Here is a 115343-nt window from a genome sequence, read left to right on the forward strand (position 1 = left end):
TCACTCGAATATAAACAGGCTCATCGTATTGCTGATGCAATCGGTGAGCCTTTTTTGTTTTGCACGTTAACGTCTTGGAAATTTGCGCATAATTCATCGCCCCGCCAGGCATGATATAGGAAAAAGCAGAATAGAAGGGATAATCGTGAACGCATCTCGATTGAAAAAACAACTATGGCGGCGGTGGAGACGCTGGAAAAAGGCCCCGTGGGTAGTGGGCGCCGTCCTCGCCGCAGGGGTGATCGCCTGGTCGGCTGTAGTGCTGCCCGGCCGGATGACCCGTCTTTTGTCGGCGGTCCCGTCCGCGGCGGACCCGGCGTTCCGGACGGCGATGGAGTCCGGATTCGCGGACAATGCGCTGCCCGTCTTCCACAGCGCAGCGGAACAAAAGATGCAGGCCGCAGGGCCATCCGGCGACGAGGATCCGCGCAATGGGACGACAGGGATCATCAGCCTGCATGATTTGCGGCATGTCGTTCAATCCGCCGGGGTACCCCGTGTCGTGCATCTAAAGACTACGTATTTGTGCGGCGAGGAAATTGTGACGTTCAGCGGAAAAAAGACGCCCGGCGAGTTGGGCGAACTGATCGACCGCCATCCGGAAGCAGCGGCGTGGATTGGCCGCGGCGGCGATGTTTGGCTCAGCGAACGGGTGGATGACCTGTCGCCGGATTGCAAACGCGACGCCTACATCGGCGTGAACGGACAAGGCCAACTGAGTCTGTTTAAGGGCCCGCCGGAGCAGGAGGAGGTTATCCGGACTTTTTTCCAGATGGACATGGGGTCGATGAAATCGTCGCTGCCTGAAGAGGTATGGAAGGAGCTGCAGCGTGGTATTCGCGTTAAGGACGCTGATGAATACAACAGCGTTTTATCCACGTTCAGCGATTATGCCGTCGGACGGGGAGAGCATATGTAGCCGGGCAGTTAAGAAGCATGTGTGGGTGAGCAGTTTAGAGCACATGTGGGCGAGCGGTTTAGAGACAAAGGTGGATCAGCCGTTTAGAGACATAAGTAGGCGGTTGTTTGGAATAACGAAAAGTCCGCAGGATTCGGCGTTTGCCGTACCTGCGGGCTTTTTGGCGTCTAGCGGTTTCTTGTAAACTTTATCGTCCCTTGAGGTATAAATTTTGCTATAATGGTAGGAAGGAATACATATGTTCGCTTGACGCATAAGTAACCTAATCAGACAGATCGGGACATCCCTGAATCAGATAGAGGAGAGATAGGCTTTGCGCATCTTAGGAATCGACCCGGGACTCGCCATCGTCGGCTTCGGATTCGTGGACAAGGAAGGCCACAGGCTGACGCCCGTACAATACGGCTGCATTCAAACGGAGGCCCATACGCCGGATGAAGAGCGGCTTCTGCATGTTTATGAGGGGATGCTCCAGCTGATCGACAAATATAAGCCGGACGCCGTGGCGATGGAGAAGCTGTATTTTGCACGCAACGTTACGACGGCGCTGCCGGTTGCCCAAGCCAGAGGTGTGATGGTGCTGGCGGCGGTTCAGCGGAATTTGCCCATAGCGGAATATACGCCGATGCAGGTCAAACAAGCCATTGTCGGTTACGGCAAAGCAGAGAAGAAACAAGTGCAGGAGATGGTGCGGATGTTCTTGAAGCTGGCTGCGGTGCCGAAGCCCGACGACGTGGCGGACGCGCTGGCGGTCGCCATCTGCCATGCCCATTCCTACACGCTTAATTCCAAACTGAACGGAGCACTGCGAAAATGATTGATTTTTTGAGAGGACCCGTGGTGGTTCTGGAATCGGAATATATCGTCCTGGACGTGCAGGGCGTCGGTTACCGGGTGTTTTGCCCGAATCCCTATGCTTTTGCCAAAACAGAAGGACCGGTTACGGTCTTTACGCACCATCACGTCAGAGAAGATGCGATCCTGCTGTTTGGATTTGCGACACGGGAGGAACAAAAGCTGTTCCGCAAGCTGATTGAAGTGTCGGGCATCGGTCCGCGGGTGGCCCTTGGCATCTTGGCGGGAGGCACGCCGGATCATGTCATTTCCGCGATTTATCAGGAGAACCTGACGTTCCTGACGAAGCTCCCGGGCATCGGCAAAAAGACGGCGCAGCGGATGATTTTGGATTTGAAAGACAAGCTTGACGGCCTCAGCAGCGTGCCGATTCAGACAGGGCTGTTCGCCATCCCCGAAGCGGCAGACGAAGGGGAACTGCCTTGGCGCGAAGCCCGCGACGGCCTAAAGGCGCTGGGTTATACCGAAACCGAGCTGGACCGGGTTTGGCTTAGTCTCAAGCAGGAAGGCGAAGACTTTGGTTCGGTCGACGTGCTGATGAAGAAAGCGCTGAAGCGGCTGTACGCAGGTTAAGAAACGGGGGCGAATGCAATGGACGACCGGATCATATCCGCAAATTTAATGATGGATGATCAGGCGGTGGAGCTGAGTCTGCGTCCCCGCTATTTAAATGAATATATCGGACAAAATCAAGTCAAAGAAAACCTGAAGGTGTATATCGAAGCGGCCAAAATGCGCAACGAAGCGCTGGACCATGTGCTGCTTTACGGACCGCCGGGTCTGGGCAAAACAACGCTAGCGAACATTATCGCCAATGAGCTGGGCGTTAATCTTCGGACGACGTCCGGTCCCGCCATCGAACGCCCGGGCGATCTCGCCGCGCTGCTGACCAATCTGCAGCAGGGGGATGTCCTGTTCATCGACGAGATCCACAGGCTGCACCGGACCGTGGAAGAGGTGCTGTATCCGGCGATGGAGGATTTTGCGCTGGATATCATGATTGGCAAGGGGCCAAGTGCAAGGTCAGTCCGGCTGGATTTGCCGCCTTTTACGCTTGTTGGAGCGACAACGCGGGCCGGTCTGCTGTCCGCCCCGCTGCGCGACCGCTTTGGCGTAGTCAGCAGGCTGGAATTTTATTCGGTTGACGAGCTGAGTTTTATCGTCTCGCGCGGAGCCGATATCCTGGGCATCGACATTGTCGGCGGCGCTGCGGACGAGATTGCATTGCGGTCGCGCGGTACTCCAAGGATCGCGAACCGCCTGCTGAAGCGGGTGCGCGATTTTGCCCAGGTCCGGGGAGACGGGATCATCACACCCGAAATAACGGCCCAGGCGGTGGAACTGCTTCAAGTCGATCCGCGCGGGCTGGATCAAATCGATCATAAGATGCTGCGGTCCATGATCACCAGCTTCCGGGGAGGTCCCGTTGGACTGGATACGATTGCCGCAACCATTGGGGAAGAAAGTCAGACGATTGAAGACGTGTATGAGCCTTATCTGCTGCAAATCGGATTTTTGCAGCGTACGCCAAGAGGCCGGGTCGTCACGCCGGCGGCCTACCACCATTTGGGACTTCCGGTTCCTCCGGATCCGTCCTGATTCACAAATGACAACGGGAGGCGGATGGAATGATACATCGATGGCGGCAATGGGGCAAAGGAGCCCGGGTAATGGGAACGGTGCTGCTGGCTGCGGCAATTGGGGCAGCCGGCGTTTGGGCCAACCCGCCGCAGGCGCACGCGGAAGGCGATCAGACAATCCGGGTGGCGCTTTTTGCCGATATTGGCAGCAAATATAAATTAACCGTGCCTACGGTTACCCTGCAGTCCAAGCAGGCTTGGTCGATTGGCGCTGCCGCGGGATCTTCGCGAGCGCTTGAAGTTACAGGCGGCAGCACGGTGCGTGTAAGTCTTGACGGATACCGGGTCAAAGTGATGGAGACTTCCTCCTGGGATACGGCTGCTGCTGCCGCAAAAAAGCTGCAGTCGACCAGCGATAAACCGCTGCTGTTCCTGACGTCCAAAAAAGGAACGGCGGTATACCAGCTTTATACCGGCATGTATGCCAGCGAAAGCGCGGCAAGCAGCGCAGCGGCGCGCGTCGCCAAAGCCGGCATTTCGCTGCCGGAAGGGCAGTCGCCCGGAGTAAAAGGAAACCGCCACTTGTCGGCGGGACGGTACGCTACGCGGGCGGAAGCCGATCTGGCGCGGACTTCGGTCAGCGGAGCGGGATTCGATGCGGCGACGGTGCTGATGAACGACGGCCAGTTTGAGGTATGGATCGGCGAAGCGGCGAACGACGCGGATTTATCCGCGCTGCAAAGCGAAGTTCAGACTGCGCTGCCAGAGCTGATGCTTTCGCCAGTCGGCTCTAATGTGAATGCGCTGATTCTGCGCGTCGATGCCGGACTGGACTGGAACGCGGAACGGCAGGCGGCCCATTATGCGCTTGCGGGCAGCAAACCGGTGTTTATCGCTTCAGGCAATAATGAAGGCATTCAGGTGGAAGAGCGTTCCAAACGGATATACCGCGGAAATATCGAATTAAGTGCACTGAATGGCTCTTTATCCGTTATTAATGTGGTTCCATTAGAGCAGTATTTGTATTCCGTTGTCGGAGCGGAGGTATCCCCTTCCTGGCCTAAGGAATCGCTGAAAGCGCAGGCGGTTGCCGCGCGCAGCTACGCCTTGTCCCAAGGGAACCGGTTTGATGTGGCCCATGTGGTCGATACGACGCTCAGCCAGGTGTACAACGGCGTAAGCTCGGAAGCCAAAAGCATCGTCGAAGCGGTGGATGCCACGGCCGGCGAAGTCCTGATGAGCGGAGGCAAAATCGTCGAAGCGGTATTCTCGTCGAACAGCGGCGGCGCTACGGCGGACCCGTCCGAGGTATGGAACAGCGGCGGAGAGATGTTTGCCAGCGTAGCCAGCCCGGGCGACGTTTCCGCGACTGCATCGGCCAAAAGCTGGTACCAGATTATGCTGGAGAACGGCGCATCCGGTTATGTTCGCGAGGACAATGTGAAGCTGACGGATGATAAAAGCGCGGCTGGGTTATCCCAGCTTACTGCCACGGTAAAAGACGTCAATGTGCGGCCGATTCCGGCTATCCAGCAGGACGTGAACCCTGTCGGCAAACTGAATCCCGGGGAGCGGGCGGTGGTGCTCGGCAAAACGGAAGAATCGGGCAGCTATAGCTGGGTGAGAGGACCTTACACCTCTGCGGAGCTGGTCAAGTTTCTATCGGGCAAAGCCACCGGCGTGCCTTCGTCAATCACGTCGCTGGAGGTATCGGCACGGGGGCCGTCGGGCCGGGTGACCGAGGTCAAAGCCAATGGTACGGTGCTGAAGGTGAAGTATCCCGACTTGTTCCGTTCGGCTTTTGGCGGACTGCCCAGTACGCTGTTTGATATTGTTCCGGCCGGCGGTTATACTGTACTAGGCTCGGGCGGGACGGCCGCCTCGATGAGCGGTTCTTCCAAGCCCGCCATCCTTTCCGCGTCGGGGACCAGCGAAGGCCCGGCGAGCGGTATGCTCATCATGAACGGCAATGGACAAGCCAGAGCCGCCAGCTCCGGTTCGGGTTATCTGTTTGTCGGCAAAGGCTATGGACACGGCCTCGGCATGTCGCAGTGGGGAGCCAAAGGGATGGCCGATGAAGGGTATGATTATAAACAGATTTTGCAACACTACTACCGGAACGTAACGATAACCAAGCCATAAACGCTTGAAGTAAGGACTGAAACGAATGAATGTCAACATGTATGATTTTGAACTGCCCGACGAGCTGATTGCCCAGACGCCGCTTGCTTCGCGGAGCGCATCCCGGCTGCTTGCGCTGAACAAGACGACAGGCGAAATCTCGCATGGGCAGTTTACCGATATTATGGACCATCTTCAGCCTGGAGATACGCTTGTGCTGAACGACACCCGGGTCATTCCGGCCCGGCTGTTTGGCGTCAAAGCGGATACCGGCGCCAAGGCGGAAGTGCTGCTGCTAAAGAATCTGGGCGACGACCGCTGGGAGGCGCTCGTAAAACCCGGCAAAAAACTCAAAGCCGGATCCGTAATTATTTTTGGCGATGAACTCCGCGCGGAGGTTGAAGAGGAAGGCGAGATGGGCGGCCGGACGCTGCGTTTCCGGTACGAGGGGATTTTTCAGGAGATACTGGACCGCCTCGGCACGATGCCGCTCCCGCCTTACATCAAGGAACACTTGGACGACAAGGAACGGTACCAGACGGTGTACGCCCGGCATGAAGGTTCGGCGGCAGCGCCGACGGCGGGGCTGCATTTTACACAGGAGCTGCTGGATGGCCTGCAGGCAAAAGGCGTTCAAATCGCCTATATCACCCTGCATGTTGGACTAGGGACGTTCCGTCCGGTCTCCGTTGATAACGTTGAAGAGCACGTAATGCATTCGGAATATTACATTCTAAATGAAGAGACCGCGGAGCTGCTGAACCGGACCAAAGCTGCCGGAGGACGGATTGTTGCCGTCGGCACCACTTCCTGCCGTACGCTGGAAACGGCCGGCGGCCGCTCGGAAGACGGAAAGCTGTCGGCGTGCAGCGGCTGGACGGATATTTTTATTTATCCTGGATATGAATTCAAGGTTGTAGACTCGCTGATTACGAACTTCCATCTCCCCAAATCAACGCTTGTGATGCTGGTCAGCGCGCTGGCCGGGAGAGAAAACATTCTGGCCGCTTATCATGAAGCGATTGAACGGCGGTACCGCTTCTTCAGCTTCGGAGACGCCATGTATATTTATTAAGATCGGGAAAGGAACGAACAATGGCTGCTATCACCTATGAACATATAAAGACCTGCAAACAATCCGGAGCGAGACTGGGGAAGGTGCATACCCCGCATGGTACGATCGAGACGCCGACTTTTATGCCTGTCGGCACGCTGGCTACCGTCAAAACGATGAGCCCGGAAGAACTGAAAGAAATGGATGCGCAGATCATCCTCAGCAATACGTACCATCTGTTTCTCCGTCCGGGACACGACATCGTCCGCGAAGCGGGCGGTCTGCATAAATTCATGAACTGGGACCGGCCGATCCTGACCGACAGCGGCGGTTTCCAGGTGTTTTCGCTCAGCGAGATGCGTAAAATTTCGGAAGAAGGCGTGCATTTCCGCTCGCATCTGAACGGGGATAAGCTGTTCCTGTCGCCTGAGGTGGCAATGGAGATCCAGAATGCGCTCGGTTCCGATATTATGATGGCTTTTGATGAATGTCCGCCTTACCCTGCCGAATACGATTATGTAAAAAAATCGACCGAACGCACTTCCCGCTGGGCGGAGCGCTGCCTGAAAGCACACGGCCGTCCGCAGGACCAAGGGCTGTTTGGCATTGTTCAAGGCGGAATGTATGAGGATCTCCGCAAGCAAAGCGCGCGAGATTTGACTTCCATGGATTTCCCGGGGTATGCTATTGGTGGACTGAGTGTCGGGGAATCCAAGCAGGTCATGTACGAGGTGCTGGATTACACGGTTCCGCTGCTGCCGCAGAACAAACCCCGTTATTTGATGGGAGTAGGTTCGCCTGACGCGCTGCTGGAAGGGGCGATCCGCGGAGTGGATATGTTCGACTGCGTGCTTCCCACTCGTATAGCCCGGAACGGCACCACGATGACCAGCCAAGGCCGGCTTGTGGTACGCAACGCCCAGTATGCCCGGGATTTCGGGCCGCTGGATCCGGAATGCGACTGCTACACGTGCCGGAACTATTCGCGCGCTTATTTGAGACACTTAATCAAGAGTGACGAAACGTTCGGGCTGCGGCTTACGACCTATCATAACTTGCATTTCCTGTTGAATTTAATGCGGAATGTACGCCAGGCGATCCGGGAAGACCGGCTGCTTGATTTCCGTGATGAATTTTTCACACAATACGGCTTGCACGACAATGACAAAGGCTTCTAAACGTTCATTGCTCTGACAGCAATATAAGGTAAGCGATACCAAGTAAAGGGGGGAGAACATGTTTCAATATTTAGCGAATCCTGCTCAGCCGACAGGGGGACTTCTGCAGCTTATTATTCCATTCGTGCTGATGTTCGTCATTTTCTATTTCCTGCTGATTCGTCCGCAGCAAAAGAAAACGAAAGCCCGCAACGCAATGCTCCGCGCATTGTCCAAGGGAGACAAAGTCGTAACGATCGGCGGACTGCACGGTACAATCGTGGAGATTACTGACGATATCGTTGTACTCCGCGTTAATGATGTGACGAAGCTGACGTTTGACCGTGGTTCAATCAGCCATGGCGTAACCGGCGACAGTAAATAACCGTCCGGCAATGACAGAACATACCCGGTTCAACCGGCGAACGCGGTGCCTCTTGTGAGATGGCACGGCGGTATCCATAGAACAAAGACAAGGAGCGCCTCCCATCACGGGAAGGCGCTCCTTGTCTTGTATCGGCTTATGCCGGAATCCAGCCGGCCGACCGGCTGATTATCGTTAGGTGCTGTTGTTACACGGAACAGCTTGGTTGGCCGCTTATCTTATCTCCAGTTTGAAACCCGGCTGGTCAAGGGAAGCTTTTCTTCGTTACGCAGCGTAAGCGCACTGAGTTTGACGCCGAGCGTCGAAGCCAGTACGGCAAGCAGAACGCCGCCCGTCATATCCGTAAGCCAATGAATGCCCAGATAAAAAATGCCGAATACAATCAAGCACGCCGACACGGCTGTGATCGCCATCCAGCGCCGGTTGCCCGAACGGAAGGCAAGCAGGGCAGTGGTGACCGAAATGGAAGTATGCAGGCTGGGAAAACAGTTGTTCAACCCGGAGAGCGCACGGTATTCCTGCTCAAACCTGGGGAATGCATCTAGCATGACAAAACGGACATCGGCGGGAGCGTAAGCCCAGACTTCGTTAACCGGGAAATACAGATAAAACGGAATGGCCACAAGATAGTTAATTAGGATCGCATAGCAGGTGGCGTACAGCATGAGCCGGTTTCGTCCAATCGCATACACGCCAAGCGAAGCGGCCAAGACAGATTGAAGCATAAAGATATAAAAGAATACAATAACCGGCGTCAGCCAAGGCGTAACAAAAAGCTCTTGAAGGTGATGCACGAATTTGCCTTCCACCCCGAACACGAACGGCGTATAGTCGGCCGAAAGGTTCATTTTGCGTTCAATCGCAAGCTCGTATTTATTGAACGCGAGCACCCCGAGCATGCCTGCGAACAAAAGTAGAAATTTATAAGACTTAAACAATTCCTTCCCGAGGACAGGTACTGCTGCCAAGGGGTTACGTCCTGACCCGAACCAGATCAGCACGACTACGGTAATTACCGTAAATAAAGAGATCATCTCCATGGATTGGTAAAGCACAAAACTGAAGCCTCCTTAATTCTCTGCCTGACGTCAAAGCGACATACACAGTTTATCACATTCGGCCGCCGAAGGATTCAGTTTTTTTGCCCGCCAGGGGGACGCTCTAACGTTTCCCGAGATTCACACCAAACATACCGCCCAGACAGCCGAGCAGAGCTGCCCCCGCCACCCATAACAGATCGGCTGCTTTTAGAGCGGTGTCCAGTGCAAGAAACCCGACTGTCAGCACCGCGGCCCCATACAGCAGGCCAGTCATGCCGCCCTGATACCAGCCTTTCCGTTCCGAACGTTTACCCGCCGTACCGCCGCCAAGCAGCGCGGCCAATCCGTGTACAATGTAGGTGTACAGGGACAGATCGCCTTCTTCCAGTCCGCTCCCCCACAGCAGCACCGACAGGACAAAAGCGCCCAGAAACATCAGCACAAACGAACGGAGCAGACCGGATAGCACGGGACTTGCAATTCTCCAAGCGAACAGCCTTCGGATCAAATACATCGTCAAAACCCCCCTGGCGCATGATTTGGACAAGTCTTGCATCTTCTCTCATTTTATGGGCGAGAGCCGGCGGTTAGTACCGCAAGTAAAGGAGATCCTTTGATTTACCAGTAATTAATACACTGGGTTTCGCATGTTCCTTTCCCAGCCAGGCCAGAATAGGGTTACCGCTTCAAGCACAAAACCAATTCTGCGGCTAAAGACCGTTTAAGGGGAGATAACCATGTTCCGGCATATATCTGCGCATGTGTCGCTAACGCTGTTGATGTATCTCTTCACATTCCTTAGTCTGCGTGTGATGGGGAAACGGGAAATTGCCCAGCTGTCGGTGCTTGATCTTGTCATCTCCATTATGATTGCAGAGACAGGGGTTTTCGTCATTGAAGATATTGAGCGTCCAATTACCGACGGCCTTGTTCCGATGGTTACGCTTGTGTTAATTCAGGTGCTGCTTGCCTGGATTAGTCTCAAAAGCCGGCGTTTTCGGCTCTGGCTCGACGGCAAACCAAGCATTATCGTCTCCGAAGGTAAGTTGCACCGGGGCGAGATGCGGAAACAGCGCTACAATCTGGACGACCTGTTGGTTCAACTGCGTGAGCAGAATATCCACACCCCGGCGGATGTGGAATTTGCCATTCTGGAGCCGACAGGCAAGCTTACCGTAATTGATAAGAGCGTAGAGCGGCCGACGAACAAGCCAAGGACATTTTCCGCCGGCAAGCCGGGAAATATTAAGCTCCCTCTAACCAAAATTCGTTATGAAGGCCTTCCGATCCCGCTCATCATGGATGGGGTAGTGCAGGACAAAAATCTCGAAATGATCGGTAAAACCCGATTTTGGCTGAGGACGCAAATCCGGCAGAAAGGCGTTGCCGATTTCCGTGATGTGTTCCTGTGCACGGTGGACTACAAGGGCAAAATGTACATTGATCCGATGCGGAACAAAAAATAGAGCGTTCAGCGGCGGCGGCGGAACAGCGGCAGCCGCTCGAAGTCGCGCAGAGAAAATAATCCGCCAAGAAGGCCGATGCCGGTATACAGTGCGGTGCCCGCGCCGGAGGCCAGCACGAACTGCAGCCACTGCGTACCCGCGAACGGCAGCGAGGCGTACATATATTTGACGCCGGCGGCCATGATGATCATTGCAGTCAGCGTCTTCAAAAGATCCGAAGGCCGCAGCCGCAGCTTTAGCGTTCTTACTGTACTCCAGCCGTGGAGGATGGTGACGAGCACGCCGTTCACGATGATCGCTATGATTGCGCCGTAAATTCCGTATTCCGGCTGGGACGCAAGCAGGAGGATCAACGCGATTTTGACGACTGCTCCAACAAGCGTATTGACCAGCGCCCGGCCCGCCTTGTCCATCGCCTGCAATGCGGCCTGAAGCGGCGCTTGTACATAGAGGAACAAAGCAAAAGGAGCCATCAGCCGGAGCATCGGCGCTGTTGACGCGTTTCCGTACATCAGTGTACACAGCGGGTCTGCCAGAATGTACATCAACACGACAAAGGGCGCGCCGGTAACCAAGGCCAGGCGAAGCGCCTGGTGCATGCGTTTATGCACCGACTCCATATCCTGACGGGCCGCCGCCTCCGAAAGGGACGGAACAAGCGATACGGCCAGCGAGGAGGTTAATGCGCCGGGCAGCAGCAGCAGCGGGATCACCATACCCTGCAACGACCCATATTGGGCCGTGGCCGCCGCGGTCGCAATGCCGGCCAGCGCCAGGCTGCGTGCGGTAATGACCGATTCCAGCAGATACGAGAAGGAGCCGATCAATCTCCCCGTGGTAACGGGAACGGAGATACCGATCAAACGTCTGATCAAAGAACGGGGTGCGGCCGATTGAGGCTGCTCCTCCTTGTCCGATACGGGAAGGCCCGGTGAAGCAGGATCTCCGGATTGGGCTTGGGAGCCGCCCGCCGGCACCTGAGGTTTGTTTGCAGCCGACCGGAAACGCGAGTACTGCCACAGCAGAATGGCCATGCCCGCCAGTTCCCCCACAGCGACGCCCAGCATGGCGCCGGCTGCGCCGAATGCCAGCCCTTTTGGAATCAGCAGCCAAGAGAACCACAGCATGAAGACAATCCGGACGAGCGTTTCTATCACCGAGGATACCGCGGAAGGAATCATGTTTTGTTTGCCCTGAAAATATCCCCGGTAGACCGAGGAGACGGCAATAATGCTCAGCATGGGGATCATCGCGATAAACGTATAATATACCCTGCTGTCCGTCAGCAGCCGCGTTGAAACCCAGGACGATCCGGCGAGTCCGATCGCGCTGAACACAATGCCGAGCCCTACGCTTATCGTCATCCCTGTCTTCAAGATCCGGGCGGAGTCTTCCTCGCGGCCCGCCGATTCCGCTTCGGCTACCAGCTTGGCGATGGCCAGCGGAAGGCCGCCGGAAATGAGAGTTACCAGGACTAGAAAAAAGGGATAGCCAAGCTGATACAGTCCCACGCCTTCGGCGCCGATGATCCGGGGAAGGGCGATCCGGGGGATAAACCCAAGCATCCGGTTTACGATCCCGGCGGCGAGCAGGATCAGTGTTCCCTGGATAAAGGTCTGTTTGTTTAAAGGTCGTTTCAATGTCATTCCTTCTTCCGGTATGAAGTAAGACAACCGTCGGGACCTGTCTCCTTAATCGATATGCGGAACCTGTCCTCCCGCATGACTCCGATTTTGGGATAAGATAAATTTTCGGGCAGGGAGGCAGGAAAGCAGGGAAGGGCAGCGAATACATACGTTGAAAGACAGCAAGACTGCCGGGAGGTGCCGATTGATGGATGCTGAGGAGTGGAGCCAGGCCGACCTGGACAGGGAGATTGAGGCGATGTGCCGCAGCAAGGCGGAGGAATTCCGTCTGATGGGCTACGAATACGTGACAGGCAAAGAAATTTGGAATTGTGTCAGCCGCAATTACGCGAAAGAAGGCACGCCGCCGCTGCATAAGCTGGTGAGCGACATTTATTCGCTAAAAGCGACAAGCTATATGAACTATCTGACCATCTCCGCTTACAAAGGATCCTTTTGATTCCGCGTAAGCGGTTTTTTTGTGCTGTGGGCTTTTCCTGATGCACCGGGGGCTGAGGAGGAAAGCGGAGGAATGAACAACATGCCGCAACATGCCGCAACATGCCGCAACATGCCGCTAAATGTTCCGCGCAAAGGCTTGCTGGATGTGCTGCTGCATGTGCTGGGTTGTCATCGTTTTGACACTAGCAGTCTTTGCATTTTTTTGCACAAAGGCGTAAAGTAAAGGGGCCAGGCAGTCATCCGTTTTTGCGGAAAACTCAATAAAGACGCGTCTTTCAGCAGGGAAGGCTCATGAAATAAACTGCAAAATAGACAACGGCAGGATCGTAGGCCGATTTGATTGAGAAAGTTCCCTTACTTAGAACCTGGAAGAGCTTCGTCCGGGGCCGGGGAAACGTTTTGAAACCGCCTTATTTGCAGGCGGGGACGGCTTTTTCGGTAAATATTGAAGAATTGACGGTCTTTTGGCGCATGGCTATAATAGGAATATTGAGTAACGAAAGGGGAACTAGCAAGACCATGAAAAGACTTGTCAGCTTCATAGCGATCGTGCTTGTCCTGACCGGGGTAATGGCTGTGACCACTCCCGGATTATTGGATAGAGTGCGGCTGGGTCTGGACTTGAAGGGCGGGTTTGAGATTTTGTATCAGGCTCAACCGTCCGAGCTTGGCCAGGAAGTGACCCGTGCTTCCCTGCTGCAGACCGCCGCCAGCCTTGAGCGACGCGCCAATGTGCTTGGAACCAGCGAGCCCGAGGTCACAACAGAAGGCACGGACCGCATCCGTCTGAAAATCGCCGGCGTGACCGACGAGAAGGAAGTGCGCTCCAAGATGAAGGAGCCGGCGGTACTGACATTCCGCAGTGCGGCCGAAGGCGACCCGGCGGGAACGTACAGCAAAATTGAGATGGTAGGCAGCGATTTCGTCGAGAACGGCGCGCAGCTGGGCCGCGACAATCTGAATCAGCCTGAGATCAGCATCAAGGTAAAGGATAAGGAAAAGTTCGCGGAAATCACGCAGCGCCTTTTGGGCAAGGAACTGGCGATCTATCTCGATGAAACGCCGCTTTCCACTCCGGTAGTCCGGGCGGTTCTGACCGATGGTTCGGCTTCCATTTCCGGTAACTACACACTGGAGGAAGCCCGGGAATTGACGGACACGATCAATTTGGGGGCGCTCCCCCTGAAGCTGACAGAGAAATATTCACAGAGCGTCGGTGCGACGCTTGGACAGCAGTCGCTGGAGCAGACGATCCAAGCTGGCCTTATCGCTTCGGCTCTGATTCTGCTGTTTATGGTTGGAATGTACAAGCTTCCGGGTCTGCTGGCCAGCTTTGCGCTGATTCTGCACACCTGGCTGCTGATTCTGGTATTTGTACTGGCGGACTTCACGCTTACCCTTCCCGGTATCGCCGCCTTTATACTGGGGATCGGGATGGCGGTTGACGCCAATATCATCACTCAGGAACGGATTAAAGAAGAAATCAAGAGCGGCAAGAGCATTATGTCCTCCGTCAAGGCGGGCAGCAAGTCGTCTTTCCGCACGGTAATGGATGCCAACATTACTACGATTATCGTTGCGGCCGTCATGTTCGCATACGGTACAGGCGCGGTTAAAGGCTTCGCGATTATCCTGATCGTGGAAATCGTGCTCAGTATCCTTACGAACCTGTATTTCTCCCGTTATCTCCTGAACCTGCTGGTTAAAGCGGGAACCCTCAGCAAGCCGAAGCAATTCGGGGTAAAGGAGAGTGACATCCATGCGCTTTAAAAAAGAGCTGGATTACGTACATCTCAGTAAATACTTTTATACGTTTTCCATTATAATAACGATTCTTGGCGTGCTGTTTCTGGCTATCTTTGGTCTGAACTACAGCGTTGATTTTAAAGCAGGTTCCAATGTGGACGTTTCTTTGACCAAAAACCTGTCCAAAGAGCAGGTGGCCACCGCTTTGAAAGAGGCGGGCATCAAGCAGGAGCCAAGCATTACGACAGGCGACAAACGGGTAAATATCCGCTTTGAGGAAGTTCTGACCGAACAGCACGATACAGAAGTCAAGAATGCTCTGACAAAGCTCGATAACAAAGCATCCTTCGAGATCAACACCGTCGACACCGAGATGGCCAAAGAACTGGCACGGAACGCTATTTACGCCGTGCTGCTCTCCTGTCTGGGGATTATCATTTATGTGGGGATCCGATTCGAGTGGCGGTTCGGACTTGCGGCGATTATTGCGCTTTTGCACGATGCGTTTATTGTCGTTTCCGTTTTCTCCATCCTGAGACTGGAAGTCGATTTGACGTTCATTATTGCGGTGTTGACCATCATCGGTTACTCGATTAATGACACGATCGTTATTTTTGACCGGATTCGCGAAAATTTGCGTTTCGGCAAACAAAAGTCCTATCAAGACCTGAAGGATTTGGTCAACCGTAGTGTCTCCCAGACCGTAATGCGCTCGTTGTACACGGCGCTGACGGTATTTATCGCCGCATTTTTCCTGTTCATAATGGGCGGCGAATCCATCCGGATGTTCTCGCTGGCCATGGTTATCGGCCTTCTGTCCGGCGCTTATTCCTCCATCTTCATCGCAAGCCCGCTGTGGCTGCTGCTGAAGAAGAACCAGAAGACAAAGGTCAAGAGCAAGCCGGCCAAGGCTTAAATATGACTGCTGCGATCAAGCCGTGTCCATGTGACGCGGCTTGATTAAATCTTGGATGTTCCGTATTATGCCGCTGTTGTCAACATGAATGAACTGTCGCTTTAAGGGGGGCACAGGAATGAACAGACCGCTGCCGTCAAGAGAAAAAACGTCCTGGATAGGGATATCCGGCGAATGCGTTCTGGCAATCGTTAAAGGAAGCGTCGGCTTTGTAACAGGCAGCAAGGCGCTGATTGGCGATGCGATCTATACCGGGGCGGACGCAGCCGCCAAAGCCGCCGAATATCTGCCGGGAAGATTCCGTGCAGCGGCCGGCCGTTCCAAAACCGGGCAGGCATCCCTTCCGGAAGCGGAGCGAAAAGAACCGATTCCCGCCATTTTATTATCTGTTTTAATTTTTATCAGCGGATTACAGATTATTTTTTCGGCGGTCCGCGATTTGACCGACCGGCAGCTTGAGGCCCCGGGGCAGCATGCGCTTACTGCGGTGCTGCTGGCATATGTGGCGGGCGAGATTTTGTTCCAGTTTCAATTCCGCGCGCTCAAGAATCGGGGAGACGGCAGTCATGCAGTATATGCCAATCATCACCGCTACAGCCTTTATACTACGTTAACCGTTATGATCGGCATTGCCTTATCCATGACCGGAGGGTACCTGGACCTGCATCCGCTGCTTTATTCCGACCCGATTGCCGGACTGCTGGCAGGGTGTCTGGTGCTGCGGCGGGGGTACGTGCTGGTAACCGGCGTTCTTGAGGATATCTCCGCTCAGGAACTGCCGCATAAAGATACGGCTGCCTTTCTGGAGACGGTGCAAAGAGTTCATGGCGTCATACGCGTCAATGAACTTAAAGCAAGGGAACGGGGCAGATATTTGAAGCTGCGCGTCAAAATCAGCGTTAATCCCCGCATTACCGTGCTGGAGGCTCAGGAAATTGCGGAATGCGCCCGCAAGCTGCTGCTTACCCGTTTTGTTCATGTCAATGAGGTGCAGATGGAAGTTGTGCCTTACGATTCGGGTTACCCGTATAAGAGCAATAATGAAATGATTGAAGCAAACGATATTCCGACATTGCTTCAGTAGCCTGCTGAAACACGCGAAAGAAAGGTGAGCTGTATTGCTCCATTCGAAATACAAGTGGAACTCTCCGGAAGCCGATCCCGCTTTAAGCCGGGAACTGGCCCGGAGCCTTTCTGTTTCTCCTGTTCTGGCTTCCTTACTGGTCAACCGGGGAATCCGGACGGCTGAAGAAGCTCATGCCTTCATAAACGGATCGGCGGAGCACAGCCATGATCCGTTTCTGCTCCGGGGGATGTCCGAAGCGGTTGCCAGAATCCGCAGCGCGCTGGATAACGGCGAGCATATTCTTATCTACGGCGACTATGACGCCGACGGTGTGTCCAGCACGTCCTTAATGATGCTTTTGCTGCGCCATTGCAAGGCATCCTTTGATATCTATATTCCCCATCGCCAGAATGAAGGATACGGACTGCACAACCATGCGATTGACTGGGCGCTGCAGCAAGGGGTAACCCTTATTGTAACGGTGGATACAGGCATCAGTGCGGTAGAACAAATCGCCTATGCCAACGAGCTTGGAATCGATGTAGTCGTTACGGACCACCATGAGCCGCCGCCGGTTCTTCCGGATGCTTATGCGCTTGTGAATCCGAAGCTGCCTGGCTGCCCCTATCCGTTCAAAGGACTAGCGGGCGTTGGCGTTGCTTTTAAGTTGGCCGAAGCATTGCTCTCAGGCGATGTGCCTGAGGCTTGGACGCAAATTGCGGCGATCGGCACCATCGCCGATTTGATGCCGCTGACCGGTGAGAACCGGGAAATCGTCCGCAGAGGGCTGTCCAGTATGCGGCAGTCCGCGTTCCCCGGGGTGCGGGCGCTGCTGGAGGTCAGCGGGGTGAATGTACAGACCGTAAATTCAATTAATATCGCCTTTGGGCTGGCGCCGCGTATTAATGCAAGCGGAAGGCTGGATCATGCAGGACGGGCTGTCGCCCTGCTGACGACAGAGTCAGCGGACGAGGCGGCGGCACTGGCGGATGAGCTGGATATGCTGAACAAGGAGCGGCAGCTCGTGGTGGAGCGGATTGTCTCGGAAGCCTCCGCCCGGCTGGAGCTGGTGAGCGATGAAGAGCTTCCGCCGGTGCTTGTGCTTGCTGGCGAAGGCTGGAATGTCGGAGTGGTGGGGATTGTCGCCTCCAAGCTGCTTGAGCGGTATTACAGGCCTGTCGTCATTCTTGATATCCATCCCGAAACGGGCATGTGTAAAGGGTCCGCTCGTTCTATCCCCGGGTTCGATATCTATGCGGCATTATCCTCCTGCTCGCATCTGATGGACCATTTTGGCGGCCATCTAGCCGCGGCGGGCATGAGCCTTCACCGCGATTCCCTGGATGCCTTCTCCGAAGCTCTCTCGGCGTTTGCGGGAGCTGTGCTGAAGCCGGAGCATTTTGAGCCGGTGACTGAGGCGGACGGGGAATATGCGCTCGAACAATTGACGCTGGAAGCGGCGGATGAGTTGGAGAAGCTGTCCCCCTACGGCATGGCCAATCCCAGTCCCCGGTTTATCGTCCGCGGCGCCCTGGTGCGCGAAGTGCGGACGATGGGGCGGGATAACCGCCATCTAAAGCTTGTGCTGCAGCAGGGACGATCTGCGATTGAGACCGTGGCTTTCGGTAAAGGGGAGCTTGCGGGGCTGCTGCCTGCGGGAACACGAGTGGATATTTTGGCAGAGCTGTCGGTTAATGAGTGGAATGGCCAGCGCAAACCGCAGCTGATGCTGCAGGACTTGGCTGTACCCGAAACGCAGCTATTCGATCTGCGGAACGCTCCGGATGCGGTCCGGCAGGCGGAACGGATAGCCGGGCTGCTGCGGGCATGCACCGGACCGGTTCCAATGCGGGCCGCTGCGGTGTGCAAACCGGAGCGGCGGCCGGGAACAACCGAATTGAAAGGAATGACCCTTTGGGTATATGATAAGGAGGCCGGAATTGTTCCTGCTGAAGCTTCTTCCGCGGAGGAAACACAGGAACGTATTCATCTGTTGTGCCTGCTGGATATGCCAGAGACGCCGGAACAGCTGGATGCCGTACTATCCGTCTTCTCGAATGCGGAAAATGTGGCGTTGCTGCATTCGGCGCGGGACAGCCGGGAACGGCTTCAAACTCCGACACGCGAGCATTTTAAGCATCTCTACAAACAGCTGGCCGCTGCCGCGGCCGAACCGGTGCCTGAACGGGACACGGTGCTGCGGTTCAGCAGAGTGCTTGGAGTCAGCCCAAGGATGGTTGGCATGATGCTCGATGTGTTTGAAGAGCTGGAATTCATCGGCCGGGAGCGGGGGCAGGTACGGTTTTTGCCGCAGCCTGCGGCTAAAAGTCTAACCGCTTCGCGCAACTTCGTCCGTTTGGGCGAACTCGCCGAAATGGAGCAGCTCTTTATCGAAGCCAGTCCCGCACAGTTGTGGGAGTGGCTGCAGTCCCGGAGCCTGGGCGCTTCCTGATTCATCAAGTACAAAAGCGGCAACAGTGGGCGGAGGCGCAAAGCTCCGCGAATTTTAGGAGGAGATACATTTGGATTTGAAAGACAGCATTCGGGTTGTACCCGATTTTCCGCAGCCGGGCATCAGCTTCAAGGACATTACCACGCTGCTCAAGGACGGAGTTTTGTACCGTCAGGCAATCGATGAGATGAAACAAAAGGTAGCCCATCTTAAGATCGATCTGATTGCCGGTCCGGAAGCGCGCGGTTTTGTAGTTGGCGCTCCTCTTGCGTATGCGCTCGGCGTGGGTTTTGTCCCGATTCGCAAGAGCGGAAAGCTGCCTTATGAAACGATCGAAGTAGGTTATGACCTGGAGTACGGCAAGGACAAGCTGGCAATGCATACCGACGCGATTTCGCCGGGGCAAAACGTGCTGATCGCCGACGATCTGCTTGCGACAGGCGGCACGATCTCCACAGCGGTTAACCTGGTCCGCCAGCTTGGCGGCCATGTTGTGGGCGCAGCCTTCCTGATTGAGCTGGAAGCGCTGAACGGCCGGAGCAAGCTTCCCGATGTGGATGTCATGTCCCTGATTACTTACCAGGACTAAGCCTTGCAATTAGGCCGGGTTTGCAGTACATGCTATTTTCCGGGAAATAATCAAGCGGATCACCGCAGACGGAAAGTTCGCTTTTATTGAACGAGCAGACAGCTTGCCGGGCTGGATTACAAAAGATCGCCATATAGCACAAAAGACAGTTTCCCTGCTTTCGCGGCGGAAACTGTCTTTTTATACCTGCAAACGGATGTGGTTTAATCGGGGGTCTTCTCCGTCATTTCCGGCTGGTCGTTGGACAAGCCCAGGACTTCAATCAGCTTGAAGAACAGGGAGAGCACAATTCCGACAATGGTAGCGAGTGCCATACCTTTCAATTCCACGCCGGCAATGGTCAACTTCGCTCCGCTGATGCCGACTACAAGTACAAGCGTCGCCATAATCATGTTGGTCGCTTTCGAGAAATCAACCTTCTGTTCGACAAAAATACGGAGACCGGAAGCGGCAATAACGCCGAAGAGCAGCAGGGAGACACCGCCCATAACCGGCTGTGGAATATTGGCGATTACCGAAGAAAAGGTGCCCGAGAACGACAGCAGAATGGCGATAACCGCCGCGCCGCCGATCACATAAATCGAATACACTTTTGTAAGCGCCATGACGCCGATGTTTTCGCCATAAGTCGTGTTGGGCGTTGAGCCGAAGAAACCGGATAAAACGGTTGAAATGCCGTTACCCATCAGCGAACGGTCCAAGCCGGGATCTTTGGATAAATCTTTGCCGACAATGTTGCTCGTGACGAGCAGGTGGCCGATATGCTCCACAATAACGACAAGCGAGACGGGAATAATAGTGAATATCACGGTAGTATCCCAGGAAGGAGTGGTAAGCGTAGGGGCGGAAAAGAAACTCGCACCCGAAATCGCGCCGGTGTTCACTTCGCCCATCAGATAAGCGAGCACATACCCGGTTACGATACCGATCAAAATGTGGATGATTTTGGGGAATCCGCGGAACAATACCGCACCGATTACTGTAACGCCGAGCGTCACCATCGACAGGGTAATTGCACTGCCGTTTGGCGTCCAGTCCGCTGCGCCTTCCGGAGCGATCAGGCCGGCCATCCGTGCAGCGACGGGAACGAGCTCAAGTCCGATCGTGGCGACGATCGCGCCCATAACCGCCGGAGGGAATACGACGTCGATCCAGCCGGTGCCGGCAAAACGGACCACAAGCGCAACAAGCGCAAAGATTACGCCGGTTACGATAAACGCGCCGAGCGCCAGCGAATAACCGTTATCCGGATGCTCCTTCAGTACTGACAGTACCGGTGAAATAAAAGCAAAGCTGGAGCCAAGATAAGCGGGGATTTTGCCGCGGCAGATCAAAATGTAAAGCAGTGTGCCGATTCCGTTCATCAGCAGGATCATGCCGGGGTCGACACCAAACAGGTTGGGCACCAGCACGGTGCTGCCGAACATGGCGAACAAATGCTGCAGGCTGAGCAGGAAGCCCGGGCCCCAAGGCAGCTTTTCATGGACTTGAATTTCCCGTTGCAATGGATTCACTTCTTTCTGTATCAGTTTTTTGCCGTTTTTCACGCCTTTACTAGATTAAATAGTATGCTGCAATTTTTCAACAACATTTTCATTTTCTCCGGGCAAAATTTGTCCGTTCTTTGGCGAATGAAAAGACCGCGCCGCGTCAAGTGTTGACGTAAGGTTCGGCAAGCGTCATAATAGGAAGCAACTTCGATTCCGGAGCCGTTTTTTTGTCATTCCAAGGCATATCCAGTAAGTGGAAATCTAACGTAAAGGAACCTGCACCATTTGGCATGCATGCGGGTTCATTTTATTATAGAAAGGAAACGGAACTAAGCGAGTATGGGCATAGAGCGATTACTTGAAAAGGCGGGAGCCTACATACAAGACAAGGATCTTCTACGCATCCGGGAAGCCTATGAGTTTGCGGACCACGCGCACCATGGTCAAATCCGGAAGTCGGGAGAGCCTTATATATTGCATCCGCTTGCGGTCGCGGAAATTGTCGTTAATATGCAGATGGATGTCATCTCCATTATTGCGGCTCTTCTGCATGATGTCGTCGAGGATACGACGGTATCGCTGGAGCAGATCCGCGCAAGCTTCGGCGATACATGCGCCATGCTCGTGGACGGTCTGACCAAGCTGGAACGGATTCGTTTCCGCTCCAAGGAAGAGCAGCAGAACGAGAACTACCGCAAGATGTTTATCGCCATGGCGCAGGACATTCGCGTCATTGTGATCAAGCTGGCGGACCGTCTGCACAATATGCGCACGCTGAAATATCAGTCAGAGGAGAGCCAGCGGCGAATTTCTTATGAGACACTGGAGATCTTTTGTCCGATTGCGGACCGTCTCGGGATCTCGGCGATCAAATGGGAAATGGAGGACATTGCTCTCCGTTATTTGAATCCGCAGCAGTATTACCGGATCGCCAATCTGATGCATAAGAAGCGGGCGGAACGCGAGCAGTTTATCGACAGCGTAATTAGCCGTATCCGCGCGAAACTCGACGAAATGGGCATTTCGGGCGATTTGTCCGGACGTCCCAAGCATATATACAGCGTCTACAACAAAATGACGACAAAAAACAAACAGTTCAACGAGATATACGATCTGCTTGCCATCCGTATTATTGTGGAGAATATCAAGGACTGTTATGCCACGCTCGGCATTATCCATACGTTGTGGAAGCCGATGCCGGGACGGTTCAAGGACTATATCGCCATGCCCAAAGCGAATATGTATCAATCGCTGCACACGACCGTGGTAGGGCCGGGCGGCGAACCGACCGAAGTACAAATCCGGACGTGGGAAATGCACCGGACCGCGGAATTCGGGATCGCGGCGCATTGGGCGTATAAGGAAGGCAGCGGGGCCCCCGTCAATCCGGAGAACCGGATGCCTTTTTTTCGCGAGATTCTGGAGCTGCAGCATGAGGCCAAAGACGCATCCGAATTCGTGGAATCGCTCAAAATGGACTTTTTCTCCGACCTTGTCTTTGTATTCACCCCCAAAGGCGAGGTTATTGAACTGCCTGCGGGATCGGTGCCGCTGGATTTTGCGTTCCGGATTCACACCGAGGTCGGCAACCGGACGATTGGCGCGAAGGTCAACGGGCGGATCGTTCCGCTGGACCACAAGCTGAAGACGGGCGATATTGTGGAGATTCTTACCTCCAAGCACTCCTATGGACCAAGCCGGGATTGGCTGAAGATTGCGCAGTCCTCCCATGCCCGGAGCAAAATCAAGCAGTGGTTCAAGAAAGAAAAACGCGAAGAAAACGTGGAAAAAGGCCGCGAATCGATCGAACGGGAGCTGAAGCGGCTGGGCCTTGAGCCTTCCGATTGGACGAGCGACGAGAAGCTGCTGGAAGCGGCGAAGCGGTTCGCTTTTAACGATATCGACGATATGCTGTCTGCAGTCGGCTTTGGCGGCGTTACCGCCGCGCAGGTCACCTCCAAGCTGACCGAGAAGCTCCGCAGGGAGCAGGAGGAAGCCGCGAACCACCTGGAGCTGACACCGGCGCTTAAGGAGATCAAAGCGTCGCCTGCCGGCGAGAAGCGGACCCAGCCGACGAACGGCGTCCGGGTCAAAGGTATCGACAACCTGCTGGTACGTTTTGCGCGCTGCTGCAATCCCGTGCCCGGCGACGACATTGTGGGCTACGTGACCCGCGGCCGCGGCGTCTCTGTGCACCGGACGGACTGCCCGAACATCAAGGCGGATCTGGACGGGGAAGAAGCGGCGCGCGTGATCGAAGTCGAGTGGGAAGGCAGTATGGAAGCCAACTACAGCGTGGACATCGAGATTACCGGGCACGACCGGAACGGGCTTTTGAACGAAGTGCTGCAGGCGGTTTCCGAAAGCAAAACAAATATTTCGGCCGTCACCGGACGGTCTGACAAAAACAAGATGGCGATGATCCATATGACCATTCTTATCCGGAACACGGATCACCTGCAGTCGGTGGTTGACCGGGTCAAACGGGTGAAGGATGTGTACACCGTCCATCGGATTATGCAGTAAAACCAAGGTGGGGTAAGGCGATGAGAGCAGTGGTGCAGCGCTGTAAGGAAGCGCGTGTAACCGTCGAAGGACGGGTGACCGGCCAGATTGGCGAAGGACTGATGCTGCTGGTCGGCGTAACGCATGAGGACAGCGAACAGGACGCCCGGTATTTGGCCGACAAGATTGCCGGGCTCCGTATTTTTGAAGATGAACAGGGCAAGATGAATTTCAGCGTATCCGACACCGGCGGAGCGGTGCTGTCCGTATCGCAGTTTACCTTGTATGGCGATACCCGGAAGGGCAGAAGACCCAACTTTATGGCGGCAGCTGCGCCTGCGGAGGCCGAACGGCTGTACGATTACTTTAACGCAGAGCTTCGTAGCAAAGAGCTCCAGGTGGAGACGGGCGTGTTCGGTGCGATGATGGACGTGTCGCTGGTCAATTGGGGTCCGGTTACGCTGCTTGTGGACAGCAAGGGATGACACGGGCGCGGATTAGCCGCGATGTTCTATATAGACTGACTAGACTGAACCATTGTCAGACAGGAAAAGGGAGATGACACGGAGGGAATTTGAGCTGTAGGTGCGAACGCGATTGCCTTTATTTTCGGAGTTCTCCCGCTATCTAAGACTCCTATTCAAGAACTCCGAAAATAACAGCAACCGGAAGCCCCAAATTAGCAGCAGTAGCAGCCTCCGCTCTATCAGTATGTCATTCGTTCAGTCTACATAACAGCAAAAAGAAGATGTTTGAGGCCACGGGGCGACCCGGGCCTCTTTTTGTGCGGCGGTTCTCTGCCGCGGCTCTCTGATCGACTCTCTGCACCGGCTCGAATAGGTCCGGCCAGCGGCGGGCAGAATGGGAAGAGGATGGAGCAAAGCAGGAGACAATCGGGAAGGCGCCTCTTGGGAAGACGCCGCTCATGCAGACAGGAGCCAGTGATGAGACAACCTTTTCAGCTTCAGCTCTGGCGGCAGCTTCCGGCGGCCGTGACGGCCGACCGGAATGAGGCGCTGGCGCTGGCAAGAACGAACGGAGAAACGCGGGAGCTGCAAGGAAAGCCGTTAGGACGCCTGCGGCTGTCCCGTCTTTAAGGCGGGGGGGCCGCCTGCCGCGGCTGCCGCAAGTACGGAGTCGTGTAACAACGCACGACATGGCCGCAGGACACCCGGAAGGACTGGCAGCCGCGCGAAAATTAACCGTTTTCGCGCGGCTGTTTTCGGGTAAGTAACAAACAAGAACAGCACAGGGAAAGGAGAATTCCAGCATGGGTAAAGTCGCATTTTTACTAGCAGACAGCTTCGAAGATTCCGAAATGAAGGTGCCTTACGATGAAGTGATCAAGGCGGGGCACCAAGCTGACATCATCGGACTTGAAGCAGGCCAGACAGTGAAAGGCAAAAGTGGAAAAGCGGAGTACACCACCGATAAAGCCATTGCAGATGTCCAGGCAGGCGACTACGATGCGGTGGTCATTTCCGGCGGATCCTCTCCGGAGAATCTGCGTCTGGATTCCGGGATCCTTAAATTCGTGACAGAGGCGGACGCCGCCGGCAAACCGATTGCAGCCATTTGCCACGGGCCGCAAATTCTAATCAGTGCGGGGCTGCTGAAAGGGCGGACCATTACTTCCTATCCTCCGCTGAAAGACGACATGATTAACGCGGGGGCGAATTTCAAGGATGAGGAAGTAGTAGTGGATAAGAACTACATCACTTCGCGGACGCCGAAAGACGAGCCCGCTTTTGTGCGTGAACTGCTGAAGGCGCTCTAAGGACAGCAATAATGCTTCACCCCATAAATTATAATTTATAGGAGGGATCGAAGATGAGACGGATTCAAGCATATTTCAGGACCGAAGACGAAGCGGTAGGGGCACAAACAGCGCTGTTAGGCTACAGTACGGAGGGCGGAGAAGTGTCGGCGCTCACCGACCCGCTGGGTAGAGAGCGGCAAATTCTGATTCCGATTGTCCCTTTTAATACGGGCAATTCGGGCAGCGGAATCGGCGTATCGCCGGCAACGGCCGGAGCAGTGGGCGGCGGCGCGGTTGTGCCGGGTGTGCTGGCCGGAGATACCGTTGATGACGATAACCGTCCGGCGGACCGCGAGGATGAACCGCTGACAAACGATGCGGTTGCGGATGGGGACCTGGATGATCTTCATTACACGATGGAGCTGAAGGTTAGCGAAGCCGACTACGATGCCGTCGTTCACGCCCTTCGTCAAAAACATGCGTACGTCGAAGTGTTCGATTAATCGAACGTTGCGGCAAAAAGCCGGAATCCGTCTCCTCCAAGAGGCGGATTTTGTCTTGATGTGAAGTTAAGCGCTTTCTTTTATGTAATATAACTGTAATACTAGGTTCATGTTCCTTTAATATAGGCTGATTATAATAACAGCATGACCCCCTTTTTTATAATATAACACCTTGGGCCCCCCGGATTTTTCCGGAGGGTCATTTTTTTTGTCTGAATTTCTTGACTACAGGCGGACGGTTCAGTACAATCTAACAATATACGACTGGAATATAGAACATTTGATGACGGGAACAAGTAATTCGTCCCCACAACCCCAGAGAGGAATCCCACGGCTGGAAGGATTCCGTTGATGAACGAATGAATGACATCCCCGAGAACGTCCGGCGAACGCCGGCGGCCTTATGCCGCCGCGACACCAGTAGCCGAACGCGTAGGCGGGCGTTAACCGCTTGGAGCGAATCCGGAAGATGGCTCTTCCGATTCGGAATGTGGGTGGTACCACGGGTGTTTATCGTTCAGATAATCCCTCGTCCCTGTTGTGTTTAATCACAGGGCGAGGGATTTTTTTGATGGAAGCGACAGTTCAGGAGGGATTGGCAGTGGCGAAAGAACGGTTTGAGAAACCGACGGGTACCCAGGACGTGCTTCCGGGTACCGTGGAACGCTGGCAGTATGTGGAGCAGAAAGCAAGAGAGCTGTGCCGGCGGTTTAATTATGGAGAAATCCGGACGCCGATCTTTGAACAAACGGAATTGTTTGAACGCGGGGTCGGCGAAACAACGGATATTGTCGAAGGCGAAATGTATACCTTCAAAGACAAAGGCGACCGGGATCTGGCCCTTCGTCCGGAAGGAACGGCCGGTGTAGTCCGGGCATACGTGCAAAATAAGCTGTACGGCGAACCCGATGTCAGCAAGCTGTATTATATCGGTCCGATGTTCCGGTATGAACGGCCGCAAGCCGGACGGTACCGGCAGTTTCATCAGTTTGGCGTGGAAGCGTTTGGCGCGGTGGATCCCGCCATCGACGCCGAAGTCATCTCGCTGGGCTACCAGTTCTGCCGTGAGCTTGGACTTAGCGGAGTCCGGGTGGAAATCAACTCGGTCGGCAATGTTCCCAGCCGGGCGGCCTACCGCGAGAAGCTGCTAGGATTCCTTCGTCCGATGAAGGACAGCCTGTGTGCGGACTGCCAGCGCCGGATGGAGCGCAATCCGCTGCGGGTGCTGGATTGTAAGGTGGACCAGGATAAATTCACGGATGCCCCGTCCATTCTCGACAGTCTGGACGAGGAATGCAGCACCCATTTTGCCAAGGTAAAAGCGCATCTCGATGCGATGGGTGTCGAATACGAGGTGAATACGCGGCTCGTTCGCGGACTCGACTATTACACGCACACTGCGTTTGAATATAAAGCGGCGGGGATCGGTTCCATCGATACCGTCGGCGGCGGCGGCCGTTACAACGGCCTGGTCGGTGAAATCGGAGGACCGGACCAGCCGGGCATCGGTTTGGGCATCGGCCTGGAGCGGATTCTGCTGATCCTGGAGAAGCAGGAGGTTGACGTTCCTGCGGCGCCGCCGCTGGATGTCTATCTTGTAGCACTGGGCGAAGCGGCGGATGCTGAAGTGACCAAACAGCTGTACAAGCTGCGCAGCCAAGGGCTGTCGGCGGAACGGGATTACCTTGGGCGCAAAATGAAAGCCCAGATGAAATCGGCGGACCGGATGAAAGCCCGTTATACCGCGATTCTCGGCGACGAGGAGCTTGCGTCCGGCGAAATCGCCTTGAAGTCGATGGCCGACGGGACACAGCGTACCGTCAAGCTGGAGGATCTGGCCCGGGAAATCGGAGCTCAGCAATAACAACAGCGGGTCAAGAGCAGCGTCTTTTGCTGCAGCCGGAAATGCGGCGTTATACTGCCGGCTGCCAGCCGGGCAGCTGCGGCAACAAAATTTTTAACGATCACATATCGAGAAGGGTAGGATAAATTATGCAAAGAAGTCATCACTGCGGACAACTGACGATGGAGCACATCGGTCAGACCGTCACACTTAACGGCTGGGTACAAACCCGCCGCGACCTGGGAGGCGTACTCTTCATCGATCTGCGCGACCGGAGCGGCATCGTTCAAATCGTCTTTAATCCCGCCTATTCAGGCGATGCACTGCAAATCGCGGACAGAGTACGCAGCGAATACGTCCTGGCTGTCAAAGGGGAAGTGGTCCGGCGCGATCCCGAGACTGTAAACCCGAACCTGCCAACAGGTGAGCTGGAAGTGCGGATTACCGAAATTGAAGTGCTGAACGCTGCCAAAACGCCTCCATTTTTCATTGAAGACGGGGTGGAAGTGGATGAGACCTTGCGGCTGAAATACCGCTACCTGGACCTGCGCCGTCCGGAAATGCAAAAAACGCTCCTGCTGCGCTCTAAAGCATCCAAAGTGTTCCGTGACTTCCTTGATTCGGAAGGTTTTGTGGAGATCGAAACGCCGATTTTGACCAGAAGCTCGCCGGAAGGCGCTCGCGATTACCTGGTGCCAAGCCGGGTGCATGAAGGTGAATTTTTTGCCCTGCCGCAATCGCCGCAGCTTTATAAACAGCTGCTGATGGTGGGCGGCGTGGAGCGTTACTACCAAATCGCCCGCTGTTTCCGCGACGAAGACCTCCGGGCCGACCGTCAGCCGGAATTCACCCAGGTCGACATCGAGACCTCCTTCCTGTCCCAGGACGACCTGCTGGGCATGATGGAAAAGCTGATGCAGCGCCTGTTCAAAGAGACGATTGGTGTTGACATCCCGTTGCCGTTCCAGCGGATCACCTATGCCGACGCGATGGGCAAATACGGCTCGGACAAACCGGACCTGCGGTTTGGACTGGAACTGGTAGAGATGAACGATATCGTCGCTACCAGCGGTGTGAAGGTATTTGCATCGGTGATTGAAAAAGGCGGCGAAGTCAAGTGCCTTAACGCCAAAGGCTGCGGCACCTGGACACGTAAAGAAATCGACGATCTTGGACCGTACGCTGCCCGTTACGGCGCTAAGGGTCTGGCTTGGATTCAAGTCAAAGACGGCGAGTTCCGCGGGCCCATCGTGAAGTTCTTCACTGAAGAAGAAATTGCGGCAGTCAAAGAGCGGACCGGAGCGGAAGAAGGCGACCTGCTGCTGTTCTCAGCCGACAACAAAAAGACGGTTGCCGATGTGCTTGGTGCGCTTCGTTTGAAAATCGGACGCCAGCTCGGACTGATCGACGATAATGTATTTAAATTCGCCTGGGTTACCGACTTCCCGCTGCTGGGATATGACGAGGAGCAAAAACGGTATGTGGCGGAGCACCATCCATTCACCCGTCCAAACGACGAAGATCTGCATCTGCTCGATACCGACCCTGGTGCAGTCCGGGCGCAGGCCTACGACATCGTGCTGAATGGCTACGAGGTGGGCGGAGGCTCCATGCGGATCTACAAACGGGACATCCAAGAAAAAATGTTCGACGCGCTTAATCTCTCCAAAGAGGAAGTACAGGACAAATTCGGCTACCTGCTGGACGCGTTCGAATACGGCACGCCGCCGCACGGCGGGATTGCCTTCGGTCTTGACCGTCTGGTGATGCTGATGGCGGGACGCACCAACCTGCGGGAGACGATTGCGTTCCCGAAAACGGCCAGCGCAACCGATCCGATGATGAGCGCTCCATCCAGCGTGGACGTTTCGCAGCTGGAGCAGCTGCACATCAAGCTGGCGCTGAAGCCGGCGGAAGCCAAAAAATAAAACCCTGGCCGTCCCCTTGGACGGCTTTACAGCCCGGCGAGCTTCTGCCTGTGGCGGTGCCTGCCCGACACGGGCGGGTGCCGCTTCTTCACGACAGCGTAAGCCGGGCGCTTTGTTCCTATCCATTACCCCAAGGAGGCATTCGACATGCTGAATCAATTCTCCCGGACGGAGCTGGCCATCGGACCCGAAGGTTTGGAGATCATGAAGAACAGCACCGTTGCGGTGCTGGGCATCGGCGGCGTCGGCTCAATCGCGGTGGAAGCGCTGGCGAGAACCGGCGTGGGCCGGATTATTTTGATCGATAAGGACGCAGTGGACATCACGAACATCAACCGGCAGATCCATGCCTTGACTACAACCATCGGGCAGAAAAAAGCCGATCTGATGGTCGAGCGGGTTAAGCTGATTAATCCGGAATGCGAAGCAATTGCTCTCAACATGTTCTATACCGAGGAAACATACGAGGAGCTGTTTAAATACAAACTGGATTATGTCATTGACGCTTCGGATACGATTTGGTACAAAATCCATTTGATCAAGCAGTGTCTGACCCGGGGAATTCCGATGATCTCCAGCATGGGCGCGGCCAACAAAATGGACCCGACGAAATTTCAGGTCGCCGATATCTCCAAAACCACGATGGATCCGATCGCACGCGTCATCCGGCAGAAGCTTCGCAAAGAAGGCATCAAAAAAGGCGTAAAAGTTGTCTTCTCCACCGAGCAGCCGATGAAACCGCGTCAGGACGTTACGGACAAAATTGTACCGGAGAACGCTCCCGAAATCCGGAAAGCCAAGCAGCCGCCAGCAAGCAATGCGTTTGTGCCGCCCGTGGCCGGCCTCATTATGGTGAGTGTGGCTGTCCGCGAGCTGCTTGAGGCCGGAGGCGTTCACGTATGAATACCGCGCTCCGGAAGAAGCTGCGCCTGCCCGAAAACGGACGGACGCTGCTCCTGCAGGCTCCGGAAGGCTATTCCCAAATGCTGGGCCTGACGCCGGAGGATGGCGTATTTGACGTGGCGCATGCCGGGATGTACGATTTCGTGCTGCTGTTTGCCAAAAACAAGGCGGCGCTGGCTGCCGGAGCGGCTGAGGCGCTTCGTGCCGTCAGACCGGACGGCCTGCTCTGGGTATGCTACCCCAAAGGGTCGTCCAAGCTCAACACCGATTTGAGCCGGGACAAAGGCTGGGAGCCGCTGAAGGAAGCGGGACTGGACGGGATTGCGCTGGTGTCGGTGGATGAGACGTGGTCGGCGATGCGTTTTCGTCCTTGGAGCGCGATCAAGACCGGCCGTAAGCCTGGCGAGGCGGTAGGTACCGCCGCACGCCGTGCGCAGACAGAAGTGCTGGAGGTCCCCGAAGAGCTGCGCCAGGCGCTGGAGCTTGACGGGGAAGCCAAAACACGGTTTGAAGCGCTGGCGCCATCGCACCGCAAGGCGTACCTCCAGTGGATCGGACAGGCGAAGCGTGAGGAGACGCGGAGTGCCCGGATTGCCGGCACGGTGGAGAAGGTGAAGCTCGGCCGCAAAAATCCGTCCGATAAAGGCGGAGAGAGTTAAACCCTTGGCCGATGAAAAAATAGAGTCAATAAGCAGAAGGCGCGGCTGCCGGGATTCGGCGGCTGCGCTTTTATGCCGTTGGCGGCGAAGGCGGCGTGCTACCCGGAATAGGAATGTGTAGGCACGTTCCGGAATTGATCCGGCGCGGCTCCGAAGTGGGAGGTACGTTCCCCGGCACGAATCCGGCGTGCTCCGGTAAAAAGCAGGTGCGTTCCCTGGCATGAATCCGGCGTGCTCCGGTAAAAAGCAGGTGCGTTCCCTGGCGTGAATCCGTCGTGCTCCGGTAAAAAGCAGGTGCGTTCCCTGGCATGAATCCGGCACGTCCCGGAATGAGCAGGCATGCTCCCTGTTAAGAATCCGTCACGCCGGCAGCGTGCAGGCACGCTCCCCGACATGAATCCGGATGAATCCGGGGAGACTGATTAACGATTCCTGCTACCGGGTAATAGCCGCTGCGATATTTAACAACTGTGGAGGTATTTTTGCATATGAATTCGAATTTATGGCGCCGCAGCCTCGGTATGGAGACGGGCGACGACTGGAAGCGGGAAACCACGGCGGGGATTATCTCCTATTTCGCCTCGGTTTACATCGTGATGGTCAACGCGGCCATTCTGCATGACGCGGGCATGCCGCTGCGGGCGGGCATGGTCGCCACGCTGCTGACGGCAGTGACCGGCTGCCTGCTGATGGCCTTCGGCGGGCGGACGCCGATTATTGTCGTGCCGGGCATGGGAATCAACGCTTTTTTTGCGTATACCCTGGTCCATTCCATGAAGCTCGACTGGAGGGAAGCGTTGGCGGTTGTAGTGGTGACAGGCATCCTGTTTGCGATTGTTGCGTTCACCTCCTTATACCGCATTTTGAGCGAAGCCATTCCGCATAATTTACAGCATGCCATCACGGTCGGCATCGGTTTGTTTCTCACCTTTATCGGCCTGCAAAAAAGCGGGATCGTCATCGCCCACAGCACAACGCTGGTGGCAATCGGCCACTTCAGCGATCCAAGCGTCATCACCTCCTGCGTTACCCTGCTGCTGGCGCTTGTGCTGTATGTCCGCGGGACGCCCGGCGGCCTCCTGATCAGCATTCTTGCGGGTACGGGGATCGCCTACCTGCTTGGAGCAGGCCATAAGCAAGGCGGGGCAGAAGCCGGACATATTTTTGAAGGATATGGCGATGTTTTTGCGGGGATGAGCTGGGACGGTCTGGTTACGCTTGTCTTCTGGATCGCCGTTTTCCTGCTGCTGCTGATTGTTGTGTTTGAAAATATCGGGCTGATCGCTTCCCAAACGCTGCTGGCCAACCGGCCCGAGCGCTTCAAAAGCAGTCTGCGCGCCCTGTCGCTCGCCAACATCGCGGCAGGCCTGTTCGGAAGCAGCCCGGTGGTCGCGGGCGCGGAGTCCAACGCGGGGATCGCTTCCGGCGGCCGGTCGGGGATGACCTCGCTCGTCACAGGAGTGCTGTTTGCGGCGACGTTCCTGTTCATCCCGCTCCTGTCGTATATCCCCGACAGCGCCATTGCGCCGGTGCTGATCGTAATTGGCGCTTTGATGGTTCAGAGCGTAAGGGAAATGGATTTTGGTGATTTAACAGAGGTGTTCCCGTCTTTCCTCGTCATGGTGATGATCCCGTTCACCTACAGCATCGTTGACGGAATGGCATTTGGCTTCATCGCTTATCCGGTGGTTAAGCTTGCCGCAGGAAGGGGGCGGGATGTGCCGCCGGTGCTGTATGCCATCGCCGGCCTGTTCCTGGCCAATTTTGTGCTGCATGCGATGCTGTAGCGCAGCGCTGCCGAGGCTTAAAAATTGCAGATTTTGCGCAGATTTGCTGGGGATTTACTGCGGATTAACTGCGGATTTACTGCAGATTTACTGCACTTTACTGCGATTTGCTGCCAATTTACTGCGTATTAACCGCGGACTTGTTCCTGAGCTTTCAGGGCAGGTCCGCTTTCTATATCCTATTGTGTAAACGCTATAGCATTTGATTGACCGTTGTGCTACAATTAAGCTCCTTTTTGTTTTTTACACCATCACTTTTAGGAGGTAACTGAAATTGAATACGTTTCAAAGTGCCTATCAAGAGGAAGAAGACAGGCTAAACCGGACGTTAGCTGAAATTGACGCGCAGCTGGACCGGCTGAAAAGTGTTCCCGTTTACACCGGGAATGAATACACCGAACAGGTGCTGGAGGCTTCGAGGGAGCAGCAGCGGAGCAATCTGGCGAAGGTGAGCCAGGAGCCTTATTTTGGCCGGCTGGATTTCAAGGCGAACGACGAGGCGGAGCGGAAAGCCCTTTATATCGGTAAAGTCGGTACGGATGCAGAGCAGGCGGGCGATCAGCCGCTGGTTATCGACTGGCGGGCTCCGGTGGCCAGCCTGTTTTATTCGTTTACCGGAGGGACTGAACTCGCTTCCTACGAAGCGCCGGAGGGTCTGATCGAAGGGCTGGTGTATCTGAAACGCAACGTGGTCATCCGTAAACGCATTTTAGACCGTGTGGCGGATACGTATGACCGGGACGGCGATGGTCCAGCTGTGTCGGATGAGTTCCTCGTGTACCGGCTGGGCGAAAATAAAGACAACAAGCTGCGGGACATCGTGTCGACGATTCAGGAGGAGCAGGACCGGATTATCCGGGCGGCCAAAAACACGGCGCTGATCATACAAGGCGTCGCGGGCAGCGGAAAAACGACGGTGGCGCTGCATCGGCTTGCTTTTCTGCTGTATAGGTATCAGGAGCAGGTTAAGGCGGAAAAAATGATTATTTTTGCCCCCAACCGGATGTTTCTTGATTACATATCCGATGTGCTGCCGGAGCTTGGTGTGGGCGACATCCGCCAGAGCACATTTGCGGACTGGGCGGCCGATGTGCTGGGTCTCAGCTTGCCGGAACAGGACGCGGGCGAGGTGTACAGCCGCTGGTTTGAAGCGCCGGGCGGAATGCCGGAAATTACGGAGGAGACGCCTGGACGGTATAAAGGATCTGTACGTTTTATGCGGATGGTCGAACAGACGGTCGAGCGGCTTGCGGACCGCGCGCTGCCGGAGGGAGACTTCTCGCCTTGGGACGGGGCCGTGCTGCCCCGGCGGACGATTGTGCGCTGGCATGATGAAGAATACAAGCCTTATCCGCCCGCGAAGCGGAAAGAACGGGTTATGGCGCGGATTCACCGCTGGATTGAGATGGAGCTGAAAAAAAGCCCGTCTGCCGCCGCGCTGAAAGAACGCAAGAAACGGGCGGCACAACGCGAAAAAGCCTACGCAGGCAAATGGCCGAAGTATGAGCCGCTGGCGGTGTACAAGCAGCTGTTTGCGGCCTCCCCGGCGGCGGAAGGCGATCAGGAGATTCCGAAGGCAGTCGCCTCCGAAACACGGGCTGCGCTGAAAAAAGGAATCGTCCGGGAAGAAGACCTCCCGGCGCTGCTGTACATTCATTATCTGCTGAACGGAAGCGACGACATCGGACGGTTCGACCATGTCGTTATCGACGAAGCACAGGACTTTTCGCCCTTTCAGGTCGCGGTGCTGGACCTGTATGTGAAGGGTCATTCCTTCACGATCCTGGGCGATTTGTCCCAGGGCATTCATGCCTACCGGGGGGTTCACGCCTGGGAGGAAATGAGCGCGCTTTTTCCAGCGGAGGAGACCGCCTACCATGCGCTCACGCGCAGCTACCGCTCCACGATGGAGATTATCGAGTTCGCGAACGACATCCTGCGCAGCGGCGTGCAGGCTTCGCTGCTGGCCGTTCCGGTATTCCGCAGCGGCAACCCGGTGCGTCTGCTGGCCTATGACGATTCGGCCCAGGCGGCGGTTGACGGCGGCTCTGCGGGGATGCTGGCCGCTGACGCTTCTCAGCGCCTGACGGCCCTTGGCCGGGCGCTGGACCGGCTGGCCGGCAGGGAATACCGGACGGTCGCCATTTTGACCCGGACGCTGCGGGAAGCCGAGGAAGTGCATGCCGCGTTGTCCAGAGCAGACCGGCATTTGAATCTGATCGACGGAAGCATGACCGCTTATCAAGGCGGGCTGTCGGTGCTGCCCGTCTATCTGTCCAAAGGGCTGGAATTTGATGCGGTTATCCTGGCTGATGCGGATGACAGCCACTATGGCGGCAGCGTTTGGGACGCCAAACTGCTGTACGTCGGCTGTACCCGGGCGCTGCATGAGCTGTGGCTGATGCGCGGAACCGGTCTGCCGGCAGGGCTTGCGGCGGCTTCGGCCCGCTGCGCAGGCGGCTGGCCGGAGGAAGAATAGCGGAGGCGGTTTATGGCTCTCCTCTGCTGCGTTCGCCTAAGCTGAGTCGCCTAAGCTGGTTCGCCTAAGCTGGTCGTCTTAGCTGAGTTGCCTAAGCTGGTTCGCCTTAGCTGGTCGCCTAAGCTGAGTCGCCTAAGCTGGTTCGTCTAAGCTGATTAGCCTAAGCCTTGCGGGCACCATTGGTGAAAATCGCAGCTTAAATCTCATAAGCATAAAAACCAGCCGGCCGTTCAAGAACATCAATCTTGAACGGCCGGCTGTCGTTTGAAATGGAGCTGCCTTACACGGTCTGAGTGGTGACGTGTCGGAAGGCGGTTATTTTTCGGAACAAGGTATGTAAAGATTAGTTAATTTACTCTAAATAAAACTATTAAGTAAATGTTTAGAATTCATAGACCCGGGTAAATATAGAACGTGCACGATTTCAAAAAAAATATCTGAGGAGTGATTATCATGGCAAACAACAACAACCAAGACAACAAAATGAGCCGCGAAGAGGCAGGCCGTCTGGGCGGCGAAGCTACTGCTAGAAATCATGACAAGGAATTTTATCAAGAAATTGGGCAAAAAGGCGGCGAAGCCACTTCCAACAACCATGACAAAGAGTTCTATCAGGAGATTGGTAAAAAGGGCGGCGAAGCCACTTCCGAAAACCACGACAAGGATTTCTATAAAGAAATCGGCTCCAAAGGCGGCCAAGCCCGCAACGACTCCTAATTCGCGAACGGCTTGAACCGGCAGCGTCCGGACAAAAGTTAGCGACAGGACATCAAGAGGACTTATAACATCAAAGATTAGCTCATAAAGAAGCCGGTACCCTGTATTATTAAACAGGGTGCCGGTTTTTTTAACGCATGCGGGCAAAAGGGCGCCTTCCTTCTAAGCAACACCAGTGAGCTGAACCGATACGAACGCGGCAGAACTCGTCATGAACTTGGGACGTACTCGGCGCGAACTCAGCAAGGTCTCGGTACAACTCGGCATGGACTCGGCACGAACTCAGCAAGGTCTCGGGACGTACTCGGCGCGAACTCAGCAAGGTCATGGTACGGACTCAGCATGGAGTCGGCGCGAACTCAGCACGAACTCAGCACGAACTCAGCATGCCTCCCCACGGTAACAAACGGTTATAACTGTTCTGGGCCCTTGTGGAAAGGCCCGGGATATGGCTTAATATAGATGTCGGGCCGACGATTAACCCGGTGAAAGGAGGCTGATGGCAATGATTTCAGTATACGGGGTGGTCTCCGCTTAGCGGAGGCCTGCGGAGGGGGCCGAAAGGCCTCCTCTTTTACTATGTGAAGCATTGTCCGGCCGGACGGCGTAAGTGGACGGTGCGTAATGAATTGTTTATAATGAGCTTACGATCGATTTACCAATATTCGGAACAAAGAAAGGAGGCAGGTGTCATGCTGATTTTGAACCTGAGTTCTACGGAGGAACTTGTAGGAACACGCCTGTTGAAGGAGGAACATTTACGTGAGTTACGTAAACGGAAAGGATGTGCTTCCCCCTGGGCTGCTGGAAGAGCTGCAGGCCTACATCCAGGGTGAACTGTTATATATCCCCAAAAAAAGCGAGCAGCGGGTAAAATGGGGAGAAATCAGCGGCAGCCGGCGGGAGATTGCCAGCCGCAACCAGGAAATTTTCAACAGCTACCGCAGCGGTTGTTCTGTTGCCGAGTTGAAGCAGCGGTACCATTTGTCGGAGGAAAGCATCCGCAAGATCATCTCGAAGATGCGGTTGGCCGTCAATGGTTGAACCTGTATATACGGAAGAGGAGCATGGCGCCGTCCACGGACGAGGTCATGCTCTTTTTAATTGAGGGGCTGAAGGTGCTTAAGATTGGAGCATGTATGTTCATATCAGGGCAGCTTGAATCTGCGCATCACATGGCCTCGGGTACGGAGACTGACTTGGGTCTGAGGAGCACATGGCCTCGGGCACGGAGACGGACGGGCATGAGTCTGAGGAGCACATGGCTTCAGGCACGGAGACGGACGGGCATGGAGAGGGCGGGGCTCATAGCCTCGCCGGTTTTGTCTATACCGTAGTGGGGATTCCGCCGCCGCTGAATACACCGGATGACCGGGCGATTTTTACCACGGTAGATTATGCCGGTGTGGTTCACGGCTCGGATCCCGAAGAGCAGGAGTTGACCGCCATCCTTGTGCAGTCCTCCCAACAACTTACCCATGAGCGGACTTGAATTCCGCTATTCTCGATATTAGCGCCATAACAGGAGGATGCAGGACTCAGATTCCGCTATTAGAGCAGCAGCACCTAATTAAAGCGCTGTTTATGGCCATTAGCGGAACTACAGTCCGTAAACTTATGAATAAACGCAAAACTAAGCGAATAGCGGAATTACAGTCCAGCTTGGCTGAACTTCCCGAATAACGGAATTAGAGTCCAGCTTGGCTGAACTGCCCAAATAACGGAGTTACAGTCCAGCTTGGCTGAACTGCCCGAATAACGGAGTTAGAGTCCAGCTTGGCGGCTGCCCGAATAGCGGAATTACAGTCCAGCTTGGCGGCTGCCCGAATAGCGGAATTACAGTCCAGCTTGGCGAGCTGCCCGAATAGCGGAGTTACAATCCACTTTGGGGGAGCTGCCTATATTCTACTATCTGACACATGCAGACTAACTAATCCCGGCTGCCCCGATCCGAATCCGCACCAACCTGCAGCTCCTGAACGAAGACGGCGGCAAAGTGAATTTGGTACGGCCGAAGGTGTTGTTTAATCCGGAGACGCAGCAGTTTGTCCGCTGGGTTCATTATGAAAACGGGAAAGACTATACCGCAAGCTGCATGCGCCATTGCGACCTCCGATTCTCCCGACAACGGGTTTGTGTATCACGGGAGCTTTAATCCTTACGGATATATATCGCGTGACTGTACGCTTTTTCAGGACGATACGGGACTGCCTATTTTTATCCTTATGAATATATGCCGCGTGACTGCACACTTTTTCAGGATGATGACGGGACTGCCTGTTTCATCTCAGCCGCCAGAGACAATGCCATTTTGCAGGTGTACCGGCTGCAAGCGGATTACTTGAATGAACTGTTGATTGAAAAAGGGGATGATGCCGTCTACGTACGAGGCCATGCTCTTTTTCCGCTTCCAGGTATGGTATGATAGGAAAGGATGTTCCCTATTCATTAACGTTCAAGCAAGGAAGTGGAATGATGGATTTATTCTCAATCGGGCAGCCGGACGGGGCGGGTAGGCTGCTGGCCGACCGGATGCGTCCGGTCAATCTGGATGAATATATTGGTCAAGAAGGGGTAGTGGGTCCCGGCAAGCTGCTGCGCCGGGCGATCGAGGCGGACCAGGTGTCGTCGATTATTTTGTACGGACCGCCGGGCTGCGGCAAGACAACGCTTGCCCACATCATCTCCCGGCATACGCAAGGGGAGTTTGTGCGGCTGAACGCGGTCGAAGCTTCCGTTAAGGATGTCCGCGCTGTGATCGAACAGGCTCAGAGCAGCAAATCGCTGTACGGAACAAAAACGATTTTGTTCCTGGACGAGGTGCACCGCTTTAACAGCTCCCGCCAGGATGCGCTGCTGCCGGCGGTGGAGAGCGGCACAATTATTTTTATCGGCGCGACCACCGAAAACCCGTATCACTATGTCAACGGCGCCTTGATGAGTCGGTCCACGCTGTTTCAACTGGAGCCGCTCACCAAAGAGCACAGCCTGACCGCAATGCGGCGGGCGCTGGCCGATACCGAGCGGGGGCTCGGCTTCATGGACCTCAAGGTCGACGAGGAGGCGCTGCAGCATATCGCTGCCATGGCCAACGGCGATATCCGCCGGGCGCTGAATGCGCTGGAGCTGGCGGCAATGACGACCTCGCCGGATCCGGACGGAAGCGTCCATCTGACCCTAGAGGTGGCGGAGGAGTCGATTCGCCGGCCGACCGTCAAAGCGGACGAGTCGACCCAATACGATGTGCTGTCCGCTTTTCACAAAAGCATCCGCGGCTCAAGCGACGCCGCGCTGTTTTGGTTTCTCTACGCGGTCGAGAAACTGGGCATGGACCCGATGACGTTTATCCGGCGTCTGATCGCGGCCAGCAGCGAGGATATCGGCCTGGCGAATCCGCAGGCCATGGTGCAGGCTGTGAGTGCGCTGGAGGCTTACCGCAACAACGGCTGGCCCGAGGCCAAGCTGAATATCGCCCAGGCGATTTTGTTTGCCGTGGAAAGTCCAAAATCAAACGCTGTCTATATGGCGATCTCCCGGGCGATGGATGCAATGGAAGATATGAAGTCGGCAGAGGTGCCCCTGCATCTGCGCGACGCTCACTACAAAGGCTCCGAGGCTCTTGGACACGTAGGGTACCAATATCCGCATAACTTCCCCGGCCACTATGTGAAGCAGGAATATTTGCCAAAACCGCTGTCCGGCCGTACCTTTTATGAGGCGACGGAGCAGGGGAACGAAGCCAAAATCCGCCACAATCAGCAGCTCCGCAGAGAATGGTAGCAGGAAGGGACAATCGTATGCGCAATCTGATCTGTATTGCCATTGGAGCGTTTTTTGGCGCGATTGCCCGGTATGGTGTGACGCTGGCGGTCCCGGCACCGGACAGCGGGTTTCCGTTGTCCATTATGACGCTGAATCTGGCAGGCTGCCTGTTCCTGGGCTGGTTTTTTACGTTTGCAGGGCGCAGGACCGGATTTCCCGCGCATATCCGCCTGTTGATCGGCACCGGGTTTACCGGCACCTTTACGACGTTCTCCACTTTTTCGCTCGATACGGTGCGGATGCTGGAGGCGGGGCATATCGCTTCGGCTGCGCTATATATAGCATCCAGTCTGGCCGGCGGGCTGCTGCTGACCTGGATCGGGGTATACGCAGGGCGCAGCGGCAGGGTGCGTGGAGGCCGGGCGTCATGATCTGGTGGATTGGTGCGGGGGGAATTGTCGGCGCGCTCTGCCGGTATGGGGCAGGACTCTGGATCGGCCGGCGGGCAGGGACCCGTTTCCCGTGGGGGACGCTGCTGATCAATATTGCGGGGTCGCTGGCATTGGGGCTGTTCGCGGGCTTCCAGCAGGCGATGCCGGCTTCGGTGTATCTGTTCGCGACCACCGGCTTCTGCGGCGGCTTTACCACCTTCTCTACCTTTGGCTATGAGACTATACAGCTGGCGGACAGCCGAAGATGGAGCGCAGCGGCCCTATATGTGCTGGCTTCGGCGGGACTGGGCGTGTCGGCGGCGTGGGTAGGATTAACGCTGGCGGGTCTTCTCTGAAAATCACAAAAGGACCTTTATCCGTGTATGCGGATGAAGGTCCTTTTTACGTGTTATATAGTTATGGAGCGCTTCGACTTGGCGATTGTCAGTGCTTCGACAGCCAATGCGATCAGTCTCTGTTCGCTGCCGCTAACCGTTAGAGTACACAGCCGCCCAAGGATGGCCTATGAATCACAGCGGAAGCGCGGATACCTTGTGCGCTTGTTCAATCGTCGCTCCGCCGAGGCACTCTTCGCCCAGGTAAAAGACAACAGCTTGTCCGGGCGTAATGGCTTTTTGCGGCGTATCGAAGTCGACCTGCAGCAGGCCGTCTTCACGGACGCTTACGCTGACGCCTTGGTCGGGCTGGCGGTAGCGGAACTTCGCCGTGCAGCGCAGCGGCTGATCTCCGCCGGGGAAGCTGCCGCCGATCCAGCCGGCGTTAGAGGCGGTCAAGCTGGACGAATACAAGCTTGGGTGACGGTCGCCCTGCACCACGTAAAGCACGTTGCGCTCAAGGTCCTTGTCCGCAACAAACCATGGCTCGCCGGTTCCGGAGCCGCCGATTCCGAGGCCTTGGCGCTGGCCAAGCGTGTAATACATCAGTCCTTCATGCCGGCCCTTTTTCTCGCCGGTAGCGATGTCGATCATATCGCCCGATTGGGCGGGCAGATACTGGCTCAAAAATTCCCGGAAATTCCGCTCGCCGATGAAGCAGACGCCGGTGCTGTCTTTTTTCTTGGCAGTGTACAGTCCCGCTTCCTCCGCGATTCTGCGCACCTCCGGTTTCGGCAGATGACCGATCGGGAACATCGCTTTGGACAGCTGGTATTGATTCAGCGCGTTCAGGAAATACGTCTGATCCTTGTTTGCGTCCACGCCACGCAGCAGCTTGTATCGGCCGTTTTCTTCAACGACCCGCGCATAATGGCCCGTAGCGACATAGTCGGCGCCAAGTTGCAGCGCTTTGTTCAGGAATTCGCCGAATTTGATCTCCCGGTTGCACATGACGTCGGGATTAGGCGTGCGGCCTGCTTTGTATTCATCAAGGAAATAAGTAAATACCTTGTCGTAGTATTCTTTCTCAAAATTAACGGTATAGTAAGGGATGCCGATCTGTTCGCAGACGCGGCGCACATCCTCCGCATCGGTCTCGGCGGTGCAGACGCCAAATTCATCGGTATCGTCCCAGTTCTTCATAAAAATGCCGATAACGTCGTAACCCTGCTGCTTCAGCAGCAGCGCCGTTACGGAAGAATCGACGCCGCCCGACATGCCAACGACGACGCGTGTATTTTCAACGGATTTAGTCAATGCGATCACCATTTTCCATTAGTAATAATCAAACTTAATTGTACACAAGCTTTATTATAGCATACTTACTCAAGAGCGATACGCCGGAGGCGGATGTGGAGCGATGAGCTTGCGTGAACACGATACGCGGCAGTTTATCTGATCAGCCTACAAAGCGATTTTGTAAATTGCTCCATGTTAAGATGTCCTCCCCGGGCGAACATTTTCCGTTAAAAGTTACGTTTTGTTTCCAAAAGGGGTACGCAATATGGTAACATAAAATATAAGATCAATCATCGGAATACGATGAAATGGCAATTAGTCCAATTCGACTAACAATCTATTATACAACAAACTGCTGTAATGATGAAAGAGGTGCCCTTTTGAAAATTTCGACTAAAGGACGTTATGGATTAACCATCATGATGGAGCTGGCTGCCAAATTTGGCGAAGGCCCGACATCGCTGAAAAGTATCGCCGAGAAAAACCAGCTGTCGGAGCATTATCTGGAGCAGCTGATTGCGCCGCTGCGGAACGCGGGGCTGGTAAAGAGTATAAGAGGTGCTTATGGGGGCTATATTTTGTCCCGTGAGGCGTCCGGTATTACCGCCGGAGACATTATCCGGGTACTGGAAGGACCGATCTCTCCTGTAGATTTTACTGAAGAAGACGACCCGGCCAAACGCGATTTATGGCTGCGCATCCGCGACAGCATCGCCGAAGTGCTGGATTCAACCACACTTGCCGACCTCGTGAATTATAAGGAACAAGGCGCTGTGGACAATTATATGTTCTATATTTAGCAGGAATCAGCAATTCCTTGATTTCAAAGGGATTTTTGAAGGTTCTGTTAGGGGTTACCCACACATTACCCACATTATTGGTTGATAGCCCATTCAAATTCATAATTTCCAAACTCTGGGGATATGGTATGATTATCAAAATCGAAAGTATTGGTAGGAGCCCTGTTGGCCGTAATGGTCTGCAGGGCTTCTATTATTTTTCTCATTCAGCTGCTGTGAATGCTAGGTTGCCAAGAAAGAGGCGGGATTAGCCTGACTTATGTCTAGTTGCGTTTTGGCTAAACCTGCGATGATTCTGCTATAACAATTGGCTGGTATATTGAATATTGTGCAAGAAAATGAAAGAATAAAGAAGGAAATACACAAAATAACAGAATGGGTGTGAGAGTTCAAGTGTTCCTGGAAAAAGTGTTTGGAGCAAAAGTAAGTCAGCTTTTGGTGATAAGCAGCCTGTTAGCGGGAACGATTTTAAACGGAAGCGCAGTGGCCAGTCCAAGTGAAATTTCTAACGATTCAGCAGTTGCGGAAGCAGGTTCATTTCATCAGCCGAACGATTCGGCTTTCGCGGCTAAGGCGCAGGACAATCAAGCGCCTCGCGTCACAAAAACGGTATATGGGTCGGCTGCCGAAGCCGTATACGCAGACCGGGTATTCGATCTCAATTTTCTCGACGGGAAAGCGACCGACAGTTCGCCAGCAAAACTGCATGGGGAAGTTGTGGGTGACGTGAAGTTTGAATATGACAGTGCGGTCAAGAAGCAAGTAGCTGTATTTAATGGAGAGAGCAATAATTTCATCAAAATTCCGTTCTCTCAAGAGCAAAGGGATAAGGTGGCAAAAAAGTTTACGCTGGAAACGGTCTTCAAAATGAACAAGATTGCTGATATGGGTGTGCTTATGAACACGCAGGACGGAGGCATCGGTTTCGAATCGACCAATTCCGGATTAATGGAAATCTGGGCGCATATCGGCGGCAGCTACAAGTGGGTAGGCGTGCAGCTTGAGAAGGACAAGTACTACCATCTGGCAGCGACCTACGACGGCAGCGCCGTCAGTTTGTATTTGAATGGTGAACTGGCAGGATCGGCTGCCGCTTCCGGAGATGTTTATCAGCCGGACATGAATTTTGCCGTCGGGGGGGACCCGGGATCAGAGGATTCGGCCAACGCTGTGCTGGATGGTAAAGTTTCGATTGCCCGCCTGTACAGCGATGCTTTATCGGCAGAACATATCAAAAAGCTGTATGAAGAGCAGGCGGAGCGTGCCAAATTGAGTGAGATGGATCAGTTGATTGCCAAAAATAAAAAGCTTCAGGCTCTGCTTAGCTCCAAGCCGACAGACGAACTGAAGCAGCTCGTTTCCGATATCGCTGCGGCGAATGGCAAAATGAATATCACGGGGGCTGAAATTGCCGCTTTGCTGGTACGGGCAAACCTGCTTCTTGCCGATGAACACAACAACAAACTGACTTTTTCCGTATGGAGCGATGTGCACATCAACGACGAAGCGTCCATACAGGATGACAAGTTTGCGAAGGCTCTGACGACGGTTAACAACATGGCACCGAATCTGAAGGCATACATTATGGTCGGGGATTTGACCAACAACGGGTCTCAGGCGGAGTATACCCGCTTTCTGGGTACATTAAATAAGTATGGCAAGACCGGAGTTAAAAAGCTGTACACCTTGGGCAATCATGATTATTGGACCGATTATGACGCCGGTCTGCCGCCTGAGGTTTCGCAGAAGAAATTTACCGATAATCTTGGGGCCGAGATCAATTCTCATGAAGTTATCGACGGCTATCATTTCATTCAGGTAAGTACGGAAAGCAGTCAGGTCAACGGAACTTTCACCAAATCCAAACCGTGGCTGCAGAAAGAATTGAAGCAGGCGGCAGCCGATGCGCCCGGCAAGCCTATCTTTGTCTCCATTCACCAGCCGCCTAAGGACACGGTGTATGGCAGTGACGATTGGGGGAATCCGGAGTTGTATGATGTACTGAAGAGTTATCCTCAGGTCATTACCTTCTCCGGTCACTCGCATTATGCGCTCAATGACGAAAGATCAATTTATCAAAAGGATTTCACCTCCATCAACGACGGCGCGCTGACTTACATTGAATTGGAAGACGGGAAGCTCGGCGGTAGCCTTCCCCCAAGTGCCTACGATTTCAGCCAGGGGTTGTTGGTTGAAGTGGACAAAACGACCAACGACGTTCGGATGAAGCGTCTTGATTTCGATAATGATCGGGTCATCAAGGATGACTGGATCATTAAAAGCCCCGGTGACAAGAGCAAATTCACGTACACCGACGCACGTAAAGAGCAAAGCGCAAATCCTTATTTCGACAATAGTGCGCTGCTCACTGTTTCGGATGTGAAGGAAAAGTCGGTAAAACTTACGTTTGACCAAGGACAAGATGAGGATCTGGTACATTCCTACAAGATTCAAGCGATCAACAAGGCGACGGATAAGGTTGATAAGGAGTTTCTGATGTTCTCGGATTTTTATCTCGATCCCAGAGCCAATCAGATGTCCACGCGTGTATCCGGCTTGAAGGGCGGAACAGAATATATCTTTACCGTAACAGCCATTGATTCGTGGGGCAAGGAGAGTGTTCAGCCGCTGCGGGGCACTGCAACGACAAAGGCTAGCACCGGTGCCGATGAAGGAACGGATATTCCGGGCGTGCTTACATGGGCTGCGGAAACGAAAAACGCACCGGTCATTGACGGTGATCTGAGCGATAGCAGCTGGAAGATCAAGACGCCGATCGAGCATTTACTAAAGGATTCCGCAGTACGGGAAAATAAAGCCAACTATGGTCTGCTGTGGGATAAAGACTATTTGTACGTAGGGGTCGATATTGAGGACAGCAAGCTGGTCGAGCGGAAGCTGTGGCTTGGCGATGAAATCAGCGTCTATATCGACGCGAACAATGACAAGAAGAGCAGCTACGAAGTTCCTTACGATGTACAGATTGGTTATGGGTACACTGAGGACGGCAGCTCCAAGGTATTCGGCTTCGGCGGTGGTTCGGCAGGAAGAAATGCTGACGATATCAAAAAATCCCAGCAGAAAACGGCTAAAGGCTGGGCAGTTGAAATGGCAATCCCGTGGAAATTCCTCGGCATTGATCCTCAAGTGAACAAAAGCCTTGGCTTCGATATCAGCGTAGATGATAATGACGGTACGGATGCATTCGATTCGACCCTGTTCTGGAGCAAAAATGAAACGTCCCAGTCCGGGAGAACGACGGAAGGCTTTGGAACCGCGATGCTGTACAACACAGAGATCCCCAAGGCGGATGTGTTCGATTTCGACTTCCTCGACGGGAAAGCGACCGATAACTCGGCATCGAAGCTTAATGGTGAGGTTGTAGGCGATGTAAAGTTTGAGTACGACGCTGGAGTAAAAAAACATGTTGCCGTGTTTGACGGCCAGAGCAATAACTTCATCAAGATTCCTTTCCCGCAAGAACAAAGAGACAAGGTTACGGAGCAATTCACGCTGGAAACGGTCTTCAAAATGAACAAGATTGCCGATATGGGTGTGCTTATGAACACGCAGGGGGGAGGCATTGGTTTTGAATCGACCGATTCCGGATTAATGGAAATCTGGGCGCGCATCAACGGCAGTTACAAGCGGGTAGGCGTTCAGCTAGAGAAGGACAAATACTATCATCTGGCGGCGACTTACGACGGCAGTATTATCAATTTGTATCTGGACGGAAAACTGGTCAACTCTACTGATGCTTCCGGAGAGGTCCAGCATCCCGACATCCATTTTGCTTTGCCGGGCGATCCGAATCCGGACGGAGCAAATGCTGTGCTGGACGGTAATATTTCCGTCGGACGCTTGTACAGCAAAGCTTTGACGAGCGGACAAATCAAGCAGGTCTATACGGAGTATGCGACGCGAAGCAAGATGGTTCAAATTGATCAGCTGCTGGAAATGCAGAAGAAGCTTGCAGGGCAGAATTCGGAAGAATTGAAAAAATTGTATGAGGAATCCGGCAAGCTGTATGCGAGGTTGAATGTGACTGCTGCCGAGATCGAAGCATTCCTGACCAAGTGCGAAGCGGCACTGAAGGGAGAAACGGTGGTCAATCATACACCTAAGTTCATAAAGACCGCCAATCAGGAAGCAAATGAAGACTGACCTTTTAGGTCAATGCTGACGATGCAGACAGCAAGGTGCTGACTTATCGGGCAGAGAATCCGCCAAAAGGAGCAACATTCGCTGCAGATACGAGAACGTTCAGCTGGATTCCCGGAAAGGATCAGGCCGGCAGCTATAAAGTGAAATTTTGTTGTTAGCGACGGTTCGCTGACGGATCAAACTTCCCAGCACAGTACGAGCAATTACGTAAATTGCACTTATGCGGTTGAACCGCCGTATACCGAACGGTACGTACGGTGGTGTGAGAGGTCGGCTGCTCAGTTATTGAGCAGCCTCCTACTCGATTTTTTTATCTTATTTTAAATTATCTACCGCGTATTGTGCCTCTTCCTTAGTGAACTTTTCCCCGTACTCTGAAATCAACTGTTCGTAGATAGCCTTGTTTGACATATTCATCGATTCCGCATACGTTTCTGCTTTACTTAACGCGTTTTCTTTCCAATCTACTTCAATGTTATCAATTGCATATTGAGCCGATTCTTTAGGGAAATTCTCTCCATATTCAGAAGTCAACTGCTCGTAAATACCTGCCTTTGACATATGCATAATTTCTGCATAGGTTTGCGCTTTTTCTAATGCCGCCTTATGTTCCCGAGGAATACTTGCCTCTTTGGCCGCGGCTTCCTTTTTAGCCAATTCCTCGGCCGCAGCTTTGGCTTCCGCCTCGGCTTTCTTTTTGGCTTTAGCCTCTTCCGTAGCTTTTTTCTCAGCTTCCGCCTTTTCAGCAGCTTCTTTATTTACTTTCAATTCTTCTTCGGTCGGTGTCGCAGCCGGAACTGGTTTTTCGGTTTCTTTGGCGAGAACCGTTTCAGACTGAGCGCTAGGTTGAGGATCTGCAAGAGTTGGTTCTTTATCAGCACCCAAGCTTCCTATCCAGCCAATTACAAGGATCAGAATGACCCAGAACCACCATTTTTTATAAAATGCCTTCTTCATGTTGTTCCCCCTGAAATATGAAATAGTTACAAATTCATACTATCAGACGTAGGTAGAATTTACTATATTAAAATTGTGAAAACTTTCCGTATTTGCAAACTAGAATCAGAGAGTACGACCAAAACACCCTTCAACGAGCGCTTTCGACAACATGATCGGACATCGTCAGTCGAGAATTAGTATAAAGGACCTATTAATAAAGGGGGCGGAAGCCTTAGTGAAGAAGTAAAGAGGTTTTTTGCGAATCGACGCGGGTTCTATCCACCAACGACTACGGTTATCTCGAGCGGACCGAAAAAGAAGTGTTGCTGATTTGAAACGATTTCGCGACCATCTCAAGGTAAAATTGGTGTACCCAATTTCTCCATGGGTGAGTACTTATAGTTTTGGAAATGACCCGTCCTTAGGGAAGGCGTTATCAGAATATTTTTCTATATTCGCTTTCAGTTTCTCATAGAGTGGCTTTACATCGTCAGGTGCACCTTGCTTCAGATAAACAGTATCATTATCGAAAGTGACCCAAGGTAATAGCTTAGATGGCACATAGAATAGCACCACACAGAACCTCCTTATAATACACAGAATTCCGAAAGTTTTTTGGTCAGTATAAAGTTAAACTGAAGGCAGTGAACTTTGGGAATAGATTGTATTTGACAACAGCCGAATCCACCGTAACATAACTCTACTATTGAGTATGCCAAAACAATTTTGAAAAATAATGGTGAGAAAGAACATCTATGCTTCTTGTAAGATGGGAGGCGGGTGTTTCCCGGTAACTATATGGTGCCCGGAAAAGACCCATACAACTTACCCATGAGTGGACTCAGATTCCGCTATTCTCTATATTATCTCCGTAACAGGAGGCAGCAGGACTCAAATTCCGCTATTTGAGCAGCAGCACCTGATTAAAGCGCTGTTCACGGCTTTTAGCGGAATTACAGTCCGTGAACTTACGAATAAACACAAAACTAAGCGAATAGTGGAATTACAGTCCACCTTGGGCGACCTGCCTAAAACCTGTAGATCCTGTAGATCTGGTACATACAGACCAACTATTGTTCTCTAGCCTGTGCTATTCTTACTGGAGAAGGAACGGTTTCGGAACCGCCTGAACTCCTGCTGGGAGCGCATTGCCAGCGAATATAAGCTGCAGCATGATGTGGAGCAGCTCGGCCGGTCGACTCATTTCAGAGAAGACTACAGCCGTTTGTTCCGTGATCTAGAGATTCCTCATGCGGTTAAAGTGTGGGAGTCGTTTTCGCTGTGGTGGTGGGCGGGCTTTGGCGTTCGCGCCTACATGGACCGATATACCGGTCTTTTTATGCCGGATCTTACCGAGCGGATGTACGATGGTTTTTACGAAAACAATCTAGCCGCCGGTGCGAGCCAATCTATGTACATTATGCTGTTGTTCAAGCAGCCTGCCGGGGTGATACCGTCCAATTCCCGCCAGTTATATTTCTCAACCATTACTGATACTGATTTTATGTGTGGCAAAAAGGACATCGCCGGGTACATTCCCCGGTTGTTTGGTTTCTTGGCGGCAGAATTCTGGGCCGACAGAATAATGAGGTTCTTTTTCCCAAGGTTGAAGTTTTATTATATAAAATGTACGATGTGTGAAGCAGTGTTCATTCATTTCCTAAAGAACCGCAAAGTACTTGAAGGCACCCTGGCTGAGGCTCCACTTTGTGGGGTTATTTCTGCTTGCGGATCAATCTAACTATACAAGAAGCGGAGACATGATTATGACAACAATATATCTCGACCATGCCGCCTCCACGCCGGTCCGGCCGGAAGTGGCTGAGGCGATGCTTCGCATCATGACGGAAAGCTACGGCAACGCCTCCAGCGTGCATGCGTACGGCCGGACGGCCAAACGGATTGTGAACAGCGCCCGCGATACGCTTGCGGCTTCCGTTGGCTGCCAGCCGTCCGAATGGGTGTTCACGGCAGGCGGCACGGAAAGCGACAATCTTGCCCTGTTCGGAGCAGCTTACGCTTTGGAGGGCAAGGGGCGTCACATCATTACGACGGCGGTGGAGCATCATGCCGTCCTGCATGCATGCGGGCAGCTGGAAAAGGAAGGGTTCGAGGTCACTTATCTTCCAGTTGACTCCACGGGGCAGGTGAATCCGGCCGACGTCGAGGCAGCATTGCGGGAGGATACCGTATTAATCAGCGTAATGTACGGCAATAATGAGGTAGGCACGTTACAGCCGATTGAGAAAATCGGCCAAATCGCAGTGGAACGGGGCGTACGGTTCCACGTTGATGCGGTGCAGGCTCTCGGGGCCGTGCCAATCCGGCTAAGCGGGCTGCCGGTCGATTATATGAGCTTTTCGGCGCATAAAATCAACGGTCCGCAGGGAATTGGCGGATTATATGTCCGCACCGGAGCGCCGCTTGCGTCCCGGCTCCACGGCGGGCTGCAGGAGCGGGGCCGCCGCGCCGGCACGGAAAATCTGGCAGGAGCCGCTGGTTTTGCCCTGGCGGCCGAACTGGCCGTCCGTGAGCTGGATGAACGCCGGGAAAAAGCGCTGGAGCTGCGGCAGATGCTGCTTGGGGCTCTTGACGAAACTATTGGCCGCGAAGCTTACAGCATAAATGGGAATTCCGAGTTCTTTTTACCCTCGATTGTTAATATCAGCTTTCCCGGCGTACGGACCGATGTGATGCTCATGAATCTTGATATGGAAGGCATCTGCGCGGCAAGCGGCTCGGCCTGCACTTCCGGGTCGCTCGAAATTTCGCATGTGCTGCAGGCGATGCATCTGCCGCCGGATCTTTTGGAGTCAGCGATTCGATTCAGCACAGGGCTGGGTAATACTACGGAAGATATGCAAATGACGGCGCAAAAAATTGAAACCGTTTGGAGCCGGCTGCGTAGCAGAGACTAAGCCGGCAGTGCCGGTGTCTGCACAGCTTGGTTTTTTGCTCCCGCAAGCTTTGCTGCGATTAACCGGCAGCTTTCGGTTACTCTGACGGCGGCATTTATTGCCAGGGAATTCTACCCTGTAATCGGCAGTGTCTTTATATCCAACAAAGCGAGGGGACTCCAGCACCCATGAAACTTCAGGATATGATCGGCTTGTCCGTCTTCGGAGTCGAAGAGGGCAAGGAAGTTGGCAAAATTGTCGATATTATGCTCGATTCAAAGTGGATTATTACGGGTATTGAACTGGAAAGCAAAGGATTTTTCAACACCCTTGTGAAAGTTGTGGCATGGGAAGAGATTGTGGCTTACGGCGAAGACGCGCTGATGATCCGCAGCGAAGAGTCGATCGAGAAGAAAGAAGCGGGCGATATTCCCTTTACCTTTGTCCAGGGCAAAAGCAAACTGAAGGACATGCAGGTGGTCACCACGAACGGAACGATTTTGGGCCGTGTGTCCGATGTTTATTTTGACCAAAGAATGGGAAACACAATAGTAGCGCTGGAGATCAGCGACGGTCTGGTGACGGATTTAATGGAAGGCCGGAAATGGCTCCCCTGCACGGACGACATGTCCATCGGGGAGAACGCCGTGCTGGTTCCTCCGATGAGTGAAGAAAGGCTGCAAAACGCCATTAATATCGCTAACGAATAGGTGGAATGTGAAACATGAAGTGTCCAAACTGCAACTCCAAGGATATCGGTAAAATCGGCTCCCATCAATTTTACTGCTGGGGCTGCTTTATCGAGCTTACGGTGAACGGGGAGAAAATGTCCGTCTACCAGGTCGAGGAAGACGGTACGCTCAGTTCGCTGGACGATTTGTTCTTCGGGGAAGAAGCGGTTCAGGATTTCCCGCATCTCCATGCTTCGTCCTAAGTCCCGTTCCGCAGTGGAACGGGCAAGTACATAAAAGAGACTTCACCCGGCGCAGGAAGCCCCCGCCCTATGCAAGTAAGGCGGGGGCTTCCTGCGTTTTTTTTCGTATAAATAGCATTGGCGGCGGGCGCGTACATTGGATTAACCTGGGCGAAAGGGAAGACGGCGGTTATTTTTTGCAGGCAAAACATATACTGAAGGCATAAGCCAGTCCGATTCTATCGCCGGAGGAAGATATCATGGAGCAGTTGACCCAAAACCGATGGTTCCGCTGGATGATTGGCGTGCTGCTCGCTCTGATCATCCTTTATTTTGTGTGGCTGCTGCGGCCGATGCTTCAGCTTGTGTTTGTATTTCTTAAAGCGGTGCTGGCCCCTTTTCTGGCGGCGATGATTGTATCTTATGTGCTCAATCCTGTGGTGAATTTGCTGGCGGCCCGCAAGGTGCCGCGCGGTGTAGCGGTACTGATCATATACGCTGTGTTTTTGAGCGCGATCGCGGTTATCGTGATTAATCTCATCCCCATGTTCGTCGAGCAGCTGGAGGAACTCGAAGAGCATCTGCCGGAAATGACGCTGCATGCCCAAAGCCTGATGCGCAATATGAACGGGCGGCTGATTCCGCCGGGTGTGGAGGCCGGGATGAACACGTGGTTTTTTCAACTGGAAGGGAAGCTGGCGCGGGGAATCTCCCATTTTCTCGACAATATCGGGACGACGATCGGCATGCTGTTTAATGTGTTCATTGTACCGTTCCTGGTGTTTTATATCCTGAAAGACTTCGACGTGTTCGAGCGGGGTGTTGTTTCCCTGCTTCCCCGGACCCGGCGGAAAGCGATTGTCATGCTGCTAAAAGAAATTGACACCGCGCTCGGCAACTATATCCGCGGCCAGTTTCTCGTGTGCGTCATTATCGGCGTGCTGGCCTACATCGGGTATGCCCTGATCGGCATGCCGTATGCGCTGCTGTTTGCCTGTGTCGTTGCCATTTTTAACATCGTGCCATATATGGGGCCTTTTCTCGGCGCGGCTCCGGCCATTGTGATGGCGGCCACGGTCAGCTTTCGCCTCGTGCTGCTTGTTGCTCTGGTCAATCTGCTGTGCCAGGCCCTGGAGAGCAATGTGATTTCGCCGCAAATCGTCGGACGGCGGCTGCATCTGCATCCGCTGCTGATTATTTTTTCGCTGCTTGTCGGCGGAGAGGTCGCCGGAATGGTTGGTTTAATCCTTGCTGTACCGGTGTTTGCCGCCGGAAAAGTCGTGCTGCAGCATTTTTTGTCGTATTACATGCATAGAAAGACGGTTTGAGGCAGTTTGAATGCATGGCATGATTGACTGCGGCCTCGGCGATTGGTTATAATATGGTGGAATTGAACAAGTGTCAGCGTTGATGAGGAGCAGTAATTTTGTCAGAAGCCATGCAGAGAGCCGGTGTGTTGGTGCGAGCCGGTTGGCGGAAGCGGAATGAACTCGCCTCGGAGCAGCGGGATCAGCCAATCTCGGCGCATTTGCGTAAAATGCTGCAGATTTGGGGAAGACCGGCGCCTCACCCCCGTTAAAGGGTGCAAAGGGAGCGGTCAGGGCAAAGCATGTCCTGCGCTAACTAGGGTGGTACCACGGGAATTGAACCTCTCGTCCCTAGCGGTTATACGCTGGGGATGGGAGGTTTTTTTGATACCCGGGCGCAAGGAGGACTTTCGGCCGTAAGATTGGGGACAGCGTTCGCGTTAGCTTCCCGGGATTTCGACATCAGGCGAAAGGACCTGCCCCGGGCGACAGACCAAGGAGGAGCATACGTATGAGTGACAACAAAGCAGCCGCGGGCTATCAGCCGACGAAGCTGGAGCCGAAATGGCAGCGGTATTGGGAAGAGAACAAGACTTTTAAAACAGGAGAGGAGCCGGGCAGACCGAAGTTCTACGCGCTGGATATGTTCCCGTATCCGTCGGGCGCCGGACTGCATGTCGGCCATCCGGAAGGCTACACGGCAACGGATATTGTCTCCCGTTACAAGCGGATGCGCGGTTATAACGTTCTGCATCCAATGGGCTGGGATGCTTTTGGACTGCCGGCGGAGCAGCATGCGCTCGATACAGGGCAGCACCCGCGTGATATTACGTTCAAGAACATCGACAATTTCCGCCGCCAGGTGAAGTCGCTTGGTTTCTCCTACGACTGGGACCGTGAGATCAGCACAACGGATCCCGAGTATTATAAGTGGACGCAGTGGATTTTTATCCAGCTGTACAAACGCGGTCTGGCTTATGTCGCCGAGGTGCCGGTTAACTGGTGTCCGGCGCTTGGCACAGTGCTGGCGAACGAGGAAGTCATCGACGGCAAAAGCGAGCGCGGCGGCCATCCGGTCATCCGCAAACCGATGCGCCAGTGGGTGCTGAAGATTACGGAATACGCCGAGCGCCTCTTGGAGGACCTGGAAGAACTGGATTGGTCGGAAAGCATCAAGGATATGCAGCGCAACTGGATCGGCAAATCGACCGGCGCGGAAGTTACGTTTGCCGTCGAAGGAACCGATGCGTCGCTGAAGGTGTTTACGACCCGTCCTGACACGCTGTTTGGAGCAAGCTACTGCGTGCTTGCGCCAGAGCATGAGCTGGTGGAGCGGATCACAACCGAGGCGCAGCGGGCTGAGGTGCAGGGGTATCAAGAGAAAGCTGCCCGCAAGAGCGACCTGGAACGCACCGACCTGGCCAAGGAAAAAACCGGCGTATTTACGGGCGCTTATGCTGTGAACCCGGTTAACGGCGCGAAGCTGCCAATCTGGATCGCCGACTATGTGCTTGCCGGTTACGGTACGGGCGCCATCATGGCCGTGCCGGGCCACGATACGCGGGACTGGGAGTTCGCCAAGCAGTTTGGGCTTAATATCATTGAGGTTGTCCAAGGCGGCGATATGACGAAAGAGGCATATGCCGGCGACGGACCGCATGTGAACTCGGACTTCCTGAACGGCAAGTCCAACGAGGAAGCGATCGCGGCGATGATAACCTGGCTGGAGGAGAAGGGCTGCGGAGAAGGCAAAGTCACTTACCGGCTGCGCGACTGGCTGTTCAGCCGTCAGCGGTATTGGGGCGAGCCAATCCCGATTCTGCATCTGGAAGACGGCACGATGAAGCCGGTGCCGGAAGACCAGCTGCCGCTGCTGCTCCCTGACGTCGATCAAATCAAACCGTCGGGAACCGGAGAATCGCCGCTGGCCAACGTCACGGATTGGGTGAACACCATAGATCCCGAGACGGGCATGAAAGCCCGCCGCGAAACAAATACGATGCCGCAGTGGGCAGGAAGCTGCTGGTATTACCTGCGTTATATCGATCCGCGCAACGACAAGGAGCTTTGTTCGCCGGAGAAGCAAAAAGAGTGGCTGCCGGTTGATCTGTACATCGGCGGCGCGGAGCATGCGGTGCTTCACCTGCTGTACGCCCGTTTTTGGCATAAGGTGCTGTACGATATCGGTGTAGTAGACACCAAGGAGCCGTTCCACAAGCTGGTCAACCAGGGCATGATCCTTGGCACAAACAACGAGAAAATGAGCAAATCGCGCGGCAACGTCATTAACCCGGACGAAATTGTCGGGGAATATGGTGCGGACACCCTGCGTGTGTATGAAATGTTTATGGGACCGCTTGAAGCTACGAAGCCGTGGAATACAAGCGGGGTAGAAGGGATACACCGGTTCCTCTCCCGTGTATGGCGCTTGTTCGTAAGCGAAGAGGGTACACTCAGCAGCAAAATTTCGGATGAGGCCGGTTCCGACGAGTTTATGCGCACCTGGCATAAAACGGTCAAGAAAGTGACGGAGGACTTCGAGCATCTCCGCTTTAATACGGCTATCAGCCAGCTGATGATTTTTGTGAACGATGCCTACAAACAGGATGTTCTTCCGCGCGGAGCGATGGAGAATTTCGTTCAGATGCTGTCGCCGCTTGCGCCGCATATCACCGAAGAACTCTGGGAGCTTCTGGGCCATAAGGAAAGCATCACTTATGTGGCGTGGCCGGTCTACGATGAAAAATGGACGGTGGACGCGGAAGTTGAAATCGTCGTTCAGATCAACGGTAAAATCGTACAGCGTGCGACGATCCCGCAGGAGATGAGCCGTGAGGACATGGAAGCTCATGCGCTGGCCCTGCCAAACGTGGCGCAGGCGCTGGAAGGCAAAACCGTTCGCAAAATTATTGCGGTTCCCGGCAAACTGGTGAATATCGTAGCAGGCTAACCGGTGAGGATGAAAGCTGCGCGTAAGGCAAGCCCCGCGGCGCACGTGCGCCGCGGGAAGGCCCTGTGCTGAAGGCTCTGCAGTGTGAGGCTCCGCGATTGCAGCCCCGTTCAGGCAGGGAGCTAACGCTCCCGCGGCGGGGCCGGAACACCGCTTCTGCCGAAGAGCTCCTCCAGCCGTGCGACATCTTCGTCATACTTGCCGTGCGTTGTGTCAATCAGGCGCTCGAATACGCCCTCCAGGCTGCGCCGCAAATGCTCCAAGGCTTCCGCGGTAATGCCGCCCGGAACAGCGACGCGATGCTGAAGTTCGGCCGGGGTAAAGATTCCTTCGGAAAGCAGACGGCCGGTGCCAAGCAGCATTTCCCCCGCAAGCCGGCTGGCAAGCGCCTCGTCAACGCCGGTGGTTTCCACCGCGGCCTGAATCCAGCGCTCCACAAAGTAACTGAGGAACGCAGGACCGCAGCTGGAGAAATCCGAGGCGATACGTGTGTGTGCTTCATCAATTTCAACAGGGACACCCAGAAAAGACAGGAGCTGCAGCAGCAGCAGCCTGTCTTTCTTTTTTAATCTGCTGCCGAATACGCAGAGTGAGGTCCCGCTGAACACACGGTGGGTGATACTGGGAATGACCTTGGCGATTTTGCTCGGGAGACAGGCCTCCAGATGCCGCAGCTGGACGGGGCTGGTGATGGACACGACAATCTGCTCCGGCTGGAGACAGCCGCCGATCTCATCAACAAGTGTCCTGAATTCAAGCGGTTTGACACAGAGAAACAGCACATCGCTTCGTTCAGCCGTCTCCGCGTTGCTGGAACACAGTGTGATCCCAGGGTGACGGTTTGCCAGCAGCGTAAGCTTACCGGGAGTCCGGTTGCTGGCCAGCACGTCCGTGGAGGCTAGGGCTCCGGAAGCGATAAATGCGTCGATCAGCAGGCTGCCCATACTGCCGGTTCCTATAAATCCTACTTTCATCAGAGGAAGCTCCCTCCTTTCTTTAAATAATTATGCAAGGGATGGATAACGCTCTTCCTCATTCTATGCCGCGCCGTCTTGGCCTCATGCCGGATGTTCGCGAAAAAGCGGAAAATTGACGAATTGGGCCAAGCCGGCCCGGAGAGAGGCGTGAAAACTAATGTACGAAGTAAAACCTGAGGATATCCGTTATGTAATTATGCTGCACCGTGAGAACAAGCCGGATCTGAATGTCATCCGTGCGCACGTCCGTTATCTGCAGGAACTGGAACGGGCGGGGCAGCTGGTGTTGAGCGGTCCTTTCTCGGACTATGCCGGAGGCATGGTCATCATTCGTGCCGAGTCGCGCGAGGCAGCAGAGGCCATCGCCCTGAGGGATCCGTATGTTACAAACGGAATCTCCCGGTACGAGCTGCGGACATGGGAGCTGTCGCACGAAGGCAACGGACATATGGGAATAGCCGGCATGGAGGACGCGGCTGATGAATAAAACCTCGCTTCTATCAGCGGCGGTACTAGCACTGCTTGGTGGAGGGCTGCTGCTGTCTTCCGGCGGGGGAGCGGCAGAGATTGACACCTGGCAGCCGCTGAATGCGCAGATGGAGCAGGCGGTGGGCGGCGGAGGCCCGGCGAGCGGCGAGGGAACGGTTGACGGCCGGGATACGGACACGGCAAAAGCCGGTACTGCGCCGGAAAACGGCGGGAAGCCGGCGGAGCACGGCAGCAAGGACGCCGGGGCATCGGCGGGGCAAGAAAAGGGCGGTGCCGCGGCGGAGAAGGGCGGAGCCGATGAGAAACTGGGAGGCAAGACGGACGGGACGCTTGTGGCTGCGGGGCAAGGGACGGCGGCTAGTAAGCCTGCGGACGGTCAGACAGCCAATACGATTACCGCCGGAACCCAGGGCACAGGCGGAACGCCAGTGGAAACGAACGGATTGTCCGGCACTAAAGCTGCGGATAACAACACGTCAGCGTATGCACAGGGAAATGCCGCACCAGCTGGAGGTAGTGTCGGAGGCTTGGGAGCGGGCGCGGATCAATCCGCGTCTTCGCAAGTCCAAGCAACTGCGCCTGACGGCTCCGCCAAGATCAACATCAATACAGCTTCGGTAACGGAGCTTACCGGGCTTCCGGGAATCGGGGACAAAAAGGCACAGGCAATCGCGGAATACCGCCAGCGGAACGGCCCGTTCCCGAGCCTTGAAGCGCTGGAGGAGGTCAAGGGCATTGGGCCAAAAATGCTGGAGAAGCTGCGGCCTTATGCGGTTTATTGAGGGCCTGAATGGGAACAAGCAGGAGGCTGTGACCTCCTTTCTGGCGGTTTTTTGCGGGTGTGTGCTACAATAAGAATCAAATTCCGGCCCCGGCCTGTCGGCGGGTCCGGCGGAGGCCTGCTCCAAGGGGCCCCGACCATTACAATAAGAAGATGGGGATACATTCGATGGATGCCGCATACCGCAAAGATTGGGACACCTACTTTATGGATATCGCCTTCATGGTTTCCACCCGCTCGCGCTGTCCGCGCAGGCATGTGGGGGCGGTGCTGGTACAGGGCAAAAAACTGCTGGGCACCGCCTACAACGGCGCACCGATGGGGCTGCCGGACTGCTCCGAAGCCGGATGCATGGTCGCCGAGCAGTTCGAGGTTGCCGAAATTGACGGCGCCCAGACTATGGTTAAAAAGCAGCGCTGCATCCGCACCATCCATGCAGAGCAGAATCTGCTGCTGTTTACAGACCGGGTGGACCGCGAAGGAAGCACGGTGTACGTCACGGACGAGCCGTGCTGGACCTGCGCCAATATGCTGGCGAACAGCGGCATTGTGGAAATTGTGTTTTTTCGGCCCTATCCAAAAGACACGGGGAAAGTCCGTTTGATGATGGAACAAAAGGGCATCGTGTTCCGCCGGCTGGAAACGTATGAACCGCCAAAAGAGACGGTGCTGGCGATTACGGATTAGGTGCATGAGGCGGCAAGCAGGTTAGGATTAAGTAGGGGCTAGTAAGCATTTAGCTGTACTAAGTAGTAAGTATGCGCATAAGCAGTAAGCATGCGCATAAGCAGTAAGCATGCATGCAACCAGTAAACAGAGATGAAGAGCAATCCAAGTGTACGAGGGAAGAACCTTTGTGTGCGCCCGGTAAGGGTGAATGCGGAGGTTCTTTTTTTATGCCATGGAGAGGAGAAATAACATGAAAAAAATGAGGCCGCTGCTCGGCTGCGCCGCAGCCTGGGTTGCCGGAAGCGCCGCGGGATATCAGCGCTCCGGGGGACCGCTTGTCCTGCTCCTGGCTGGTGTCATTCTGCTGGTAGCCGCATGGGCCGCCGCCAAACGGATTCACTGGAAGGAAGGGGCAATGCTCTGCATAACGCTGATTGTTTCCGCAGTCTACTGGGACTGGAACGACGCGGCGAATGTGACGTCCGTTCCGAAGGCGCTTGAGTGTTCCGCGGAAGCTGCCGAGAGCAAACCGGTGAAAGTGAGCGGGACGATCGATTCTGTAGTGGAGCGGGATGGTGACCGGGTAAGCTTCACGCTGAAGCTGCAGACCATTTCAACTCCGGGCGGACCGGCACACCATGCAGAAAGGAAGCGGGATACGCAGCATGCTGCTGCGGGCGAGAAGCTGGCCGTTCAGCTGAAGCTAGCAGCGGAGCAAGAAATCGAAACGGCTGCAGGCTGGAAGCGCGGCGACCGGCTTACCATGCCGGGAACGCTGGAGCGGCCGGGGGAAGCCCGGAACTTCGGCGGGTTCGACTATCGGAGGTATCTGTACCATCACCGCATTCATTGGCTGCTAAAAGCGGAGGGTGCCTCCACCGCTGTAGCGGAGCCTTTTTCCGGCTTCGGTCCGACGGGACTTCTGCGTTTGGCAGATGGAGCACGGGCGGGACTGGCCGGTGCGCTGGACCGGTTATTTGAGGAGCCGCATGCCGGTTATATGAAGGGGCTGATTATCGGAATCGGCGACGCGCTTGATCCTCAAACTTATGAGGATTATTCCCGGCTGGGTTTGACACATATTTTGGCGATATCGGGTATGCATGTGGCGATATTTGTTGGGGCGATGCTGTTCCTCTTCTCGAGGCTTCGGCTGACCCGGGAGACCGGGCTGCTGCTGACGCTTCTGCTCGTCCCCGGCTATGTGCTGCTCTCGGGAGCCGGTCCTTCCGTGATCCGTGCAGGGCTGATGAGCATGATCGGGTTGTACGCCGCCAGGTCCGGGCTTCTCAAGGACGGCTTAAATCTGCTGAGCGGTTCGGCGCTGCTTATGCTGCTGTGGAATCCCTATTATCTGCTGGATGTGAGCTTTCAGCTGTCGTATCTGGTGACGGCCGGACTGATGGTGTTTGTGCCGCCGATGGACCGGCTGTTCACCCGGCTTCCCCGCCGGATCCGCGGGGCGGCCGTGGTGACTTTGGCGGCGCAGCTGGCCTCTTTTCCGCTGACGATCTATTATTTCAATCAGTTTTCGTTGCTGTCGTTTCCAGCAAATCTCGTGCTTGTTCCGCTCATTACGTTTATCGTGCTGCCGCTTGGAACTGGTGCACTGCTGGTGTTCAGTTTTTGGGAAAAAGGCGGCTATCTGCTGGCACAGGGAACGGAAGTTATCAATAACGCGACTTACACGTTGATTCAATGGATGAACGATTGGGGGCACGGCGTCACCATCTGGCGTTCTCCTTCTCCGCTGTGGATCGGTGTCTATTATCTGCTGCTGTACGGTATCCTTGCCGCTGTGGTCAGTGTAAAAGATGCTAGGTCCCAGCCGGTATATGGTCCAGACGAGACCGTGCCGCTTGTGCCTCAAGCGCATGCCGTAGGCCCGAGCGGCCGACGGGAAGGATTCGCATTGTGGCGGAAAAATAGAGCGCTTAAAGTGACTGTTCCCCTTAAGCTGCGCATCATCTCTCCGTTGCTGTGCGCCCTGCTGATGGTTCATCTATACCATGCATACCGCCCGGAGGCGGTGCCGGATGGGGGGCGGTTGTCTTTTCTTGATGTGGGGCAAGGGGACAGCATTCTAATTACGACACCAGGCGGTGCCAGGCTGCTCGTGGACGGAGGCGGCACGCAGCAGTTCGGGAACAAAGAAGCCTGGCGGCAGCGCAGGGATCCTTATGAAGTCGGCCGCAAGCTTTTGGTACCGCTACTGAAAAAACGGGGGATTCAGCGGCTGGACGCGGTCATCCTCACGCACGGGGACCGGGACCATGCGGGCGGGCTGCAAGCGGTGCTGGAGCAGATTCCGGTGACTTCGCTGATTTTTAACGGAACGATGGCATCGGGGGACGACTACTCCAAGCTGATGCGTACGGCGCTAAGCCGGAATGTCCGGCTGTACGGCGCGTATGCGGGGATGAACTGGTCGCCCGATCCAGGGACGACGCTGCGGTTTATGTACCCGCTGGCGAGGGAAGCCGCACCGGCACCGCTAACGTCTCTGCCGGTGGTAAAAGAACAAAATGACGCATCTGTGGTATTCCGGCTGGAGATGGAAGGGCGCAATTTTTTGTTCACGGGAGATATGGAGGAACGGGCGGAGTCTGAACTGCTGGACAGCTTGGCTGTTAAAGGACATCCGTCTGCCGGAGGAATGAAGCCGGAGATTGCCGGTTCCGGTAAGGGGCAGCCAGGTGCTGCGGCGGCGCGTGAGCATCTGGTGGATGTGCTGAAGGTGGCGCACCATGGCAGCAAAACGTCAAGCACTGCACCTTGGTTGTCCTACTGGCATCCGGCCGCAGCGGTAATTTCGGCAGGACTGAACAATACGTATGGGCACCCGAATCCCGGCGTGCTGGAGCGGCTGGAGGCGGAGAAAACACAGGTTTTCCGGACAGACTTGCAGGGGGAGATTCAGCTGGAGGTGGAGGAGGGCGTGATTCGGGTGCGGTATAGGCTGGGGCGGTAGGGTGTAGCAGGATTTTGGATTGTATTCATAGAGGTAAGCAGGTTTGGGGTCATAGGGACATAACCTCAACTTAGGTGTAAATAGTGAGAATCTAGGACACGGATTTAAGAAACGGGTATCCAGGAACCTTTCCCCCCTCACTGGAGTCTATTTCTAATAGAGGTGAGAGATATTGTGGAGAGCGAGAACCTGCAGCAGATGCGCTCCGCACCCGAAGCGGCGCTTCGGGAATGGATGGAGGAGTACGGAAATGATGTATGGAATTAGCCTATTTTTTGACAAGCAGCCGGGAGCAGGCAGATGATATCAGCCAAGAGGTGTTCCTGATGGCGTACCGGTATGGCGATACGTTCCGGGGGCAGTCTTCCGCTAAGACCTGGCTTTTGAGAATAACGAGAAATACGGTATACAGCTGGAGCAAAAAAAACGCAAAGTGGAAGCGGCTGTTTCAGGGAAACGATATTCCCCATGGAAGTTAACCCTCCGCTGAAGCGGAGGCTACGGACAAACAATACACCAACGCAATCTGGGCAGTCGTAATACGGCTGCCCGTTCATTACAGGGAAACGCTGCTGCTCGAAATCCGGTACGGCATGATGGCCCAGGAGATTTCGGCTCTGCTGCGTGTGCCGCATTTAAATTTAAATGATGTGTTAGTGCTTTTTCGATGCTAGATTTTTTTTGAAATAACTCTATAGGCACTTAAACTCATAAACAATATTAAAATAGGTGTCAGCGTTCGTTTTGTGCTTCGATTTGTTCACGTACTTTACTGCTGATCTCAGAAGAGAATTCGTTTAAATAGTCTTCAGCTTCATGCAGTTTCTGCATGAAGCTGAATGCTCTGTTGTAAATGCTCTGTCGTAAATGCTCAACGTTATCCGCCGGATTATCCTGTTTTGTCATTTGGGGATCGCCTCCTGTGATTAACGAGCCCGCAAGGACGCTAATCTGTAGGGTGATCGTTGCCGGAAGATTTTAAGCATCGATGTGCTTCATCGCTAAACCGCGCTGGCCGATTCATGCCCGCAATTGCTGCTTCAATAGACATCCCGGGCATACCGCTTGGTTAATGACATTTCTTTTACATAATCATTGGCCTCATCCTCAGTCATGCCGCCATGCTGCCGGATCACTTTCTTCAGCGCCGCATCCACTTCTTTGGCCATTTGCCGGGCGTCTCCGCACACATAGAAATGGGCGCCTTCCTGAAGCCAGGCCCAGATTTCCGCTCCATGCTCCAGGATGCGGTGCTGCACATAGATTTTCTTCGCCTGATCCCGGGAAAAGGCCGTATCCAGCCGCTGCAGGAAGCCTTCCCCCCGCAATGCTTCAAGCTCCCCGCGGAAATAAAAATCACTGTCCTCCCGCTGTTCGCCGAAGATCAGCCAGTTTTTTCCTTTGGCACCGGATGCTTTGCGCTCCTGCAGGAAGCCGCGGAACGGGGCGATGCCTGTGCCCGGTCCAACCATAATCATCGAGGCATCGGGATTAGCCGGTGGCCGGAAATGGGCATTCCTTTGAATGAAAATTGGAATCTCTTTATCCTCTGTAGCGAGGTCCGCGAGGAAAGTGGAGCATACTCCTTTGCGGGCGTTGCCGTTATTCTCGTAGCGTACAGTAGACACTGTAATATGAACCTCGTCCGGGTGGGCTTTCGGACTGGACGAAATGGAATACAGGCGGGGCTGCAAAGGCTTGAGCTGTTCCAGAAACTCCTGAGCGCTGAGGGTAACCGGAAATTCCTCCAGAACATCAATGAGCTGGCGCCCCCAGAGCCATTGCTTCAGCTCCGTCTCGTTTTCGCTTTGAAGGAGCTTGATTAGCTGCCTGTTCTGTGTCTGGTCCCGGATGAACCGGAGCATCTTCGGAGTAATACGGGCAATCTCAAAATGACGGAGCAGCGCTTCGTTGACCGGCAGTTCTCCCCGGCCTGCAACCATTACCGGAGCACAAGGCTCAATGCCCAAGGTGTGCAGCAGATCATTAACCAGGCCGGGACAATTGACGGGCCATACCCCGAGCGCATCACCTGCTTCGAACTGCACGCTTGCGGACTTCAGGTCGAAGGCGTAGTGGCGGGTTTCTTTTTCAGATCCGGCCTTATTCAGATGTTGTTTGAACAGGAGCCGTGACGGGACTGGGTGATTCTGGTGATATCCGCGTTGATCCGGGTTCGGGGAAGCCGGGCCGAGGGCAGCAAGGGAAGCGGAAGAGATGCCGCTTGCTGCGGCTAATCCAGAAGGCTCCGGGCTGCCAGCGAACCCGCGAAGCAGTTCCGAGATATCCTTTGCCCATGCATCCGCCTGTTCCTGAAAGTCCGTATCACAATGGGCACAGTCCAGCAGCCTCGATGCGCCAAGCTCCTCCAGCCGGGTATCCAGATTCTTTCCGAAGCCGCAAAAGAGATCATAGTTAGAATCCCCGAAGGCGAGCACGGCGTACCGCAGATCCTTCAGTAGAGAAGCATTCTCTACCTTGAGCGACTGGTAAAAGCTTTCTCCGTTGTCCGGAGGATCTCCGGCTCCAAAGGTGCTGGCGATAAACAGCACAAACCGGGTTTTCGCCAGATCGCTTATAGAATATTGATTCATATTTATCAGCCGTATGTCGTAACCGGCCTGCTGTAATTTCTTCGCGCAGTCAATGGCTGCACCTTCGGCATTTCCGGTCTGCGAGGCCCAAAGGATGGTCACTGGAAGCTTTCCTGCTGCCTCAGCATCTTCGGGGGTTGCCCCTGAAGAGACCGGACCCGAGGGCATTGCCTGCACGGAATGGGATTCCGCTCCGGGAAGCGGAGTGCGGGAGAACATACCCGCCAGCAGACCGTCCACAAAGTAGCGGGTGGACAGTTCAAACGGTGCGGTGGCCGGCAGAACCGGGACGCCGGAGGCTGACCCGCCGGCCTCGGTGCGCAGGCTTGTGATGAAACCGGACAGATAAGCCTGTTCATGGCTATCCAGGATCATGGCTGTAGGGGCTTCAAGGCCAAATATGCCCGCAAGCGCATCAAGCTGCTTCATGGTTACGGCCTCCTTCAGATGGGCGTTCCCAGCGGCGGCTGGCGGTGCGGGCTGATTCTGGCCCATTTCCGGTGCTTGCAGCTCCCCGGACGACTGGCCCGCAGCCTTGACCAGCGATACGGAACAGAATTTCAGCTCAGGCTGTAAGGACAGGGGATCGACGGCATCATTCGTGACGTCATTGACGGCTAGCTGGGCACCAAAGACATCATTCCAGTGGAAGGGAGCAAAGCAGTTACCCGGGTGCACGCGGTCGGAAAGGACAGCCGGAAGCACCGCCTGGCCCCGCCGCGAGCGAAGCTCTACCGGCTGGCGGTCTTTAATTCCAAGCGCCTCAGCATCTTCCGGGTGGATCTCCACAAATGGACCCGGGTTCAGCTTATTGAGCTTGGGAATTTTGCCGGTCTTGGTCAGTGTATGCCATTGATGCTGCAAGCGGCCGGAATTCAGCACAAAAGGATAGTCGCTGTCCGGTATTTCCGCAGGCGGCATATACGGGCGTGCCCAGAATACAGCTTTTCCGCTGTCTGTCGGGAATACGATATCTGGAACGCTGCCATCAGCAGGCTCATTAAAAGCAGTGCCGCCCTGACGGTTCAAGTACCGGATGGGGTTCCGGTCGTTCGGCTGGTCCGGCGCAGAGGGCCACTGCACAGGCGTTTCCCGCAGCCGTGCATAGGTGGCTCCGCGCAGGTCGTAGCCGGTCTTCGGATTCCAGGCCTGCTGGATTTCGGCATAGACCTCTGCCGAAGATGAGTAGGAAAATGCCTCGGCATAGCCCATTTCAGCTGCTACCCTGGCAATCACCTGCCAGTCGGGCATGGCCTCTCCGGGCGGCTCGACGGCTTGCTGCATCAGGGTCAGATTGCGCTCGGAATTGATCATCACACCTTCGCCTTCTGCCCACAGAGCCCCGGGCAGCAGGATATCCGCATAACGGTTAGTCTCGGTGTCGAGGAAGCTGTCCTGCGTAATAACCAGTTCAGCCGCCTCAAGGGCAGCGATGACTTTCTTGCGGTTGGGAACCGTAGCCACCGGATTGGTGCAGATGATCCAGCAGGCTCTGATCCTACCTGCACTCATGCTCTCGAACATGGAAATGGTGCCGCCGCTGGCATCCGTCCGAAGGGTGCCTTGGGGAATTTTCCACAGCTTCTCTATGAAGCTGCGGTCAGCCTCAGACACCAGAGAGCGCTGCCCGGGCAGGCCCGGGCCCATGTAGCCCATCTCCCGCCCGCCCATGGCATTGGGCTGACCGGTGAGCGAGAAGGGGCCGCTTCCCGGGCGGCAGATCGCGCCTGTGGCGAGATGCAGGTTGCAGATGGCATTCGTGTGCCAAGTGCCGTGAATGCTCTGGTTAAGACCCATGGTCCAGCAGGACATCCACTCCGGCGCCCCGCCGATCCACTCGGCAGCCTGCCGAATATCGGCTTCCGGGATGCCGGTAATTTCGGACACTTTATCCGGCGGATAGTCCTCCAGGAATGCCTCCATACTCTCAAAGCCGGAGGTGAACCGGGCGATAAAGGCCGGGTCTGTGTGTCCGTTTTTAACAAGCAAATGCAGCAGTCCATTCAGTAGGGCAAGATCCGTTCCGGGCCTGATCTGCATGAAAAGGTCTGCTTTGTCCGCTGTTGCGGTCCGCCGGGGGTCCACGACAATCAGCTTGGCCCCTGCCTTCACCCGGTCCATCATCCGTAGGAACAGAATCGGATGACAATCGGCCATATTGGCGCCGATGACGAAGAATAAATCCGTCTTATCCATATCCTGATAAGAACCCGGAGGTCCATCCGCACCCAGGGAGAGCTTGTAGCCGTTCCCGGCGCCCGCCATGCATAGACGTGAATTAGACTCAATATTCGGGGTGCGGATGAAACCCTTGGCCAGCTTGTTGATCAGGTACTGGGCCTCCAGCGACATTTGACCTGACACATACACGGACAGGGCGTCCGGACCGTGTTCCTCCAAAATGGCCCGCAGCCGCTGCGCGGTATCACGGATGGCTTCATCGATGCCCACCCGTTCAGGCTCGGCTCCGCGTACCTGGCGTTTGTAGGCATATTCCATCCGGCCGGATTCCGTGAGTGCGGCTGCCGCCGTGCTGCCTTTGGTGCATAGCCTGCCGAAATTTGCCGGATGCTCTTTATCTCCGGTGAGTTTGACCACGCGGTTACCCGACACTTCGAGTATGATCCCGCAGCCAACACCGCAATAAGGACAGACACTTTTCACTTTGCCCGTTGTCATGTGAGTTCACCGCCTCGAAGTTTTCTGGATAAGTTCGTTAGAAATTGACCCCGGATTCCGCCTTCGCCCAGGATTTTTTCCACGAGCGGGTTACAGCATAGAAAATCAGGGTTGTCAGAAGCACAATAGAGCCGACCACCAGAAATCCGGTAACCTGTGAGCCGGTGGATTGCTTCAGCGGACCGAGAATGTAAGTCGGCAGCAGATATCCGCCAAGGCCTCCGGCTGCGCCGACGATGCCGGTAATGACTCCGATTTCGCTGGAGAAGCGCTGGGGGATGATCTGGAAGACCGAGCCGTTGCCCATTCCGAGGCAAGCCATCATTACGCTGGTATAGAGCAGCATCACGAGGAATGAACCAGGCATCGATGCAATGGCGAACGCACATACAGAAACTACAGCATACAAAACAAGCAGAAGGCGCATGCCGCCAATCCGGTCCGCAATCCAGCCGCCTAAAGGCCGGAAGAAGCTGCCCGCGATAACTGTGATGGTGACCAGGTAGCCTACCTGGACTTTGGTCAGGCCCCCGGAATGGACGCCGTCGCCGTATACGTCATAGAAGAAGATGCTCGCATAATTAGCGAACCCCACAAATCCGCCGAAGGTAATGGCGTAGAACATCGAGAACCACCAGGTATCGGCATGCTTGAAGACGCTGAGATAGCTTTTAAGCGGCTTGGGTGTCGGGGCATTCGGAGCGTCTTTAGCCAATAGGGCAAAAATAATCATAACGAGGACCAGGGGAATCAGGGCGATCCCAAATACGTTATGCCAGCCATAAGCCTGGGCGATCTGCGGCCCGAAAAAGGTTGCCAGGGCCGTTCCGCTGTTCCCGGCTCCGGCAATGCCCATTGCGAGTCCCTGATATTGCGGTGGGTACCAGCGGCTGGCGAGGGAGAGGGAGACGGCAAAGCTTGCCCCTGCAAAGCCGAGCAAGAATCCGATCATATGCATCTGCAGAAGGCTCGTTCCTCCCAGCCAGCCCCACAGGAGGGGGATGATGGTGAGGAACATCCCGAGCAGGCCTGCTTTTTTACTGCCAATGCGGTCAGCCAGGATGCCCATGGGGATGCGGAAAATCGAACCGCCGAGGATGGGGATGGCGACCATGGCCGCTTTTTGAGTATCTGATAATCCGAAATCCTTGGTGATATAGAGCGACAGGGCTCCACACAGCACCCAAATCATAAAGCTTACATCAAAGTACAAAAAAGCTGACAATAAACTCGGGGCGTGACCTGCCTTACGAAACCCTTTTGCTTCCATCGCTGACATCCTCCTTTGAATAACCCTAAGTAAATGAACCGGCAAAAAAGGGCCGACTGACAGAACCCGCACATCTGCGGATTAAGTTCATCGGCCCCATTGCCATTGCAGCCACGCCATCGTGACTGACTGATAATTATTGATAGTAACACTCCGGTATCCAGTACAGCAGATTATCCGTCCACAGCACTGTGGAAACAATCTGTTGTCACCTTCAAGGACACATTGTTGTGTCGTTGAAATCTTATAATGTCAATATAATTAGCTCAATAGTAAATGTCAATAACTATAACATAAAAATTTAAAATTTTTAAAATTTGTTTCTTTTTTAAGTAGTTTAAGCGTTTTTATGTAATGTAATATTACATATAGCTATATCCGGTTGGAGCGGGTTCTTACGCGGTGATCTCAACGTCTTCCAGGCTGAACGGGGCGCCGCAGGCTTCGGAAGAGCAGCTGCGGGCTTTTAACGTTCAGGCTGTGGCAGTGGGCAAAGTCTTGAAGCCGCAGATGATCGTGTCTTATCACTCAGCCGGAGGAGCGTTGTTTGAATTCGGAGTGAACCGTGAGCGGATGGAAATGGTGTATGTATCGTCCGTTCCGGATGGAGACGGCGGTTACCAAAAAAACGCAGGACTATACAGATCCACAGGCACAGCCGGCAAGCTGACAGCGTACCGGGTGGACTCAGGCGCCATCTATTATGGATGGAATGGGACTTCTTACACTGCTGCACTTCAGAAGCCGTCCTTTCCTGAGCTGCTAACCGGGTCCAAGACAGTCTCGAAGCAGTAAAGGAGACAAAGGCGGACAGCGGCGGATTAAGGGGGCTGGAGTTCACATGGGGGCCTGGAAAGACTGAGGTAAATGGGGAAGGGCACCGGGCCGGAAGCCAGAGGTACCTGGAACAGGACATGCCCGCCAGTAGCCTGAGGTACCTGGAACAGGACGTGCCCGCCGGAAGCTTGCGACACCTGAAGCGGGACACGACAGGAGTCTAAGGCATGATTCTCTACTGCGCATTTTTCCTGAATTCGCTTGGTGTGACGGATAAGGCCTGTTTAAAGGTTTTGCAAAAATACATGGATGAATTAAACCCGCAGGCCGTGCCGATCTCCAGGATGGACAGATCCGAGTTGACGAGCAGATTACAGGCGTTCTGGATTTTAATGGTGTTGATGTATTGCGTCAAGGTGAGTCCAGTCGCTTCTTTAAAAATCCGGCACAAATAGTATTTGGAGAGTTTAAATTGGTCTGCTATTTCCTCAATGCTGCCGAGCTGGTTGTAGTTCTGGTTGATGTACGTCAGAATCGGCGTGAATTTGGCATGTGCGGAGGGCTTGTGCTCCAGGCGGGGCGCTCCTTTGCTTTCATTCAACAAGTTCAGAAGTTCAGCCAGATATATAAAAATCCGGTTATCGGGATTGCTCACCTGTTCTTGTTCCAGCCGCAGCAGCAGTTTTTTGACCCGTGGGAAGGCATCCCGGCTTACCGAAATAATGTCCTGGTCGAAGCAGCTGAGCAAAGACCGGATGGACCGCTCGGTAAAATAAAGACGCAAAAACCGGTCCGTAAAATATACGCAGGTTCTGGCGCACGAGTGGTTTCTGCGGCTTTTGTGAAATACCTGGGGTTTAAATAAAGCCACATCGTAGCTGGCCAGCTCATGAATGGAATCCTGGATCAGCATCGGGTGCGCCCCTTCCTCCAGGAAATATAGTTCATAGGATTGGTGATAATGAAACTTCGTCATCCGATGGTCCGGATCGTGCCGTACATATTCGATGGCGAAAAGAGGATCGGTCAGATACAAATCGGCACTGCTCATCGCTGCGGCCTCCTAGATTTTATAGCAATATAATATAATAAACAGCTGAAATGGCAAGATAATAAAAGATTATTGCCTTCTTTTTCTCTATAGTGGAGACAAAGGAGGCTATCATCCCCATGCTCGAATTATTCAAAAAAGATCAGATTATTTATGTGTATGTATCGGAACAAGAAACCAGCGCGGTTCAAATCGCGGCCGGCAATCTCCTGCAGGACATTCATGCGGTGTCCGGCTGTACAGCAGCCTTGTCTACCGAAATCGAGCAATGCCGAATCGTCATCGGCACGGCCCAGCACCATGAGGCGTTAATCCACCGCAAACAATTAGCCGTAGATTTGCTGAAGCAGGAAGACGGCTCCTATCACTGGGAAGCGTTTCTTCTGCAAGCGGCGGATGAGGTGCTTTATATTCTGGGAACGGACCGGCGCGGGACGATCTACGGCATTTACGATTTATGCGAAAAAATCGGCGTCTCTCCTTGGCATTACTGGGCGGATGTTCCCGTGAGGAAAAAAGACTTTTTTCAAATCCCGAAGGACTTCGTTAAGGCAGATTGGCCTTCCGTTCCGTACCGGGGCATTTTTATTAACGACGAAGAGGAGCTGGACGACTGGGCCAGGCTGCATACGCCGGACGGCACCATTGGTCCGGTTACATACCGGCATATCTTTGAGCTGCTGCTGCGGCTGAAGGCAAATTATATCTGGCCGGCCATGCACGTGAATTATTTTAACGGCAACCCGGAAAATGCAAAGCTGGCCGAACAAATGGGCATTGTGGTCGGTACCTCCCATTGCGATATGCTGCTGCGCAGCAACCAAAACGAGTGGCAGCCCTGGATCGAATCCAAAGGGTACAAGGACGCCGTGTATGATTACTCCATGGAAGGACGCAACCGGGAAATATTAAAGGAGTATTGGCGGGAAAGCGTCGAACATCATAAGGATTTCGAAGTGAGTTATACGATGGGCATGCGGGGAATCCACGACAGCGGTTTTGAGACCCAGGCAATTGATGAGGACACCACTTTGACAGATGAGGAAAAAACGGAAGCAAAGGTCCGCCTGCTGAAGCAGGTGATGGACGACCAAAGCCAAATTCTTAGCGATGTGCTGGGGGAGACCCGGGCACAGCAGGCCTTGAAAACCTTTATCCCGTACAAAGAAGTGTTAACGCTGTATGACCGCGGGCTCGACCTGCCTGACGATCTGACTCTGGTATGGGCAAACGATAACTTCGGGCATATGCGCCGTTACCCAAATGAAGCGGAACGCAGCCGCAGCGGCGGGAACGGACTCTATTATCACAGCTCTTACTGGGCACATCCGGGAACGGGGATGAGTTATCTGTTTATCAACTCGATCCCTTTGGCCCACATCGGCAACGAACTGAAAAAATCCTACGAGTCCGGCATCCAGAAGCTATGGATTCTGAACATTGGCGGACTCAAGCCGCTTGAACAGGACATGGAATATTTTCTGCGGTACGGCTGGGAAGTGGGCAAAGAAACGGGCATCACCAAAAACGCGTTTAAATTTACAGAACACTGGATCAACTCGAATTTTTCGGGCAATCACGGGACGGAAGCCGCGGAGCTTTACGAAACGTTTGCCCAGGTGACCAATGTGCGTAAGATTGAGCATATGCAGTCCGGTGTTTTTTCCCAGACGGTTTTTGGGGATGAAGCCGGACGGCGGCTGATGCGGCTGGAGGATATTTTCCGGCGGGGAAATGCGATCCTGAAGCAGCTGCCGCTGGAAGAGCGCGATGCGTTTTTTCAGCTGTTCCTGATGAAAATCCATGCGTCCTACTACACCAACCACGAATATTATTATGCGGACCGGAGCGGGCTTTCCTACGACCGCGGAAATATGCAGGCAGCCGACCGGTACACGGAGCTTTCCTTGAAAATGACAGACAGCAAACGTAAAATGCTGCATTTTTATAACAAAAAGATGAGCGCCGGCAAGTGGGACGGCATGCTGACGCCTGAGAGCTTTCCGCCCCCGCCGACCGCTTTATATCCTGCCAGAACACCCGCATTGCGGATTGAAGGCAGCGGACTCCAGGTGACGCTCTGGAACGGGGACGAGTCGCTGAACTTCTCTGTCCATGGGCAGCGGCATAAGTGGCTGGAGCTCGGAAACCTGGGAGAAGGAACCCTTCCATTCTCCATTGAGGCGGAAGCCGATTGGGTTGTGCTTTCAGAGTCGGAAGGAACGCTGCAGACGGAAAAGCGGATCCTTGTCGCTGTGACTGATCCCGAGGCGCATAGCGGGGAGCAGTGCCGGATCACGGTTTACGATCACCGGAACGGCACGGCGATTCCAGTTGCAGTCAGGGTGGAGGAGGCCGTGCGTTTGCCGGAAGCTTTTGCGGGATATGTGGAGTCGGACGGATATGTGGCCATGCCCGCCGCTGAGTTTGACCGCTCGATTACGCATTCCGCGGCGGGTTGGATTACGGTGCCCGGAATCGGAAGATATGAAGGGGCAGCCGTCATGGCATGGAGTCCGGAGCAGCATCCGGCGGATGGGAAACTTCAGGGTCACCCGCGTGTGGAGTATGACTTTTTTCTGAAAAAAGCCGGAGTCTGTACGCTGGAAGTCTACCGCAACCTCACACTGAATTCCACAGGCAAAATCCGCTTTGGGATCGGCGTGGATGGTGAACCGCCGGTTCTTGTTGAATCAGACACCCGCGATGAGTGGATGGGGCAGTGGAAGGAGAGCGTCTTCGATAACGGCGAAAAAATCCTGGTCGCTCTGCCGCAGTTGTCCGCAGGCGCGCATTATTTGCAGCTCAACATGGTTGATCCTTATGTGACCGTCTCCAAGCTTGTTTTGTATACGGGAGAACGAAAGGAAACGTATTTAGGCCCCGTCACAAGCGGACATAGCCGCAAACCGGCCGCCGACTATGGATTGGAAAGCCCCGGAGTGGACTGGACGGAGCTGGAACGGCTGGGCGAAGAAGTGTACAAAACAAAGGATGCGGAAGTACCGCCTCCAAATGTTCTTTATGTAACCAAGGCGTTCCATCATATTAAGGACCAGACCTTTCTCAAATGCATGAGTGTTCCGCAGACGGCGTTCGGACCTCAGCGCTACGCGGCTTTCCTGGACAGCACCGGGCCAAAGGATATTTTGCGGGAGTTCGGCACAGGCCGTTTTGCGGAACAAGACGGAATCCTCGCAATTGAAGCAGAGTATGCGCTGGAGAACTCCAATAACGCCTACCTCTCCTCCAGCCAAGACGGAAGCTGGTTAATGTGGAGCCATCTGCAGGCAGAGACCAATGGACGAACGGGTTTTGCCATGCATGTTGCGCCGCCGGGAAGGTTGTGGGAGGCGCCGGATCAGGCTCCCGGAATGCATTACCGGCTTGAAGTCGGCACTCCGGGCACCTATTCCTTATGGATGCTGCTTAGACATCACAACGGCGCGTCCGACTCCTGTTATCTGGCGCTGGACGGCCACGTGAGGCCTTTGTCGGAACAGCCGCATGGCGGAAATTTGCATACGTATAACACGGCGCAGGTCTATTACTGGTGCTTTATGTCGGACATGGACTTGTCCGCGGGCGAGCATGTCCTCTCTATTCTGGCGAGAAAATCCCAGCTTCGGGTGGACCGGATTTACTTGACTTTAGGCGGCGGGCTGCCGCCGGTGGATGCGGAATGGCGGGATTCGCCGAGAAGAGAGTAGGATGGGCAAGTAAAAAAGAAAGTAAGGTAGAGCAGGTAAGGAAGACAGTGGTTTAGAGCAAGTAAAAAAGCGGCAATGGGGGTTGCATACAGCGCTGCAATTAACTGTAAAACCGGCTATTGCTTAGAATTATAGCAATAGCCGGTTTTATCATTGCAACAGAATTACAGCCATTCCTTAAAAGAGCACCCTCGTTTGCGTAATCTTTTAATTTGGGAAGGTAATATTCACTGCAGCATCATCGGTGGTTTTATTCCAAACTACTGTTGCGCCAAGCGATTCAGATATAAATCTTAAATTCACATAAAAAGTTTTACGTGTTGGTTCTAGTGAAGGAGCTTGGTCCAATTTTACCACTTTATCATTTAGATAAGCTTCATGTGAATTGTGAGTCAACTTAATTGTAGTTTCTCCTTTTGTAGCTGTCACAGACTTGGTGTTATTGTCCCACTCTACTGTCATCCCATAGGCTTCAAAGATTGGTCGCATAGGAACTAGAGTTGTGCCGCGAGTGCTAACACCGGCATAAATATCCAGCTTCTCATTATTAATATAAATACTTGGATGTTCACGAGAAGCAAATGCACTGTCCACTCCCGTTACCATCAATATTGCCAGCGTACACAGCATTAATAAATTTCTAAATCTACTCATAACGACCTCCGATTTAATTAGGAAACGATAGAATTAGTATATTGTAAATAAATTCATATTTATAGAATTTTTATCCTTGCACTTCTTTTGCTTTACTTTTCATTTATGCTCCATTCCCGCAGAGGCAAGCAAAGCCTCACTTCTATCCAGCTTGAGTTTAGTTGATATACTAGAAAATTTACTAAAATAGAGGTATACTGTGGGGAAATGTGACTGTGAACGGGGATAACGAGATGAAGAAACCTACTATTGAAGACGTGGCGAAGCAGGCGGGCGTATCCAAAAGCACGGTATCCCAGTATTTAAATCAGCGGTTTCAATATATGAGCGAACAGACGAAGGCGAAAATCGCCGCGGTAATTGAGGAGCTCGGTTACCGGCCGAACGGGTTGGCGCGCGGGTTGAAGCAAAACCGGACCCACATAGTCGGGATTATCGTTGCCAATATCGATTATACGCTGTCTATCCAATGCATACGTGCCATTGAGAGTAAGCTGCAGCAGAGCGGTATCCAGGTGATGATCTGCAACGCTGATGAGAACCCGGCCAAGGAAGAAAAATATATCGAAACTTTGACCGCGCGGCAGGTGGATGGGCTGATTATTTTTCCGACAGGCAGCAACGCTTCCGCCTATGACGAGCTGCTAGCCAGCAAATATCCGCTTGTGTTACTGGACCGGCTGGTGGATGGGGTGACCGCCCAAAGTCTGCTGCTCGACAACGAAATGGCGGTGAAGCTGGCGATGGATGAATTGGTCTCCCATGGTCATGAACGAATTGCGCTGCTGTCGCTGCCGCTGGACGGACACCGGATTACACCGCGAAAAGAACGGGTCAGCGGCTATAAAAAAGCGCTAGAGGAGGCGGGCCTCCCGCTGCGGGAGGCGTACATCTGCGGCGTTCCGCGGGAGGAAGCCGCGGCGGCCGTCGAACATCTGCTGTCGCTGCCCGAGCCGCCAACCGCGCTGCTCGCGGGGAACGACATCGCGCTCGCCGAAGTGCTAAAATTCGCCAACCGTTCGGGTGTGTCGATCCCTGGCGATCTGTCGGTCATCGGGATTGACGATGCGGAATTTGCGCATATTTATAACCCGGTGATCACCACCATTCGGCAGCCTGCGCATGAAATGGGACTCCAGGCGGCCCGCCTGATGCTGTCCTGCATTGAGGACCGTGAGGCTTCCGTTCCGATTACGTACCGGTTCCCGCCGACGCTGCAGCGGGGGCAATCGGTGGCAGCGCCGAGGATTGCGCGTTAATCACTTGTGCCGGTAAGGATGCGGCACACAAAGCAGGGAGTGAAAAGCGACAGCAGAATTCATATTTTAAAAAGCTTCGGACCGATTTCCTGTCGGACCGGAGCTTTTTTTCGTTATTCCGAATTCCTCGAACGATTGATAGATAGTGAAAGAAAAGGATTCATTCCCCTCCTTCAAGCTCCAATGCAGCGCCTCTATAATGAAGGAAACGTTCACAAACCGTAGGAAGATAGGAGTAAATTTTATGAACAACGCTGCTGTGAAGCAAGTCCCTGCCAGCACCGGGAGATCCGTCCCCAAGCTCAAGAAGAGCAAAAAGCGCTGGGAATCGCCGCTCGCCGGCTACCTGTTTTTGTCCCCATGGTTAGTTGGTTTTTTCCTGTTGACACTGGGTCCCATGGTCATGTCGCTGTATTATTCCTTCACCGATTATTCGCTGCTCACGGCGCCCAAATGGGTGGGGCTCAGCAACTATAGGGAAATTTTCACCAATGACACCACCTTCCCTTCATCGCTGCGCATTACGATCATCTTCGTGCTTCTGACCGTACCGCTCCGGCTGATGTTCGCCCTTGGGGTCGCAATGATGTTGAACCGCAAAATTAAAGGCATTTCGTTTTACCGCACGATGGTGTATTTCCCTTCGCTGATCGGTACCAGCATCGCGGTATCAATTTTGTGGAAAAACATTTTCAGCCGCAACGGATTCATCAATGACATTTTGTCTGTTTTCGGCATTAAAGGCCCGGCTTGGATCGCTGATCCAAAGTATGCGCTGGGAACACTCATTTTGTTGATGGTCTGGCAGTTTGGTTCATCGATGATTATATTCCTGGCTGGGTTAAAGCAAATCCCGGGGGACCTGTACGAAGCATCTTCGGTTGACGGCGCCAGCAAGTTCCGCCAATTTTTTTCGATCACCCTGCCGATGCTGTCTCCCATCATTATGTTTAACGCAATTCAGTCCATGATCAACACGTTCCAGATGTTCACGCAGGCTTTTGTCATTACCAACGGCGGTCCGGTAAAATCCACCTTCGTCTACGTTATGTATTTGTATGAGGAAGCATTCACCAAGTTCCATATGGGCTACGCATCGGCGCTGGCCTGGATCCTGCTGGTGCTGATCGGATTGTTTGCGGCCGTATTGTTCGGAACCTCGAAGTACTGGGTGTTCTATGAATCGCAAGGAGGAAAGAAATAAAATGGAAACTACAAGCCCAAGCAAAGGACTGTTTACCCATCTTTCCCTCCTGGTCGTCAGTTTCATTATGATGTACCCGATCTTCTGGTGGCTGGGCGCGTCGCTTAAAACAAACGAGGAAATGAGTTCGGCCAACCTGTTCCCCAAGGTTCCGCATTGGAGCAATTTCAGCGAAGGCTGGGTGTCGGTGCCAAACTACGCTTTCTCTCATTTTTACGGGAATACTTTTCTGCTTGTCGGCGGCGTTCTGCTTACCAGCGTCGTTTCCTGCAGTCTGGTTGCATTTGCCTTCTCCAGGCTCGATTTTCCGCTGCGCAAGTTCTGGTTCGCTATCATGCTGGTGACCTTAATGCTGCCGACTCAAGTTACCATCGTTCCGCAATATGTAATGTTCAGTAAATGGGAGTGGGTTAACACGTATCTTCCGTTCTATATCCCGCATCTATTCGCTGGCGGCATTGGGGGGCCGTTTTTTATCTACCTGCTGGTGCAGTTTATGCGGTCAGTACCGAAGGAGCTGGACGAAGCGGCCAAAATCGACGGCTGTTCCTGGTTCAGCATTTATTGGCGGATTATGTTACCGATGGTTAAGCCCGCGATTGTCACAGTGGCGATCTATTGCTTCCTGTGGAACTGGGATGACTTCTTTGGGCAAATGCTATATATTAATACTGTTGATCGTTATACTATCAATTTAGCCTTGAAGCTGTTCATCGATTCACAGGGCTCGGTCCCTTGGGGGCAAATGCTGGCTATGTCGCTGGTGTCGATCGTACCGTCGGTACTGATCTTTTTCCTGGCGCAGAAGCATTTTGTCGAAGGGATGTCGGCAGGGGCTTTGAAGGGCTGACTCATTTTCATAGTTTGTGCCGGAAGCTGCGAAGTCCTCGCGGCTTTCTTTTTTCTATTGATCCTGTCCGGTGGAGGGAAAACATGCGCGGCAATCCATTTAAAACGCTTCGGATCGATGTGGTTTTCTTTTTCGGCTTCGCGCTGATTGTGACGATATTGGTTAGTGTGGTGGTCGGCCTCAGCTATATTAACGGATCTAGGGAAATCGCCGAAAACACTTCCTATTATCAGCAAAAGCTGCTGATCGAGCTGCACAAGAAACTGAATACCGCGCTGGAAGACATTGAACAAAGCTCCAATACGGCTGCTCAAAACTTCATTGAGCTGTACGAGGATCTGCCGGACGCCAGCCAGTATGATCGGGTGCGCGGCCAGTCCAGCATCCGGTCGCAGCTGAATAACTATGTCTACAGCATGCCGCTTTTGCATTCCATTCATGTTTACTCCGATTTGACGCCTACCTACAACGTGCAGGAATACGTTCAATTTCTGCCCCTTGGGCAGTTGGAACGGGAGACGTGGTATGAAGATTTGCGCAATTCGGACTATGCCTGGCTCAGTGAAAGAAAGATCAAAACCAACAAAGGCGATACATCGGTGATCAGTTTTGCGCGTAAAGCCTATAACCGCTTTAACCGGTCGTCCGCGGTCATTGTGTTTAATGTGCCGGTTCCTTCGTTCCAGTCCCTGATCGCTACCGAAGATGGAAGATCCACACTCGCCCTGCTTGATGCGACGGGCAAGCTGATCACCAGTACAGGTGAAACCGCTTTTTTTGTGCAAAATGAGGCGGAAATCCGGACACAGCTGGAGAGCCGGGTCAATGGTGCAAAAAAAACCGGCGATGAGTTCCTGGTCTGGTCCTCCTCGCTTGATTCGCAGTGGTCGCTGGTGGAAATTACCTCCTGGGAACAGATCACGGCGGGCAGCCTGAAGCAAACCCAGGTGATCCTCCTGCTAGGCATAGGCGCGATTGTGCTGATCCTGCTGCTGGCTGTGTTCCTTTCCCGACTGCTTGTGAAGCCGATCGGACTCCTGCTCAAAGCGATGAGTAATTTTTCCTTAAGCAGGCGGACCCCGCTTCCAACCGATTACAACAATGAATTCGGGCGACTGTTCCAAGGCTATGAGAAGCTGATTGACCGGATTGAAGAGCTGTATGCGAGTCTGAGGCAGCAGTATGAGCATCAGCGCGCGGCGGAGATTAAAGCGCTGCAGATGATGATTAATCCCCATTTTTTATATAATTCTCTGGACCAAGTGAACTGGATGGCGATAGAAGCCTCACAGCCGGAGATCAGCAAGATGCTGTCCCATCTGGGCCAATTTTTCCGGTTATCGCTTTCGGGCGGGGGAAGTCTGGTTCCGCTGACGGAAGAGCTGGCCCATATCGACAATTATGTACAGTTTCAAAAAATACGCTGGGAAGACCGGCTGGAGTACAGCTACCGGATTCCGGAAGAGGCGTTAGCCTTGTATGTGCCCAAAATTATCCTGCAGCCTTTTGTGGAAAATGCCTTTATCCACGGCTTTCATGGCAAACGTCAAGCTTCGCTGATCCTCTCCGCTTCCATACAGAACGAGCGGCTGAAAATTGTGATTATGGATGACGGGCGCCGGCTGCGGGCCGACTGGAAAGAACGCAGGAGCGCCAAAGGAGGATACGGGCTGAGCAATGTGCAGGAGCGGATCACCGCCTTGTTTGGCGGCGCTTACGGATTCAAGCTGGAAAATTCGCCGGCCGGCGGTACTCAGGCGGTCATTGATCTGCCAGTTCTGAATACACCAACAGTTCAAAGGGGAAATCCGTATGTGGAAGGTAGTCATCATTGATGATGATTTTCAGGTCGTAAGGGGACTGCGAAAAGCGATCCCGTGGGACCAGCTTGACGCGGAATTTGCAGGAGAAGCGATCGATGGAGAAGAAGGGCTGCGCCTCATTGAGCAAGTGAACCCCGACATCGTGTTGACCGATATCTATATGCCTGTCATGAATGGAATTCAAATGATCGAGCAGTTGAAAAATAAAGGCTTTGCCGGACGTTTCGTCATCTTGAGTGGGTACAGCGATTTTGAGTATGCGCGGACGGCGCTCCGCCTTGGAGTTGATGACTATTTAACGAAACCGGTCACGGTTGATGAAATTCGCAGTGTTTTGACCGGGACGATTGAGAAACTGGAGGAAACTTACCTGAACCGGCTGCAAAGCGGGGAACAAAAGGGGGAGCCGAATCTTCAAGACTGGCTTGTTTCAAAGCTTACGGGCGGGACCCAAGAGGATGAATTCCCTCCCCCGGTAAGTTTATTAGAAGGAAAATATAATGTGATGGTAACGGAAGTGCTGTCATCCGAGCGGATTCGGAGTGTTTCGCTAGCGGATTGGAACCTGTTCAAATTTGCGGTGTCGAATATCGTCGCCGAGATTCTGACCCAGGAATGGCCGGAGGCTTCTTTTGTCTGGTTATTCGGCAATCATGCCGCGGTCGTCATGCGCTCCGAAGACAGGTCGGATGATGCCCGTATTTTTTGTGATGCGGAACGTCTGGGTGCTTTGATCGTCAGCCATGCCAAGCAATATTTGGACCTTGAAGTCCGGTACGGTCTGGGCGGAGTGCGCGCGGACTGGCGGGGAATTCAGGTGTCGGGAGATGAAGCGATGCAGGCGCTGCTTAGACAGGGAAAAAGGGCGGACGGAGACGACGGATGTTCCATTACGGACTATGTTCAGCAAATTACTCAAGCCTTGAAAAACGAACAGGATGAGGAAGTACTGCGTCTTATGCGGCTTTATGCCGGCCAGAGGCCAGGCACTCCGGATGATCCGCTTGTCTGCCGCGTATTAGCCGCAGAGCTGTGGACGCTGCTTCATAACGCCATGCTGATGGCCGGAATGGGCGGCGTCATAGAGGAAGAGGGGCTGGCGCTTAGAGAGCTGAGCGAACTGGATGAGATGTCCAAAATTGAAGTTTGGCTTGGCACGCACATCCGCTCCGTGAGAAAGTCCGGGCTTCCCGCCATTCATGAAAAGCACCGCGCCGCAGTCCAGTTCATGATCGATTATGTGCATCGGCACTATTCAGAGGATATTACGCTGGAGCAGCTCGCTTCGCAGCTGTATATTTCCAAAAATTATTTGAACCAGCTCTTCAAAAAGGTTACCGGCGAAACCTTCACCAACTATGTGATTCGTGTCCGGATCGAAAAAGCCAAAGCACTGCTGATGGAAGGAAGCCATCTGATCTATGAGGTTTCGGAGATGGTGGGCTATCAGAATGTGCCGTATTTCAGCACACTTTTCAAAAAATACTGCGGCTGCAGTCCAAGCGAGTTGATAAAACGTCCCCCGGTAGGCTGAATGTCTTGTTGGCCGTGCCGTCTGAAATCAGGTTGCCTCGTTTGTAGTCGATACTGAAAGTTTTCTGTTCATTACTCTTCTATACGCTATTCCGGGCGGGTGGTACGATCAAGCTATAAAATGTCGGCTGGGCTGACAGAAGGGGGAAACACATTTATGCAATTCAGAACCAAAAAAAAATTTCTTGCAATCGCTTTAATTATGTTGATGACCGTCACCGCCGCTTGCGGAGGAAACGGCAACAGCGCATCGGGTAATTCGACGGGAGGCGGAGCCACGGCTTCACAGCCGGACGCCGGCGGAGAGAGCGGTTCCGGCAAAGTAACGCTTAGCATCGCCTGGTGGGGTTCGCAGGCACGGCATGATGCCACCCTAAAAGCAATGGAGCAATATAAAGAGCTTAATCCAAATGTAACGTTCCAGACGCAGTTCTCGGGCTGGGATGGCTATTTCGACAAATTGGCCGTCCAGTTCTCGGCCAAAAACGCTCCGGATATTATTCAAATGGATGCCGCATATCTGAATGATTACGCCGGACGGGGACTGCTGGCCGATCTGAAGGACGTCAATGTCGAGAGTATTGAAGCGACGACTGTGGACAGCGGTAAAGTCGGCGGCATCCAATACGCAATTCCGCTCGGGGTAGCGGCTCTCGGCATGGTCTATGACAAAACAGTTGTAGACAAGCTTGAACTCGAAGCTCCCAAATTCGGCTGGACATGGGATGATTATGCCGCTTTTGGCGAAGCGGCCAAAGCCAAACTTGGTGAAGACAAATATGTGTACGTCGATCAAAGCGGCGACCTGGTGGACTATACGGCTTATCAGTACAGCATGGGCAAAGGCTATATTTTCAATAATGACGGAAACCTCAGCATTGATAAAGATACCTGGATCGGCTTTATGACCATGATGGGCGAGCTGCGGGAGAAGGGAATCTTAACACCGCCGGATATGACCACAACCGATAAAGAGCTGGATCCGCAGCTTGATAACGTAATCAACGGAAACGCTGTGGCGCGGCATCTGTTTTCGAACCAGGTTGGATCAATTGATGCGTTAAAGCCGGACACATACGCATACGCTTCGATGCCTTACAGTACGGAAGCCGGCGGCTGGCTGAAACCGGGGATGTTCTGGAGCGTAAATGCCCAGTCGGCCCAACAGGCGGAAGCGGTTAAATTTGTCGACTGGTTCGTAAACAATGAAGAAGCGGGCAAGACGCTGGGGCTGACGCGGGGAACGCCGGTTAACAGCAAAGTGGTAGAGGCGCTTACCCCGACTTTCAGCGAAGCGGATAAAACCTCGCTCGATTTTCTGAATCAGGTGACGAAGGACGCCCAGCAGTTCATTAACGATCCGCAGGGTTGGGGCAACTTTAAAAGTGACTACAAGTCTGTAGTGGAGAAGCTTCAATTCGGGCAGGCTACCCCGGAAGAAGGGTATGAAGAATTGATGAAGATCGCGGAGAAATACGCCGCGGAAGCGAAGTAAACCGCAGGACATGACAGGAAAAGTCTCCTTCAAGCAAACACTCCAGCAGGCTCCATGATATCATGCGGCAGGAGTGGAGCTTGAAGGGGATTTTTTGTGTAGAAACCGTTATCTAATCGAGGTGAACAAAGCGGAAACATGCCGATCCGGTTATTCTTAGGGTGAAAATCAGCAAGTACAAGACGGCCGCGGTGTTTTTGTTCTAAAGTGAAAGATTCGTATTCGATCCTCTATCATTCGGAAGCGTGTTTATTGCTTATAGTGGGACAGTATTATTGGTAACGCTTTCTTTAAAATCAGACGAGGAGGTTCATCATGAAATTTGGCTATGGTCGCAAAGGAAGGACATGGTTATCCGGGCTGCTGGCGGCAGTGCTGCTGCTTGGAATATTTCCGACAGCGGGTCAAGCGGAACCAAGCGGCGCTGCGGGATCGGGGACGGATTATTATGTCGACAGTAGAGCGGGAAGCGACAGCAATACGGGAACGCAGGAGTCGAAGCCATAGAAATCCCTTTCCAAGGTAAACGCCACGGTTTTTCAGCCCGGGGACCGGATTCTGCTCAAGGCGGGTGCGGTATGGAAGGACCAGACGCTCGCGCCGCAGGGCTCCGGAACGGCGGGGAATCCGCTTCAGATCGACCAGTACGGCAGCGGAAGCAAGCCGCAGATCCGGACGAACGAACAATACGCCGATGCGCTTACGCTAAACAACCAGCAGCATTGAGAAATTCGCAATCTGGATATCTCCAACAAAACGCCGGTAACAGGAACCTTTGCCGAATCGCTTGGAGATTACAGGGGAATCCATATTACAGGACGGGATGCGGGCACGCTAGAGTATTTCCGGATTCAGTCCGTCGATGTGCATGACGTCTCGGGGGGGAATCGCCTGGATCAGCGGAACGGTGCCGGGGGTACCGGAACCGGGCATCCGGTTCAAGACTGGCTGGGACGGGTCCAAAAAGACGAGCGGCATTGTTTTTGACACAGGCGTTAACGATCCGAAAGCACCGCAGCGGGCCACCGTGTTTCATGATGTGGTCATCGAAAATTCCACCATTTCGAACACCTCGTTCGGCGGCATTATTTTCAAGCAATATGCAGGTAATGGGGGTACGGAAGATGGCACTGTCGCCACAGGATGGGGGACGCGAGAGTGAAACCGATCCCAAATTCACTCCGCACACCGGGATTGTCATCCGCAACAACTATATTACGCAAAAAGATACCGATTTTGGCTGCAACGCCATTTATTTGACTGGTGTCAGAGGGACGCTGGTGGAACATAACGTGGTTGACCGCGCGGGAACATCGGGTATCGAAATGTATTATGCTGACGATGTTACCGTCCAGTATAACGAAGTGTTTGATACGGCTCAAAAGGCTGGGGAGCAGATTCCAATGGTATAGATCCCGACAAGGGAACGACCGGTATTTTAGTCCAATACAATTATGTTCACGATAACGGAGACGGTATTCTAATCTGCCAATTCAGTTTCGGCGACACTATCATCCGCTACAACATTCTCGAGAGCAACAAGCGATATCCCATCTATCTGCATTCGGATAAAAAGGCGGTAGCCGAAGTCTATAACAATACAATTTACAATGATGTCAGCGATTATATGGTTTATGGTTACGGGAGCTCGCTAAGCGCAGCTTACATCATCCGCAACAATATTCTGTATACGACCCGACCTGTCAGGTCCCTTACGGAGAGTCCGACCATTGTATACTACAACAACAGTTATTACTCCGTAGACGGTACGCTTAAAGCCCCGGCAAGCGATCCGCACCCGCTGCTCGGCGAACCGCGGATGCAGGATCCGGGAAAAGGGTCATCCGGCTCGCAGGCGGAAGGTCCTGCGCTGCACAGCCTGGAAGGTTATAAGTTAAAAGCGGATTCACCGCTTATTAACCGCGGGCTTACGATTGTTGATGCCGCATCGGACCCGGTCAAGGATTTTGCGGGACGCGCTGCCTACAACGGGGGCACCGATCCAGGAGCCTTAGAGTTTTATGACGATTCAACGTCCACCGCGGCGCTGGCCGGCCGGGTAACGAACCGGTCCGGTAAGGGAATCAGCGGCGCTGTGGTCGCGGAAAGCCTGGGAAGCGGATTGCAGGCGGTTACGGACGAGCTGGGTTACTATACGATTAAGGCTGCGGCTGTAGGCAGTCAGGTGAATCTCAAAGCCGCCAAAAGCGGTTTTGAAGAGTCGGAAAGCGGAATTTTTACCATTCAGGCGGGTGACGTAACGACAACAGACTTTCAGTTGGCCTCGAATTTGGCAGAGGGCTTGCTTTCAGGAAAAGTGTTCAACGGGCATCTGGAGGCAGCCGCCGGAGTTAACGTCGTGTTATCTCAGGAAGGGACTATGGTCCACACCACGGTCAGCGGCGCAAACGGGGAGTACAGCTTCCCGGCCGTCGAAGCCGGGGAGAATTACACCGTTTCCGCAGACAAGACGGGATACCGTCCGGCCAAATCTGATAACGTTCATGTAGAACCCGGGCAGGAAAATACCGCTCCGAACCTTTACGTGGTCGAAACTGAAGCGCAGTTAGTTAGTTCATTCCAGCGATTTTTACGGCCTCGCTGCCGGAGATCCGCCGTCATCCCCGTGGGAAGTGACCCCGGACGGAGGCCTTATTGAGGCGGCAGAACTGCCGGGTGTGGACGGGAAAAGCATTCAGTTGACGCGTACAAAAAACAGCGGAAGCACCTCGTTGTTCCAGACATTCCCCAAAGCAGCGCTGAAGGGAGTGATTACCTTAACCGCGGATGTGATGAAACTGGATAACGCGGGAAATACGAACTGGTTCAGTCTCTCTTACGTATACAGCAGCCAGGGTACGGCAAGTACAAATATAGGGGTATCGATCGGCTTCTCCAAAGGCAAGATCATTGCCTATAAAAGCTCAAGCTCCACTAATCTGATGCCATATGAGCTGGGGAAATGGTATACTCTTAAATTGATTATGAATACCGGATCGGACCGGTAGGATTTGTACATCGACGATGTACTAGTGGTTGAGCAAGCGCCTTTCCGCAACAAAATTGAAGATATAGGGCGCATTGAGTATTATGCCAACAGCTCCAACACGGGAACGGCGTATATCGATAACTTCCGCTTGTATCAAGGCATTCCTTATGACCGTAACGATGCCCGACTGGCTGGTCTGGTCTCCAGCTTGGGTCCGCTTGTGAAACAGGGGGACGGCAGTTACCGGCTTGAAGTTCCGTATTTTATGGATAAAGTCGAGTTGACGGCAACAGCGAACAGCCCCGAGGCTACATCGCTTACCGTGAACGGGGAGTCCGTTGTCAGCGGCCAGCCTGCCGAAGTGTCCTTGGCCGAAGGCGTAAATACGATTCCGGTAACGGTTATCGCAGAGGACGGGATGACGACTCGGACAGAGCAGGTGATCGTCATACGGACACCCGCCGCGCTGGATTCTACACTGAAGAACCTGGAAGTTACAGGAGGGAACGGGGAGAAGCTGCTGCTGACGCCCGAGTTCTCCTATGAAACGGACCGTTACAGTATAAGCGTTCCGGACAGCGTATATGGGCTTACAGTCTGGCCCGTTGCTGGCGCCCCGAGAACGGAAATTCAGGTGAACGGCAGTGTTGTCGCCAGCGGTTCCGCATCGGACAAGATTGAGCTGGATCGTACGGTAAGCGAAATCGCCGTGACCACCGCCTCGGCAGACGGCACGGACTACCGCACGTATACGATCAATGTCCAGTGGGAAGGCAGCATCCCTGCTCCAGGCGAAGGGGAAGACACCGATTCCTCAGTGAACCCGGTGTCCGCAGTGTTTGACAAAAATCCTGCGAACAGCAAGCCTGTAGAAGTGGAAGTGCAGCTGAACGGCAATCGGCTGGAAGGGATTTATAACGGGGAGGAGCAGCTTGCAGAACCGAATTACACGGTAACAGACAGCGTTTACCGGTTCAGTGTTCCTTATCTGCTCCGGTAGCCGGTCGGAACGACCCGCCTTACGTTCGATTTTGACCGGGGCCAAGATGCGGCGGTGTCTATTCGGATTGTTGAAACCGCTGCGCCCGGAGGCGATCCGGGCAATGGAGGCGATCCGGGTAACGGAGGCGATCCGGGTAATGGAGGCAATCCGGGCAACGGAGGCAATCCGGGGAACGGAAGCGGTCCGGGTAATGGCGGGACCCCGGGCGGCGGCGTTTCCTCCGTACCGGGGAGCTTGCCCGGCAGCACTCTCTCCGGAAGATCGCCCGCATTGACCCAATGGCGGGCGGAAGCCGGACAGTTTAGCGCGGTTCCTTAATATTCCCCAGGTGCGCCTGCGGCACAAGTATTGATATCGGAGGAGACGTGGAAGGCGGCGCTGGCTGAGACGGTGAAGGAGGGGGACGCAGAGAAGCATGTCCGTTTCAAAGTAAGCTTCGCAGAGAACGCTCCCGGTTATGAGATTTCGTTCCCTGCATTTGCTCTCCTGTCCGAACAGGAACAAGTAACGGTGGAAATTGCGACTCCGAACGCGTCCGTAGTCCTTCCGGCTGGAGGATGGCCAAAAATGCAGACGTCTTTTGGGCAAACGGCAGTGCTCCGGATTGCAGCGTTGGATGCGTCCGCAGTATCTCCGGTATCTGCATTGGCAAGCGGGGGTAGGCCTGCGGTTGTGCTCAATTTAAGGATTGGCGGAAATCGGGTCACAGATAAATTACAGGCGGTTCCGATGGAAGTGAGTATTCCTTATCGTTGGATGCTATTTTGTCCGAAGCTGAATATTTGACCGTCTAGAAGCTGGACGGCAATAAAACAGAGCTGGTACCCGGCGCGAAATACGATGCTGCCAAAGGTGCGATGGTCTTCCCCTCCCGGCGATTCGGTACTTACACGGTCGTGATGGACTGTAAATCGTTCGCCGACGTGAGAGCTGGCCACTGGGCCAGACAAGCGGTAGAGGTGCTTGCGGCCAAGGGCGTGATCTACGGCCTGTCAGATACCGCCTATGCTCCGGACACCCATGTAAGCAGAGCCGACTATGTGCTGATTCTGGCTCGCGCTTGGTCTGCAAGGGGATGAGAGCACTACCGGATTTACAATGTGCTGCCGGTGGCCTATTACTCCCAAGCTGTAAGCACGGCAGGCAAGCTGGAGAATGTTAACGGTCGGGGAAACGGAAGGTTTGAGCCGGAAGGGGAAATTTCGAGACAAGAGATGATCGTCATGACCGCCAGGGCTTTAACTGCCTCAGGAGCCACTATCCCAGCGGCCTCCGGCACGCTGTCCGGCATGGCGGATTACCGTGATGCTCATCAAACAGCGGATTATGCTGCGGAAATGGTTGATACCATGCTGAAAGCGGGATGGATTCAAGGGCACAAGGGGATGATTCACCCCGAAGCAAGGGCCAACCGGGCAGAGGCGGCCATGCTCTTGTATAAGGTTTATAGCGAAATCCAGAACCGAAACTGACAAGAACCGCTCACAGTGTAGTTTCTGGCGGCAGCAAAAAAGGCTTAGGCCCGATCGGTCATCGGGACCCAAGCCTTTATTTTTACAAAGTCAAACGCCTCAGCTTAAAGTGGGTATTTCTCCATGTGGACCAGCGGCGGTTCTCTTAATTATCCCTGAGTCATAAAAGCCTCAAGTTCTTCGCGCGTAGGCAGGCCGTCCGCGTCTCCAGGAGACATAACGGCCAGTGCGCCGATGGCGTTGCCGCGCCGGACCGCTTCTTCAACCGGAAGCTCTTCCAGCATGGCGCTGATAACGCCGACGGCGAACCCGTCGCCCGCGCCAACCGTATCGACAACTTCTTTTACTTTGAAGCCCTGCACATACCCTTCGGACGTAGGGGTTTTGTAATACGCGCCTTCCGGTCCCAGTTTGATCACGACCAGCGACACGCCTAGCTTCAGATAGAAATCGGCGATTTCCTCCGGCTTGTCGGAGCCGGTCAAAATCTTGCCTTCACCGATGCCCGGCAGGAACCAGTCGCAGCTTGCAGCCAGCTCGTTGATGGTGCGGACCATCGTTTCCGTGTCCGGCCACAACACCGGGCGGAGGTTGGGGTCGAAGGATACGGTTTTACCGGCTTTTTTCATAAAAGCCATAGCATGCTTGCAGAAAGCAAGGCAGCTGTCCGACAGCGCCGCGGAAATACTGGTTACATGCAGATGCCGCGCAGAGCTGAAATACGGTTCGTCGAAATCCGCGGGAGAAAGCGTCGAAGCGGCGGAATTTTTGCGGTTGTATTCCACCTTCGGATCGCCGTCCAGCACTTTGGACTTCAGCAGCATGCCGGTGCGGCGTTCGCTGGAAAAGAAAATGCTCCGGGTATCGATATTTTCTTTCTTCAAAGCGTTTTCAATGAACTTGCCAAAGCTGTCATCGCCGAGCTTGGTTACATATCCGGTCGGGTGCTGCAGGCGGGACAAACCGGTGGCAACGTTCGCTTCCGCTCCGGCCAGCGCTTTTGAAAACGAGACGGCTTCATGCAGCTCTCCGGGTTCATTGGCATAAAACATGGCCATCGGTTCGCCGAAAGTAACGACATCAAGGGATTGTGAACTCATGGTTTATAATTCCTCCTCAGGAACGGGCGGTCCCCATCCTGTAGTATTGATGATAATTTGAAATTATCACATAAAACGGTTTTGTACAATAACCGAATGTTTCATCTCGTTGAACAAGCGGGAGAAAAAGCCGGTAAAAGGCGAAATAATCATTGACTGGGCCCTGAAATGTGATTACTATTTGGGTAGAGAAACCACGTTTTATTCGTCTTCAGGATAATAGTTTACTAAACTATCTAACCCAACCTTTGAATCCGGAAAGGAAGTTTATTTATGAAAAAGATCAAAGTGCTGCAAAATATCGCCGATCTCGGCGTTGTCGCCGTCATCCGTGCCGACAATGCCGATGATGCCGTCAAAATGTCCGAGGCCTGCATCGAAGGCGGCTTGACCAATATCGAAGTAACCTTCACGACCCCTGGCGCCGATCAGGCGATCCAACGTCTGGTGGAAACCTACGGCGACCGTGCTGTCATTGGCGCCGGCACCGTGCTTGACCCGCTGACCGCCCGTATCGCTATTTTGGCGGGAGCGGAGTTTGTGGTGAGCCCTTCTTTTGAAGAAGAGACAGCCAAGATGTGTAACCTGTACTGCATTCCTTACATGCCGGGCTGCATGACTCTGGGCGAAATGAAGGAAGCGCTGAAGCTGGGCGTGGATGTGCTGAAGCTGTTCCCGGGCAGCGCGTTTGGACCGGACTTCGTCAAGGCGGTCAAAGGCCCAATGCCGCATGTAAACATCATGCCGACCGGCGGCGTTGATCTGAACAATATCGACAAGTGGATCAACAACGGTTGCATCGCGGTAGGCATCGGCGGCAACCTGACCGCTCCGGCGAAGGAAGGCCGGTATGACAAGATTACGGAGCTGGCCGCGCAGTATGTAGCAAAATGCAAGGAAGTCCGCCAGAAGTAAGGAAGTTCGCCGGAAGTAAGAAGATCCGCCAGAAGTAAGGGAAGCGCGAAGGAAGGAAGTCTCCAGTAGTCAGCATAGCGGCGAAGGAAGGAAGTTCTCCTGAAGTAAGCATAGCGGCAGAAGGAAGAATGGAAGGAAGTTCGCCAGAACTATGAAATTCGGCGAAGAACAGAAGTCCGAAAGCGGTGTGCGCTTAGGCGTGTGCCTGAAAGGAACGCTTCTTTATTTTATATAGTAGAAGATGAATTCACGCCTGCCCGGTTCCCGGGCGGCACTTGCTCCAGTGGGTCGGCCGGTAGAGGCCGGCCTTTTTTTGCCGCGATATGGCCGGAGAACTCTGCCATAACCTGCAGACTGCTGATAAACTGTGCGCCGGAGAGGTGCGGGATGCGGAAAAAATGTCATTTTTGTAACAAAGATCGACACCATACAAGTTTGAAACAAGACGGGTTCCCCTGTATGCTTATGAAGGATTTGCGGCAAAACGGTCTGGTAAACGCAACTTCGGACGGACCGAGACGTATATGCTAAAGTTTGGTATGCTTATTTTACTGCAAAGTCTACATTTGGAATGCAACAATTCGGCAGTCTTGCACGTCAGTAAGATTGCATAGAGAGGGGGAACCTTCGTGGTGGAGCAGGGACTCATCAGAGCCGCTCAATCGGGCGATCGCGACGCTCTAATCACCCTATTGCGAGAGATAGAAGGCAACGTATACAAAACGGCGTATTACATTTTACACAATGAACAGGATGCGCTGGACGCTTCCCAGGAGGCACTCATTCGAATTTATACCAAAATTGGTTCGTACGAAGAAAAAGCTCAGTTCAAAACCTGGGTGCAGCGGATCGTGACCAATATATGCATTGACAAATTTCGGCGGAGCAAACCGACGGTTTCCATCGACGAGCATGAAATGGTGTTTACGGACAATCATCAAAATGTGGAGCGAGAGGTGCTGTCCGGCTACCTGGCGGAAGATATCCGGTCGGCGATCGACCAGCTGCCCGAACACCACCGGACGGTGGTCGTTCTCCGGTATCTTCAAGACCTGTCCTACAACGAAATTGCGGATTGTCTGGATCTTCCGCTGAATACGGTGAAATCTTATTTGTTCCGGGCGAGACAACAGCTTCAAAACAGACTCCAAGAATATCAGAAAGGTGGTGTAACGGGATGAAATGCACGGAGGTGACGGAATGGATGCATCGTTATCTGGATCATGACCTCAGTCCGGCGGAGACGGAAGACATGTTTCGTCATTTGGAAACCTGCCCCGCCTGCGCGGATCTGTTCGAGCGTCTGGCCTCCCTTTCCGAGCAGCTGGAGAATCTGCCCGATGTTCAGCCCCCTTTCAGCCTGGTGGATTCAATTCTGCCCCGTCTTGAAGCGCTGGACCGGGAGGCGGAAGCTCAAGAGCAGCCGGCCCGGATGGAGCCTGCTCCGATAGCAGCCGTGGAATCCGGCGCCATGCCCGGACGGAGCCGGAGATCCAACCGCCGCGGCGGATCTTCCATGGCGATGCGGACGGGCATCGGCGCGGTTGCGGCGGCGGTTATGCTGGGCATCGCCATACTGAATATGCCGGAAGACATGCCGGACGCCCAGGTGGAGGACCATTTGTCCAGCAGCGCAAATACCGGCACAACGCTGAGCGGCCAGAACGCGGCGGGCGGAAACGCCGAGCAGAATGCGAATGCGCTGGACGGCGGGGCTTCTGATGGCGCCGCGGACGGCGCGGCCGATAGCGGCCTGACGGAGAACAGCACCGCGCCCGGGGACGCCGCAAACAGCGGTCCGGCCGGCGACAGCCCGGTTAGCGTAGCGGTACCGCCGAGCCCTTCGCCGGATCAGGCGGATCAGGACGCGGGCGCTGCACCGGAAGGCAACGCCCGGAAGGCGGATGAAGCGGATGCGCCTTCGGAGGATGCCGCGCGGAAGAAACCGCCGGCGGCCAGCCCGGCTCCGCGCACCGACGTGAAGAAAAAGCCGCCTGAAGGCGGCTCGGGTACGGGAGCGGCATCGCAGCCGCCGGAGGCATTGAAGAAGAGTGCGGATGCGATGCCGGCGTCGCCTGAAGCGGCTCCGTCCGGAGACCCGGCGGCTGGCGCGCCGGAGCGTGCCTTGATTGCGCCTTCGGAAGACCCGATGATGAGTTATATGGAACTGCGGACCGTGGAGCAGTGGGATTCGGCCGATGGTAAATATACGGCGGTTAAAGAAGGCGAGCAGCTCACCATCTATACGGCGGGTGCAGACGGAGGCGGGACCCCGGGAACGGCGGTAGTGTCGATTCCGCTGGAGGGCTCCCTGGTATCCGTTGAGTGGAGCGCGGACGGCAAACAGCTCAAGTACGTGACCGACAGCGGCGGAACGCTGAAAGAGCAGGCCTACCGCGTGGATGAGCATGCCGGCACAGAGCGGGCCGCGGAACCGTCTGCTGCTCCGAAGACGTCCCCGCAGGCATCGCCTTCGGGAACGCCGGCGCCACGTACTTCGCCGCAGAATTCCGGCGGTGCCACCGTATCCCCGAGCCCGGCTGGAACAGATAGCCAGGCGGCTCCATCAGCTGCCGCTTCGCCGGAGACGCCGGCACAGTAATTCCGTATGCACGTTTTGAACAGCTGCGGAATATACTGAACCATAAAGGGACAGGACAGCAGAACCGGGCAGCATCCGCGGCAGGCGGGTGCGCCAGGGCGGCAAATGAACAATGCATCATGTGTATGACCGGCGGCGAAAAGTTTCTAGAGCTTTTTCCGCCGCCGTTTATATAGATGCGCCGCACGGTTAAACACAAAGAAGCTTTGGCGGGAAAGCCAAGGCTTCTTTGCGTTGTCTTTGCGTTGTCTGATCCGGTGAGATCAGAGACAGCTGCTACCCGGGACAAACGCCCGTTATTCTGAATTGTAACCGGGACAATGTACTGCTTTTTCCGATATTTCGTATTTTGGAAGCAGAGGATGTTTAGGGATGGGCTGAGCTACTTAGCTTACATGGATGAGGTGTTGGCATGGCAGTAAAAAACGGTAAAGAGTATACAGAGCGGATCGACCGCCAGCAGATCAATTTATGGTATCATGGGGAACCTGTCAAAGGGCCTTTATCCAAACATCCGGCTTTCAGCGGTCTGATCCAGAGCCAAGCGGAAATGTATGATATGCAGCATCATAAGCAGACGTTGGAACAAATGACCTATGTTCAGGAAGATGCGGGCGGGGAACGATTTGGACTTTCTTTTTTGGCGCCGAGAAGCAGGGAGGACCTGATAAGCAGGAGAATCATGATGGAATTGTGGGCGGAGAAGCACCACGGGTTGCTGGGCAGATCGCCGGATTATATGAATACGGCCTTGATGTCTCTATATACCGCGTCTGACCTGCTGCAGGAATATGATCCGGAATATGCGGAAAATCTCAAAAGCTACTATGAATACTGCCGCAGCCGGGACATCACCTTATCCCATGCCTTTATCCAGCCTTTTGCCAGCAGGTGGTCCGAGCAGACCGATGAGATTGAAGATTCCATAGCGGCCAAAATTATAGACCGCCAAGCAAACGGGATTGTGGTCAGCGGCGCTTTTATGATGGCTACGCAGGCAGCTACTTGTGATGAGATTCTGGTACTCCCTACACCGGCCCCTGCGATGCAGGAGGATAATCCGTATACCTTTGCTTTTGCTGTTCCCAACGATCTGGAGGGAATGACTTTCATTTGCCGGGACAGCTGCGCCGCTTCGTCCCGCTTTGATTATCCGCTGAGCAGCAGATTTGAAGAGATGGATGCCATGGTTATCTTCGATCAGGTGTTCATCCCGCGCAATCGTATCTTTTACTTAGGCCAGCAGGAGGCCGGAGACCGGCTGTTCAGCGAAGGGAATTTTCACAGCCATGCGGGTCATCAGGTCATTACGCGTTATATTGCCAAAACGGAATTTTTGCTCGGGCTGATCTCCAGGCTGGCGGATGAACAATACATCGCTTTCGAAACCGTGACCATTGACCGGATAGCCCGGATTTTGACGATGCTGGAGAATTTGAAATCGCTGCGCCTGGCTGCGGAAACCTTGGCTGAGCCGGACCGGAATGGCTATTATGTGCCTGCAAAAAAACCGCTGGCTGCCGCTACAATGCAGTACCCTTCTTTTTATCAGGAGATGCTGGCGATGCTCCAAGACATCTGCTCAAGCAGCCTGATCATGAATCCTTCTGAACAAGATCTGAAATCCAGTGCCGGCGGCTATATTCAAACTTATCTAAAAGGGCCGGACTCAACGGCCGGCGGCCGGATTGCGCTTTTCCGGCTGGCTTGGGAGCTTGGTGCCGGAGCCTTTGGCGGCAGACAAAAGCAGTTTGAGCACTTTTTCTTTGGAAACCCACGAACGGTCGCCGCCCGCATGTACGGCCTCGGCAACCTGGACAAATATAAAAAGATGATAAATGAATTTCTGAACATCCCTTGTTCTGTCGAGTAGTGCGGCAATCACGGCTGGATAAGGAATTGACCGGATGCGGCCTGCGGTTTGCACGCTATGACTCACAGCAATCTCACCCAAAAAGCAACAATGCTCTCCAGCAGCTTTTATCATCAAGGCGAAATAAGTGCAGCAGGTGACCGATGTTTATATTTCAGGCAATGAATCAATATGGGAGCTGACTTCGTCAATAAATTCATCGAGGCTTCCGCAATCAAACCAGCCGCTGTGTTCATTGATTTTATACAGCTCTTGAAAACCGTGATGGTCTATTAAAACCTTCCAGCCCTCTCTTGAAATCACCGCTTCTAGGATCTGACAGTAATCAAATAAAAGTTCAACCGTCGCTTTATCCATTAGATTGGAATGTGAATAATCGGTTCCGGAAGGCTCCGGATAAATTCGATAGGCCAGCCATTTTTTCTCCATTTTTTCAGCCTCCGCCTTCGTCCGATGAGATGATTCATGCATGTCGTTCAAACGTGAATTCACACAAGCCTTCTAATCAGTAAAAAAAGCAGCCGCTCCCTCGGGAAGGCTGCTGGTTGTCTTTGGCTTGAGCTTCAAAAATTCCTGCTCCTTAGCCATGCGACATTGCATGCAGAGTTGACTTAGGATGCGGTTAGGATACGCCGGACCCGCGCTCCTCCAGATAATCCGCAAGTGTCCCGAGCGGATGCAAAATGGTCCGCCCGGTTTCCGACGAAGCAGCGTCCGCAGCGCCGGACATGGACAACTGGGCCGCCGACACCGCACGGCCTTCAGACGGAAGGTTTCCGATATACTCCGTAATCAGGCGGTTATACTCCGTCTCTTTGCCCTCCATCAGCAGCGGAAATGCATGCTCGATCACCCGTGTTTCTACATCGTTAAGTGCCATGCCCCGGGCTGCCGCATGCCGCTTCAGCCGGGTCATCGTGCCATCCACTGTTCCGGGGTTGGTGAACAGCAGAGTCTGCGGCCCTTCGATGGCCAAAACTGCGTCAAAAAACGGCTCGTCAATTTTCAGGATCGGAATGCGGGTCTGCAACCTTTTTTCTTCAAGCAGGGCAATATACTGTGTGCAGGTGAGCAGGATCGCATCCAGCCCCGCGGCCGCCATCCATTCCATCTGCTCCGCTACGCGCGCACGGGCTTGCTCCTCGCTGAATCCAGGATCTGACGCCAGTCTGGCAATCAGCCCGGGATCCACATAGTGCACCCACCGCACTCCGCTTGACTGCAGCCCTTCCTCAATGTAACGGATATTGGAATAATGAGCGTGAAGACAGCCGATCGTTTGGTTCATGAAATACGTCCTCCTCTAATCGGGATCAATTAATCTATTAAACATATCCTATCGTATCGGGCCTAGGAAAGCACGTATTTGCACCACTTGCCCTGTTCTGGTGTTTGTCTAAACTTTTAAAGGCTGGTCTGTGCCCGGCTGATAACTGGCCGTCTGCTTGCCGCTCACTTGCTTGCGCTTCTAGCGGATTGCTGTTCGCCTGATCGAGATTCGCCTGATCGCGGCCCTCCAAATTGCGGTCCGTCTTATCGCTGTCAAAAGAACATAAAGTATTAGGCTGACAATATGCTTCCTTAAGCTAACTGGCAGTTTAGTTGAAGATTAATTACGGTGAACCGTATCACAAATGACGGCGAGTAAATTGGGTGAAGAAGTTCATCACCGTTCTGGATCACTTCGTCCAACAGTTCCAGATGGTGCCGGATATGCTTCGGGCTGTCTTGGTCTGCCAGCGCCTTCTTGAGCATGTTTTTTCCTTCTGAACCGGGGCTGCGTCTGCAGTACTTCATTATTTGATTCGCTATCGAGCAGGTGCCTCACCATGAAGAGTTGGTTTTTCTGCAGATGAACACCGACTGTCGGAGCAGATCTTTTACACGATGCTGGAACGTGCGGTGGGAGAATGGGATAGGACCGGGATCCATCCGAGACCTGGCCCGGTTTCCGGTACATGACCGGATCTCCTTGATCACGTCAGTCAAGCTGGGGATGGATAGGCCGAAGCTATAACCGTCTCATGATAAGGGGCTTTTTTGAAATTATCCATACTGCAATCAGCAAGGCAAGAGCCACGAATATTCCCGATTCTCCAGTCCATAACAGAACATTTTTGCCGCTGGAAGATAGATCGAAGGCCCCCTGGATCACGGCATTCCAACATGCATGGAGGAGAATCGCAGGCCATATGCTGCCCGTTGTTAAGCGGAGGCGGCTGATTAGATAGCTGAAAGAGGTCACTGAAATCATAAATAGAATAACTGATAAGGCAGGATATGGACCAGAATAATAATTACCAAAAAGCATTGCCGGGAGATGCCACACCCCCCAAATAATTCCGCCGGTCAGTATTGGTCTAGGTACACGGGCATCGATTAGTCGAGTAAGCATATAGCCCCTCCAGCCGAGTTCCTCCCCTGAACTGCTGATCACCCCGATCGCCGTGCCAGCAAACATCTGAAAAAGTATAGTTCCTGCAAGGATAACACCAGATGGACCTTGAATGAATGAGTCCGGTGTAACATACTGAACCAGTCCCGTAATCCAGGCGACTCCGTAAGCAAATAAACCAATGACGACTGGGAAAAGCAAAATGAAAGGTAACGACTGCAGTGTCTGTTTTCCACCAATCCGCAGGGAGATATCCGAGAGGCCTTCACGCAGCACTATGCGGGCGAAAATGGAGGACAAGCCGGGCGCCCACATGAGGAGCAGGCCGAAAATAGGTGACTTCATCGCTAACACATAACTAAGGATGGAGAGAGGGATGAGCATGGCAAAAAAAACGAGCAGTCCTCGCATGGCTGATTGAATAAGGACCTTTTCCTTTTCTGAACACGTATTGGGCATATTACTAAAGTTTGTTCTCATCTCAACTGCTCCTTTAACCCAAATATTCACATCCCTTTGCAGTATAGCAGTGGATCTATCCTAATAAGAACAAACTCAAGCCTAGTCTTTGTGCAAGACCTAAGCCCAGGAAGACAGGACTGCTGCGAGTTGTCATGTGACTAAGCGGCTTTAGCCGCTGCCTCGTCAAAATGGCATATCATTAATGCCTCCCATAGAAGAATTCACCTTGCAAGGAGGAACAAGGTACGCTAAAATCAATGACATATCATTGATGATGTGTCATTGATTTTAGCTATCAGGAGGTCCTACTGTGAATCCTATTGAAGAATTGCGTTATTTGATATTAGCCGCTCAACGGGAAGGAAGCCGTACTTTTACGGAGCTTTTAAAGCCGTTGGGGCTGACGGCCTCACAGAGTGAGGTGCTGCGTGTTCTCTACGACCATGAACCTTTATCACTTATTGAGGTGGGTAAGCTGTTGGTCTGTGAAACCGGAAGCCCTAGCCGGCTGGTGAGCCGAATGGTGGAAGCGGGACTTATAGAACAGAGGCCGTCTCTCGTGGATTCCAGAAAGGTCCAGCTTTCCTTAACGGAAAAGGGAAGAGACCGCGCAATAAAAATAAGGGACATCGAAAACCACTTCTATAGCACGCTTACTCCTATACTTGAGGGCCAGCCTGTTAAGGAGCTGATAGAACTTCTATGGATTCAGGTAAAAGGGAAACCCACAGGCAATGCTTTGGCACTTCGAAAAGCTAAACAGGAGGTGAAGCAGCAATGTTTGAGACAATAACCCGCATGCTTAACAAATGGGGAACCTTAAAGACGGTATTGCCATTGCTGGTCCTGACCATATCTTTGATGGTCGTGGTCAATACCGTTCATTTGCCGATTACGGTGCCCCGAATCCAAGAGCTATCTCATGGTGCAGATCTGCTCGACATGCATATTTTCTATTCGAAGACTGAAGTGTACGCACTGCTTGAACAGTTGCAGCCTGAGGGGCGTCGCGTTTACCTCAAGCTGTTAATGGGATTCGATTTTGCCTTTCCCGCCTTGTATGCCATTACCTTCTCTCTAATTGTTGGCATGCTATATCGAAGCTCTGGGAGGCGGATCATCCAGTCACTGGTTTGGCTGCCTCTTGCGGCCGGGGTCTTCGATTGGGCTGAAAATGTGAGCATCCTTTTGATCCTGCTAAAATATCCTGTCACTAGCGTTGCTGCTTATGCGGCGGGATTTTTTACTTTGGGGAAATGGATCTCCATTTGGCTTAGCTTGGGTGTCGTATTTGCGGGATTATGCTATAAGCTTACAAAGGTCGGAATTCTCAAAAACGATATCAGGAATAACACGACAGCTAAAAAGTAGTCTCTGGGCTAAGATGCGTTAGTGGATTAAGTTTACGATTCAGTGGATAATTGGTTGGTCACAAATTAAACTTGCCATTACAGACAGCGGGGAGAACTTTATTATAAATAAAAGCAAGTTTTGCCGAATTTCTTGCCGGGCATAAGTTTGATCTGAGGTCCGCGCCGCGGTCCGTTTGACCGGGATCCACCTGCTCAAGGTCCGCACCGCGTTCCGCCTGACCGGGCCCACCGGCTCAAGGTCCGCCACATCCCCCCCTACTACCCACCCGGCTGAATTTTTGATAAGCTATATGGACGGATTTACGTGAGAGCGAAGTTGAATTACAAAAAGAGGTGGAGCACATGGATGCCAAAACGGCGGCCAAGGAGATCAAACAAGGAAAGGTAGCGCCGGTCTATCTGCTGTACGGGAGCGAAAAGTTCCGGATGAATGAATTTGTCGGGTTCCTGGAGAAGCAGATTATCGCCAAAGAGGAACGCGAATTCGCGGTGGTTCCGTTTGACCTGTCCGATACGCCGGTGCAGGCGGTCGTGGAGGAAGCCGAAACCGCTCCGTTTATGGTAGCCCGCAAGCTGCTGGTCGTCCGCGACGCTTCCCTGTTTACGGCGGGTAAGGAGAACGCCAAGATTGACCACAGGCCCGAAGTGCTGGCGGAATATGTAAGCCGTCCTGCCGACTTTAGCGTAATCGTGTTTATTGTAAACGGCGATAAGCTGGATGAACGCAAGAAGATCGTGAAGGCGGTCAAATCCGCCGGTACGGTGCTGGCCTTTAATCCGCTGGGCGGGGACGAACTGCTACAGTGGGTGGAAAAAGGGTTCCGCGACCGCGGCTGCAGCCTAGCGCCCGGAACGGCGGAAGCGCTGCTCGCAGCCTCCGGGACGGGGCTGCAGGCTTTGACGGCGGAGATGGATAAGCTGTCGCTGTTTGCCGGAACGGGCGGCACGGTAACTCCGGCCGACGTGGAACGGCTGGTGCCGCGCGGAACAGAGCAAAACGTTTTTGCGCTGGTGGAGGATATCGCGAACCTGCGGCTGGACAAAGCGGTCGATACGCTGCATGAGCTGCTGAAGCAGCGCGAGGAGCCGATTAAGATTGCGTCTCTGATCGCGCGGCAGTTCCGGATTATTTTGCAGGTGAAAGAGCTGTCCCAGCAGAGCTACGCTCAGGGTCAGATCGCCTCGCAGCTGGGACTGCACCCCTATGCGGTAAAAATAGCCGGCGAGCAGGCACGGCGGTTCGACGCGGGGCGGCTGCGGCGGATTTTGAGCGGGCTGGCCGATCTGGACTATCAGATGAAGTCGGGTTCCGTGGACAAGGTGCTGGGACTGGAGCTGTTTATGCTGCGGCTCGGCGCGTAAGCGGAGTGGAAGTGGGAGCAAAGGTCAAAGTGAAAGTCAGAGTGGAGGGCGGCCTTGCGGGGCCGTCTTTTTGATGATTTTGCACGTAAAAAATATTAAAAATAAACACAAAAAAACCTAACCGGTGCCGGTCAGGTTCTTTACCTTGCGCTTATGAAGACGTCTTACGCTTGCTGCGAAAGAGCGTTCAGTTTCTTAGCCAAGCGGGACTTCTTGCGAGCAGCCGCATTCTTGTGGATCAGGCCTTTGGTTACAGCCTTGTCCAGTTTCTTGGAAGCGAGTTGGATCGCTGCTTTAGCAGTTTCCACTTCTGTTCCTTCAACAGCAACGTCAGCAGCTTTAACAGCTGTACGAAGCGCGGACTTTTGGGAAGCGTTCAGCGCACGGCGTTTTTCGTTCGTTTTGACGCGTTTAACCGCGGATTTAATGTTTGGCATTACATTCACCTCCTGTAAGGCATTCGAAAATACTCAAATGTTTCACAACTTAAAATAGTTTAGCATGAGCCTATTCAAAATGCAATATGAAAAACAAAAGGGCGGCGCTCCGTTTTTTGCATAAAGCACAGCAAACCCCCGCAAACTATCGGCAAACGCGTACAGGAGGGTTATGACGATGGATCTCGATATGCAGCTGTATTCGGTACGGACCGACCTTGCGGTAGAGGCAAAAGAACTCGCGGCCGGGCCGGCGAAATCGCCGATTGCCGGAGTGGACGAGCAGGTGGAGGAAGCGGATGGGATCAAAATCACCCGGCTTTCCGTCACAAATGAAATGGGCTCGCGAAGAATCGGCCGCGCCATTGGCAACTACGTTACGCTTGAGGTGCCCGGGCTCCGAAATGGAGACACGGGGCTGCAGCAGCGCGTGTCGGAGGCTTTTGCCGGCGAGTTCGAACATTTTTTGGCCCGGATCGGTGTTTCCAAGGACTCCTCGGTTCTGATCGTCGGACTCGGAAACTGGAACGTAACCCCCGACTCACTGGGGCCGCTTGTGGTGGAAAATGCGCTGGTTACCAGGCAGTTTTATGAGCTGGTTCCGGATCAGGTGGCTCCCGGCTACCGCAATGTGAGTGCAGTCGCTCCCGGCGTGCTGGGACTAACCGGGATCGAATCAAGCGACATCGTGCAGGGGATCGTTGACCGCACAAAACCCGATGTCATCATCGCCATCGACGCGCTGGCCTCCCGTTCTTTGGAACGCGTGAATACAACCATTCAAATCGCCGACATTGGGATTCACCCCGGTTCCGGCATCGGCAACAAGCGGCGGGGACTCACCAAGGAGATCCTCGGGGTGCCGTGCATCGCCATCGGCGTGCCGACCGTATGTTACGCGTCAACAATCGTGAATAATGCGCTGGAGATGATGAAAAATCATTTTCGCGGAGGCGTTCAGGCCAGCTCGGCAGGGACCCGGCAGATCATGGGGATGCTTGACGACATTTCCGAAAATGACCGGCTGACGCTTGTAAAAGAAGTGCTCGAGCCGCTTGGGCATGATCTGATTGTTACCCCAAAAGAAATCGACGAGTTTATTGAAGAAATCGCCAATGTCGTGGCGACCGGACTAAACGCGGCGCTGCATGAAGCGGTTGACCCGGGAAATGTTGGCGCTTATACGCACTAACGGACACGCGCAGGCTGTGAACCTATAGTGTCTCGAAAAATACGCAATGCAGAATCCAAAATCCGCTAGACTCATTCGTTAGAGTAGTATCACATCACTATAGGCAATCTTACAGCAAGGAATGCAGGGGAGTGACCGGGCGATGCTGCCGGGAAGGCTCCTCTTTTTTTATGTGTTCTAGCGAACCTCCTCCGCTCATAGATTTGAAGTATAAGAGAATGACAGAGGGCTGGAGGAGAACAAATGAACAAAAAATGGTTTCAGCTGTGGAATATCGGCCGGCTGCGTGCCCGCCTGCTCGATTTGCTGTCGCTCGGCCGAACGATGCTGGTGCTCGCCGCCGGTTCGCTGGTGTTTTTTATGCTGCTGGGAGCCGGAGGCGTGGCCGGAAGCAAGCTGGGCGGTTCGCCGCTGCCGTCAATGAACGGACTGGCTGCTTCGCTTTCGAGCGGTTTTTTTATGGACATGCTGGGGATGGAAGTGCCGCACCTGCCTGAAGGCAAAGGAGATGATACGCTTTCGGGAGGCAAGGTTACCGCGTATTTGTTCGAACTGCTGACAAGCGTCAATCCAAACGATCCCAAAACCCTGCTGTCCCGCGAAGTGCCGGGCATGGGAGCGGATGACCCGGTCCTGCTGCGAAAAGGGTCCGGCGGCATTGCAGACGGCCCGGCGGATTATCATCCGGGTACGGGGGACGAGCCGCCTTCCGGCACGGGGGGCCAGGGGGCGGAGGCTTCGCCCGCTCCATCGGCTGGATCGGCCGGGGAAGCCGGGGGAACGCCGGAGGCGAGCGCGGCTCCCGGTGCAACCGGTGCGCCTGACGGAGATCCGGCGGGAGGCGACGAACCCGCTGGGGGCGGCGCCTCCGACCCAGCTGCTTCGCAGGCCCCGGACACGCCGTCCGTCCCCGAAGGCTCCCCCGCCCCGTCGCCCGGCGCCGCGGAGCCGCAGCAAGGCGAAGAGCTGGACGGCAAGGGCGTGCTTATCTACCACTCCCACCCCCGTGAAGCGTACAATCCGCTGCTGGGTGTAGAAAGCGACAACCCAAGCTCCGCTTCGCCGGACAAAAACGTCATGCTGGTCGGTTCCTACATTGCCAAGCGGCTGGAGGAACAGGGCGTCGGCGCGCTGCATTCCACGGCGGATTATGCGACAGAGGTCGAGAATTACAACTGGAATTTTTCCTATAAATACTCCCGGATGACGGTTAAAGCGGCAATGGCCGAAAATGAGACGCTGACCCAATTTATCGATATTCACCGCGACTCACAGCGCCATAAGAAAACAACAGCGGTGATTGACGGAAAAAGCTATGCACAGGTGTATTTTATTCTTGGACACGGTAATAAAAATTGGAAGAAGAACGAAGCGTTCGCTAACGAGATTCATAAGCGGCTGGAAGCAGCTTACCCGGGCTTGTCGCGCGGCATCTGGGGCAAGTCGTCCAGCAAAGGAACAAACGGCGAATACAACCAGTCCCTTTCCCCGAACAGTGTGCTGATCGAAGTTGGAGGGATTGACAGCACAAATGAAGAGCTCAAGCGGACGGCCGATATTTTGGGCGATATGATTGCCGAGGTGTACTGGAGCCATCAGAAAGCGGATAAGGCGGCGGCTCCAGCTTCTAAATAACGTCCGAATAACGTTGGCGGAAAACTTATGTGTAACGGCAGCATTAACAGGACGGGCAGTGCCCGTAAGCGGCATTACGGAACGCGGAAAGGAGCAGGATCATGGGTCATCGCAGATCGGTTGGCAAGCGGTTGATAGTTATCGGCATATGGGCGGGGCTAGGAATTTTGGCCGGGATGCAGCTTGGAGGGACAAGCGGCTCCAAAAGCACCGGGCTGCCCGGATGGGACACAGATGTACAGACAGCAGTGCAGACAGAAGCGCAGACGGAAATGAGCGGGAACGTCAGCGGAAGCGGCGGAGTGAAAGGAAATCCAGGCGCCCTTTCGCCTGCGGACTCCGGATTGCCGGCGCAAAGCGGCGGTTCCTATGTATATATCCCGCCGCAGGGCGGAGCAATTCAGATTTTTCCTGCTCCGCAGGAGGGGACAAGCCGGACGGACGCAAGCCAGGGAGCTATGCCGGAGGCACCCCAACTCTATGGGGAGGCGGACCTGGGCACCCGGACGCCTGAGCAGATTCTGCTGCCCGAAGCGGAGGGGCCGGCCGTGGACGTCCTGGCCGAAAAGACGGCGGGGCTTCTGCAGCGGGCGTCCCGGGAGGGCATCCGCTGGGTCGTTTCTCTATTCGGTGCAGCGGAATAACATAGCCATTTCAGGCGGGCGGTTCCACTCCGGCAGGAGGGACGCCCGCCTGATTTTCGTTGTAAAATAATTGGATATCCTGTAACCTTCCCGCACCCGGCTGCATCTAATCCGCGTACAACCGTCAGACTGACGGTCGAAGAAAGGAGGAGACGCTCATGGAACCGGCAATGGACGAAGACATGAATGAGCTCGCAATCCGCGCCCGGCAGGGGGACAAGGAAGCCTTCATTGCGCTGGTCAGGCAGCAGGAAGCGCAAATGTACGGCATCGCCAAAGCGATTGTCAAGAAAGACGAAGACTGTGCGGACGCCATGCAGGAGGCGGCGCTCAAAGCTTATGAAGCGCTGCCTTCACTTAAATCACCCGCTTATTTTAAAACCTGGTTATTCCGCATTTTGATTAACGAATGCAATGCGATGCTGCGCAAACGTTCGAGGCATGTTGTCATGGCCGACGTGCCCGAGCAGCGGCAGCCGTACCGGCAACAGACAGCCCATGATCTTGAAGAGGCGATATGCAGGCTGGAAGAAGTGTCCCGTACAATCGTTGTGCTGCATTATTACCGGGATATCCCGCTTAGGGAGATCGCCGGAATGCTGGACATGTCGGAAGGAGCGGTCAAGACGAGGCTGCACCGGGCCAGAGTGGCGCTGCTTGGAATGTTGACCGAATCAGGGGAGGGGAAGATGACTTATGGAACTTCGTGAACTAGAGCGGGAACTGCAGGGACTGGCGGGCGAAAAAACAAGCTCTGCCGTTTCGGCGGATGTACCCGAGGTGGTCCGGCTCCGGATGGATGAAGCTTACGGACAACTTCGTTCCGGCAAGCGTGAACAACGATCCGGCAGTCAAACATCCGGCAGCCAAACCCGGTTTCGCCGCAAAATGAAGCGGGCCGCGGGAGTGGCGGGCGCCGCGGCGGTGTCTGCCGCACTGCTGCTTGGATCGGCTTTTGTCTCGCCGGTCATGGCCGAGACGCTTAAACGCGTCCCGATTGTAAACAGTGTCATCAGCCTGATGGGAGATATGGGCCTCCGCACCGCTGAACAACAAGGGCTGGTGACCTCGGTTGACCGCAGGCTTACGCAGGGAGAAGTAACAATTAACCTGTCGCAGACCATGTACGACGGCACCCGCCTTGTGCTGGTGATGAACCGTGAGGGGGCGGATCCAGGCGGAGAAACGCTGTCGGACTGGTGGAGTATTAAGACAAATAAGACAGACCGGATTGCGAGCAATATTGAATTTTTGGTGGGGGGCAAGCCGCTTAATACCGCCTGGTCGGTCAAGTCTGGCAGTGAAAACCCAAACGCGCTTATCGTGACTATGTACGATGCTGACAGGCTGGGGCTGCCCGAAACCTTTGACTTGACTGTAAAAATGACAATCGCGAAGATCGGGCAGACCTTTGAGTTTGAGGTGCCGGATGTAACAAGACTGTCGTCTGCCATGGAGCTTACGTCCTCCGAAGTCCGGTCTTTAGACGGGCTGACGCTGTCGGTTAAGAAGCTTACGCTCACCCCGGCGACGGCAAGCGTTGTGCTGCGCATAGAAGGCGAAAACGGAATGGATTACGAGACGATGCTGGACCAACTGCCGGACCGGTACAAACTTACCGGATTCCTAAATCTTGAATACGACCTGGTTGATGAGCAGGGAACCATTCAAACCATGCTGAGCGGACATGGCCAAGACGAAGATGGGGTAGGTTATCAAACGATTAACTACATGCCTTTTGACAAGCTGCCTGCTTCGCTGACCGTGAAACCTTATTTAAGGGAAGGAAAAAACAAGACGTACCTGCCGGAGCTGTTCATTACGATTCCGGTTGAAGGGCCGGCCGGCCTTGGCGAACCCGAAAATGCCGGGGCGGAACAATGAGAAAAATGGGAGGGGAGGAGTACGATCAGAAGTGCGAACAGAAGTGCGATCAGAAGTACGAACAGAGGTGGTTTCCTGTACCCTGCGCTGGTTGTGGAAGATAAAGGCCGCTGACCACGCTAACGCGCCCCATTGATGGGATTCCCTCAGACTGTTATAATAGGTTGATTAACAACTGGCTGTGGGGGTAAGGCATGACAGACGTTCAGAAAAGACAACAGCAAATCCGCAATTTCTCAATTATTGCGCATATAGACCACGGCAAGTCAACGCTGGCCGACCGGATTCTGGAATACACCGGCGCACTCACCTCGCGCGAAATGCAGGCCCAGGTGCTGGATCAGATGGATTTGGAACGCGAACGCGGTATTACGATCAAGCTGCAGGCGGTCCGGCTCACTTATAAGGCCGACGACGGTCAGGAGTATTTGCTGAACCTGATCGATACGCCCGGGCATGTCGACTTCACGTACGAAGTGTCGCGGAGCCTTGCGGCCTGCGAAGGCGCGCTGCTGGTGGTGGATGCGGCCCAGGGCATTGAGGCCCAGACGCTGGCGAACGTGTATCTGGCGCTGGACAACAACCTGGAAATTTTGCCGGTGATCAACAAAATCGACCTTCCTAGCGCCGATCCCGAAAGGGTGAAGCAGGAGATCGAGGATGTCATCGGGCTGGATGCAAGCGAAGCCGTCCTGGCTTCGGCCAAAGCGGGCATCGGCATCAAGGAGATTCTGGAGCAGGTGGTCACCCAGGTGCCGCCGCCAACCGGCAATCCGGACGAGCCGCTGAAAGCGCTGATTTTTGACTCCCATTACGATCCTTACAAAGGCGTTATCGTCTACGTACGGGTAGTTGACGGCAGCATCCGCGCCGGCTCGAAGATCAAAATGATGGCAACCGACAAGACGTTTGAAGTAATCGAAGTCGGGGCATTTATGCCGCGGATGACGATTGTCGACGAACTGGCTGTGGGCGACGTCGGGTTCATCGTCGCAGGCATCAAACATGTCGGCGACACCCGTGTCGGCGACACGGTAACCGACGCCAAACGCCCGACGGCCGAGCCGCTGCCCGGCTACCGGAAGATTAATCCGATGGTCTACTGCGGTCTCTACCCGATCGAGACATCGGACTACAACGATCTGCGCGAAGCGCTGGAGAAGCTGCAGCTGAACGACGCGTCGCTCAGCTTTGAACCGGAGACATCGAGTGCGCTTGGCTTCGGCTTCCGCTGCGGATTCCTGGGCCTCTTGCACATGGAGATTATCCAGGAGCGGATCGAACGGGAGTTTAACCTGCCGCTGATCACTACCGCACCAAGCGTAATTTACCGGGTCATGCAGACCAACGGCGAAATGATCGAAATCGACAACCCGTCCAATTATCCCGAGGTAGGCAAAATCGATTACGTCGAGGAGCCGTACGTCAAAGCTGCGATTATCGTGCCTAACGATTTTGTGGGCACCGTAATGGAACTTTGCCAAGGCAAACGCGGCGAGTTCGTAAATATGGAATACCTGGATGCCAACCGGGTAACCATCACGTATCAAATCCCGCTGTCGGAGATCGTTTACGATTTCTTCGACCAGCTGAAATCCGGCACCAAAGGTTATGCGTCCTTTGACTACGAACTGTCCGGTTACCGCCAGTCCAACCTGGTGAAGATGGACATTTTGCTGAACGGCGAGCAGGTCGATGCCTTGTCCTTCATCGTTCACAAGGAACGCGCCTACAACCGCGGACGGATTATTTGCGAGAAGCTGCGCGGCATCATTCCGCGTCAAATGTTCGAGGTGCCGATCCAGGCGTCCATCGGAACAAAGGTCGTCGCGCGCGAGACCGTCAAAGCAATGCGCAAAAACGTCCTCGCTAAGTGTTACGGCGGCGACATTTCGCGGAAGCGGAAGCTGCTGGAGAAGCAGAAGGAAGGCAAAAAACGCATGAAGCAGGTCGGCAGCGTCGAGGTGCCGCAGGAAGCATTCATGGCGGTGCTGAAGATCGACGAATAGATAACGGGCACACTAGTGCGCCTGTCGTCCCCATTTGAATAGCTTGCGACCAAACAAAGGAAGCCGTCAGGCTTCCTTTTCTAAATACAGCATGCGGCATTCGGCCGCGTCTCGAGCGCCCGGGCTATGCTCATTGCACACTCAAGCCGCCGGACAGCAGCCCGTAAAGCGGATCTTAGAGCCGCAAGCGGCAGCCCGAATGCAGCGGTGCGAATCTGCTGCCCGAATCCGGCTGACCACTTACGGCTGCCCAAATAAGACTGCCCGAACGCGGCAGCCGGAATACGGCAGTGCGATCGGCAGCCCGAATGCGGCAGCCCCAATACGGTAGTCTAAATGCGACTGCCCGAATGCCGTACAAACCCAACCCGAGGAGGACTGCTCCCATGAGCGAACTAATTAGCCGTCCGCCCCAGGCGGTGTATATTCATATCCCTTTTTGCACAAACAAGTGTTTTTACTGCGATTTCAATTCCTATGTTCTGAAGGATCAGCCGGTCATGGATTATTTGCGCGCGCTGGATCTGGAGATGGAGCGTACGGTACAAGAGACGCCGCCCGGTACCATCCGCAGCATTTTTGTTGGCGGAGGTACGCCTACGGTGCTGAAGCCGGATGAAATGGCGTATTTTCTGGCGTCGATCCGGCGTCATTTTCCCGATTGGGCTGAAGATATCGAGTTTTCGATGGAGGCGAATCCCGGAACTACCGATCCGGAAAAGCTGGCTGTGATGAAAGAGGGCGGCGTTAACCGGGTCAGCTTTGGCGTTCAGGCGTTTCAGAACGAACTGCTGGGCGAAATTGGACGCATTCACAATGTGGATGATGTATACCGGAGCCTGGATAATGCCAGAGCCGCCGGGATCGACAACCTGTCGATCGATTTGATGTTTGGGCTGCCCAATCAGACGGTGGAGATGCTTGCGTACAGTGTGAAGCGTGCGCTGGAGCTCCAGCTTCCGCATTACTCCGTTTACAGCCTGAAGGTTGAGGAGAACACTTTGTTCCACACGCTGTATAACAAAAACAAACTGCCGCTGCCCAGCGAGGAAGACGAGCTGCAGATGTACCTGACGCTGATGAACGAAATGGAGAAAGCCGGATACGGGATGTACGAAATCAGCAATTTTGCGAAACCCGGAAAGGAAAGCCGGCATAACATAACGTATTGGCGCAATGAAGACTACTATGGACTGGGTGCGGGAGCCCACGGCTATGTAGGACGCCGCCGCCATGTGAATATCAAGGGCGTTAATCCGTATGTTGAAGCCGCCAAAGCGGGACTGCCCCGGCTGGATAGCTACCCTGTCACGGAGGATGAAGCGATGGAAGATTTCATGATGGTGGGGCTGCGGATGCGTGAAGGCGTGTCGGAACAACGGTTCCGGGAGCAGTTCGGCCGGGAGCTTGGCGAGGTGTTCGCCGCACCGCTGAATAAAATGCTGCATAACGGCCTCCTGGAGAACGCGGGCGGAAGCTACCGGCTCAGCGAGCGGGGGATCCTGTTCGGGAATGATGTTTTTGCGGAATTTGTCGGCGCTTTGACCGCGGGCTGAAACCGAAAATAACCCTTGAATTCACATTCACTATGTTGTATATTTATTCATATTATCAGCTAGGGAAGTGAATGGGATGCCGGTGAAAACGGATGCGGCCGCCGCTCCGGGCGTAAAGACGTCAGGCGGAGTGATCTGCCGGAAGGCGGGGCAGGAAGATGTAGAAGAGTTGTTCCTGATGATCGAAGAATACGCGAGAGCCGGAATTATGCTGCCTCGTTCGCGCAAGGCGCTGGAGCGCCAGATCGGCCAGTTTGTGATTGCCGAACTGGACGGCCGGTTTATAGGCTGCGGTTCTTTATTCCGGCTTGGCGACGATCTGGTGGAGATCCGCTCCATCGGTCTCCGCGACGAAGGAAAAGGCAAAGGCATCGGTTCGATGATCCTGGCGGCCCTGCTGGAGGAAGCGGCCAGACAGCGTATTCCGAAGGTGATGGCGCTCACGTATGCGGTCGATTTTTTCATCCGAAACGGCTTCCAAGTCGTGAATAAAGAGATTTTTCCCGAGAAAGTGTGGACCGACTGCGTCAACTGCTCAAAGCAGCATGCATGCGACGAAATAGCGGTGCTCAAGATACTGAACTGACTTGACAATGTCAAGCTCAGTTTGGTATTTTTGTTATAGCGGTTAGCACTCGTCTTACTTGAGTGCTAACGAATGAACCGCAGGAGGGATGGAGATGTTAACCGAACGTCAGAGAATGATTTTGAACGCCATTGTGGACGATTACATCCGTTCGGCCGAACCGGTAGGTTCCCGCAGCATATCCAAGCGCGGCGACGTGAAATACAGTCCTGCGACCATCCGCAACGAAATGGCTGATCTGGAGGATCTCGGTTATCTGGAGCAGCCGCACACCTCGGCTGGACGTATTCCTTCCCATAAAGGCTACCGGTATTATGTGGACCATCTGGTTCCGCTGAATACGGCCAACCTGGCGGAGACGGATGCCATCCGCGCTTTTTTTGCCGAGAAGCTCAGCGCGATGGAGCAGGTAATCCAGCATGCCGCCATGATTCTTTCCAATATGACGAACTATACTTCCATCCTGCTGGGACCGGAAGTTTTTCATACTTCGCTCCGCCATTTTCAACTGCTGCCGCTGGATGACCGGACCGCCGTCGCGATCATTGTCACCAGCACCGGACAGGTGGAGAACCGGACCGTTTCGATTCCGCCGGAGATTTCCGTATCCGAGATGGAGAAGGTGGTGAACCTGCTAAACTCCAAGCTCGTCAACGTGCCGCTGTATAAGCTGAAATCGCGGCTTTATACCGAGCTGTCCGAAGAGATGCAGCGTCATATTTCCCATTACGAGGAACTGATGAAGGTGCTGGATACGGCACTGGAGAGCGACCGGGAACAGCGCATATATCTTAGCGGCGCGACCAATATGCTCACCCAGCCGGAATTCAAGGATGTTGACAAGGTCAAGGATATCCTGGACCTGCTGGAGGAGACGCCGACACTGCTGAAGATGCTGGCTCCCGCAGCGGGCGGAACCGGCATTCAGGTGAAGATCGGAACCGAGAACAAGCATGAAGCGTTCTCCAACTGCAGCTTGATTACAGCGACGTATACCTTCGAAGGGGAAGCGCTGGGCAGCATTGGGATTTTGGGACCGACCCGGATGGAATACGGGCGGGTAATGAGCATTTTGGACATTCTGTCGAAGAATTTGACGTCGATGCTCGCGCACTGGTATAAATAGACTGCGGGTAGTCCCGGCAGAAGGGCTGCTTTGGCACCGTAATAAGGAAGTTTCTGCTGCGGTGCCCTAGCGGTTTGAATGGCGGACCGCCGCAGGGAGCCGGGACCATAAGGATAGAACGATCGACAGCAGGTTAAGGAGGTGAACAGACTTGAAAGAGGAACAAGTTCAAGAAACGAAAGAAACCGTGGAAGAAACGGCGAAAGTAAACGAAGAGACCGCCGCCGAGCAGGCGGAGGGCGCATCGGAGACGGAAACTGCGGATTCCGCGGAGACAGCCGGCGAAACATCGGCTGAGGTACAGCGCCTGCAGCAGCTGGCGGACGAGCATCAACAGCGTCTGCTGCGCGTTCAGGCCGATTACGACAACTTCAGACGGCGCACCGTGAAGGAGAAGGAGGAGCTGGCCCAATACGCTACTTCCAAGCTCGTTACGGAACTGCTGCCGGTGTTGGATAATTTTGAGCGCGCGCTGTCCACCACTCCGGCGGGAGCGGAATCGGAGGCGTTTGCCAAAGGCGTGAACATGATTTTCCGTCAACTGGAAGGCGCGCTGAAAGCGGAAGGCCTGACGGCGATGGAGACGGTTGGACAACCGTTTAATCCGGAATATCACCAGGCGATCATGCAGGTTGAGAGCGAGGAATACGAAGAGGGCATTGTGACGGAGGAAGTCCAGAAGGGCTACCTGCTCAAAAACAAGGTGCTTCGTCCCGCTATGGTCAAAGTCAGCATGTAACCTAGTTTACACATAACCTGCCGGGGCCGCATACCGGCCGGCGGTGGACAGATTCCGCCGCTAACGCCGGAGTGGCCTGGGCGAATGGAAACACAACGGGAGCCCGTGAATGGCTCTGCTATTTTGGATTTATTTCAAAGGAGGAACATACTGTGAGTAAAGTTATCGGCATTGACCTCGGTACCACCAACTCCTGCGTTGCCGTAATGGAAGGCGGCGAGGCGGTTGTAATCCCGAACCCGGAAGGCGCGCGTACGACTCCTTCGGTTGTCGGCTTCAAGAAGGACGGCGAGCGCATCGTCGGCGAAACGGCAAAACGCCAAGCCATCACCAACCCGGACCGTACGATCATTTCGATCAAACGCCACATGGGCTCGAACCACAAGGAAAACATCGACGGCAAGGACTACTCGCCGCAAGAAATCTCCGCAATGATTCTGCAAAAGCTGAAGTCGGACGCGGAAGCTTATCTCGGCCAGCCGGTGACCCAAGCGGTTATCACGGTTCCCGCTTATTTTAACGACAGCCAGCGTCAAGCAACGAAGGATGCCGGCAAAATCGCAGGCCTTGAAGTGCTGCGTATCGTCAACGAGCCGACGGCTGCCGCGCTCGCTTACGGTCTGGAGAAATCCGAAGACCAGACGATTCTGGTATATGACCTTGGCGGCGGTACATTCGACGTCTCGATCCTGGAACTCGGCGACGGCTTCTTCGAAGTAAAAGCGACCAGCGGCGACAACCGCCTCGGCGGCGACGACTTCGACCAGGTGATTATCGATCATCTCGTTTCGGAATTTAAGAAAGAACAAGGCATCGACCTGAGCAAGGATAAAGCTGCGGTACAACGTCTCAAAGACGCAGCTGAAAAAGCCAAAAAGGAACTGTCCGGCGTTCTGACGACTACAATTTCCCTGCCGTTTATCACGGTTGTTGACGGCGTTCCGCAGCACCTTGAAGTAAACCTGACCCGTGCCAAGTTCGAAGAGCTGAGCGCAGGCCTGGTTGAGCGGACCCTCGGCCCGACTCGTCAGGCGCTTAAAGATGCGGGCATGACCCCGGCAGACCTGAACAAAATCGTGCTTGTCGGCGGTTCCACCCGGATTCCGGCCGTACAGGAAGCGATCAAGAAGCTGACCGGCAAAGAACCGCACAAAGGCGTGAACCCGGACGAAGTGGTAGCGCTGGGCGCAGCGGTTCAGGCAGGCGTCTTGACCGGCGATGTCAAAGACGTCGTTCTGCTCGACGTAACGCCGCTGTCCCTCGGGATTGAAACCGCTGGCGGTGTCTTCACCAAAATGATCGAACGCAACACAACGATTCCTACCAGCAAATCGCAGGTGTTCTCGACATTCGCCGACAACCAGCCGAGCGTGGAAATTCACGTCCTGCAAGGTGAACGCGAAATGGCGGCGGGTAACAAAACGCTTGGACGTTTTATGCTGGGCGATATTCCTCCGGCACCGCGCGGCGTACCGCAGATCGAAGTTACGTTCGACATCGACGCCAACGGTATCGTAAACGTATCGGCTACCGACAAAGGAACAAACAAAACCCAGAAGATCACCATTACTTCGTCCAGCGGTCTGAGCGACGATGAAGTGGAACGCATGATGAAAGACGCCGAGCTGCACGCTGAAGAAGACCGTAAGCGCAAAGAGCTCGTGGAAGCAAAGAACAGCGCCGACCAGCTGATCTACTCCACCGACAAAGCGATCAAAGATCTGGGCGACAAAGTGGACGCTTCCGAAGTCGACAAAGCGAACCAGGCAAAAGACAAGCTGAAAGCGGCGGTGGAATCCGACAATCTCGACGAGATCAAAGCAGCTACCGAAGCGCTGACCGAAATCGTGCAGCAGCTGTCCGTGAAGCTGTATGAGCAGGCTGCCCAGCAGCAGGGAGCTGAAGGCGCAGCCGGTCCGGAAGCCGGAGCGGCCCCTAAGGATAACGTCGTTGACGCCGACTACGAAGTGGTTGACGAAGACAAAAAATAAAGGTAATCTTAGACGATAACAAAGACTGGGGAAGGTCAAGACCGGGTCATCCCGTGTTTTGACTTTCCTTTTGTGTTGAGGATCGGATGGGAAATCCGGATTTATCGGAGGTGAGAGACGTGGCAGACAAACGCGATTATTACGAAGTGCTTGGCGTAGGCAAGGGTGCTTCGGATGAGGAAATTAAAAAAGCGTACCGCAAGCTGGCCCGCCAGTATCACCCGGACGTCAATAAGGCTAGTGACGCAGAGGCCAAGTTCAAGGAAGTGAAGGAAGCTTACGACGTGCTCAGCGATTCCCAGTCGCGGGCCCGGTACGACCAATACGGTCATATCGACCCGAATCAAGGAATGGGCGGCGGCTTCGGCGGCGGCGGAGATTTTGGCGGACTCGGCGATATCTTCGATATGTTCTTCGGCGGCGGCGGACGGCGCGATCCCAATGCGCCCCAGCGCGGCGGCGACCTGCAATATACCATGACGCTTGAGTTCAAGGAAGCGGTCTTCGGCAAAGAGACCGACATCACGATTCCGCGTACCGAAACCTGCGATACCTGCTACGGCTCCGGGGCCAAACCTGGAACCAAACCGCAGGCGTGTACGGTATGTCATGGAACCGGTCAGCAGGAAGTGGTGCAGAATACGCCGCTCGGCCGGATGGTGAACCGCCGTCCTTGCTCGAACTGCGGCGGCGCAGGCAAAATTATCAAGGACAAGTGCGGCACCTGCGGCGGCAGCGGCCGCGTGAAGAAGCAGCGCACCATTCATGTCCGGATTCCTGCCGGTGTGGACGACGGCGCCCAGCTGCGCATGAGCGGCGAAGGCGAAAGCGGTCTGCGCGGCGGACCGTCCGGCGATTTGTACATTGTCATCCGCGTCAAACCGCATGATTTCTTCGTGCGGGAGAACGATGACATTATGTGCGAAGTGCCGCTGACCTTTGCCCAGGCAGCGCTCGGCGATGAGATCGAAATCCCGACGTTGACCGAGAAGGTCAAGCTGAAGATTCCGGCCGGTACCCAGACGGGCACTTTCTTCCGGCTGAAGGGCAAAGGCGTACCCCGCCTGCGCGGCAATGGCCAAGGCGACCAGCATGTACGGGTGGTCGTTGTGACACCAAGCAAGCTGAGCGATGAGCAGAAGGATTTGCTCCGGCAGTTTGCTTCGCTGGACGGAGAGCAGACCCATGAGCATGAGCAATCGTTTTTTGACCGGATGAAGCGGGCCTTCCGCGGCGAATAGCATAGTTATAGTTCAGGGCTGTTCCAGTGCCATTTCGATGGCGCGGGGCGGCCCTGTTTTTCTTATACTCCGGTGCTGGAGATTTAAGCAGGGCAGATTGGGGGAAGACCGACGGGCGCGCGGATTCAAGCGGGGGAGAGTGGGGGAGGATTAATGGCTGGGCGGATT

General features: G+C 54.2%; 98 protein-coding genes, 2 pseudogenes and 2 other annotated features. Of the genes and pseudogenes, 83 read left to right on the forward strand and 17 right to left on the reverse strand.

Annotation, left to right across the window (positions count from 1 at the left end; translation table 11 throughout):
* Window positions 1-145: 145 nt before the first annotated feature.
* The 8 genes from ACE6ED_RS17210 to yajC all read left to right on the forward strand — a co-directional run bounded on the left by ACE6ED_RS17210 (window position 146) and on the right by yajC (window position 8071).
* Window positions 146-919, forward strand: coding sequence for a BofC C-terminal domain-containing protein (locus ACE6ED_RS17210; RefSeq protein WP_410828448.1), 774 nt, complete (start codon window positions 146-148; stop codon window positions 917-919).
* A gap of 313 nt (window positions 920-1232) precedes the next feature.
* Window positions 1233-1736: a crossover junction endodeoxyribonuclease RuvC gene (gene ruvC / locus ACE6ED_RS17215; protein ID WP_410828449.1), complete on the forward strand. Its 504-nt coding sequence runs from the start codon at window positions 1233-1235 to the stop codon at window positions 1734-1736.
* The gene (gene ruvA, locus ACE6ED_RS17220; protein WP_410828450.1) at window positions 1733-2347 is read left to right on the forward strand and encodes a Holliday junction branch migration protein RuvA; all 615 of its coding nucleotides are present in this window, start codon (window positions 1733-1735) and stop codon (window positions 2345-2347) included. Before ruvC ends, ruvA begins: the two co-directional genes overlap by 4 nt.
* An 18-nt stretch (window positions 2348-2365) precedes the next feature.
* Window positions 2366-3373 (forward strand): Holliday junction branch migration DNA helicase RuvB, encoded by a 1008-nt coding sequence (gene ruvB / locus ACE6ED_RS17225; RefSeq protein ID WP_410828451.1) that lies wholly within the window; start codon window positions 2366-2368, stop codon window positions 3371-3373.
* A gap of 29 nt (window positions 3374-3402) precedes the next feature.
* Window positions 3403-5496, forward strand: a complete 2094-nt coding sequence (locus ACE6ED_RS17230) for a SpoIID/LytB domain-containing protein (protein ID WP_410828452.1) — start codon at window positions 3403-3405, stop codon at window positions 5494-5496.
* Window positions 5497-5521: 25 nt separating this feature from the next.
* On the forward strand, window positions 5522-6550 hold the full coding sequence (queA, locus tag ACE6ED_RS17235) for a tRNA preQ1(34) S-adenosylmethionine ribosyltransferase-isomerase QueA (protein ID WP_410828453.1): 1029 nt from the start codon (window positions 5522-5524) through the stop codon (window positions 6548-6550).
* A 20-nt stretch (window positions 6551-6570) separates the two neighbouring features.
* Window positions 6571-7707 carry a tRNA guanosine(34) transglycosylase Tgt gene (gene tgt / locus ACE6ED_RS17240; protein WP_410828454.1) on the forward strand — a complete coding sequence of 379 codons (1137 nt, stop codon included), beginning with the start codon at window positions 6571-6573 and terminating at the stop codon, window positions 7705-7707.
* Window positions 7708-7765: 58 nt separating this feature from the next.
* The gene (gene yajC / locus ACE6ED_RS17245) at window positions 7766-8071 is read left to right on the forward strand and encodes a preprotein translocase subunit YajC (protein ID WP_410828455.1); all 306 of its coding nucleotides are present in this window, start codon (window positions 7766-7768) and stop codon (window positions 8069-8071) included.
* A 218-nt stretch (window positions 8072-8289) separates the two neighbouring features.
* Here the strand turns inward: yajC and ACE6ED_RS17250 are convergent, their stop codons facing one another.
* Both ACE6ED_RS17250 and ACE6ED_RS17255 read right to left on the reverse strand, forming a co-directional pair.
* Window positions 8290-9126 (reverse strand): phosphatase PAP2 family protein, encoded by an 837-nt coding sequence (locus tag ACE6ED_RS17250; RefSeq protein WP_410828456.1) that lies wholly within the window; start codon window positions 9124-9126, stop codon window positions 8290-8292.
* Between the two features lie 106 nt (window positions 9127-9232).
* Window positions 9233-9625 (reverse strand): TIGR04086 family membrane protein, encoded by a 393-nt coding sequence (locus ACE6ED_RS17255; protein ID WP_410828457.1) that lies wholly within the window; start codon window positions 9623-9625, stop codon window positions 9233-9235.
* A gap of 223 nt (window positions 9626-9848) precedes the next feature.
* Between ACE6ED_RS17255 and ACE6ED_RS17260 the strand changes: the two genes are divergently transcribed.
* Complete coding sequence (locus ACE6ED_RS17260; RefSeq protein ID WP_410828458.1) at window positions 9849-10577, forward strand: DUF421 domain-containing protein; 729 nt, start codon at window positions 9849-9851, stop codon at window positions 10575-10577.
* 5 nt (window positions 10578-10582) lie between these two features.
* Here the strand turns inward: ACE6ED_RS17260 and ACE6ED_RS17265 are convergent, their stop codons facing one another.
* On the reverse strand, window positions 10583-12217 hold the full coding sequence (locus ACE6ED_RS17265) for a putative polysaccharide biosynthesis protein (protein WP_410828459.1): 1635 nt from the start codon (window positions 12215-12217) through the stop codon (window positions 10583-10585).
* Window positions 12218-12410: 193 nt separating this feature from the next.
* Here ACE6ED_RS17265 and ACE6ED_RS17270 point away from each other — a divergent pair, with 193 nt between their 5' ends.
* The 7 genes from ACE6ED_RS17270 to ACE6ED_RS17300 all read left to right on the forward strand — a co-directional run bounded on the left by ACE6ED_RS17270 (window position 12411) and on the right by ACE6ED_RS17300 (window position 19433).
* Window positions 12411-12662, forward strand: a complete 252-nt coding sequence (locus ACE6ED_RS17270) for a post-transcriptional regulator (protein ID WP_410828554.1) — start codon at window positions 12411-12413, stop codon at window positions 12660-12662.
* Between the two features lie 72 nt (window positions 12663-12734).
* The gene (locus ACE6ED_RS17275) at window positions 12735-12887 is read left to right on the forward strand and encodes a hypothetical protein (protein WP_410828460.1); all 153 of its coding nucleotides are present in this window, start codon (window positions 12735-12737) and stop codon (window positions 12885-12887) included.
* Between the two features lie 296 nt (window positions 12888-13183).
* Window positions 13184-14434, forward strand: coding sequence for a protein translocase subunit SecD (gene secD, locus ACE6ED_RS17280; RefSeq protein WP_410828461.1), 1251 nt, complete (start codon window positions 13184-13186; stop codon window positions 14432-14434).
* On the forward strand, window positions 14424-15326 hold the full coding sequence (gene secF, locus ACE6ED_RS17285; protein ID WP_410828462.1) for a protein translocase subunit SecF: 903 nt from the start codon (window positions 14424-14426) through the stop codon (window positions 15324-15326). The genes secD and secF overlap by 11 nt, the downstream gene beginning before the upstream one ends.
* 118 nt (window positions 15327-15444) lie before the next feature.
* On the forward strand, window positions 15445-16410 hold the full coding sequence (locus ACE6ED_RS17290) for a cation diffusion facilitator family transporter (RefSeq protein WP_410828463.1): 966 nt from the start codon (window positions 15445-15447) through the stop codon (window positions 16408-16410).
* Window positions 16411-16444: 34 nt separating this feature from the next.
* Complete coding sequence (gene recJ, locus ACE6ED_RS17295) at window positions 16445-18844, forward strand: single-stranded-DNA-specific exonuclease RecJ (protein ID WP_410828464.1); 2400 nt, start codon at window positions 16445-16447, stop codon at window positions 18842-18844.
* A gap of 70 nt (window positions 18845-18914) precedes the next feature.
* Window positions 18915-19433: an adenine phosphoribosyltransferase gene (locus tag ACE6ED_RS17300; protein ID WP_410828465.1), complete on the forward strand. Its 519-nt coding sequence runs from the start codon at window positions 18915-18917 to the stop codon at window positions 19431-19433.
* A gap of 203 nt (window positions 19434-19636) precedes the next feature.
* On the opposite strand, the gene uraA is transcribed toward ACE6ED_RS17300, so the two are convergent.
* Window positions 19637-20938: a uracil permease gene (uraA, locus tag ACE6ED_RS17305; protein WP_410828466.1), complete on the reverse strand. Its 1302-nt coding sequence runs from the start codon at window positions 20936-20938 to the stop codon at window positions 19637-19639.
* Between the two features lie 324 nt (window positions 20939-21262).
* Between uraA and ACE6ED_RS17310 the strand changes: the two genes are divergently transcribed.
* The 17 genes and pseudogenes from ACE6ED_RS17310 to crcB (ACE6ED_RS17390) all read left to right on the forward strand — a co-directional run bounded on the left by ACE6ED_RS17310 (window position 21263) and on the right by crcB (ACE6ED_RS17390) (window position 40555).
* Window positions 21263-23449, forward strand: a complete 2187-nt coding sequence (locus tag ACE6ED_RS17310) for a RelA/SpoT family protein (RefSeq protein WP_410828467.1) — start codon at window positions 21263-21265, stop codon at window positions 23447-23449.
* A gap of 20 nt (window positions 23450-23469) precedes the next feature.
* Window positions 23470-23913, forward strand: a complete 444-nt coding sequence (gene dtd / locus ACE6ED_RS17315; protein WP_410828468.1) for a D-aminoacyl-tRNA deacylase — start codon at window positions 23470-23472, stop codon at window positions 23911-23913.
* A gap of 459 nt (window positions 23914-24372) precedes the next feature.
* Window positions 24373-24525, forward strand: coding sequence for a hypothetical protein (locus ACE6ED_RS17320; RefSeq protein ID WP_410828469.1), 153 nt, complete (start codon window positions 24373-24375; stop codon window positions 24523-24525).
* 173 nt (window positions 24526-24698) lie between these two features.
* Complete coding sequence (locus ACE6ED_RS17325; protein ID WP_410828470.1) at window positions 24699-25205, forward strand: type 1 glutamine amidotransferase domain-containing protein; 507 nt, start codon at window positions 24699-24701, stop codon at window positions 25203-25205.
* 53 nt (window positions 25206-25258) lie between these two features.
* A complete protein-coding gene (locus ACE6ED_RS17330; protein ID WP_410828471.1) occupies window positions 25259-25690 on the forward strand; it encodes a hypothetical protein in 432 nt (143 codons plus the stop codon).
* Window positions 25691-25964: 274 nt separating this feature from the next.
* Window positions 25965-26230 (forward strand) — a binding site (T-box leader).
* A 61-nt stretch (window positions 26231-26291) separates the two neighbouring features.
* Window positions 26292-27554 carry a histidine--tRNA ligase gene (hisS, locus tag ACE6ED_RS17335; RefSeq protein WP_410828472.1) on the forward strand — a complete coding sequence of 421 codons (1263 nt, stop codon included), beginning with the start codon at window positions 26292-26294 and terminating at the stop codon, window positions 27552-27554.
* 128 nt (window positions 27555-27682) lie between these two features.
* A complete protein-coding gene (gene aspS, locus ACE6ED_RS17340) occupies window positions 27683-29461 on the forward strand; it encodes an aspartate--tRNA ligase (protein WP_410828473.1) in 1779 nt (592 codons plus the stop codon).
* A 147-nt stretch (window positions 29462-29608) separates the two neighbouring features.
* Window positions 29609-30364, forward strand: a complete 756-nt coding sequence (locus ACE6ED_RS17345; RefSeq protein WP_410828474.1) for a tRNA threonylcarbamoyladenosine dehydratase — start codon at window positions 29609-29611, stop codon at window positions 30362-30364.
* Entirely contained in the window at window positions 30361-31023 is a 663-nt protein-coding gene (locus ACE6ED_RS17350; protein ID WP_410828475.1) for a YdeI/OmpD-associated family protein, read from the forward strand. Before ACE6ED_RS17345 ends, ACE6ED_RS17350 begins: the two co-directional genes overlap by 4 nt.
* A gap of 488 nt (window positions 31024-31511) precedes the next feature.
* Window positions 31512-32810 carry an NCS2 family permease gene (locus tag ACE6ED_RS17355; RefSeq protein ID WP_410828476.1) on the forward strand — a complete coding sequence of 433 codons (1299 nt, stop codon included), beginning with the start codon at window positions 31512-31514 and terminating at the stop codon, window positions 32808-32810.
* 274 nt (window positions 32811-33084) lie between these two features.
* Window positions 33085-35289 (forward strand): HelD family protein, encoded by a 2205-nt coding sequence (locus tag ACE6ED_RS17360; RefSeq protein ID WP_410828477.1) that lies wholly within the window; start codon window positions 33085-33087, stop codon window positions 35287-35289.
* A gap of 453 nt (window positions 35290-35742) precedes the next feature.
* Window positions 35743-36003: pseudogene (locus ACE6ED_RS17365) on the forward strand (KGG domain-containing protein); the annotation flags it as partial.
* Window positions 36004-36768: 765 nt separating this feature from the next.
* Complete coding sequence (locus ACE6ED_RS17370) at window positions 36769-37050, forward strand: CD3324 family protein (RefSeq protein WP_410828478.1); 282 nt, start codon at window positions 36769-36771, stop codon at window positions 37048-37050.
* 172 nt (window positions 37051-37222) lie between these two features.
* On the forward strand, window positions 37223-37498 hold the full coding sequence (locus tag ACE6ED_RS17375; RefSeq protein ID WP_410828479.1) for a hypothetical protein: 276 nt from the start codon (window positions 37223-37225) through the stop codon (window positions 37496-37498).
* 983 nt (window positions 37499-38481) lie between these two features.
* On the forward strand, window positions 38482-39786 hold the full coding sequence (locus ACE6ED_RS17380; RefSeq protein ID WP_410828555.1) for a replication-associated recombination protein A: 1305 nt from the start codon (window positions 38482-38484) through the stop codon (window positions 39784-39786).
* 17 nt (window positions 39787-39803) lie between these two features.
* The gene (crcB, locus tag ACE6ED_RS17385) at window positions 39804-40199 is read left to right on the forward strand and encodes a fluoride efflux transporter CrcB (RefSeq protein ID WP_410828480.1); all 396 of its coding nucleotides are present in this window, start codon (window positions 39804-39806) and stop codon (window positions 40197-40199) included.
* Window positions 40196-40555 (forward strand): fluoride efflux transporter CrcB, encoded by a 360-nt coding sequence (gene crcB / locus ACE6ED_RS17390; RefSeq protein ID WP_410828481.1) that lies wholly within the window; start codon window positions 40196-40198, stop codon window positions 40553-40555. Before crcB (ACE6ED_RS17385) ends, crcB (ACE6ED_RS17390) begins: the two co-directional genes overlap by 4 nt.
* 174 nt (window positions 40556-40729) lie before the next feature.
* On the opposite strand, the gene mnmA is transcribed toward crcB (ACE6ED_RS17390), so the two are convergent.
* Window positions 40730-41851 (reverse strand): tRNA 2-thiouridine(34) synthase MnmA, encoded by a 1122-nt coding sequence (gene mnmA / locus ACE6ED_RS17395; RefSeq protein ID WP_410828482.1) that lies wholly within the window; start codon window positions 41849-41851, stop codon window positions 40730-40732.
* Between the two features lie 362 nt (window positions 41852-42213).
* On the opposite strand from mnmA, the gene cymR reads away from it, so the two are divergent.
* The 3 genes and pseudogenes from cymR to ACE6ED_RS17410 all read left to right on the forward strand — a co-directional run.
* Complete coding sequence (cymR, locus tag ACE6ED_RS17400) at window positions 42214-42633, forward strand: cysteine metabolism transcriptional regulator CymR (RefSeq protein ID WP_410828483.1); 420 nt, start codon at window positions 42214-42216, stop codon at window positions 42631-42633.
* A gap of 381 nt (window positions 42634-43014) precedes the next feature.
* Window positions 43015-46797 carry a LamG-like jellyroll fold domain-containing protein gene (locus ACE6ED_RS17405; RefSeq protein ID WP_410828484.1) on the forward strand — a complete coding sequence of 1261 codons (3783 nt, stop codon included), beginning with the start codon at window positions 43015-43017 and terminating at the stop codon, window positions 46795-46797.
* A 29-nt stretch (window positions 46798-46826) separates the two neighbouring features.
* A pseudogene (locus ACE6ED_RS17410) lies at window positions 46827-46955 on the forward strand (putative Ig domain-containing protein); the annotation flags it as partial.
* 157 nt (window positions 46956-47112) lie between these two features.
* On the opposite strand, the gene ACE6ED_RS17415 reads toward ACE6ED_RS17410, so the two are convergent.
* Entirely contained in the window at window positions 47113-47754 is a 642-nt protein-coding gene (locus ACE6ED_RS17415) for an Ltp family lipoprotein (protein ID WP_410828485.1), read from the reverse strand.
* Window positions 47755-48961: 1207 nt separating this feature from the next.
* On the opposite strand from ACE6ED_RS17415, the gene ACE6ED_RS17420 reads away from it, so the two are divergent.
* The 6 genes from ACE6ED_RS17420 to leuS all read left to right on the forward strand — a co-directional run bounded on the left by ACE6ED_RS17420 (window position 48962) and on the right by leuS (window position 55803).
* Window positions 48962-49477 (forward strand): hypothetical protein, encoded by a 516-nt coding sequence (locus tag ACE6ED_RS17420; RefSeq protein WP_410828486.1) that lies wholly within the window; start codon window positions 48962-48964, stop codon window positions 49475-49477.
* Window positions 49478-49502: 25 nt separating this feature from the next.
* Complete coding sequence (locus ACE6ED_RS17425; protein ID WP_410828487.1) at window positions 49503-50654, forward strand: cysteine desulfurase family protein; 1152 nt, start codon at window positions 49503-49505, stop codon at window positions 50652-50654.
* Between the two features lie 167 nt (window positions 50655-50821).
* Entirely contained in the window at window positions 50822-51343 is a 522-nt protein-coding gene (locus ACE6ED_RS17430) for a PRC-barrel domain-containing protein (protein WP_410828488.1), read from the forward strand.
* Window positions 51344-51357: 14 nt separating this feature from the next.
* A complete protein-coding gene (locus ACE6ED_RS17435; RefSeq protein WP_410828489.1) occupies window positions 51358-51567 on the forward strand; it encodes a hypothetical protein in 210 nt (69 codons plus the stop codon).
* A 239-nt stretch (window positions 51568-51806) separates the two neighbouring features.
* Window positions 51807-52874, forward strand: coding sequence for an AI-2E family transporter (locus ACE6ED_RS17440; RefSeq protein WP_410828490.1), 1068 nt, complete (start codon window positions 51807-51809; stop codon window positions 52872-52874).
* Window positions 52875-52944: 70 nt separating this feature from the next.
* Window positions 52945-53209 (forward strand) — a binding site (T-box leader).
* A 155-nt stretch (window positions 53210-53364) separates the two neighbouring features.
* Window positions 53365-55803 (forward strand): leucine--tRNA ligase, encoded by a 2439-nt coding sequence (leuS, locus tag ACE6ED_RS17445; RefSeq protein WP_410828491.1) that lies wholly within the window; start codon window positions 53365-53367, stop codon window positions 55801-55803.
* A gap of 122 nt (window positions 55804-55925) precedes the next feature.
* On the opposite strand, the gene comER is transcribed toward leuS, so the two are convergent.
* Window positions 55926-56777, reverse strand: a complete 852-nt coding sequence (gene comER, locus ACE6ED_RS17450; RefSeq protein ID WP_410828492.1) for a late competence protein ComER — start codon at window positions 56775-56777, stop codon at window positions 55926-55928.
* A 160-nt stretch (window positions 56778-56937) separates the two neighbouring features.
* Between comER and ACE6ED_RS17455 the strand changes: the two genes are divergently transcribed.
* The 5 genes from ACE6ED_RS17455 (at window position 56938) to ACE6ED_RS17475 (ending at window position 62169) form a co-directional block, all read left to right on the forward strand.
* Entirely contained in the window at window positions 56938-57267 is a 330-nt protein-coding gene (locus ACE6ED_RS17455) for a YciI family protein (protein ID WP_410828493.1), read from the forward strand.
* Complete coding sequence (locus tag ACE6ED_RS17460) at window positions 57260-58051, forward strand: ComEA family DNA-binding protein (protein WP_410828494.1); 792 nt, start codon at window positions 57260-57262, stop codon at window positions 58049-58051. The genes ACE6ED_RS17455 and ACE6ED_RS17460 overlap by 8 nt, the downstream gene beginning before the upstream one ends.
* Before the next feature lie 167 nt (window positions 58052-58218).
* The gene (locus tag ACE6ED_RS17465) at window positions 58219-58737 is read left to right on the forward strand and encodes a deoxycytidylate deaminase (RefSeq protein ID WP_410828495.1); all 519 of its coding nucleotides are present in this window, start codon (window positions 58219-58221) and stop codon (window positions 58735-58737) included.
* Window positions 58738-58969: 232 nt separating this feature from the next.
* Window positions 58970-61690, forward strand: coding sequence for a ComEC/Rec2 family competence protein (locus ACE6ED_RS17470; protein ID WP_410828496.1), 2721 nt, complete (start codon window positions 58970-58972; stop codon window positions 61688-61690).
* A 257-nt stretch (window positions 61691-61947) separates the two neighbouring features.
* Complete coding sequence (locus ACE6ED_RS17475; protein WP_410828497.1) at window positions 61948-62169, forward strand: RNA polymerase sigma factor; 222 nt, start codon at window positions 61948-61950, stop codon at window positions 62167-62169.
* A gap of 253 nt (window positions 62170-62422) precedes the next feature.
* On the opposite strand, the gene ACE6ED_RS17480 is transcribed toward ACE6ED_RS17475, so the two are convergent.
* The 3 genes from ACE6ED_RS17480 to ACE6ED_RS17490 form a co-directional block, all read right to left on the reverse strand.
* A complete protein-coding gene (locus ACE6ED_RS17480) occupies window positions 62423-62596 on the reverse strand; it encodes a small acid-soluble spore protein Tlp (RefSeq protein WP_410828498.1) in 174 nt (57 codons plus the stop codon).
* Window positions 62597-62730: 134 nt separating this feature from the next.
* Window positions 62731-66963: a sulfite reductase subunit alpha gene (locus ACE6ED_RS17485; protein ID WP_410828499.1), complete on the reverse strand. Its 4233-nt coding sequence runs from the start codon at window positions 66961-66963 to the stop codon at window positions 62731-62733.
* Between the two features lie 37 nt (window positions 66964-67000).
* Entirely contained in the window at window positions 67001-68233 is a 1233-nt protein-coding gene (locus ACE6ED_RS17490; protein WP_410828500.1) for a nitrate/nitrite transporter, read from the reverse strand.
* 402 nt (window positions 68234-68635) lie between these two features.
* Between ACE6ED_RS17490 and ACE6ED_RS17495 the strand changes: the two genes are divergently transcribed.
* The gene (locus ACE6ED_RS17495; RefSeq protein ID WP_410828501.1) at window positions 68636-69028 is read left to right on the forward strand and encodes a hypothetical protein; all 393 of its coding nucleotides are present in this window, start codon (window positions 68636-68638) and stop codon (window positions 69026-69028) included.
* A 217-nt stretch (window positions 69029-69245) separates the two neighbouring features.
* Here the strand turns inward: ACE6ED_RS17495 and ACE6ED_RS17500 are convergent, their stop codons facing one another.
* Complete coding sequence (locus ACE6ED_RS17500) at window positions 69246-70061, reverse strand: helix-turn-helix transcriptional regulator (RefSeq protein WP_410828502.1); 816 nt, start codon at window positions 70059-70061, stop codon at window positions 69246-69248.
* Between the two features lie 119 nt (window positions 70062-70180).
* On the opposite strand from ACE6ED_RS17500, the gene ACE6ED_RS17505 reads away from it, so the two are divergent.
* A complete protein-coding gene (locus tag ACE6ED_RS17505; RefSeq protein WP_410828503.1) occupies window positions 70181-73771 on the forward strand; it encodes a glycosyl hydrolase 115 family protein in 3591 nt (1196 codons plus the stop codon).
* 207 nt (window positions 73772-73978) lie between these two features.
* Here ACE6ED_RS17505 and ACE6ED_RS17510 read toward each other — a convergent pair whose 3' ends face one another.
* Window positions 73979-74425, reverse strand: coding sequence for a copper amine oxidase N-terminal domain-containing protein (locus ACE6ED_RS17510; RefSeq protein WP_410828504.1), 447 nt, complete (start codon window positions 74423-74425; stop codon window positions 73979-73981).
* A gap of 233 nt (window positions 74426-74658) precedes the next feature.
* On the opposite strand from ACE6ED_RS17510, the gene ACE6ED_RS17515 reads away from it, so the two are divergent.
* The 15 genes from ACE6ED_RS17515 (at window position 74659) to ACE6ED_RS17585 (ending at window position 88053) form a co-directional block, all read left to right on the forward strand.
* Window positions 74659-75684, forward strand: a complete 1026-nt coding sequence (locus ACE6ED_RS17515) for a LacI family DNA-binding transcriptional regulator (RefSeq protein ID WP_410828505.1) — start codon at window positions 74659-74661, stop codon at window positions 75682-75684.
* Window positions 75685-75928: 244 nt separating this feature from the next.
* Window positions 75929-76888, forward strand: coding sequence for a carbohydrate ABC transporter permease (locus tag ACE6ED_RS17520; RefSeq protein ID WP_410828506.1), 960 nt, complete (start codon window positions 75929-75931; stop codon window positions 76886-76888).
* Between the two features lies 1 nt (window position 76889).
* On the forward strand, window positions 76890-77738 hold the full coding sequence (locus tag ACE6ED_RS17525) for a carbohydrate ABC transporter permease (protein WP_410828507.1): 849 nt from the start codon (window positions 76890-76892) through the stop codon (window positions 77736-77738).
* Window positions 77739-77821: 83 nt separating this feature from the next.
* Entirely contained in the window at window positions 77822-79573 is a 1752-nt protein-coding gene (locus ACE6ED_RS17530) for a cache domain-containing sensor histidine kinase (protein ID WP_410828508.1), read from the forward strand.
* Complete coding sequence (locus ACE6ED_RS17535) at window positions 79551-81095, forward strand: response regulator transcription factor (protein ID WP_410828509.1); 1545 nt, start codon at window positions 79551-79553, stop codon at window positions 81093-81095. The genes ACE6ED_RS17530 and ACE6ED_RS17535 overlap by 23 nt, the downstream gene beginning before the upstream one ends.
* 156 nt (window positions 81096-81251) lie before the next feature.
* Window positions 81252-82589 (forward strand): ABC transporter substrate-binding protein, encoded by a 1338-nt coding sequence (locus tag ACE6ED_RS17540; protein WP_410828510.1) that lies wholly within the window; start codon window positions 81252-81254, stop codon window positions 82587-82589.
* Between the two features lie 315 nt (window positions 82590-82904).
* Window positions 82905-83096, forward strand: coding sequence for a hypothetical protein (locus tag ACE6ED_RS17545; protein WP_410828511.1), 192 nt, complete (start codon window positions 82905-82907; stop codon window positions 83094-83096).
* Between the two features lie 355 nt (window positions 83097-83451).
* Entirely contained in the window at window positions 83452-83751 is a 300-nt protein-coding gene (locus tag ACE6ED_RS17550; protein ID WP_410828512.1) for a hypothetical protein, read from the forward strand.
* Window positions 83714-84001, forward strand: a complete 288-nt coding sequence (locus ACE6ED_RS17555) for a right-handed parallel beta-helix repeat-containing protein (RefSeq protein WP_410828513.1) — start codon at window positions 83714-83716, stop codon at window positions 83999-84001. The genes ACE6ED_RS17550 and ACE6ED_RS17555 overlap by 38 nt, the downstream gene beginning before the upstream one ends.
* A gap of 215 nt (window positions 84002-84216) precedes the next feature.
* The gene (locus ACE6ED_RS17560) at window positions 84217-85248 is read left to right on the forward strand and encodes a carboxypeptidase-like regulatory domain-containing protein (RefSeq protein ID WP_410828514.1); all 1032 of its coding nucleotides are present in this window, start codon (window positions 84217-84219) and stop codon (window positions 85246-85248) included.
* Window positions 85249-85288: 40 nt separating this feature from the next.
* The gene (locus tag ACE6ED_RS17565; protein WP_410828515.1) at window positions 85289-85597 is read left to right on the forward strand and encodes a hypothetical protein; all 309 of its coding nucleotides are present in this window, start codon (window positions 85289-85291) and stop codon (window positions 85595-85597) included.
* 3 nt (window positions 85598-85600) lie between these two features.
* On the forward strand, window positions 85601-86578 hold the full coding sequence (locus ACE6ED_RS17570) for a cadherin-like beta sandwich domain-containing protein (protein WP_410828516.1): 978 nt from the start codon (window positions 85601-85603) through the stop codon (window positions 86576-86578).
* 67 nt (window positions 86579-86645) lie between these two features.
* Window positions 86646-86855: a hypothetical protein gene (locus ACE6ED_RS17575; RefSeq protein WP_410828517.1), complete on the forward strand. Its 210-nt coding sequence runs from the start codon at window positions 86646-86648 to the stop codon at window positions 86853-86855.
* A gap of 625 nt (window positions 86856-87480) precedes the next feature.
* Window positions 87481-87660, forward strand: coding sequence for an S-layer homology domain-containing protein (locus tag ACE6ED_RS17580; RefSeq protein WP_410828556.1), 180 nt, complete (start codon window positions 87481-87483; stop codon window positions 87658-87660).
* 21 nt (window positions 87661-87681) lie between these two features.
* On the forward strand, window positions 87682-88053 hold the full coding sequence (locus tag ACE6ED_RS17585; RefSeq protein ID WP_410828518.1) for an S-layer homology domain-containing protein: 372 nt from the start codon (window positions 87682-87684) through the stop codon (window positions 88051-88053).
* 149 nt (window positions 88054-88202) lie between these two features.
* On the opposite strand, the gene ACE6ED_RS17590 is transcribed toward ACE6ED_RS17585, so the two are convergent.
* Window positions 88203-89153, reverse strand: coding sequence for a sugar kinase (locus ACE6ED_RS17590; protein WP_410828519.1), 951 nt, complete (start codon window positions 89151-89153; stop codon window positions 88203-88205).
* Window positions 89154-89426: 273 nt separating this feature from the next.
* Between ACE6ED_RS17590 and ACE6ED_RS17595 the strand changes: the two genes are divergently transcribed.
* From ACE6ED_RS17595 to ACE6ED_RS17610, 4 genes are all read left to right on the forward strand, one after another.
* Window positions 89427-90068 (forward strand): bifunctional 2-keto-4-hydroxyglutarate aldolase/2-keto-3-deoxy-6-phosphogluconate aldolase, encoded by a 642-nt coding sequence (locus ACE6ED_RS17595; protein ID WP_410828520.1) that lies wholly within the window; start codon window positions 89427-89429, stop codon window positions 90066-90068.
* Between the two features lie 629 nt (window positions 90069-90697).
* Window positions 90698-91249, forward strand: coding sequence for an RNA polymerase sigma factor (locus ACE6ED_RS17600; RefSeq protein ID WP_410828521.1), 552 nt, complete (start codon window positions 90698-90700; stop codon window positions 91247-91249).
* Window positions 91246-92670, forward strand: coding sequence for a zf-HC2 domain-containing protein (locus tag ACE6ED_RS17605; protein ID WP_410828522.1), 1425 nt, complete (start codon window positions 91246-91248; stop codon window positions 92668-92670). Before ACE6ED_RS17600 ends, ACE6ED_RS17605 begins: the two co-directional genes overlap by 4 nt.
* Window positions 92671-93082: 412 nt before the next feature.
* A complete protein-coding gene (locus ACE6ED_RS17610; protein ID WP_410828523.1) occupies window positions 93083-94543 on the forward strand; it encodes a 4-hydroxyphenylacetate 3-hydroxylase family protein in 1461 nt (486 codons plus the stop codon).
* A gap of 147 nt (window positions 94544-94690) precedes the next feature.
* Here ACE6ED_RS17610 and ACE6ED_RS17615 read toward each other — a convergent pair whose 3' ends face one another.
* The 3 genes from ACE6ED_RS17615 to ACE6ED_RS17625 all read right to left on the reverse strand — a co-directional run bounded on the left by ACE6ED_RS17615 (window position 94691) and on the right by ACE6ED_RS17625 (window position 97418).
* On the reverse strand, window positions 94691-94972 hold the full coding sequence (locus tag ACE6ED_RS17615; RefSeq protein WP_410828524.1) for a hypothetical protein: 282 nt from the start codon (window positions 94970-94972) through the stop codon (window positions 94691-94693).
* 193 nt (window positions 94973-95165) lie between these two features.
* Entirely contained in the window at window positions 95166-95831 is a 666-nt protein-coding gene (locus ACE6ED_RS17620) for a hypothetical protein (protein WP_410828525.1), read from the reverse strand.
* A gap of 723 nt (window positions 95832-96554) precedes the next feature.
* A complete protein-coding gene (locus ACE6ED_RS17625) occupies window positions 96555-97418 on the reverse strand; it encodes a CPBP family glutamic-type intramembrane protease (RefSeq protein WP_410828526.1) in 864 nt (287 codons plus the stop codon).
* Window positions 97419-97710: 292 nt separating this feature from the next.
* On the opposite strand from ACE6ED_RS17625, the gene ACE6ED_RS17630 reads away from it, so the two are divergent.
* The 3 genes from ACE6ED_RS17630 (at window position 97711) to holA (ending at window position 100135) form a co-directional block, all read left to right on the forward strand.
* Window positions 97711-98193 carry a MarR family winged helix-turn-helix transcriptional regulator gene (locus ACE6ED_RS17630; protein ID WP_410828527.1) on the forward strand — a complete coding sequence of 161 codons (483 nt, stop codon included), beginning with the start codon at window positions 97711-97713 and terminating at the stop codon, window positions 98191-98193.
* Window positions 98178-98771, forward strand: coding sequence for a hypothetical protein (locus tag ACE6ED_RS17635; RefSeq protein ID WP_410828528.1), 594 nt, complete (start codon window positions 98178-98180; stop codon window positions 98769-98771). Before ACE6ED_RS17630 ends, ACE6ED_RS17635 begins: the two co-directional genes overlap by 16 nt.
* Window positions 98772-99115: 344 nt before the next feature.
* Window positions 99116-100135, forward strand: coding sequence for a DNA polymerase III subunit delta (gene holA / locus ACE6ED_RS17640; RefSeq protein WP_410828529.1), 1020 nt, complete (start codon window positions 99116-99118; stop codon window positions 100133-100135).
* Between the two features lie 164 nt (window positions 100136-100299).
* On the opposite strand, the gene rpsT is transcribed toward holA, so the two are convergent.
* On the reverse strand, window positions 100300-100572 hold the full coding sequence (gene rpsT, locus ACE6ED_RS17645) for a 30S ribosomal protein S20 (RefSeq protein ID WP_410828530.1): 273 nt from the start codon (window positions 100570-100572) through the stop codon (window positions 100300-100302).
* A 178-nt stretch (window positions 100573-100750) separates the two neighbouring features.
* Between rpsT and gpr the strand changes: the two genes are divergently transcribed.
* The 12 genes from gpr (at window position 100751) to dnaJ (ending at window position 115175) form a co-directional block, all read left to right on the forward strand.
* Window positions 100751-101764, forward strand: coding sequence for a GPR endopeptidase (gene gpr / locus ACE6ED_RS17650; RefSeq protein WP_410828531.1), 1014 nt, complete (start codon window positions 100751-100753; stop codon window positions 101762-101764).
* Window positions 101765-102007: 243 nt separating this feature from the next.
* The gene (locus ACE6ED_RS17655; protein ID WP_410828532.1) at window positions 102008-103399 is read left to right on the forward strand and encodes a stage II sporulation protein P; all 1392 of its coding nucleotides are present in this window, start codon (window positions 102008-102010) and stop codon (window positions 103397-103399) included.
* Between the two features lie 101 nt (window positions 103400-103500).
* A complete protein-coding gene (locus tag ACE6ED_RS17660) occupies window positions 103501-104043 on the forward strand; it encodes a hypothetical protein (protein ID WP_410828533.1) in 543 nt (180 codons plus the stop codon).
* 158 nt (window positions 104044-104201) lie between these two features.
* A complete protein-coding gene (locus ACE6ED_RS17665; RefSeq protein ID WP_410828534.1) occupies window positions 104202-104753 on the forward strand; it encodes an RNA polymerase sigma factor in 552 nt (183 codons plus the stop codon).
* Window positions 104740-105927, forward strand: a complete 1188-nt coding sequence (locus tag ACE6ED_RS17670) for a DUF4179 domain-containing protein (RefSeq protein WP_410828535.1) — start codon at window positions 104740-104742, stop codon at window positions 105925-105927. The genes ACE6ED_RS17665 and ACE6ED_RS17670 overlap by 14 nt, the downstream gene beginning before the upstream one ends.
* 194 nt (window positions 105928-106121) lie before the next feature.
* A complete protein-coding gene (lepA, locus tag ACE6ED_RS17675; protein ID WP_410828536.1) occupies window positions 106122-107936 on the forward strand; it encodes a translation elongation factor 4 in 1815 nt (604 codons plus the stop codon).
* 386 nt (window positions 107937-108322) lie between these two features.
* Window positions 108323-109492: a radical SAM family heme chaperone HemW gene (hemW, locus tag ACE6ED_RS17680; protein ID WP_410828537.1), complete on the forward strand. Its 1170-nt coding sequence runs from the start codon at window positions 108323-108325 to the stop codon at window positions 109490-109492.
* Between the two features lie 76 nt (window positions 109493-109568).
* A complete protein-coding gene (locus tag ACE6ED_RS17685; RefSeq protein ID WP_410828538.1) occupies window positions 109569-110078 on the forward strand; it encodes a GNAT family N-acetyltransferase in 510 nt (169 codons plus the stop codon).
* A gap of 94 nt (window positions 110079-110172) precedes the next feature.
* Window positions 110173-111204, forward strand: coding sequence for a heat-inducible transcriptional repressor HrcA (gene hrcA, locus ACE6ED_RS17690; RefSeq protein ID WP_410828539.1), 1032 nt, complete (start codon window positions 110173-110175; stop codon window positions 111202-111204).
* 151 nt (window positions 111205-111355) lie between these two features.
* Window positions 111356-111943 (forward strand): nucleotide exchange factor GrpE, encoded by a 588-nt coding sequence (grpE, locus tag ACE6ED_RS17695; protein ID WP_410828540.1) that lies wholly within the window; start codon window positions 111356-111358, stop codon window positions 111941-111943.
* A gap of 152 nt (window positions 111944-112095) precedes the next feature.
* Entirely contained in the window at window positions 112096-113934 is a 1839-nt protein-coding gene (gene dnaK / locus ACE6ED_RS17700; protein ID WP_410828541.1) for a molecular chaperone DnaK, read from the forward strand.
* 119 nt (window positions 113935-114053) lie between these two features.
* Window positions 114054-115175, forward strand: coding sequence for a molecular chaperone DnaJ (dnaJ, locus tag ACE6ED_RS17705; protein ID WP_410828542.1), 1122 nt, complete (start codon window positions 114054-114056; stop codon window positions 115173-115175).
* The last annotated feature ends 168 nt before the right edge of the window (window positions 115176-115343 follow it).

Origin of the sequence: Paenibacillus nanchangensis, assembly GCF_046543445.1 — a bacterium.
GTDB classification, from domain to species: domain Bacteria; phylum Bacillota; class Bacilli; order Paenibacillales; family Paenibacillaceae; genus Paenibacillus_AQ; species Paenibacillus_AQ nanchangensis.

Coding starts and splice junctions, on each gene's coding strand:
- ruvA (WP_410828450.1), top strand. CDS start 1,733: ATGATTGATTTTTTGAGAGGACCCGTGGTGGTTCTGGAATCGGAATAT.
- ruvB (WP_410828451.1), top strand. CDS start 2,366: ATGGACGACCGGATCATATCCGCAAATTTAATGATGGATGATCAGGCG.
- ACE6ED_RS17230 (WP_410828452.1), top strand. CDS start 3,403: ATGATACATCGATGGCGGCAATGGGGCAAAGGAGCCCGGGTAATGGGA.
- queA (WP_410828453.1), top strand. CDS start 5,522: ATGAATGTCAACATGTATGATTTTGAACTGCCCGACGAGCTGATTGCC.
- tgt (WP_410828454.1), top strand. CDS start 6,571: ATGGCTGCTATCACCTATGAACATATAAAGACCTGCAAACAATCCGGA.
- yajC (WP_410828455.1), top strand. CDS start 7,766: ATGTTTCAATATTTAGCGAATCCTGCTCAGCCGACAGGGGGACTTCTG.
- ACE6ED_RS17255 (WP_410828457.1), bottom strand. CDS start 9,625: ATGTATTTGATCCGAAGGCTGTTCGCTTGGAGAATTGCAAGTCCCGTG.
- ACE6ED_RS17260 (WP_410828458.1), top strand. CDS start 9,849: ATGTTCCGGCATATATCTGCGCATGTGTCGCTAACGCTGTTGATGTAT.
- ACE6ED_RS17270 (WP_410828554.1), top strand. CDS start 12,411: ATGGATGCTGAGGAGTGGAGCCAGGCCGACCTGGACAGGGAGATTGAG.
- ACE6ED_RS17275 (WP_410828460.1), top strand. CDS start 12,735: ATGAACAACATGCCGCAACATGCCGCAACATGCCGCAACATGCCGCTA.
- secD (WP_410828461.1), top strand. CDS start 13,184: ATGAAAAGACTTGTCAGCTTCATAGCGATCGTGCTTGTCCTGACCGGG.
- secF (WP_410828462.1), top strand. CDS start 14,424: ATGCGCTTTAAAAAAGAGCTGGATTACGTACATCTCAGTAAATACTTT.
- ACE6ED_RS17290 (WP_410828463.1), top strand. CDS start 15,445: ATGAACAGACCGCTGCCGTCAAGAGAAAAAACGTCCTGGATAGGGATA.
- ACE6ED_RS17310 (WP_410828467.1), top strand. CDS start 21,263: ATGGGCATAGAGCGATTACTTGAAAAGGCGGGAGCCTACATACAAGAC.
- dtd (WP_410828468.1), top strand. CDS start 23,470: ATGAGAGCAGTGGTGCAGCGCTGTAAGGAAGCGCGTGTAACCGTCGAA.
- ACE6ED_RS17320 (WP_410828469.1), top strand. CDS start 24,373: ATGAGACAACCTTTTCAGCTTCAGCTCTGGCGGCAGCTTCCGGCGGCC.
- ACE6ED_RS17325 (WP_410828470.1), top strand. CDS start 24,699: ATGGGTAAAGTCGCATTTTTACTAGCAGACAGCTTCGAAGATTCCGAA.
- ACE6ED_RS17330 (WP_410828471.1), top strand. CDS start 25,259: ATGAGACGGATTCAAGCATATTTCAGGACCGAAGACGAAGCGGTAGGG.
- aspS (WP_410828473.1), top strand. CDS start 27,683: ATGCAAAGAAGTCATCACTGCGGACAACTGACGATGGAGCACATCGGT.
- ACE6ED_RS17345 (WP_410828474.1), top strand. CDS start 29,609: ATGCTGAATCAATTCTCCCGGACGGAGCTGGCCATCGGACCCGAAGGT.
- ACE6ED_RS17350 (WP_410828475.1), top strand. CDS start 30,361: ATGAATACCGCGCTCCGGAAGAAGCTGCGCCTGCCCGAAAACGGACGG.
- ACE6ED_RS17355 (WP_410828476.1), top strand. CDS start 31,512: ATGAATTCGAATTTATGGCGCCGCAGCCTCGGTATGGAGACGGGCGAC.
- ACE6ED_RS17375 (WP_410828479.1), top strand. CDS start 37,223: ATGGCCTCGGGCACGGAGACGGACGGGCATGAGTCTGAGGAGCACATG.
- ACE6ED_RS17380 (WP_410828555.1), top strand. CDS start 38,482: ATGGATTTATTCTCAATCGGGCAGCCGGACGGGGCGGGTAGGCTGCTG.
- crcB (WP_410828480.1), top strand. CDS start 39,804: ATGCGCAATCTGATCTGTATTGCCATTGGAGCGTTTTTTGGCGCGATT.
- crcB (WP_410828481.1), top strand. CDS start 40,196: ATGATCTGGTGGATTGGTGCGGGGGGAATTGTCGGCGCGCTCTGCCGG.
- ACE6ED_RS17415 (WP_410828485.1), bottom strand. CDS start 47,754: ATGAAGAAGGCATTTTATAAAAAATGGTGGTTCTGGGTCATTCTGATC.
- ACE6ED_RS17425 (WP_410828487.1), top strand. CDS start 49,503: ATGACAACAATATATCTCGACCATGCCGCCTCCACGCCGGTCCGGCCG.
- ACE6ED_RS17430 (WP_410828488.1), top strand. CDS start 50,822: ATGAAACTTCAGGATATGATCGGCTTGTCCGTCTTCGGAGTCGAAGAG.
- ACE6ED_RS17435 (WP_410828489.1), top strand. CDS start 51,358: ATGAAGTGTCCAAACTGCAACTCCAAGGATATCGGTAAAATCGGCTCC.
- ACE6ED_RS17440 (WP_410828490.1), top strand. CDS start 51,807: ATGGAGCAGTTGACCCAAAACCGATGGTTCCGCTGGATGATTGGCGTG.
- leuS (WP_410828491.1), top strand. CDS start 53,365: ATGAGTGACAACAAAGCAGCCGCGGGCTATCAGCCGACGAAGCTGGAG.
- comER (WP_410828492.1), bottom strand. CDS start 56,777: ATGAAAGTAGGATTTATAGGAACCGGCAGTATGGGCAGCCTGCTGATC.
- ACE6ED_RS17455 (WP_410828493.1), top strand. CDS start 56,938: ATGTACGAAGTAAAACCTGAGGATATCCGTTATGTAATTATGCTGCAC.
- ACE6ED_RS17460 (WP_410828494.1), top strand. CDS start 57,260: ATGAATAAAACCTCGCTTCTATCAGCGGCGGTACTAGCACTGCTTGGT.
- ACE6ED_RS17465 (WP_410828495.1), top strand. CDS start 58,219: ATGGATGCCGCATACCGCAAAGATTGGGACACCTACTTTATGGATATC.
- ACE6ED_RS17470 (WP_410828496.1), top strand. CDS start 58,970: ATGAAAAAAATGAGGCCGCTGCTCGGCTGCGCCGCAGCCTGGGTTGCC.
- ACE6ED_RS17475 (WP_410828497.1), top strand. CDS start 61,948: ATGGAATTAGCCTATTTTTTGACAAGCAGCCGGGAGCAGGCAGATGAT.
- ACE6ED_RS17480 (WP_410828498.1), bottom strand. CDS start 62,596: ATGACAAAACAGGATAATCCGGCGGATAACGTTGAGCATTTACGACAG.
- ACE6ED_RS17485 (WP_410828499.1), bottom strand. CDS start 66,963: ATGACAACGGGCAAAGTGAAAAGTGTCTGTCCTTATTGCGGTGTTGGC.
- ACE6ED_RS17490 (WP_410828500.1), bottom strand. CDS start 68,233: ATGGAAGCAAAAGGGTTTCGTAAGGCAGGTCACGCCCCGAGTTTATTG.
- ACE6ED_RS17500 (WP_410828502.1), bottom strand. CDS start 70,061: ATGAGCAGTGCCGATTTGTATCTGACCGATCCTCTTTTCGCCATCGAA.
- ACE6ED_RS17505 (WP_410828503.1), top strand. CDS start 70,181: ATGCTCGAATTATTCAAAAAAGATCAGATTATTTATGTGTATGTATCG.
- ACE6ED_RS17510 (WP_410828504.1), bottom strand. CDS start 74,425: ATGAGTAGATTTAGAAATTTATTAATGCTGTGTACGCTGGCAATATTG.
- ACE6ED_RS17515 (WP_410828505.1), top strand. CDS start 74,659: ATGAAGAAACCTACTATTGAAGACGTGGCGAAGCAGGCGGGCGTATCC.
- ACE6ED_RS17520 (WP_410828506.1), top strand. CDS start 75,929: ATGAACAACGCTGCTGTGAAGCAAGTCCCTGCCAGCACCGGGAGATCC.
- ACE6ED_RS17525 (WP_410828507.1), top strand. CDS start 76,890: ATGGAAACTACAAGCCCAAGCAAAGGACTGTTTACCCATCTTTCCCTC.
- ACE6ED_RS17530 (WP_410828508.1), top strand. CDS start 77,822: ATGCGCGGCAATCCATTTAAAACGCTTCGGATCGATGTGGTTTTCTTT.
- ACE6ED_RS17535 (WP_410828509.1), top strand. CDS start 79,551: ATGTGGAAGGTAGTCATCATTGATGATGATTTTCAGGTCGTAAGGGGA.
- ACE6ED_RS17540 (WP_410828510.1), top strand. CDS start 81,252: ATGCAATTCAGAACCAAAAAAAAATTTCTTGCAATCGCTTTAATTATG.
- ACE6ED_RS17545 (WP_410828511.1), top strand. CDS start 82,905: ATGAAATTTGGCTATGGTCGCAAAGGAAGGACATGGTTATCCGGGCTG.
- ACE6ED_RS17550 (WP_410828512.1), top strand. CDS start 83,452: ATGTGCATGACGTCTCGGGGGGGAATCGCCTGGATCAGCGGAACGGTG.
- ACE6ED_RS17555 (WP_410828513.1), top strand. CDS start 83,714: ATGGCACTGTCGCCACAGGATGGGGGACGCGAGAGTGAAACCGATCCC.
- ACE6ED_RS17560 (WP_410828514.1), top strand. CDS start 84,217: ATGGTTTATGGTTACGGGAGCTCGCTAAGCGCAGCTTACATCATCCGC.
- ACE6ED_RS17580 (WP_410828556.1), top strand. CDS start 87,481: ATGGACTGTAAATCGTTCGCCGACGTGAGAGCTGGCCACTGGGCCAGA.
- ACE6ED_RS17590 (WP_410828519.1), bottom strand. CDS start 89,153: ATGAGTTCACAATCCCTTGATGTCGTTACTTTCGGCGAACCGATGGCC.
- ACE6ED_RS17595 (WP_410828520.1), top strand. CDS start 89,427: ATGAAAAAGATCAAAGTGCTGCAAAATATCGCCGATCTCGGCGTTGTC.
- ACE6ED_RS17605 (WP_410828522.1), top strand. CDS start 91,246: ATGAAATGCACGGAGGTGACGGAATGGATGCATCGTTATCTGGATCAT.
- ACE6ED_RS17610 (WP_410828523.1), top strand. CDS start 93,083: ATGGCAGTAAAAAACGGTAAAGAGTATACAGAGCGGATCGACCGCCAG.
- ACE6ED_RS17615 (WP_410828524.1), bottom strand. CDS start 94,972: ATGGAGAAAAAATGGCTGGCCTATCGAATTTATCCGGAGCCTTCCGGA.
- ACE6ED_RS17620 (WP_410828525.1), bottom strand. CDS start 95,831: ATGAACCAAACGATCGGCTGTCTTCACGCTCATTATTCCAATATCCGT.
- ACE6ED_RS17625 (WP_410828526.1), bottom strand. CDS start 97,418: ATGAGAACAAACTTTAGTAATATGCCCAATACGTGTTCAGAAAAGGAA.
- ACE6ED_RS17635 (WP_410828528.1), top strand. CDS start 98,178: ATGTTTGAGACAATAACCCGCATGCTTAACAAATGGGGAACCTTAAAG.
- holA (WP_410828529.1), top strand. CDS start 99,116: ATGGATGCCAAAACGGCGGCCAAGGAGATCAAACAAGGAAAGGTAGCG.
- rpsT (WP_410828530.1), bottom strand. CDS start 100,572: ATGCCAAACATTAAATCCGCGGTTAAACGCGTCAAAACGAACGAAAAA.
- gpr (WP_410828531.1), top strand. CDS start 100,751: ATGGATCTCGATATGCAGCTGTATTCGGTACGGACCGACCTTGCGGTA.
- ACE6ED_RS17655 (WP_410828532.1), top strand. CDS start 102,008: ATGAACAAAAAATGGTTTCAGCTGTGGAATATCGGCCGGCTGCGTGCC.
- ACE6ED_RS17660 (WP_410828533.1), top strand. CDS start 103,501: ATGGGTCATCGCAGATCGGTTGGCAAGCGGTTGATAGTTATCGGCATA.
- ACE6ED_RS17665 (WP_410828534.1), top strand. CDS start 104,202: ATGGAACCGGCAATGGACGAAGACATGAATGAGCTCGCAATCCGCGCC.
- ACE6ED_RS17670 (WP_410828535.1), top strand. CDS start 104,740: ATGGAACTTCGTGAACTAGAGCGGGAACTGCAGGGACTGGCGGGCGAA.
- lepA (WP_410828536.1), top strand. CDS start 106,122: ATGACAGACGTTCAGAAAAGACAACAGCAAATCCGCAATTTCTCAATT.
- hemW (WP_410828537.1), top strand. CDS start 108,323: ATGAGCGAACTAATTAGCCGTCCGCCCCAGGCGGTGTATATTCATATC.
- ACE6ED_RS17685 (WP_410828538.1), top strand. CDS start 109,569: ATGCCGGTGAAAACGGATGCGGCCGCCGCTCCGGGCGTAAAGACGTCA.
- hrcA (WP_410828539.1), top strand. CDS start 110,173: ATGTTAACCGAACGTCAGAGAATGATTTTGAACGCCATTGTGGACGAT.